Below are 114,923 nucleotides of genomic sequence, written 5' to 3' on the forward strand. Positions count from 1 at the left end.
GCGATAAATGTAGTTTTGGCTACTATAACAATCCTAAGCGATTCGTGAGAGAGAATATCCCCAATTTCTTAAATAAATCGGGGATAATGTGACTTTGAATTCTTCGCAATCAGATAGGATGGCTATAGCAAATATGAGAAAATATGATTATGTTTGTAGATTTTAGAAGTTGATTCTGCCCTCATTAAATAATTTATATCCGGCTGCTAATGCTGCAAAAGCAACAAATAAATTCCATAAGCTAGTTGATCGGAAAATTACTCCACCACTGAAAAAAACTAGTACTATGCCAATACCTAACAAAATCCACCCAAGCTGACTAGCTTCTCTGCGAAAAAACACTAATGTAAACACACCTGACATGATTGCTAATACGGAAACAGTAGCAGGTAATCTACTGGAAAAAGGTAGATAGTAACCGCTAACAAATATTATATTTTTACCAAAAAAGTATAAGCCTGTAAAAAGTAGGATTAAACCTATAAGTCTGATTAACAGTCTGCCCATAATATTTGTATATTTATAATGGCTGAAGCCAATTTTAATCCGATTATACTGAAGTTTCTAAAATACTACTAAATTTTACGTAAAAAAAATAATTAAATTTAAGTAAATATACTGCTGTTTAGCCTCCCCTAGTTGAAGATACCAATACAAGTAATGATGGTTACATGAAGTAGTCCTTGCCAGCGTTTAATCAAGGTGCTTTAATAGCGATCGCATTCCGCAAATAGAAAATATGTACAAGACGCGCAGCGACTCGACATCAGACATCGCTGCTAGTGTTCATAAAATTACAGACTCAAAACATTAAACTCAAAGATATGACAAGCTAGTAGCATATCTTTGATACTAAATTCGCCCAAAAGCTGAATAGGAGCATATATGGAGCCAATCATTGCTATAGTCTTAGCGCTTATAGGTTATGCCTTAGGTTCTGCAAAACTGATTAATCAAGGTAATGAAGCCCTAGTCGAACGCTTGGGGCGGTATCATCGGAAACTTAAGCCAGGGCTGAACTTTATTGTTCCCTTGGTAGATCAGATTGTGATGGAAGATACTACACGAGAGCAGTTTTTAGACATCAAACCTCAGAATGTGATTACCCAAGATAATATTTACGTGGAAGTGGATGCTATTGTGTACTGGCGTATTAGAGATATTGAGAAAAGCTTTTATGCTATTGAGGATCTGCAAGGCGCACTGACACAGGTAACCACAACCACTCTCCGGGAAGTCATTGCCCAGAACACCCTAGAGCAGACCAATGTCTCCAGATCAGAGATGGACTCAGCTATCCTAGACCAGTTAAATAATATAACAGCAGATTGGGGAGTTGATATTATCCGGTTAGACCTTCAGAGAATTACCCTACCTGAGAGTGTACGAAAGTCTAGGGAAGAGGAGCAAGCCGCTGTAATCAAAAAACGGGCACTGATTACCGAAGCAGAAGGGGAAAAGGAAGCCGCCATTAAAAAAGCAGAAGGAACTATGGCTTCAGTGCAAATCATTTCTCAAGCTCTCCGTTCCAATCCTGACAGTAGAGACATTCTGCGGTATCTTGTAGCTCAAGATTACGTAGATGCTAGCCAAAAACTTGGTGAGAGCAATAATGCCAAAATTGTCTTTGTAGACCCGGCTAACTCAAGTGAAATGTTTCAAGAGTTGATAGCTGAGTCAGTAAATCAAGAAGGTAACGGCAAAAAATCCGAAAACGGTAATACTTAAGAGTCATGCTGTGCATCTTGTCTCAGTAGCGCATCGGCTACTAGTGAAACATCGCGCATTTCTTGAACATCGTGAACTCGGAGGATATCAGCGCCATTAAGAATAGCAGCACAACAAGCTGCTGCCGTTCCCCAAACTCGTGCTTTGGGATCAGGTTGATTTAAAATCCGACCAATGAAGCTTTTACGAGATGCTCCTACCAAGATAGGACAGTTGAGTCTTGTTAGCGATCGCAGGCGGCGAAAAATTTCTAAATTTTGCTCATAGTTCTTAGCAAAGCCAATACCAGGATCAATAATAATTTTATCCAGGTCAATGCCCGCAGCAGTTGCTACCCCAATTTGCCTAGCCAAAAAACTATAAATTTCTCCGAGCAAATCTTGATAATCAGTCTGTTGTTGCATTGTCTGTGGTGTTCCCCGGATGTGCATTAAAATTATCGGTACACTTAACTCTGCCACTGTTGGCAACATTTCTGAGTCAAAAGTGCCACCAGAAATATCATTAATAATATCCGCTCCAGCTTCTACAGATGCCCTTGCTACAGCAGCACGGGTTGTATCTACAGAAATCGGGACTGAAATTTCTGGTCTTAGCACCTGTAACACCGATAACACCCGGTCAAGTTCCTCCTCCAGAGTTATTTGCTTTGCCCCTGGTCGAGTTGATTGACCGCCCACATCGATAATGTCAGCACCAGCAGCCACCAGTGCTTGCGCCTGCACTAAAGCAGCAGAGGTAGTGTTAAACTCACCCCCATCACTAAAGCTATCAGGTGTCACATTCAAAATGCCCATTAAATAAGTCCGCTGTCCCCACTCGAAACAGCGTCCTCGAATTATTAAGTTGCTTGGCATAAATCTACATTGCTATGTAAGGCATTAGCCTCACTGTGGGCATTCCCATGCAGGGCATGGGAACGAGAAGAAAGCACATCACACTGACTGAAAATTCACAATCCGAGCGAAACTCTCAGGTTCCAAACTTGCTCCTCCCACTAAAACACCATCAATTTCTGGTTGAGCCATGATCTCATCAATATTATTCGGCTTGACTGAGCCACCATATTGAATTGATACATTTGGATTACTCAACTGGCTACGAATTAAGCTAATTATCCGATTCGCCTCCGCTGCTTCACAGGTATCACCAGTCCCAATCGCCCAAATTGGTTCATAGGCAATCACCAAATTATCCTGATCAATATCTACCAACCCTTTGTCGAGTTGGAGAGAAATCACTGATTCAGTTTCTCCCGCATCACGTTGTTGTTTTGTTTCGCCAACACAGAGAATTGGGGTCAAACCAAACCTTTGAGCCGCTCGAAGGCGTAGATTAACGGTTGCGTCTGTTTCACAAAAGAATTGTCGTCGTTCGCTATGACCGACAATCACAAAGCGCACACCACTTTCTGTCAGCATTGGGCCAGAAATCTCACCCGTATAAGCTCCATATTCTTCCCAATGGATATTTTGTGCCCCTAGTTGGATAAGGCTACCGTGCAAAGTCTTGGACAAAACGCTTAAATCAGTGAAAGGAGGGCACAATATCACTTCTCGCCCTTGGGGCGTTTCCTCTAAGTGGGGCAGAAATCCTCGTAGAAACTCTTGGGTTTCTGCCTGGGTTTTGTACATTTTCCAGTTGCCGGCAATAACGATTTTCCGCACAGGTAATTTAGTCAAGATCCTAACGAGTTATTTAGATGCATTTTTCAGTTTATGACTTTTTGTTAGTCATTAGTCATTAGTCATTGGTCATTGGGTATAGGGTATGGGGTAAAAATTATTCTTCTCCTGCTACCTCTGTCTTATCTCGCCAAACCCTTGCTAAAAATAACTAGGATGGTAGAGGGGGTGTATCTAAAATCTAAAATCCAAAATCTCAAATTAATATGACTTCGACATTGCCTGTGCCTGAACCTCATCAAAGCGATTCCGCTAACACTGACCCAAATTCTCTGAGTTGGGAGGAAGAACTGGATAGTGCCATTTTCAGTTTTGAAGATATTCAGACGGAACTGAACTATAAACAAGCACAAACGGCGCTGCGAAACTTGGTGACCAATCTTGACCTCACCCCCCAAGAAAAAACCGGATTGGAGACAGAAATTGCGGATTTGGAAACCATGCTCGGGAAGTTAGACCGCATGGTGGTGCAGATTGCGGCTTTTGGGATGGTGGGACGTGGTAAGTCTTCTCTACTCAATTCTTTGGTTGGGCAAACAGTATTTGAAACTGGACCGCTACATGGTGTCACTCGTGCTGCACAAAGAGTTAATTGGAGTATTAGTGAGGAAGCGATTGGGGAAACTGAACGTGCTTTGCGAGTTACTCTGCCTGGTGTAGGTCAATCCCAGGTGGAATTAATTGACACGCCTGGGTTAGACGAAGTAGATGGTGCAACCCGTGCCGCATTAGCTGAACAGATTGCCAAACAAGCAGATTTGATTCTGTTTGTGATATCTGGCGACATGACAAAGCTAGAATATGCCGCTCTTTCTCAGTTGCGGGAAGCAGGTAAACCGATTATTTTGGTGTTTAACAAAGTAGATCAGTATCCAGAAGCAGACCGGATGGCAATTTATCACAAAATCCGGGATGAAAGGGTGCGAGAATTGCTCACGCCTCTAGAAATTGTCATGGCTGCGGCATCGCCATTGGTGAAGACGGCGATTCGTCGCCCTGATGGTACTAGGGGCATACAGTTGCGTACAGGTAATGCCCAAATCGAGGAACTGAAGCTGAAAATTTTGGAAATTCTGCATCGTGAGGGTAAAGCCTTGGTTGCTCTTAATACCATGCTTTATGCCGACGTTGTAAATGAGCAATTGGTTGAGCGAAAACTGATGATTCGGGAACAGAATGCCAATCAGTTGATTTGGAAAGCTGTGATGACCAAAGCATTAGCGATCGCACTTAATCCCGTAACTGTGGTAGATATTCTGAGTAGTGTGGTAATTGATATTGCTCTAATTTTGGGTTTATCTAAACTGTATGGCTTCTCTATGACTGAAGCCGGGGCTGTACAACTGCTACAAAAAATCGCCCTGAGTATGGGCGGAATTGGTGCTAGTGAATTGTTAGCAAATTTGGGCTTGAGTGGATTAAAAACTTTACTGGGTATCTCTGCAACAGCTACCGCAGGTGTTGCCCTTGGCCCTTATATATCCGTGGCAATCACCCAAGCGGGAGTCGCTGGCGTTTCTTCTTACGGTATTGGACAAGTTACCAAAGTTTATTTAGCCAATGGTGCAACTTGGGGGCCTGATGGGCCGAAAGCAGTGATTAATCGGATTTTGACAAACCTTGATGAGACTTCAATTCTCAACCGCATTAAAGATGAATTACTCTACAAGGTAAAACTCAGAAAGTGATACATACACGTGGAATAAAGAAGGTTCGGTGATACCGTTCCTAGAAGCTCCTTGCTTCTCCTGTTCAGAGACGCTGCGCGTAGCTTTAACTAATTCATAATTACGAATTACGTTAGCGTAGCGGTAGCGAGTCCGCGAGCGTCATTACGAATTACGAATTATCCGCAATAATTGATGAATAAAATCTTTCTCAAACTTTAATCCTGCTAAAATCTCCGTGTAAGCAGCAGTATTTTGTCTTGTCTCGATATCTGGAATATTTGAAAGACCATGTGTACGACGGGCTATTCTGTGTCGCAGCTTGATTTGGGCACATTTTTTATGGTGACGTGTATTTAAAACTCGGAAGTTCGATCTGTGAACTCGGAACTTCGATCTGTGAACTCGGAACTTCGACCTTTGAATTCGGAACTTCAACCTTTGAATTCGGAACTTCGACCTTTGAATTCGGAAGTTCGACCTTTGAACTCGGAACTTCGACCTTTGAACTCGGAACTTCGACCTTTGAACTCGGAACTTCGACCTTTGAACTCGGAACTTGAGCTTCTGAACTCGAAACTTCGACCTTTAAACTCGAAATGTCAAGTCCTACACTCAAACTCCGAGCTTCTAAACTCTAACTTTCAACTTTTTAGGTAAAATTGCCGAGAGATTTTCTCCACTACTGATGCTTTTGGCTGCATTTTCAGAGATTTATAGATGAAATTACGCTTTCATCAACTTTTAGTTTCTACCTTTGAAAGAGTCGAGCCATTCTTGAACTTGCTCTCGCGCAATATCGCGCCCTCCAAGACCAAAAGCTAGGGCGATCGCAACTGCGATCGCACCTAGTAAAAGTCCAAAGGCTAAATTGACAATATCACTAGCAACTCCTATCTGTTGCAGTGCCATTGCAGAGACTAAGGTAATAATTGCAATCCGCGCCACTTGTCCCAAAATCTGTGCTTGACGTTCACCAGAACTGGTAATGATGTTAAAAGCCAGATTTGCCAGGAATAATCCAATGGCAAAGATCACCAATCCCGCCAAAATCCGCCCGAATATGATCACAATACCCGACACCAATGCTGTCAGGGCTGGAATATTCAAGATATTCACCGCCGCCACCGTTGCAAATAGCATGATACCCACTAAGGCAACAATGCCTGCAATTTCCGATGGAGTACGGGCTGGAGTCGGTTCAACTGTTGGTTCTGTTGAAATTTCGATGCGTCTACTGGGTGTTGCCAGACCGAGGATGGTGAAAATGTTATTAAAGCCTAAGTTGGTAAGGATACTTGTAACCAGATCCGCGACAAAGCGCCCCACGAAATAGGCAACAATCCAAATTGCAACGGCTGTAAAGATGGCAGGTAGGGCGTTGAGAACCTGTTGCAGCATTGCGATCGCAGGCACTGATATGGCAGCAATTCCCAAGGCATTGAGGGCTGCGATCGCCACAGGAATCAAAATCAAAACATAGACAATTGTGCCGATAATGCTCGATAGAGGTTGCACCCCCGCAGTCGAAGATAATCCCAATCGACTACCTAAATGGTCGATACCAGTTGTCGCCAGCAAGTTTGTTACAATCCGCCGTACTACATTAGCGATGAACCAGCCAACTACAGCGATTAAGATCGCCGCTAAAATGTTCGGCAAAATTAGCAGAACTTCTGTAATGAGAGCTTGTACTGGTTGTAGAGCCTGCCTTAGTTCGAGAGTATCCAAAACTGGGGCAAGAAACAGTAAAAATATAAACCAATACAGAGCATTACCAATTGTCTCACTCAGAGACAACCGATTGAGGCTGGGTGCCCTATCTTCTGGTTCTGGATTCAAACGCTCATCCAGGTTAAATGCCTGTAATGAACGCACAGTGATCATCTTCACAATGGTCGCCAAAAACCAGGCGGTTACCAAAATGATTACTGCACCAACCAACTTTGGCAAAAAGCCAATAAGTTGATTAAGAAAATTATTCAGGGGTCGAGATGCTACCTCCAGATCCAATGTCTGTAAAACAGCTACCGCCGTCAACAAGAGAATGCTCCAAAACACTAAGCTAGAGATGAATTTCTCCACTTGAGGAACATCTTGACGACCCGTTATCCCTGCGGCAATGCGGTTATCTATGTTTGTGCGATTGAGGATTCCTCGCGTCACTGCTGCTGCGATCGCTGCAATTAGCCAACCTACTAACAAAATTGCTACTGCCCCCAGCAGACGGGGCGTAAACCGAACTATCTCTTGAACAATACCTTGTACATCAGCGATTCCTTGATTCACTGCTGGTTGCGTCGGTTGCAGGCTGGGCGATTGTGCCAAAAATTGCTGCACCCTCATGGGCAAACCAACTTCTATCACCTGGATTATTCCTTGCCAAGTTGTGTTCATGGTTTTGCGAAATTATGCTTAAGTATTCGCCGCAAACACTGAGTAAGTGTTTTGCCTATCAATTTACCAGTAAAAACATATATCTATGGCATTGATATCAAGAGTAATTTTTGACTTTGTTACTAATATTTGATTTAATTTACTGGCAGTGCTGAATTTTGCGTTACTCTAATTGCAGCAACAGCATCAAATATCTGGAATGTCCCAAGTTTTGGAACAATCGATTCAAATTAATGCTACAGCTACGGTAGTGGAGCGCTGTCTTAGCGATTTAGCTCTCATGCACCGCTGGCTGAATCCCGTCCTCCGTTGCGAACCAGTGGGCGAAGCTTGGAGCACCGATGTCGGCAGTGAAAGCCGTTTTATCATTCAAATTCCTCTACTGAAACCCACTTTGAATAGCGTAGTTGTGGAACGACAACCGGGTTTGGTAGTCTGGGAATTTCAGGGGTTTTTCCAAGGACGCGATCGCTGGGAATGTCAACCCACAGAAAAGGGAACGCTCTTACTCAACCGCTTTGAGTACGATATCCCTAACCCCTTGGTTAGTTGGGGTTTCAACACCTTTGCCGCATCTTGGACAAAAGCAGATATGCAAGCCCAGCTGCGCCGCCTCAAACGAGTCGCAGAAGAACAACATAATTCGTAATTCGTAATTGGGCATTGATTGGGCATTACTTATTTCTTCCCCTGCTTCTCCATCCCTCCTACCGATCTTTACCCAATTCGGTAAGTAGCCGCCGAATTACAGATGCGTCTTCGGCATCGGGAACTTTTGTTAAATAATTTTGTAAGTCGTTTACAGCTTGGGGGTAGTAACCGAGTTGATAATAGATCAGACCGCGATCGCGCAACTCTAAAGTTAAACCAGGAAACAGCAACAAAATTCGTTCAACTGCTGCCAGCGTTTTTTCTAACTCTTGCTGTTTGAGGTAAATAAATTTTAGATTTGTCAGCATTCGTGCCAAAAATTGCCGATTACTGACTACAGCTAAAAACTCTGGTTGTAGCGACACGGGTTGCTGATAAAGTTGAGACAGGCGTTCCTCGCAATCTTGGGCAAATATTATTTCGCCACCATTGAAAGCATCGACAAAAATCTCTATATCTGGAATATCTGGGCGGATTATGAAATGTCCTGGCATCCCTACACCCACCATCGGAAAATCAATCCGTCGGGCAACTTCTAGGTAAACCAGCGCTAAGGTAATGGGAATCCCCAGTCGGCGGTCAATTACATCATTGAAAAAGCTGTTGCGCGGGTCGTAATAGTCAATTTTATTACCAGAAAATTTTAAATCATCGTAGAGATACTGGTTAATACTTTGAACTATTCGTAAAGGATATCGTGAGTCAGGCAGTCGTTCTTGAAGCTCCCATGCCATTGTATCAAGGGCGTTGAGATATTCCTCTGGGTCTAAATTGGGATATTCTTCTTGTGCAATATACAAAGCTGCCTTTGCTAAGTCAATGTGCTCGTCAGACTGCTGAATCTCCTGGTAAAAATATTGTCGTGCTGACGAGAAATTCATAAGCTGTTGCTCGGTGGAAGTGTGAGGATGAAGCCGCAGCTACGCCTAATCCAGACATTGCAGCTTGGCTAAAAACAGTTTTTTGTACCTATCTTTATCTTATGGATATTCAGAAGTTTTGGAAATTTAGTTTGTACATAGCTTTACTATTCTATTGCCAACTAACTTGAATAAATGTTGTGTTGGTGATACGTACGACGGGCTGCGCCCACGCAAAGCACATAAAGTGGTATGAATATGTAATTTCCACAAATTAACACTATAAATTTATACAATTTTTATATAGTTATTAATTTAGTATTAGCCACGAAATCGCCTTAAAAGCTTTATATATTCTGATTTTGACAATTTTCCTATTTTAGGAAAATACAAATTAATATTGTAAACTTTTAGTGAACAACAGCAATAATACTTGTTTATTCAACTCTATTTATCAATAATGCTGGTAGTTATATAATCTATCTGATATCAAGTTAATAGTATGCCGATAGCCTAGTAATTAGTGCTTGTAGGTGCGATCGCAGTGAAAGGCTAAATCTTCACCTGCTATGGAAGATTTTTGTTTAATTTCGCTGGCAAATCTGATTTAGGCAATTTAATAGAGTAGCATCTTTCGCTACACCGCGTGATAGCTAGGGCGATCGCATCTGAAAAATGAGATTAGGGATAAAGGTCAGGATAAGGGCTACAACCACAGCCGCCAAACTCCTTTTTAAGGAATTACTAAGGGAGTTATGTCCCCGTCCGGTGCTAAAGTGAAAATTGACATTGCTTATTATTATGTCTTCTCCGACCGTATCTGAAAACTAGCTTCACTCATTAGGCGCAGCATGGTCACAACCGCAGAAAAAACAAACATTGGCTACATTACCCAAATCATTGGTCCAGTTGTAGACGTAAAATTTCCCGGCGGGAAATTGCCACAAATCTACAACGCTTTGAAAATCGTTGGCACCAACGAAGCTGGACAGGAAATCAACATCACCGTTGAAGTACAGCAACTGCTGGGCGACAACCAGGTGCGGACTGTTGCGATGAGTTCCACCGAAGGCTTAGTGCGCGGTTTTGAAGTGTCCGATACAGGCGCTCCCATCAACGTACCAGTTGGTAAAGCCACTTTGGGTCGCATTTTCAACGTCCTTGGCGAACCTGTGGACAACAGAGGCCCTGTAAATGCTGAGGCAAGTTTACCCATCCACCGCTCTGCTCCCAAATTCACCGACCTGGAAACCAAACCTTCGGTGTTTGAGACCGGGATTAAAGTTGTTGACCTTCTGACTCCCTATCGACGCGGCGGTAAGATTGGTCTATTCGGCGGTGCTGGTGTTGGTAAAACCGTGATCATGATGGAGTTGATCAACAACATTGCTACCCAACACGGTGGAGTATCCGTTTTTGCTGGCGTGGGTGAACGCACCCGTGAAGGCAATGACCTTTACAACGAAATGATTGAATCTGGGGTTATCAACAAAGACAACCTCAACGAATCAAAAATTGCTCTAGTTTACGGTCAAATGAACGAGCCACCCGGAGCGAGAATGCGGGTTGGTCTTTCGGGATTGACAGTAGCAGAGTACTTCCGGGATGTGAACAAGCAGGATGTGCTGCTGTTTATTGATAATATCTTCCGGTTTGTGCAAGCAGGTTCGGAAGTATCCGCGCTACTGGGTCGGATGCCCTCAGCGGTAGGATATCAGCCCACATTGGGAACCGACGTAGGTGAACTGCAAGAGCGGATTACCTCAACAACAGAGGGTTCCATTACCTCCATTCAGGCAGTGTACGTACCTGCGGATGACCTCACCGACCCCGCACCTGCTACTACCTTCGCCCACTTGGACGGTACCACAGTGCTATCTCGCGGTTTGGCAGCTAAGGGAATTTATCCCGCAGTTGACCCCCTTGGTTCGACTTCCACCATGCTACAACCAAATATTGTAGGTGACGAACACTACAATACTGCGCGGGCGGTGCAATCAACTCTGCAACGTTATAAAGAACTCCAAGACATTATCGCCATTCTCGGTCTAGATGAATTGTCTGAAGAAGACCGTCTAATCGTGGCGCGGGCGCGGAAAGTTGAGCGCTTCTTGTCCCAGCCGTTCTTTGTAGCAGAAGTATTTACCGGTTCCCCTGGTAAGTATGTGAAGTTGGAAGATACCATCAAAGGGTTCCAGAAGATTCTGTCTGGTGAGTTGGATGCTTTGCCAGAACAGGCTTTCTACTTGGTTGGCGATATCAACGAAGCGATCGCTAAAGCTGAAAAAATCAAAGGTTAGTCATTAGTCATTGGTCATTAGTCATTAGTTCAACTGCTAATGGCTAATGGCAAATTGCAAAAGACACAGGACAAAGGACAAAAGACAAATGACATTAACCGTTCGTGTAATTTCCCCAGATAAAACAGTATGGGATGCCCCAGCTGAAGAAGTAGTTTTGCCTAGTACCACTGGTCAACTAGGTATCCTAACTGGACACGCACCACTTTTGACCGCCCTAGATACTGGTGTAATGCGAGTCCGCGCCGCTAAAAATCAAAATTGGCAAGCGATCGCTCTTTTGGGTGGCTTTGCCGAAGTCGAAGAAAATGAAGTGACAATTCTGGTTAACGGCGCTGAACGTGGCGACAAAATTAACCTTGATGAAGCCCGTACTGCTTACAACCAAGCAGAAGCGCGTCTAAGTCAAGTGTCAGCGGACGATCGCCAAGCCCAAATTCAGGCAAACCAAGCCTTCAAACGGGCCCGCGCTCGGTTTCAAGCGGCTGGCGGTTTGGTCTAATTTAACTTTCTATTTCCACTTTGTAGGTTGGGCAATGTCCAACCTACAAAATATTTATTAATTTTTAAAAAATTACGCCAAATTTAAGAAATCAAGGCCAGCCTTGGTGAAGTGTTAACTTAACTAATTAGTTGCCCAAATGGGCACAAATTATGAAAAGCTTTTCATCTTTGCTTAGTACTCGTAAACAAAATAAGGTAGCTCGTTTTGCAGCATCTATCGTAGCAACGTTAGCGATCGCTGGTAGTGTTAACTCTGCCAATGCTACCTAGAACTAATGTTTAGGATAGGGATAAAACCCTAGAAGTAGCCTTGTGAATAAGTTTCATCACTTTGGCACTATCAAACTATACAAATGCTTGCTAAAGAAACTGAAGGCGGAAGGCTAAAGACTATTGTAGGCACAAATAAGATAACAGCAGATAAGCAAACGGTTAGACCTAAGAATTTCTGCATCTTAATAAGAAGCTATTTTTACTAGTATGTTTTAGCAATTTTTATACTTTATTGTAATTCAGTAAAAATGCTGCTATGACAGAACAATTCGCCTGTGGCAGATATCTGCATTAGAAGGTTCCCAGAGATAACTTCAAAACCGCCCATGCTATAGCTTGTTAGCTACCCTTTCGGGTAATGCATGGGCGGTTTTGACAGTCGCTTTTAGTCCCGATGGGAAAATTTTGGCGACGGGTAGTGATGATAACACTATTAAATTGTGGGAGGTAAACACTGGTCAGCTAATTTGCACACTTGTAGGCCATTCTTGGTCTGTGGTGGCTGTGGCTTTTACTGCCGATGGCGAAACGCTCCTAAGTGCAAGTTGCGACAAAACAGTTAAACTTTGGAGGGTAAGCACAGCAGAAGAGATTGTTACTCTCTCTGGTCATGTAGACTCAGTATCTGCTGTTGCTGTGAGCAAAGTTACACAATTAATTGCAAGCGGCAGCAGGGACAAGACTATCAAACTGTGGCAGCTTGTAGAACAGGACAATAGCTAATTTTGTAATATCAAGCGCTACCTGTGAAGGCAACTTCTGGAAATTTCAATTGAGCTTCTGCCATTGGACGGTTTCTGCCTTCCTCTTGCCAGTAGTTAATCACTTCTGTTGCTTTATTAAGCAACTCGACACGATCCACATCAGTAATCCAATGTTTGGACTCTAATTCCTTTTTTAACTCTTCCCAGGCATCATTTCTGGGCCAAAAAAAGTACTTAGTCAAGGGACTTGTGCCTTTGCCGACAATTTGATCGACTGCAAGAGCAACGTTTTCGTCTAACCACAGAATTTTCAAAATAAACTTGGTCAATCACACCTCCGGGAATTTCCGGGCATTACTGAACTAGGATAGCGATCGCTTATTTTAACGCAATACCCTATCATATGACCAAACTGTGATTGAGAATGGTCTACCATAAGGTTTAGTCAGCGCTAAATAAAGATGCTTATGACTGCTCAACTGCCCCAATCTCAAACAACATCTAGTTCAGATTTGTATGAGCAAGACTTTTACCTGTGGATTCAAACCACGGCAGAACTGCTCAAACAAGGTCGGCTCACAGAACTGGATTTAGAGAATTTGATTGATGAAATTGAAACGATGGGCAGGAGTGAAAAGAAAGCACTGAGAAGCAACTTAGAAGTGGTGCTAATGCATCTATTGAAGTATAAATATCAAGCCAAGAAGCGCTCTGGTAGTTGGCGAGCAACAATTCGGGAGCATCGCAAACGCCTCAGACAAGCTCTAGAAGAAAGTCCTAGCCTTAAACCCTATTTTGATGAGGTTTTTGGGCTATGTTATGACGATGCTAGACTCTTGGCTGCTGATGAAACTGAATTGCATTTGGCGACCTTCCCCGAACAATCTCCCTTCACCCCAGAGCAAGCCCTCAACCCCGATTTTTTACCTGAGCCATAATCACACCCTGATTTAGAAGATTTTACTGTTAATTTTGAATTTTGAATTCGGAGCGAAGCAACGTGACTGCCCAACTGCCCCAATCTCAAAAAACATCTGGTTCAGATTTATATGAGCAAGACTTTTACCTGTGGATTCAAACCACGGCAGAACTGCTCAAACAAGGTCGGCTCACAGAACTAGATTTAGAGAATTTAATTGAAGAAATTGAAACGATGGGCAGAAGTGAAAAGCGGGCATTGGAGAGCAATCTGGAAGTGTTGCTGATGCATCTGCTCAAATATCAAATTCAAACTGAAAGACGCTCAAAAAGTTGGCAGTACACAATTTTAGAACACCGTAGGCGAGTCCAAAAGGCACTCAAGGAAAGTCCGAGTTTGAAACCTTACTTTGATCAAGTTTTTGACGAAAGCTATCAAACCGCTAGACGACTGGCTGTCATTGAAACTGGATTAGACATCGCTATCTTCCCAGAAAAATCTCTCTTCACGCCAGAGCAAGCCCTTGACCCCGATTTTTTACCTGAGCCATGAGCGCATTATGATGATGTAAAACTCTTTTGCTTCCTATTCCATGACTCAACCAATTTCTGTAAAAGCGATCGTTGTTTTCGATATTGATGGCGTTGTACGCGATGTTAGCGGTTCCTATCGCCGGGCGATCGCAGATACCGTAGAATATTTTACTACCCAAGCATATCGTCCAACACCACTGGATATTGACCAACTGAAGTCTGAAGGCGTGTGGAACAACGATTGGGAAGCATCGCAGGAATTAATTTACCGCTACTTTGAAACCCAAGGACAGACGCGCGAACAACTGCAATTAGATTACAGTGCGATCGTTGCTTTTTTTCAATCGCGTTATCGAGGCCCTGACCCAAATAATTTTACGGGGTATATCTGTAATGAACCCTTATTATTACAACCTAGCTATTTAGAACAACTTACCCAAGCCGGGATTGCGTGGGGATTTTTTAGCGGTGCGACTCGTGCTTCCGCCAACTACGTGTTAGAAAAACGCCTGGGTTTGGCATCTCCAGTGTTGATTGCGATGGAAGATGCACCAGGGAAACCTGACCCTACGGGACTTTTCGCTACAGTTCGTGAGTTAGAAAATGGAATTGAGGAAAGATTAGCGATCGTGTATGTGGGAGATACGGTAGCAGATATGTATACCGTCGAGAAAGCACGGAGTCTAGATTCTGCTCACACTTGGATTGGTGTAGGAGTTTTACCCCCCCATGTGCAGGAAACAGCAGCGCGTAGTGATGCATACAGTGAGACACTAATAGCAGCAGGAGCAGCAGTAGTTTTGCATAATGTGCAGGAATTAAACCCTAGGCAGATTCAAGAATTGGTAAATTCGTTTGCTTGATCTGTAGTCTAAGATTAATCAAGCGAGGGGTGCATGAATGACTGGCTGATAACAATCTTGCTTTAATCATTGGGAGATTAATAAAAATGTCTGCACTTAAACTGCCTAATGGTCCTCAAACTCACCCTTGGGTACAGATGTATCAATGGCTGACTAATCCTTTAGAATACATCGAAGACTGTGCTAAACGTTATGGCGATATCTTCACCCTTCAGCTAGGAAAAAATATTGCTCCTCAAGTTTTCATTAGTAATCCCCAAGCGATTGGGCAGATTTTTACTACAGATCCAAAACAGTTAGACTCCGGTGAGTCAGCAGGGATTCAAGCGCCTTTATTAGGACGCCAATCACTACTGGCACTGGAAGGAAAGCCTCATCAGCGACAACGAAAGCTATTGACACCACCCTTACATGGGGAACGAATGCTAGCTTATGGTGAATTAATCTGCGACATCACTGAGCAAGTAACTAATCAGTGGCAGGTTGGAGAAACCTTTGCAGTTCTGTCATCAATGCAAGCAATTTCTTTCCAAGTAATTTTGAAAGCTGTATTTGGTCTAGAAGATGGGCCACGTTATGAGAAACTCCATGAATTCCTGATTAAAATCCTGAATCCCAAAATCCCTATTTTAAGAACAGTTCTGCTTCTTTTCCCAGCAATGCGACAGGATTTAGGAGCGTGGAGTCCCTGGGGGAAATACTTGCGTTTACGGCAGCAAATTGATCAACTTATCTACGCCGAAATTAGCGATCGCAAAGCACAACCCGATCCATCTCGAACTGATATTCTATCTTTGATGATGGCTGCTCGTGATGAGGCGGGAGAGCCAATGACAGATTTGGAATTACGTGATGAACTGATGACTCTATTAGTGGCAGGTCACGAAACTACTGCAACTTCCTTATCATGGGCGCTGTACTGGATTCATCATCAGCCGCAGGTGCGGGAAAAACTGCTGCAAGAACTAGATAAGTTAGGTGAACAACCAGATGCAAATGCCATTTTCCGATTGCCTTATTTGAATGCTGTCTGTTCTGAAACCCTACGCCTTTACCCAGTAGCGGTATCGGGACTAAATCGATTGGTCAAATCACCGCTACAAATTGGGGAATACAACTTTGAGCCTGGTACTTTGCTCATTCCCTCTATTTATTTGACCCATCATCGAGAAGATTTATATCCAGAGTCGAAGCAATTTAAGCCAGAGCGTTTTCTGGAACGGCAATTTTCTCCTTATGAGTATTTACCCTTTGGTGGCGGGAACCGTCGCTGTATTGGCATGGCATTTGCCTTGTTTGAGATGAAACTGGTGTTGGCAAAAGTGCTGTCTCACTGGGAGATGGAACTGGCTGATAGCAAACCAGTGCAGCCAGTACGTAAGGGTTTGCTATTTAGCCCAGCAGGTGGTGTGAAGATGGTGGTGAAGGGGAGACGCCAGCAAAATCAGGTAGTTCGAGAAACTAGTTTTGTTTAGAAAGTTTGAGAATGCGATCGCCAGGGAGGCATTTACCATGAAAGATGTTGCAAGTCTAGTAGATGAAATTATTACAGGAAAAGGTTATATCCTGATTCCTGAAGTGTTAAATCCAACACAGGCATTGGAAGCGCGATCGCTTGTTCTCCAACTAGCCGAGAAGGAGAAACTGCAAGGAAAAGTTTTGCTTGACGACCAAAGAGAACGAGTCTATGGCTTAGTCTACAAAGGCGAAATCTTCGAGTTGATGGTGCAGCATCCAACAGTGATTACAGTCATTGAAGCCATTTTGGGTAGTGATGTGACTCTTGGTGGTTTCTCGGCTCATATCCTCAACTCTGGTGCAACAAATATGGGGGTACACGTAGACTATCCTTATTGGACTATGAAGCCGCCATTTCCAGCTTATCCTGTAATGGAGATTCAAGTAATTTGGATGGTTGAAGATTTCACACAGGAGAATGGTGCCCCTGTTTTCGCTCCAGATAGTCAGAAGCTTTGCAGCCCACCTGACTTAGTGCAATTTTCAAAAACGGGTGAAAAGGTAACTGGCAAGGCTGGTTCTGTGGTGATTTCCCACGGTCTTTGTTGGCATGATACCTCTGTTAATTCTAGTGACCAACCAAGAGTGTCAATCCTTGGTAACTATGCTCCTAAGTATGTTCGTCCCCTTGAAAACCCGTTGCATGATATGCAGCAGGAAGTTTTAGATCGTGCCAGTCCAAAGCTTAAACAGCTACTTGGGTACGAATTTAAGTCAGCCCTTTATAAGGATGTCAAAAGAATCCGTGCCGGAAATTGGAACGACTAGTACCGCAAGGCGGAATTAAAAATTAAAAATTAAAAATTAAAAATGAATACAACGTAAGCGTTTCATTGATTTGGAATGGGTGGTTTATTTCCGCCGTGCTGTACTAGTCAAAAAAAATGCTGAAAATCTCTTAAAAGTTGTTTTAGACATTTCCTAAGAAACAACAGGCTTCCCTGTAGATACGGCCTGTTCCACAATATCAATGGCTCGACTCACGCCACCGTTTCGCTGAATCGCCTCTTGTAACCTAACTGCATTTTTTTTATAAGAATCTTCCGTCAACACCTTTTGTACAGCATTTCGCAATTTGGGAACAGTCAAGCGAGCCAGCGGCACCAATTCACCAGCACCAGCCCAAACTATACGTGCTGCTACGCCTGGCTGGTCATTAGCAATTGGTATTGCTACCATTGGTATCCCATTGTTTAGGGACTCTAAAGTAGTATTCATACCTGCGTGGGTAATGGTGAGAGCCGCTTTTTGCAGCAATTCCAATTGGGGTGCATAACTAACAACCAGCGGATTTCCCGGCAAACTTCCCAGAGACTCTGGAGTTGCAGAACCACCTAACGAAATCACTAGTTGGGCATCCAAATCATTACAAGCTTCGGCAATAGATTTAAAAATTCCCAATAGGCGATTTTGTAAAGTCCCCATTGAGGCGTAAATCAATGGTTGTCCGGTCAATTTTTCATAAGGAAAATCAGGAAGTTCGCGACCAGTTTGACTATGATAAGGGCCTGTGAAATGGAAGCACTGAGGCAAATTTTCCCTTGGGAATTCCAATTGTGCAGGCTGTTGACTAATCTGAGCTAGTTGAGAATAGCGATCATTAGAGGTAAGCTGTGGGGGTAATTTCCACTCTTGGCGATACTGATTGATCACCTCTGTAATGGGTTTTACGGTGCGACTCAGCAATGTATAGCCGGCTCGGTTACGTAATCGCGCCCACCAAGCTGGATTGTAGCCCCAGGTTTTAAAATAAGGAGGGACGCTCGGTTCTCGATTCAGTACCACAGCGCTGCAAACTGTAATAAAAGGAATACCTAGAAATTCTGCAACAGAACCTCCCTCTGGTGAAACTTGATCTACTAAAAGTGCTTCCACACCTGCTTGCTTCACTGCTGACGGTGCATCTCTGAGCATAACAGCCGCCTGATCTTTGAGGAAGTTGACGGTATATTGCAGTGCTGCGATTCCACTCAGTTTACCTAACTGAGTCATCGATTCAGCGATCGCTCCAGTGGGAAATTCAGATTCACCAACGGCTTGGAATTCTAACTCTGCCGCTAGTGTCTTGGATTTAGCATCAAGTATACCGAATAAGGTGACGCGATGACCCCGCTTTTGAAGTTCTTTACCCAAGGGGAGCATAGTGTTGAGATGACCAGTTGTTGCTGGACAGATCAGCCCAAAATGAGTCATAGCTACTGTTTCTGTATATTTACAATGATGTATACCAGAAAACAGTTACATAGGCAAAGAAAAGAAATTTTTGCTGAGTTACAAGTGCCTACTGGATTTTTAAGAACTTATCCAAAGCTATAACTAGACTGGGATTCTCATTATTGTGTTTAAGCCAAGACAGGCTTGCCAGTAGAAACAGCCTGCTCAATAATATCAGCCGCTCGACTTACCCCCCCAGCACGAAGAGTAGCTGCTTGCAATCTCAGGGCATTCTGTTTATAAGATTCTTCTGTCAACACGCGCTTAATAGCATTCTTCAATCTGGGAACATTCAGCTTTTTGAGAGTGACAAGCTCACCCACACCTGTCCAAGCGATCCGCGCTGCTACTCCTGGCTGGTCATTGGCAACTGGAATCGCCACCATTGGCACTCCTTTTTTTAAACATTCCATTGTTGTATTCATTCCCGCATGAGTAATCATGAGGGTGGCTTTTTCCAGCACTTCTAATTGAGGTGCATACTCAACTACTAAAGGATTTCCTGCCAAGTCTGGTAATGATTCTGGTTTAGCAGAACCTCCCAGAGAAATTACTAACTGAGCATCCAAATCTTCACAAGCTGAAGCAATAGTTTCAAAAACCCAAATCAGACGATTTTGCAATGTTCCCATCGAAGCGTAAATTAACGGTTTCCCGGTCAATTTTTCATAAGGGAAAGAAACAGGTGCTCGACTAGCTGAAGTATGGTAGCTTCCAGTGAAATGGAACCAAGGAGCTAATTCTTCCCTGGGAAATTCAAACTCAGCAGGTGCATTACTTATTTGAGCCAGTGGAGAGTCACTATCTTTAAGATTAGAGTACAGGGGTAATTTCCACTCTTGACGATATTCATTAATCAAATCTTCAAGTGGTTTGATGACGCTATTAACTAACGTGTAACCTATTTCGTTGCGTAAGCGGGCCCACGCAGCTGGGCTATACTTCCAAGTTGTGAAAAAAGGAGGAATGCTAGGTTCTCGATTCAGCACCACAGCGCTACACACAGTAATGAAAGGAATTTTTAGAAACTCGGCAATTGTTCCTCCCTCTGGTGAACTTTGGTTTACTAGCAAAGCTTCTACGCCTGCTGCTTTAATTGCTGCTGGAGCCTCTTCGAGTGTCACAGATGAAACAAGCTTCAGCAGGTCAATAGTGTATCGCAACGCAGCCAATCCCCGCAGTTGACCTAACTTGGTAAAGGATTCTGCTGTTGAGCCAGGGACAAAATCTTTTTCACCAATTGCTTGAAATTCTATTCCTGCTGCCAGTACCTTAGATTGAGTATCGAGTGAGCCAAAGAAGGTGACGCGATGCCCACGTCGTTGAAGTTCCTGTCCCAAGGGAAGCATAGTGTTAAGAGGGCCGGTTGCTGCACCAGGACAGATGATACCAAAATGAGTCATGAGCAATGCCTCTACTGGATTTTCAAGAACTTATCCAAAGCAGTAACTAGGCTGGGCGGCCAACGGCGGATATTTTTTACCCAGTCAATATCCTTGTAGCGGCTATCAAGTCCATAAGCTGCTACCCAGTTGCTTTCGGCTTCACCTTGTTCTCCATTTACCCAATATGCAGCTGTGAGGGCGGCACGCACATCAGCAAATTTGGAGTATTTACGGGCGATATTTCGCATTTCGCGGATTGCTTGCTCTTTTTGACCTGTTTCATAAAGAGCGAGAGCGTAATTGGCACGGGCGAAGGCAAAATTTGGCGCTATCTCATTTGATTTTTTGTAGTCTGCGATCGCATCTTCCCATTTTCCTAAACCTGTTTTGGCATTGCCCCGATTGTTATACGCCATCGCATCATTAGGATCGAGTTCTAAGACATGATTATAATCTGCGATCGCATTTTCCCATTTTCCCATCCCTTCCAACGCCGCCCCCCGATTCAAATATGGATCGGTGACATTCGGCGCTAATTCTATCGCTTTGTTATAATCTGCGATCGCCTCTTGCAATTTATTCTGACTCACCCGCGAATTTCCCCGGTTACTCCACGCCCCGGCATTTGTCGGAAATTGCTCAATAATCTTTGTCCAGTAAGTTTCAGCCGTAGCAAAATCACCTTGATTCGTCGCTGTAAACGCTTGATTTGCCCACTCATCGCCTTGTTTTAACTGTTCTTGAGTAATGGGCTGCTGAGATTCTGCCATGACTGGTGTACCCCAGCCAAATATAAGTAACAGACTGAGAAAAATACCAATCAACTTAATCATCTGGGTTTATCTGTGTTTTTATATGGTTTAGAATCCACAATTTATTATTGTAATAACTTATTTGTTATGCAAGAGATTAGTTTATAAGTCAAGAAATTAAAGTCTTGTCCCCATAGGATAGTGCAAAAAATAAGATTTTTTTATTGCTAGTTAATATCTTGATACAGAATTAAGTTTAGTAAAAATTGATACATATAAATGGTGTTCTTATCTCTTGTTGCCACTTTGAAGAGAAAAACGCTATGCCTACTCTAAACATCAGATAAAGTTATAAATTGTGCATAGACCTATATTGATTTTCGCAGATATTACCTTCTATTTTTGGCATTTTAAGTCTTCTTGTTGCTAAAACAATTAAAAGCAAAGAGTGAAACTTAACTTTTACAAAAATGTCTGAGAAGGAATCCGAAAATGGCTGACTTCAACTTGTAGACTAATCTATACCTCCAAAGGTGAGACTAACCCTAACAATATTCGTCATTATTATAAATGGCTAAAAGTTATGAGTAACGATTCAAATTACAATCGCCAAAATCAAGAAGCTAAAACCAATAAGGGGAATGTCCTTCAGGTCGGTAGAGACTATACTCAGACCACTAATACCAAAATTAGTGTGTGGATTTCAGTCATTTTTGTTGCCATATTAGCTATTGGTGCATCTGTTATGCTTCGTCTGAATGGAAAAGTACCAGGTTTCGGAATTGATATAACACCAGAGACTTCCACACCACAATCGCCTAAGTAGTTAATTGTAATCAAAACAATAAAACGCTCTTGTCTAGTTCCACTTTTATTTAAGAGGGGTTAACAATGACTTTAGATAAACCACCTTACGAACATAATGGTTCTCAAGTTGGAAGTGCTGGAAAGAACTTAATTCAAGTTGGGCGTGATTACGTCAGATACCTAAAGTTAAATATTGATTCTGGCAATATCAGCGTTGTAATTCTAAATGGAATTGTCATTGTTTTAGTTATATTAGGAACAATTAGTGCGGCTAAATCAGTTACAAATGTAGCCCAATCTTTTAGAAGTAAAGACAATAACCCAGTAAAATTACAACCAGACTTGTCTGGGATGTGTACACCAGAAATGGCTAGGCTAAACTTGCAAATTGCACGCCAAGTTGCTGATTTAAAAAATCAAGGTGTAATCACTTCTGAATTAATATCACAGTTGCCAAGTCTTGAGGAATTGAAAGGTGAACCAGGCCCCCAAGGTCTTAAAGGCGAAACAGGCCCCCAAGGTCTTAAAGGTGAAACAGGCCCCCAAGGTCTTAAAGGTGAAACAGGCCCCCAAGGTCTTAAAGGTGAAACAGGCCCCCAAGGTCTTAAAGGCGAAACAGGCCCTCAAGGTCTTAAAGGCGAAACAGGCCCCCAAGGTCTTAAAGGCGAAACAGGCCCCCAAGGTCTTAAAGGCGAAACAGGCCCCCAAGGTCTTAAAGGTGAAACGCAAGATTTAGCTAATGTGAGAGAGTTGTTAGGAAACTTGAGGGCGGAAGTATCAACCTTAAAGACACAAAACAATACACTTAAGAATCAATTAGCATCCTTAAGAAAAACCGCTTCCCCTAATCCCCCTAATCCTTCTCCCATACCGCAGTAATTCACTTGGTATCAAGTTTAATAGTTTCAAAGCAACGATAACTGTTCATTAGGCGGCGTAAACCCCAAATGTTTATATGCTGCCTTAGTCGCCATCCTTCCACGATGAGTCCGAGTTAAATACCCAATCTGCATGAGGTAAGGTTCGTACACCTCTTCAATTGTTTGGGTATCTTCACCCGTTGCTGCTGCCATTGTTTCCAAACCCACTGGTCCACCGTTAAATTGTTCAATTATTACACTCAGCATCTGGCGGTCTGTCCAATCTAAACCGCAAGGATCTACTTGGAATAGTTGCAATGCTTCAGATGCTATGCTTTCATTAATATCCCCAGATTCTTTAACTTCAGCATAATCACGTACTCGCTTAAGTAGCCTATTCGCAATCCGTGGCGTTCCGCGTGACCGACGGGCAATTTCTGTGGCACCAGCTTCTGTAACAGGGGTTTTGAGTAATTGAGCGGTTCGCAGTACAATTTTAGTCAGTTCATCAACTTCGTAAAATCGGAGTTTTTGAATTAAGCCGAAGCGATCGCGCAGTGGCGAAGTTAAAGCACCCACACGGGTTGTAGCTCCCACTAAGGTAAACTTTGACAGCGGTAAACTTCTAATCCGAGCGCTGGAACCCTTACCAATAGTAATATCTAAGCGATAATCTTCCATCGCCGGATAGAGAATTTCCTCCGTCATCCGCGAGAGGCGATGAATTTCATCCACAAATAAAATATCCCCAGGCTTAAGGTTCACCAATAGCCCAACAATATCTCGTGGACGTTCTAGGGCTGGCGCACTGGTAATTTTGTAATTTACCCCCATTTCCGATGCTAAAATCATTGCCATTGTGGTTTTGCCCAATCCCGGCGGCCCATAAAGCAGCAAATGATCCAGCACCTCACCACGAGACTTGGCTGCTTTGATGGCAATATCTAGCACATCCTTTAAATCTTTTTGCCCAATATAATCGGCAAATCGGTGCGGTCGAATTCCTTCTTCCTGCTGTTCTTGTTCATCAATAGCGGCTTCAGGCTTCAAAATATTTTCTGTGGATGGTGCTTTCGCGGACTCCCGACGCTGCTTTGGTTCTCCGTTGGGTTCTGGAGGCTGTTTTTTCGAGGAGATTATCGCCATAATTCAGCTATCTACTTTTAAGGGGACTAGGGACTGGCGGAGGCGGGGGGAGCAGAGGGAAAAAGAATTACCAATGCCCCATCTTGCAATACGTGCTTAAAACAAGGGGTGTAAAAATTTTCGTTTGGAAATACCCGCGCCAATTTAAAATTTAAATTCCGGTCAATTACCCAGAAGTACAAAAGTTATTATGTTATCTAAAAGAATCTTACCGTGCTTAGATGTGAAGGCGGGACGGGTTGTAAAAGGAGTTAACTTTGTAAATCTCCAAGATGCAGGCGATCCGGTAGAGCTAGCCAAGGTTTACAATGAAGCCGGTGCGGATGAGTTAGTATTTCTGGATATTACAGCTACTCATGAAGATCGAGCTACTATTTTAGATGTGGTCTACCGGACTGCTGAACAGGTGTTTATTCCATTGACTGTGGGTGGTGGCATTCAATCCTTAGAAAATGTTAAAGCTTTGTTACGAGCGGGCGCAGATAAGGTTAGTATTAATTCTGCGGCGGTGCGTGATCCAGACTTGATTAATAGAGCAAGCGATCGCTTTGGTAATCAGTGCATAGTTGTTGCAATTGATGCCAGACGCAGAAATAACCCGGAGAATCCAGGTTGGGATGTGTATGTGCGGGGTGGCAGGGAAAATACAGGCTTAGATGCTCTACTGTGGGCACAAGAAGTTGAAAAACGGGGGGCCGGTGAACTGCTAGTAACAAGTATGGATGCTGATGGAACCCAAGCCGGGTATGACATTGAGATCACACGGGCAATTGCCAATTCTGTAGAAATTCCAGTCATTGCTTCTGGTGGTGCAGGTAATTGTGAACATATTTACACAGCCCTAACTGAAGGCAAAGCTGAAGCAGCATTACTCGCATCATTGTTACATTACGGTCAATTAAGCGTAGCAGAAATCAAAAATTATTTGCGCGATCGCAACGTGCCAGTAAGAACATTCTCCTAATCTATTATTTACTGTTTAATGACATCTATCTATGGTTAGACACACTTCCCTGAAAGGGTGTTAATATTATTTTACAAGTATTAACAAATATTAAAAAATATGTTGCTTCCTATTTTACTCTTTGATGTTGCCCTGGTGGCGTGGTCGCTGCACTTAATGGAAAAAGCTTACGAGAGTAAAGAATTTTCTCTAATGTTGGCTGGTACATTGGTTGCTCTGGCTGCTGCTGCCATGTTAGTGGTTTACTTTTTGATGGGGCACTGTATGACCTATTTGTTGCAAGTGTCGTTGTGAGTGCCCAGTGGTTGAGGAGATATTAAAAATTTAGTTTCTACAAGAAGCTTGACAAAGTACCAATAATTAAGCCATTATGTATAATGGATTTTAAGGGGTTATAGCGCAGTTGGTAGCGCACCTCAATGGCATTGAGGGGGTCAGCGGTTCGAATCCGCTTAGCTCCATTCGTCAGACTTTAAACCTCTCCATTAATGGAGAGGTTTAGGATGATTTTTCAGAAGGTTTTTATTTACTGTCTACCTAGCCAGTCTCGCAAGTTGGAATGATAGAGACTGTAATGGGTTTCTGAGGCGATTCGTTTTTGCTGTAAGAACTCTAGCCAATTTTCTAGCACTTCTTCAACTTCATAATCATCAGTATCAATGATTTGTGCGATGCCTGCGGTGATCAGTGAGCTAAGTCTTACTCCTTCGAGAAGCAAGCTAGCAAGAGGGTCTCGTAGAGAAGTGCGGGCTGCGCCAACGCTTCCGCTGATATCGCTTGTTGCCGAACTGCGGCAATATTAACCTTGCAACCATATCAACAAGTAGAAACCTCATAGATGCTTGGACACTAAAGATAGCCATCTATGGTATAGAAATGTATAGAATCTTGTAAAGATATAAAATATAGTTCTTAAATGCACACATTTCTAGCTTCTTCCTCAATGCAGCTGTCTGTACCACCAAATCACTTTCAGCCAATGAAGATTGTCGCACTGGGGGACAGCTTAATTTATGGATTCGGTGATCCGGAAAAAGGAGGATGGATTGAGCAACTACGGCGATGGTGGATGTTGCCGGATAGTGCCGGTCATGTTCTTTATAATTTAGGGGTAAGAGGCGATCGCACGCAACAAGTAGCACAAAGGCTAGAAGTTGAGTTCCGCCACCGGGGTGAACTGCGAAATCGTGTCCCCGACTTGATTATTTTATCAGTAGGCGTGAATGACTCAGCGCGGTTGGCGCGTCCTGATGGCCGAAGTTACACAGATTTTACATTGTTTGAAAAGGAAATTGCTTCTCTGCTAGATTTAGCACAACAACTATGTCCTGTATTATTTGTGGGCATGGTGCCAGTGGATGAAGCCAAGATGCCATTTTTAGATTGTTTTTATTATAATCATGCCGATCAGTACCGCTACAAAGAAGCAACTCGAATTGCTTGTACCAAACGGCAGATTCCCTATTTAGATATTTTTGAGAAATGGATGGAACGCGGTGAAAATTGGCGGCTTAAACGTTTGAGTGAAGATGGTCTTCATCCTAATACACTAGGTTACCAAGCTTTGCTAGAAGATGTGATCAATTGGGATGCGATTGCAACTTACCATTCTAAATTTGATTACCACCTTAAACCATCGTAATCAGATAAATATGTTGATGCTTAGGGCTAACCTAATATTCTCATGTTTCCCATCCTTGCAAAAAGCACTACAATAGTGCTGAATTTTTAAATCCATCTTTTTCCTATTTTTTATTCAGCACTTTTATGACACCAACTTTATTAGGTCGTTGGCAAACTCGATTATTATTACTTGCAACGGTGGGCGTACTTGTGTCTTTGCCCTTTGTAATTGGTTTGATTGGTTCTAGTCCTAACTCGGTTTATTTTTGGATACTTGGTTATGTCGCCATCTTTGGCTTAGGTTGGGATGTGCTTTATAACTATCTCCAAAAATCGCGCTGGGATAGGGATTGGCCCGCAGCTTATCAACTCTTAGCTGGTATATGGGAGTTAGTGTTTGTGTTTTTTGGAATAAAACTGTTTGGCTTCTTAGCAATACCTTTACCTAAAGAAGAACTTTCGCCAGCAGCTTTCCTATTGCACTATAGCGTCGTGTGGCTAGCAGTTTTTATTAGTTCACAAAGCCTGATGCGAATTATCTTTCCCCGTTGGCGTTTCCGGGGTGGAGAGTGGTTGTAAAACCTCAAATTATCGAAATCTTCAATCTGTTTTCATTTAGTTAGTTACAGCCTTTTTGATCTATTTGAACCGTAATTACCTGGAGGGGTGCACAGATGTGCGCCCCTAATATATGGTTGAATTACCTGAAAATCGCTGTAATCAAAAATCAACAATTAAATCGCAAATTAAAAAAATCATATATGGCGGTTTTAGTTTGGATGCAATATGTTGTATTGACGTACAGCTATGTGTGTCGCTATGAACATTGGTTGGGAGTTGAATCCCGATCAAAATTGTCCTAGTAAAGAGTCCCTAATTCACAATCCCTATTTCAATGCAGAGACGCAAATTAAGGAAGTGCAATGTCAAATTTTGATCTGGTTATTCAGCTATTTCTGCAACTCACAGTTATTTTAGTCACTTGTCGCATCGTCACGATTTTAGGACGCCGCTATCTTGGTCAAACCGATGTTGTTTGCGAAATGATTGCAGGTGTAATGCTAGGCCCATCACTTTTAGGATTGATTGCACCGGATTTTCAGCAATGGCTGTTTCCTAAGCTTCCCATTATCACTGCTGTAGGACTGAAGATACCCAATCCATCAATGTCAATTTTATATGCTATTAGCCAGATTGGGTTGGCAATTTATATGTTTTTAATTGGTTTAGAGTTCAATACCAAACTCTTAAAACATCATATCAAAAGTGCAAGTTTGCTATCTGCTGCCGGGATTATCACTCCTTTTATTTTAGGAGCGATCGCATCTTTTTGGTTTTATCACAATGGCGATTTCTTTCAACCAAAAGTAACGTCTTGGTCAGCCGCTTTGTATCTAGGCGCTTCGATGACAATTACGGCTTTTCCGATGTTAGCTCGCATTCTTTACGAACGCGGTCTTGCACAAACCCGCTTCGGTACTTTGGCTTTAGGTGCAGCATCGGTAGATGATGCAGTTGCTTGGTGTTTGCTAGCGATCGTACTTGCTAGTGTGAAAAATTCTCTGAGCATCGCCATATTAGCAATTGGTGGTGGCATTTGCTACGTGCTATTTGCAATTTTTCTCGGTCAACCTCTACTGAGAGCGTTCACACGCATGACAAAACGCGATGCAGGCGTGAACAGACAAAGCCTGACTTTAATGTTGATAATTTTGATGTTTTGTGCATGGTTTACTGATGTCACAGGTATCTATGCAATATTCGGTGCTTTTGTGCTGGGAGCAGTAACTCCACGCGGAGAATTTGCCCAACAAATTCGCCAATATACTGAGTTTTTAACTACTTCTTTTTTGCTACCGATATTTTTTGTGTTCTCTGGACTCAACACTCAAATTGGATTAGTAAACACACCTACTTTGTGGGGAATTACGCTCTTAATTATTGCGATCGCAATTCTTGGCAAAGGTATTGCTTGTATGTTGGCTGCAAAATTAGCCGGGGAAAATTGGCGCGAATCTGCAACTATCGGTGCTCTGATGAATGCTCGTGGTTTGATGGAATTAATCATCCTCAATATTGGTCTGGAGCAAGGCATAATCACCCCAACTTTATTCACTATCATGGTTATTATGGCAGTCATCACTACCCTTATGGCATCACCACTGGTTAGCTTTTTGTTGCACGGTACAAGCTATGAGAAAACTTCCACTTAAGCAAATTTAAAGATAAAATTAATTACCTAAAAATTGGGGAAAATTATCTGCTTTGATTCAGGCTATAAACGCTAAATTGTTTGTATTGCCGTTTAAGCGCTATTAGAAACTGACTGCCTATCACCTAACTTTTTTGATATTGGTCATTGTGAACATATTCTAGATGTAGCTCCTAAAATCATCAAAATTCATGTTTCATTGCTGCAACTGCATCGTAACAGCAATTGACATGAGAAGAAAGTACAAATTACCCTTGAGCGTATCTAACAAATTTGACATTTTCCAGTCTTTTAAAGAATTATCTTAGACAAACCAGATAGTTAATTTTGAGGAAACCATGCACATAGTTATTCTCGTTCTGGTTGAGGTGCTGATTGTTATTGGACTTTCACGACTAGTAGGGTTAGCATTCCGTTCCATTAAGCAACCACTGGTAATTGGTGAGATTGTCGCCGGGATTATGCTTGGCCCATCTTTATTTGGTTTAGTTGCTCCCGATATAGCAGTTACCTTGTTTCCACCAGAAACTATTCCTTTTCTAAATGTTTTATCTCAGGTGGGACTAATATTTTTTATGTTTCTAATTGGGCTAGAACTAAATCCAAAATACCTCAATAGTCAGTTAGAAGTAGCTGTTTTAACTTCTCATGTCAGCATTTTGGTGCCGTTTTCTTTAGGAACATTGCTAGCGGTGATCCTTTATCCCCTAGTTTCCAATGCAAGTGTATCCTTCACCGCCTTCGCCTTGTTTTTGGGAGCAGCGATGTCGATTACTGCCTTTCCAGTGTTGGCGCGAATCATTACTGAAAACAATTTACAAGGAACGCGTTTAGGAACATTGGCGTTAACTTGTGCAGCAGTGGATGATGTCACCGCTTGGTGTCTATTAGCAGTAGCGATCGCAGTAGCTAGAACTGGTGACTTTGCTGGTGCGATACCCACAATTATTGCCAGCATATTTTACATCGGCTTGATGTTGACGGCCGGTCGTTGGTTCCTGCAACGCCTTGCCAAACACTACCTTCGTGCGGGACGACTCAGCCAATTGCTGCTAGCTGGAATTTATATGGCAGTAGTTGCGTCTGCACTAATTACCGAACTAATTGGTATTCACTTAATTTTTGGGGCATTTTTACTGGGAGCAGCCATGCCCAAAAATGAAGATTTAGTGCGGGAATTGGCAGTAAAAACCGAAGATTTTGTTTTGATATTCTTGCTACCAATATTTTTTGCCTACAGTGGTTTACGGACGCAGATTGGCTTGCTCAATCGTCCCGAATTGTGGCTTTTATGTGCGTTGGTTTTAGGAGTGGCGATCGCAGGCAAATATGTTGGTACTTATGTAGCGGCCCGTGTCAGTGGCATTAGTAAACGGGAAGCCTCGGCACTCGGTTGGTTAATGAATACTCGCGGCTTGACCGAACTGATAGTACTAAACATTGGTCTAGAGTTAGGGGTAATTTCCCCCTTAATATTTACCATGCTGGTAATTATGGCATTGGTAACTACATTCATGACCTCGCCACTGCTGGAATGGACATATCCGAAGAAGCTGATCAGGTTAGATGTCATCGAACCGGAATTGGAAGCAGAAACAGGTATAGACACCTCTGCTGAAAGTGAAGCTTACCCTCATCCTTACCGGATTTTGGTGCCAGTGGCTAATCCAAGTACCCAAAAAGGTTTAGTACAGTTGGCAGTAGCGTTGGCGCAGCCCGCCGTAGGTATCGCTCTTAATTACCGATATCCTGCCATTGTTAACCCTCTTAGCCTGATTGAATTTGAAGAAGACTATGCCTTTGAAAGTACCCCAGTTGAAGCAGACCGATTAATCGCCCAGCGCCGCCAGCAGCTAGAAGAATTAATTAATACTCTAGAACCGCCAGAAACTCGTTCTTATGTGCATCCTATCGTTCGGATATCCAGCAATGTTGCTCGCGAAACAGCACAGATTGCCACATTAGAACAAGCTGATTTAATTCTTGTGGGCTGGCATCGGCCAGCTTTTAGTAGTAATCGTTTAGGTGGACGAGTTGGACAAATGCTTACCACTGCACCAGTGGATGTAGCAGTGTTTGTAGATAAAGGCAAAGACCGATTAGAAAGTTTATTAGTACCTTATTCTGCAAATATCCATGATGATTTAGCACTAATACTAGCTCTGAGACTGCTAATCAATCGTGAAACTTGTATGTTGCAGATATTACAGATAGTAGCAAATCATGCCAACGAAGAATTGAGTTACGAACTCCACACGATGATGGAACAATTGCCCACCAGTGTACGCGATCGCATTGAAATCAAAATTATCGAAGCCCCAGAACCAATTCAAGCAGTAATTCAAGCCTCACAAGGTGTTGACCTAACTATTGCTGGCACCAGCCGCGCTTGGGGTATCGAGCGCCAAACCTTGGGAAGATATACAGATCAACTAGCTATCCAATGTCGTTCTTCCTTGCTGATTACTCGCCGCTACAGTCAAGTCACCGCTCACTTAGCCTCTATGCTTCCTGAGGTTAGTAGTCAAGAGCCAACATTGAGGAGTTGAGATTATGAATCATTTCAACTTCAAATCTTTAGCTTTTTACGGAGTAGCTATAAGTTCAGTGCTACTGTTGTTTAAAACTGTAACCGTCTACGGGGAAAACAATCTCAAGGCTCCTCCTCCAATTAACGGTCGGTATCGTCTAACCCTGGCAGAGAATTTGCCTAACTGTGAAAAATCGGATACTCTGACGTTAAACATTCAGCAGTCGGGTATTTACTTAAATGCCTCTGTATTACCGGCAAACGCTAACCCGAATACTGACGAAAAGCACTCTCTGGCAGGTATCTTCAGAAATCAACAATTAAATTTATCTGGGAAAGTTGGTAGATCAATCCTTTGTAATATTCCTCGCCCCCAAAATGATCCTCTAAACTCAGTCGCAATTCAAATGCAACTTGTGGATAAAGGTAATATGACAGGTCAATTAACCGTAAATGGCATTCCACAAACTCTGAAATTTACTGCTGTACCCCAAAAAGCTCAGGAAAAATCTCAGAAGTTAAACAGTCATTGAACTGGAGAGTGAGGACTGGAAACTAGGGGAGAGGGATTTAAAGCGCGAAGTAAACAGCAATGTGAGTGCATTGTATGGGTTTTATGGAGCAGATAAAAAGAATGAATCAGGGACTAAAGACTAGACAATTTTGCCAATGGGGTAAGCAGCTATTTAGCGTCAGTATATTAGGCTTTTATGCAGCGATCGCCCTCGAAACTTGCACTACTGCTGCTACACCAGTGGCAAAGCTAGATAATTGGCGTTTTTCCCCGAAGACACAGCAACTTGAAATCACCCTCTCAAGAGGCACAACCCCTCGTTATTTTTACTTAGCCCAACCCTCTCGTCTGGTTGTAGATTTACCGAATACTAAGTTGGGCAAAGTTACCACGCAACAAAATTATTCTGGAGCAATTAAAAGCATTCGCGTTTCTCAACTAAATGAGAACGACACACGCATTGTCCTAGATTTAGCGCCAGGGACTGTTTTTAATCCTAAACAGGTACAACTGCAACCCCTTTCCCGAAAAAACTCCACTCGCTGGGTATTACGTCCGGTTATTTCTGGTAAAACTACTGCCGTGAAACCAGGAAACTCCCCACCTTCACCCAAGAAACAACCTCAAACACTCCAAAAGCTTCCTACTAACGTACCCGTAACTACTACTAATCTACAAGCGCCCTTACTCACAGTTCCGCCTCCATCCAATGAACTGCCCTCAACAATTACTAATAACTCAGGACAGCCTTTTGTCACTGTTCCTCCCCTAACTCCCAATACACCTTCTCAAGAACCTGGTTTGATTCTTCCCCCTCCGTCTTTCCCAAATCAAACCGGCAACTTGAATAGCATTCCTCCTTTCGGTATGTCGGAATTTCCAGTTCCAACAATCCCAAATGTTCCAAATCCCCAGGTGATAGAGTTTGGTCAACCCCTACCTAAAAATAGATAGTGGAGAGTGGGGAGTAGGGAGTGGGAGGATGAGGGAGCAGGGAAAGCGGGGGAGGCAGGGGGAGATGAGGGGGACAAGGGGGACAAGGGAGAATTATTGAACAAATTTCTTCCTTGTCTCCCCCCTCTTCCTTGTCTTTTGCTAATGCCCCATTCCCAATTCTAAAATCTGTCAGTTTCCTGAGGAGTTCCAACTGCTCCAGGTTGAGCAGTAAAGAAGTTTTGAGCAGCTTCATTCTGATATATACACCTAATATCAGGTTGGCCACTGTCCAAGTTACCTGTGAATCCAAAGGTATTCAGGCGATTTTTGCAATCTCTTACCTGATCGGATGTCACCAACTTGCGGTTCTCTAAAAGCGCCCAGTTATTTTGTCGGATTACGCATCCAGGACGCATACTCGGCTGGGAAACATAAACATTAAAGGGGTTGAGAGTGACAAACAGTCTAGCGTCCATCACCATCGCGCTGGCTCCGTACTGCACGCAAATTTCAGGATTCGGTGCTTTGGTGTCAATGAATTCACGAGAAGCCACATTTGATGGAGCCAACGTGGTTGTAGAACTAAAAGCAATGCCAATCCCAATTCCCAAAATCAACACCCCTCCCATAATTGCGATGGTGAAGAGGTTAAACATTGGGGATTGGAAAATAGAGGGTTTAGAAGTAGTAGCCGATCTACCAGTAGGTTTACGTCTCATTTTTGCTTAATCACCTTCACGCCGATTTGGAAGGGAGTGGTCTAAAGTTATCTCCCTATTTCAGTATGCCTATTCTTGATTGTAATTGTCTGCAAGTTTTTGGGCAGTATTCTTCTTAAATGATAAAAATAAGAACTTATTTAGATATCTCGACAGAATTTCAACCTTGTCGGTTATTGTTTCCATCTTGAATAATTGGTGAGTATTTTTATTTATTTGCCGATTAAGGAATTGTTATTACTGTTGTGCTGATTCACATAAAAATTACAGAGTAACTGTCTTTAAACTTCTATATTTTATTAACCAATCATAGCATATTTTTGAGATCTCTCAGATAGTCTTGATTCAATTTGCACAAATGATGCAGTCAGAATCCTTGAATTATCTAGCTTTTTGTTTGTAAGTTTGCGGAAATTATGACCGGAGGAAACCTGTGATTATAAATTTCTTAACCAAATTTTTCGTATTCTTATTAGAAATTTTGGTTACCCCTAGTAATTGATATGTTAAACAATGTAACTTAAAATTTAAGAAAGTTTTAATAACTAATTAGAAGCAAGTGGGATCTCAAAGAGCGTTATTTTCAAGCAAGAAGTTTAAAACTTCGCAACTTAAACTTTTTCTAGCTGATAGTCTGACTATTTTTTGGGGAGATTGGTTAGATTTACGTGTCAGAATCGTGCAAGTTGCTGCATCAGGATTAATATCCCCACTGATATATATTTTAGCTTTTGGCTTGGGTTTAGGTAGTTCCATCAAACCTGGTTCGGGGATTAGTGGTAACTATAACAACTATTTAGAATTTATATTACCGGGGATGGTGGCGCTATCGTCGATGACGATTAGCTTTGGTGGAACGACATTTTCCATTTGTGGAGACAGACTATTTACCAAAACCTTCGAGGAATTGTTGTTAACTCCCATACATCCCTTAGCGTTGCATATCGGAAAAATGCTGGCGGGAGTAGTGCGGGGGTTGATGACATCTGGTTCCGTGATTTTGGTAGCGGTGCTGCTTACTGGAAACTGGAATTTTCTCAACCCACTATTTTTACTGTTGGTGGTGCTGAATTGTTCAGTATTTGCTGGGTTAGGGGTGATTGTGGGGTTGAGTGTGCGATCGCTCGAATCAGTTGGACTCTACAACAACTTTATAATTATCCCCATGTCTTTCTTAGGGGCAACCTTCTTTGACCCTGGGACATTACCACCAGCGCTCAAAGTCGTAGTTTACCTGTTACCACTAACCTACGCCAGCATCGGACTGCGTGCAGCAGCCCATTTACCCTTGTCTCAGTTTCCTTGGTACAGCATACCGATTTTGCTGGTGATAGCGATCGCTCTTTCTTTGTGGGGTGGTTATAAATTCGCTCACCAACAAGATTAAAGTCTTGATTACAACTTGTGCTTGAAATGCTGATTGAATTGAGTCATTAGTCATTTGCTCATGACTAATGACTAATTACAAAGGACTAACTAGCTAACAGAGTTTTTTCTAGAGAAGTCCAACGGAAGGCGCGATCGCCACCTCTCTCAATCACTACTCTCACTCGTGGTTCTAGCTGAGGCAAATTCGTTAAATACTCAAGTTCCTCATTGGAAAGAATATGCCCTTCAATAATCCACAAAACCAGCCCCTTTGACTTTGGTGGTAGCTGTTCTAGATGAGAATTGATAATTGGCGGCAAATAGTACACATGACCTACTGCGGCACCGCTACCAGTGCTTTTTTTACCAAGATGAGGAGGTCTGACTCCATGAATTCTTGTGAGATACGCAGCTACGTCGCCCAGTCCCCTGGCGGTAATGTGAAGGGTGGTATAACCAGCTGCCCGTAGTCGGCGCTGATATCGACCTTCATAACCTCCTTCCAGAGGTACATACACTCCAAGAGCGCCAAATTTTTCCAGATCGCGGATTAAACCGTTGCCAGTGGTAATTAGTGCCATAGATTTTCGTCTTATCCCACTTAGATATTTCTATTATTTACCCTGAACCGAGAGATTAAAAGCATTTTCTTTGGGCATTGAGCGTTGGGTATTGAGTATGCTTATTCTCCTTGTCCCCCTTGTCCCTCTCATCTCCCGTGCTTCTTCCCCACTCCCCAAAAATAACTCTATAAATTACTGGACAAACATAAATAAATAATTTATATTATTAGATTGTGACCAAACACGCAAATTAGGCTGCATTCTTACTGTCATTCTGAGGTAGTGTTAGCATCAAAAGCTGATAACTCAATCCAAATTGGATAATATAACTCAGATTGATCATAGACTGGTAAACTAAGAAAGCTTTCAGGTCAACATTGGAGCTTATGGACGAAGAATCAAAGCCAATCCAAAGCTCCAGGGTACACTTACTCCTGTGCCTCTGAAAAAGCAGGCAAAATCTTAAACAATAGTTTAAGGTGTTTAAGGAAGTAAAAACTGAGCAGCAATGTTGGTTTCATGGCATTACGTCAGTCTCAGTTAACGGATACTGAGCGGTAAAAACCGCTTAAGTCCAACTGCAACAGGGCAGTAGCCAATCTCCGGGAAGCCGCCTTATGGGCGTCTAAAAATCGGAAAAACCCGCCGACAGCGCTGCCTCCAGAAAGTGCCAGAGCAATTGCTTGGACGAAAGCATTGCTGCACACAGCTTAAAGCTGTAGCGCCTTGCATTGATTCCAGAAGTTACTCCTTCCCAATGGGAAGGGACTTGTGGCTGTTCTGGTGATCTAGTGAGTGAAGCTAAACAGATTCACCAAGCAGTACGGACACGGTTTGTTGTGTCCGAAAGCATTTGGAGCGGTTTATTTAAATCATTCCAAATTTCGCAGGCTAACCCAGCCTAAACTGATGCGTACAAAACGTGTCCTCTAGAGTTCAATTCCAAGGTCAGCAAGTAGAAAGGAGAACCAGTTACTGTGTCTGTAGGTATTCTCGGCACCAAGCTGGGCATGACCCAAATATTTGACGAAGCAGGAGTAGCTATTCCTGTGACTGTCATTCAAGCAGGGCCATGCACCGTTACACAAGTTAAAACGAAACAAACCGATGGTTACTTTGCCATTCAAGTTGGTTTTGGCGAAGTTAAACCAAAGGCACTGAACAGACCACTATTGGGTCATTTGGCTAAATCATCTGCTCCAGCATTACGTCACCTAAATGAATATCACACCGATAGTTCTGGTGATTATGCTTTAGGTCAACAGATTAAAGCAGATATTTTTAGTGCAGGTCAAATTGTCGATGTAGTCGGCACAAGCATCGGTCGCGGCTTCGCGGGTAACCAGAAGCGCAACAACTTTGGTCGTGGGCCCATGTCACACGGTTCCAAAAACCACAGAGCACCGGGTTCTATTGGTGCTGGTACAACACCAGGTCGTGTCTATCCAGGTAAGCGGATGGCAGGGCGTCTAGGTGGGAAACGTATCACAATCCGCAAACTGACCATAGTGCGAGTTGATGCAGAACGCAACTTATTGCTAATTAAGGGAGCTATTCCTGGTAAACCGGGTGCTCTAGTAAGTGTTGTGCCTGCAAAAGTAGTGGGATAGTCAAAAGTCATTAGTCAAACGTCATTAGTCATTAGTCATTGGCTAAGGACAAATGGCAAAAGACAAATGACAAATGACAAATGACAAAGGACAAATAACTAAAGATGGTTGAAAGCGTAGTTAAAAATTGGCAAGGAGAACAGGTCGGCGAGACGACCTTCGAGTTGCGCGTTGCCAAGGAAGAAACAGCGTCTCATATTGTGCACCGCGCCCTAGTACGGCAATTGACTAATGCTCGTCAAGGAAATGCCAGTACAAAAACTCGTTCAGAAGTCAGAGGCGGTGGCCGTAAACCTTGGAGACAAAAAGGTACTGGTCGCGCTCGTGCAGGGTCTATTCGTTCACCACTTTGGCGTGGTGGTGGTGTGATCTTTGGACCAAAGCCCAGAGACTTTAACCTGAAGTTGAACCGCAAAGAGCGACGTTTAGCACTGCGGACAGCATTTGTCAGCCGCATTGAAGACTTAATAGTAGTAGAAGAATTTAGCACCGAGCTATCTCGCCCTAAAACTAAAGAATTAGTGGCAGCACTTGCCCGTTGGGGAGTAGTACCAGAAAGCAAGTCACTGTTAATTTTGTCTGAAATTGCGGATACAGATAACATTTATTTGTCAGCCCGCAACATTGAAAATTTAAAACTAATTGCAGCCGACCAGCTAAATGTTTTTGATTTACTGCACGCTGACAAGATTGTAGTTACGGCATCAGCCCTAGAAAAAATTCAGGAGGTCTACAGTGCCTAGCTTTGACCCCCGTGACCTTGCCGACTTAGTACGTCGCCCAATCGTCACCGAGAAAGCGACCATCCTAATGGAACAAAATAAGTACACCTTTGAAGTAATTCCAAAGGCATCTAAGCCAGAAATAAAGGCTGCGATCGAAGACTTATTTCAGGTCAAGGTTGTAAAAGTCAACACCACCCTACCACCGCGTAAAAAGCGGCGCGTTGGTAAATTTATTGGTTATAAGCCCCAATATAAGCGAGCCATTGTTACCGTCGCACCTGGGGATGAAGACAAGATTAGACAAGTCCTATTCCCAGAAGTCTAAAAAAGTTGTGAGTTAGGAGTTATGAGTTACTGAACTCAAAACTCAAAACTCAGCACTCAGCACGGGCTAAACGCCCCGCTAACGCTATCAGCACTCAGCACTTAAAAATATGGGTACTCGTTCTTATCGCCCTTATACCCCCAGCACTCGCCAAGTTACAATTTCTGACTTTGCGGAAATTACAAAAACTGAGCCAGAAAAATCCTTAACGACCTCAAAGCATCGCGCCAAAGGTCGGAATAATACTGGACGGATTACTAGTCGTCGCCGGGGTGGCGGACACAAACAACTTTACCGGATCATTGATTTTAAAAGGGATAAACACAATATTCCTGCCAAAGTCGCAGCAATTGAATACGATCCTAACCGCAATGCCCGAATTGCCCTTTTGTATTACCAAGATGGCGAAAAGCGGTACATCCTCCATCCCAACGGGTTAAAAGTTGGAACAATAATTATTTCTGGGCCTGAAGCTCCCTTTGAAGATGGTAATGCTTTGCCTCTCTCGAAGATTCCCTTGGGTACTGGTGTTCACAACGTAGAACTGACCCCTGGTAAAGGTGGTCAAATCGTGCGTGCTGCTGGTGCTAGCGCTCAAGTTGTGGCAAAAGAAGGTAATTATGTCACTCTCAAGTTGCCTTCAGGAGAAGTCCGCTTGATTCGACGCGAGTGCTACGCCACCATTGGACAAGTAGGCAACACCGATGCCAGAAACCTGAGTGCAGGTAAAGCAGGACGAAATCGCTGGAAAGGTCGTCGTCCTAAAGTTAGAGGTAGCGTCATGAACCCAGTGGATCACCCACATGGTGGTGGTGAGGGTAGGGCACCTATCGGTAGATCAGGACCTGTTACACCTTGGGGTAAACCCACATTGGGCGCGAAGACACGCAATCGTAAGAAACTTAGCAGCAAATTGATTATCCGTCGTCGCCGTAAGTCTTCCAAACGCGGTCGCGGTGGTCGTGAGTCTTAGAGAGTTAGGAGTTAAGAGTTAAGAGTTATAAGTTGAGAGTAAAATCTAACTCCTAATTCCTCACTCCTCACTCCTCACTCATAATTCCTAAATCCTAAATCCAAAATTGAACTATGGGTCGTTCTCTAAAAAAAGGTCCTTTCGTTGCGGATCATCTCCTAAAGAAAATTGAAAAGCTCAACGACAATAACAGAAAAGAAGTTATTAAAACTTGGTCAAGAGCTTCGACAATTTTGCCTCTAATGGTAGGTCATACCATAGCTGTTCACAACGGACGCCAACACGTTCCAGTTTTTGTAAATGAACAAATGGTGGGACACAAGTTGGGTGAATTTGCCCCGACACGTACCTACAGGGGTCATGGAAAAAGCGATAAAAAAGCAGGTAGGTAGTCATTAGTTATTAGTCATTAGTCATTAGCTAAAGACAAGTGACAAATGACAAATGACAAATGACAAAATTGGAGAAAATTATGGCTACTAATACTACTGAAGTAAAAGCGATCGCTCGTTTTATCCGCATCTCGGCCTACAAGGTGCGTCGGGTACTCGATCAAATCCGGGGGCGATCATACCGAGAAGCGCTAATCATTCTGGAATTCATGCCCTATCGCGCCACTGAACCCATATTGAAGGTTCTTAGAAGCGCTGCTGCCAATGCTGAACACAACGCTGGGTTAGATCGGACTCAACTAGTGATTACTCAGGCATACGCCGATCAAGGGCCATCCCTGAAGCGGTTCCAACCAAGAGCGCAAGGTCGAGCTTACCAAATTCGCAAGCCGACGTGTCATATTACTGTGGCCGTTGCAGCCGCCCCAGAAAAATAAGCACACTTACACGAATAAATTGCGTAAAGTAAGAAATCTTAGAGGAAGCATTCGTGGGACAGAAGATTCATCCAGTTGGTTTTCGCCTGGGTATTACACATGAACATCAATCCCGTTGGTTTGCTGTTCCTGACCGCTATCCAGAACTTCTACAAGAAGATCACAAACTCCGTCAATACATAGAACAAAAGCTGGGTAGACTTGCTCAAAACAACGCCGGGATTTCTGAGGTACGGATTGAGCGCAAAGCCGACCAAATCGACTTAGAAGTACGCACAGCAAGACCAGGTGTAGTGGTAGGCCGTGGTGGACAAGGTATCGAATCCTTGCGTACCGGACTCCAAGGGTTGTTGGGTAGTAATCGCCAAATTCGCATTAACGTAGTTGAAGTCCAACGAGTTGATGCTGATGCCTACCTAATTGCCGAATACATTGCTCAACAATTGGAACGTCGGGTTTCCTTTCGGCGGGTAGTGCGGCAATCGATTCAACGTGCCCAACGCGCTGGTGTCCAAGGCATCAAAATCCAAGTTAGCGGTCGGCTCAACGGTGCAGAAATTGCCCGGACAGAGTGGACTCGTGAAGGTAGAGTACCTTTACATACCTTACGGGCTGATATTGACTACTCTTATTGCACAGCAAAAACTGTTTACGGCATTTTGGGTATCAAAGTATGGGTGTTTAAAGGAGAGATTATTCCTGGACAGGAAGAGACTCCACTACCACCTGCAACCCGTGATCCTCGTGATCGTGGCGATCGCGATCGTGAACCCCGTCGTCGTCAACAACAACGTCGTCGCCAGCAATTTGAAGACCGCTCCAATGAAGGATAAATCGTCATTAGTCATTAGTCATTAGTCATTAGGGAATGGCAGATGACAAATGACAAATGACAAATGACAAATGACAAGTGACAAACCATGTTAAGCCCTAGAAGAACTAAATTCCGCAAACAACAGCGCGGACGGATGGAGGGACTAGCCACCCGTGGTAGCACCCTCAACTTCGGTGATTTTGCACTCCAAGCGCAAGAACCAGCTTGGATTACCTCCCGGCAAATCGAGGCTTCTCGTCGCGCAATGACCCGTTATATTCGTCGGGGTGGACAAATCTGGATTCGGATTTTCCCTGATAAACCTGTAACCATGCGTCCTGCTGAAACCCGGATGGGTTCCGGTAAAGGTAATCCAGAGTTTTGGGTAGCTGTAGTCAAGCCAGGACGAATTCTGTTTGAAATCGGTGGGGTTTCTGAAGAAATCGCCCGTGAAGCTATGCGTTTGGCTTCATTTAAACTGCCTATAAAAACCAAGTTTATTGTGCGCTCTCAACCACAGGAGCAGGAGTAGCTTATGCCTCTTCCAAAGATTTCAGAAGCTAGAGAATTAAGTGACGAGAAGCTCTCTGATGAAATTGTCGCTATCAAAAGACAACTATTTCAGTTGCGCTTGCAAAAAGCTACAAGACAATTAGAAAAGCCCCACCAGTTCAGACAAACTCGACACCGCCTAGCCCAATTGCTGACGCTAGAGACAGAACGCAAACGGGCAGCAAGTCAATCGGCTAAAGAAGAAAAGTAGAAGATTATGGCAGTTAAAGAACGAGTTGGCTTGGTAGTGAGCGATAAAATGCAAAAAACTGTGGTAGTCGCCATAGAAAACCGCGCTCCTCACCCCAAGTACGGCAAGATTGTGGTTAACACCCAACGATATAAAGTTCACGACGAAGAAAATAAGTGTAAAGTAGGCGATCGCGTTCGCATTCAGGAAACTAGACCCCTGAGTAAAACCAAGCGCTGGAAAATCACAGAAGTCCTGAACGTCAAACCTACTTAAACCTCATCGTTGTTAGAAACTAACAACATTACAAGGGAGAATAATTGTGATTCAACCCCAAACTTACCTAAATGTCGCAGACAATAGCGGCGCCCGCAAACTAATGTGCATCCGCATCTTAGGCGGAGGCAACCGCCGTTATGGTTTTATCGGCGATAAAATTATCGCTGTTGTCAAAGATGCTACACCCAACATGGCTGTAAAAAAGTCTGATGTCGTGGAAGCAGTAATTGTCCGCACTCGTAAAGCTGTATCTCGTGACAGTGGCATGAGTATTCGCTTTGATGATAACGCTGCTGTGATTATCAACAAAGACGGTAACCCCAGAGGCACACGGGTTTTTGGCCCAGTTGCACGGGAACTGCGCGATAAAAACTTTACCAAAATCGTTTCTCTGGCTCCGGAGGTGCTTTAATGGCAACCAAACAGGGTACGCCCAAAGTATTCCACAAAATGCACGTCAAAACTGGCGACACCGTACAAGTGATTGCTGGCAAAGACAAAGGAAAAGTTGGTGAAATTATCCAGGCACTTCCCCAACTGAGTAAAGTTGTGGTCAAAGGTGTCAACATTAAAACCAAGCACGTCAAACCCCAGCAAGAAGGGGAGTCAGGGCGGATTCTCACCCAAGAATTCCCGATTCATAGCTCCAACGTGATGCTTTATTCCACCAAGCAAAATGTTGCCAGTCGTGTTTGTTATACCTTTACCTCAGAAGGCAAAAAAGTCAGAAAACTCAAGAAAACTGGTGAGATTCTGGATAAATAGTTAGAAGTTAGAAATTAAGAGTTAAGAATTTAACTCATGACTCATAACTCATAACTCGTAACTTTGTTCCCTGACCAAGCCCAGGGATATCAGGACAAAAAACTATGGCGACAACAAGACTCAAAAGCTTATATCAAGAGACAATCGTCCCCAAACTGATCAATCAGTTTCAATATACCAACGTTCATCAAGTACCGAAGTTGGTAAAGGTTACTATTAACCGGGGTTTGGGTGAAGCAGCTCAAAATGCGAAGTCGCTGGAAGCATCCATTAACGAAATTGCTTTAGTCACTGGTCAAAAACCAGTGGTAACGCGGGCGAAAAAGGCGATCGCTGGCTTTAAAATTCGTCAAGGAATGCCTGTGGGGATCATGGTTACCCTCAGAGCCGAACGGATGTATGCCTTTTTTGATCGGCTCGTTAGTCTATCACTACCCAGAATTCGAGATTTTCGTGGCGTTAGCCCTAAAAGCTTTGACGGACGGGGTAATTATACTCTGGGTGTGAGAGAACAGCTAATTTTTCCAGAAGTCGAATACGACAGCATCGATCAAGTGCGTGGGATGGATATTTCCATCATCACCACAGCAAAAAATGACGAAGAGGGACGCGCCTTACTTAAAGAATTAGGAATGCCCTTTCGCGATCAATAAGTTCATCTATAGAGGGAACGATGGCGGCTAACGACACAATTGCAGATATGCTGACGCGCATCCGCAATGCCAACCTGGCGCGGCATCAAACTACACAAGTGCCAGCTACAAAAATGACCCGGAGTATTGCCAAAGTACTACGGGAGGAAGGCTTTATTGCTGAAATCGAAGAAGCAGAAGAAGGGGTAAAGCACAATCTGGTGATTTCCCTGAAATATAAAGGGAAGAATCGTCAGCCTCTGATCACCGCCTTAAAGCGAGTGAGTAAGCCAGGCTTACGTGTTTACTCCAATAGAAAAGAATTACCAAGGGTACTAGGCGGCATTGGCATTGCCATTATTTCTACATCCAGTGGTATTATGACTGACCGCGAAGCGCGGCGTCAGAACTTGGGTGGTGAAGTGCTTTGTTACGTTTGGTAGTCATTGGTCATTAGTCATTTGTCATTTGTCATTAGTAAAAGACAAAGGACAAGAGGCAAAGGACAAATAACAAAGGACAAAAAGTCATGTCTCGTATTGGTAAACGTCCAATTACTATTCCCGCCAAAGTTCAAGTGGCGATCGATGGTACAAATATTGTGGTGAAAGGCCCGAAAGGAGAACTTTCTCGCACTCTAGCACCTAATGTCTCACTCTCTCAAGAGGGAGAAATATTGCAGGTAAATCGTCGAGATGAAACTCGTACTTCAAAGCAACTTCACGGCTTGAGCCGCACTTTAGTTGCCAACATGGTCGAGGGAGTTTCCCAAGGTTTTCAGCGCCGTTTAGAAATTCAAGGTGTTGGTTACCGGGCACAACTTCAAGGGCGTAACCTAGTTTTAAACATGGGTTACAGCCATCAGGTGCAAATTGAACCACCAGAAGGAATTCAGTTTGCTGTAGAAGGTACCACTAATGTCATTGTTAGCGGCTATGACAAAGAAATCGTAGGTAACACAGCCGCCAAAATTCGTGCCGTTCGTCCACCAGAACCTTATAAAGGTAAAGGCATTCGCTATGCCGGTGAAGTGGTCAGACGGAAGGCTGGTAAGACTGGTAAGGGTGGTAAGAAGTAGAAATGAAACTTACTCGTAGAGAATCAAAAAACCGTCGTCATCGACGCGTTCGTGGCAAAGTTATCGGCTCCCCAGAACGTCCGCGTTTAGCGGTATTTCGTTCTAATGAGCATATTTATGCCCAGTTAATTGATGATACTCAGCATCAAACCATCGTGTCTGCATCGACTGTAGAACCAGATTTGAAATCTAGTTTAGCGTCATGTGCAAACCGCGATGCATCGGCGCAAGTTGGTAAGTTGATCGCAGTGCGATCGCTAGAAAAAGGCATCACCAAAGTAGTCTTTGATCGCGGTGGTAACTTATATCATGGTCGTGTCAAAGCATTAGCTGATGCAGCACGCGAAGCTGGTTTAGATTTCTAAAGTCATTGGTCATTAGTCATTGGTCATTAGTCATTGGACAAATGACAAAAGACAAATGACAACTGACAAATGACAAAAGACAAATGACGTTCACCAGAGCACTAAATTATGGCAACAGAGCGTAAAAGTAGAACAAAGCGTGCCAAAAAAGAAGAAACCACTTGGCAAGAGCGGGTTATTCAAATCCGCCGCGTAAGTAAAGTGGTCAAAGGTGGTAAAAAACTCAGCTTCCGAGCGATCGTTGTTGTTGGTAACGAACGTGGTCAGGTTGGAGTTGGAGTAGGCAAAGCCTCAGATGTAATTGGCGCCGTTAAAAAAGGCGTAGCCGATGGCAAAAAACACCTCATTGATATCCCAATCACCAAATCCAACTCCATCCCCCATCCTATTGATGGTGTCGGTGGCGGTGCAAAAGTGATTATGCGTCCAGCCGCACCCGGTACTGGGGTAATTGCTGGTGGTGCTGTGAGAACTGTTTTGGAATTGGCAGGAGTTCGTAACGTTCTAGCCAAGCAACTTGGCTCCAACAATCCGCTCAATAATGCTAGAGCCGCAGTTAATGCCTTATCTACACTGCGTACCCTTGCTGAAGTCGCCGAAGATCGCGGTATTCCTATTCAAAATCTCTACATCTAATTTAGTCATTAGTCATTGGTCATGAGTCATTAGTGAATAACAAAGGACAAATGACAAATGACAAACGACGAATGACAAACGACAAATGAGAACTTGATAACTTATGAGACTCCATGATGTTAAGCCGCAAAAAGGCTCAAAGAAACGCAAGAAGCGTGTAGCTAGAGGTATTTCTGCCGGACAAGGCGCTAGTGCTGGTTTAGGTATGCGGGGTCAAAAATCCCGTTCTGGTAGTGGTACCAGACCAGGTTTTGAAGGTGGTCAACAGCCATTGTACCGCCGCTTACCTAAGCTGAAGGGCTTTCCGATTGTTAATCAGAAGATTTACACTACGATTAATGTAGAGAAGCTAGCCTCTCTTCCCGCGAATACGGAAGTAACTTTGACCTCATTAAAAGCCGCAGGTATCCTGACTGCTGTCAAGGGGCCATTGAAAGTTTTAGGTAACGGGGAATTGAGCATTCCGCTCAAGGTACAAGCGGCAGCTTTCACAGGTTCAGCTCGTAGCAAAATTGAGGCAGCTGGGGGGAGTTGTGAAGTCTTATGAGTGAGCCGGAACAGCGCACTTAAATGTAAGCCAACTCGCTGCCAGTGCTTGGTTCACTAAAAAGGTAGCACTCTATGATCAGTCGAGATAAAGCCCCAACGGCTCAAGAAACTTTTATGCAGATGGCACAAGCAGCCGGGCTGAGAGGTAGGCTGCTTGTCACCGTCGGTATTTTAATTTTGGTTCGCCTGGGTATTTTCTTACCCGTACCAGGGATTGATAGACCGAGATTTGCCGAAGCCATATCGGGGAGTAATTCCATATTCGGCTTATTGGATATATTTTCCGGGCGAGGACTTTCGACTTTGGGAGTCTTTGCTTTAGGGATTTTGCCCTTCATTAATGCGTCTATTATCATCCAATTGCTCACTGCTGCAATTCCATCTTTAGAAAATTTACAGAAAAATGAAGGCGAAGCAGGTCGACGAAAAATATCGCAAATTACCCGCTATGTAACTGTAGGTTGGGCAATTCTTCAAAGTGTAGCTTTCTCGTCATTATTCCTCCAGCAATTTGCCTTAAACCCAGGACCAATCTTCGTAGCTGAAACTGCGATCGCTCTGACTGCTGGTTCTATGTTTGTAATGTGGGCATCAGAACTGATTACAGAACGGGGCATTGGTAACGGTGCATCATTATTGATTTTTGTCAACATTGTTGCTTCATTACCAAAAGCTTTGGGTGATACCATCGAGTTGGTGCAAGTTGGCGGTCGGGAAACAGTAGGTCGCGTGATCGTGCTGATCTTAGTTTTCCTAGCGACAATTGTTGGTATTGTGATTGTGCAGGAAGGAATGCGCCGCATCCCAATTATTTCAGCTCGTCGCCAAGTAGGTAGGCGAGTTTTGGCAGAGCAGCGTAGCTATCTGCCCCTGCGGCTAAATCAAGGCGGCGTGATGCCAATTATTTTTGCTGCTGCCATTCTCAGCTTGCCACTGCTAATCGCCAATTTTACTAAAAATGCCGATTTGGCGAATATAGTTAACACTTATTTGAGTCCAAGCGGTTCTAGCTCCTGGGTCTATGCCTTGGTTTACATGGTTTCCATAGTTTTCTTCAGCTATTTCTATTCTTCGTTGATTCTCAACCCAGTAGACGTGGCGCAGAACTTGAAGAAAATGGGTTCTAGTATTCCTGGAATTCGTCCCGGCAAGGCAACTAGCGAGTATATCGAACGCGTTTCTAACCGACTCACTTTTTTGGGTGCAATATTTTTGGGCTTGGTTGCTATTATTCCTACCGCCGTGGAAAGCGCTTTGAATGTGAAAACTTTCCAGGGAATAGGTGCAACCTCTTTGTTAATTTTAGTTGGTGTGGCAATCGAGACAGCCAAACAAGTCCAAACATATGTCATCTCTCAGCGCTATGAAGGAATGGTGAAATAATAGTGACGCGATTAATCTTCTTGGGACCGCCTGGAGCTGGTAAAGGAACACAAGCTCAAACTTTGGCTGAACACTTGAATATTCCCCATATTTCTACTGGTGAAATATTAAGACAAGCCATGAAAGAGCAAACTCATCTGGGAATCAAGGCTCAAAGTTATGTTGATAGCGGCGAGTTAGTACCCGACCAGCTAGTACAGGACTTGGTACAGGAGCGCCTCAGTCAACCAGATGCCAAAAATGGTTGGATTCTTGATGGTTTTCCTCGCAAAGTAACCCAAGCAGCTTTTCTGGAGAAGTTACTGGAAGAAATACATCAGAGCGGCGAAAGGGTAGTCAATCTAGATGCACCAGATGAAATTGTAATCGCACGTTTGCTAGCTAGAGGACGAAAAGATGATACCGAAGAGGTAATTCGTCGTCGTTTAGAAGTGTACCGCGCTGAAACTGCACCTTTAATTGATTATTATGGCGATCGCAAAAAACTCCTAACAGTCAATGGCAATCAGTCCCAAGAAGATGTTACTGATGAACTACAAAAGGTAATCGCTTCCTGAAAAAGAAAGGGTGAGGGCATGAGGGAGACAAGGAAATATGGGAGGAGCTACAGTAATTCTTTTCCCAATGCCCCATGCCCCATGCCTTATACCCTATATCAAAAAAAAGATCAATTTTAGCTAAGATATATTAATAAACTGTTGATATATTTCTTAAAATGTGTTTTTTTTGCAGATGAAGCGCTGCAACTGAACACGAAATTGTTGAGTTGAGGAAAAAACAAATTGTCTAAGCAAGATTTGATTGAAATGGAAGGCACGGTTACAGAGTCCTTGCCCAATGCGATGTTTCGCGTTGACTTGGACAATGGCTTTAACGTGCTAGCACACATTTCCGGCAAGATTCGCCGAAATTATATCAAGATTTTGCCCGGCGATCGCGTCAAGGTAGAGTTAACTCCTTACGACTTGACCAAAGGCAGAATTACCTATCGACTACGAAAGAAGTAAGTATATGTAGAGAATTTTACCATAAAACCATTTTTAGGACTGTTTATTACTCAATTCACTGGTTTAATTTCCCTAGAAATGCTATAATTTAATATTTGGAGTCAAAAAATAAAAGGCATGAAAGTTAGAGCCTCAGTCAAGAAAATCTGTGAAAAGTGTAACGTGATCAAACGTCGTGGTCGCGTCATGGTGATCTGCGTAAACCCCAAACATAAGCAACGTCAAGGATAGCACTCTTACCAACAGAGTGAGTTGCAACACGCATATCATTAATTAAAACGAAAAAACGCGATTAATCACGTTTTTCTAACCAACAGCAATTGCGAAAACAATAGGGAGAGTTCATTGTGGCACGGATTGCCGGAGTAGACCTTCCACGCGATAAGCGCGTCGAGATTGGTCTAACTTACATTTACGGAATTGGGTTATCACGCGCTCAAGAAATTATAGCGGCTACTGGTGTGAACCCAGATACCCGCGTTAAGGACTTAAGTGATGCCGATGTGACAGCACTACGAGGCGAAATAGAAAGCAACTATCAAGTTGAAGGCGACTTGCGGCGCTTGGAGTCTTTGAACATCAAGCGCTTAGTTGACATTGGTACCTACAGAGGGCGTCGCCATCGTATGGGCTTACCAGTTAGAGGACAAAGAACTCGTACCAATGCCAGAACCCGTCGAGGCAGAAGGCAGACAGTGGCTGGGAAGAAGAAGGCTCCAGGGAAATAATTTTGCAACACTTGCTAATCAGAGCAAGTTTTACCTTAAATCAACTAAACAAGTATGGCGAGACAACCAACTAAAAAATCCGGGAGCAAGAAGCAGAAACGGAATGTACCCAGTGGAATGGCCTACATCCAGTCTACTTTCAACAATAGCATTGTCACCATTACCGATCAAAATGGAGATGTCATCTCCTGGGCTAGTGCTGGTTCTAGCGGTTTTAAGGGAGCAAAAAAGGGAACTCCCTTTGCAGCGCAAACCGCTGCTGAAAGTGCAGCCCGTAGAGCCATTGATCAAGGAATGCGCCAAATTGAGGTAATGGTAAGTGGACCAGGAGCAGGTAGAGAAACCGCTATCCGGGCACTTCAAGGAGCAGGACTGGAAATTACACTCATTCGGGATATTACCCCCATTCCTCACAATGGTTGCCGTCCACCCAAGCGCCGTCGAGTTTAAATACCAAGACTTGGGCATTGAGGGCGAGAAGTTACAACCAAAGTAAGTAAAATTACTTCCAATGACCGCTTGGGCGTCTAACGTGCAAATTGTCATTGGGTGAAAAGTTGGGCGACCAGAAGCATGTCAGATTTTCCCATAGGGAAAGATGTTAAGCTTCGGGCTACCCAAAATATTATTAGCGCCTGCAAGCTCAATAGGGGCATCAAACTATACCGTAATTTTATACTAGTAGTTTGATTAACCTAGACCTACAGGACATAAAGTCAATTCGGGAGGCAATTGATTTGTCTGCTAGCAGCACCTTAGAAAAAGGGAGGCTCATCCGTGGCGCAGTTTCAGATTGAATGTGTAGAGTCGAATACTGAAGAAAGTCGGAACCATTACAGTAAATTTGTTCTGGAACCTCTAGAACGCGGTCAAGGAACAACGGTTGGCAACGCACTGCGGCGGGTTTTACTGTCCAACCTAGAAGGTACAGCAGTTACAGCAGTGCGAATAGCAGGCGTTTCACACGAGTTTGCTACAGTTCCGGGCGTGCGGGAAGATGTGCTGGAAATCCTCATGAAAATGAAGGAAGTTATCCTAAAAAACTATTCCTCGCAGCCCCAAATTGGTAGATTACTCGTTAACGGCCCAGCAACTATCACTGCGGCGCATTTTGATTTACCCAGTGAAGTAGAAGTTATCGATCCGACCCAGTATGTAGCCACCATCGCTGAGGGTGGAAAGCTGGAAATGGAATTTCGGATCGAGAAAGGCAAAGGCTATCGCACTGTAGAGCGAGGACGTGAGGAAGCCACATCGTTGGACTTTCTGCAAATCGACTCAATATTTATGCCAGTGCGAAAAGTTAACTATAGTGTCGAAGAATCTCGTGGGGAAGGCTTGATTCCAAAAGACCGACTGCTGTTGGAAGTTTGGACAAATGGCAGTATTTCCCCCCAAGAAGCACTATCTTCAGCCGCTGGGATCTTGGTAGATTTATTCAACCCATTGAAAGACATCTCCCTAGAACCAACAGACACAGGTTCGGAGATTCCAGACGACCCAACTGCCCAGATACCCATCGAAGAGTTGCAACTTTCTGTGCGGGCATATAACTGTCTCAAACGGGCACAAGTTAACTCTGTGGCAGATTTGTTGGATTATACCCAAGAAGACCTCTTAGAAATTAAGAACTTTGGGCAGAAGTCAGCAGAAGAAGTCGTGGAAGCTTTGCAGCGACGCTTGGGCATCACTCTGCCAATGGAAAGAGGCTCTAAACACCCTTAAGAAAAACCTTCATAATTCATAGTGCATAATTATGCGTCACCGTTGTCGCGTCAAAAAACTCAGTAAACCAGCCGATCAACGCCGTGCTTTGTTGCGATCGCTCGCCACCGAGCTGATCCGTCATGGTAAGATCACCACCACTTTAATTAGAGCGAAAGTTCTGCGAAGTGAAGTGGAAAAAATGATTACCCTAGCCAAAAATGGCTCCTTGTCAGCACGTCGGGAAGCCCTTGGCTATATCTTCGACAAACAACTGGTTCACGCTCTATTTGAGCAAGCTCCAACTCGATACGGCGATCGCCAGGGCGGTTATACCCGCATCCTGCGTACCGTACCGCGTCGGGGTGATAATGCAAAAATGGCAATAATTGAATTGGTTTAAGTCATTAGTCATTGGTCATTAGTCATTAGTGAATGACAAAGGACAAATGACAAAGGACAAAATCTGTATGTTAGAAAGCCACCAGCCTACACAAACTCATCGAGTAGCCTTGGTAATCCAATACCTGGGCACTCATTTTCATGGCTGGCAACGGCAAAAAAAACAACGGTCTGTCCAAGAAGAGATAGAAATTGCGATCACTACTATTCTTGGGCATCATGTGACACTACACGGTGCTGGGCGAACCGATTCTGGAGTTCACGCTGCTGCTCAAGTAGCCCATTTTGAAGCAACAGGTTTAATTCCGCCTCACAAGTGGGCAACAATCCTCAACAGCTACCTGCCGCCAGATATATTAATCAGGGCTTCAGCTAGTGTAGATAACCGTTGGCACGCTCGCTTTAGTGCAGCTTATCGACGGTATCGTTACACAATATATACTGAAGATCGGCCTAACTTGTTTGTAAGACCCTTCAGTTGGCATTATTATTATGCACCCCTGGATGAATCTTTAATCCAAGCTGCCTTGAAACCTCTCTTGGGAAAGCATCACTTAGCTGCTTTTCACCGTGCAGGCTCAAAGCGATCACATTCCTGGGTAGAGGTGCAAGCAGCAGAGTGTCGTCGCAGTGGGCCATTTATCCATATTGAAATACAGGCAGATGGATTTTTGTATGGCATGGTACGGCTGTTGGTAGGGATGCTGGTACAAGTAGGTTCTGAACAACGGACACTTTCTAGCTTCACCGAACTCTGGAAAGAACAACGTCGAGAAGAAGTGAAACACGCCGCACCGCCCCAAGGCTTGTGCTTGTTGCGAGTCGGCTATCCAGATTTTCCTTTTCCAAAAGAGATTTGGTACGACACCTTGCCAAAGTTCGTCACTAGTCAAGAGTCATTAGTCATTGGTTCTTAGTAACAACTAATGACAACTGACAAATGACTAATGACAAATTAAAAATGACAAAGGACACATGACAAATGACAACGAGTAAAACATACCTTCCTTCTCAAGCATCCCTTGAGCGTGAGTGGTACATAGTAGATGCCACCGATAAACGCCTCGGTCGCCTCGCCAGCGAAATCGCTCAAGTATTGAGAGGCAAAAAGAAACCCGAATATACACCCCACCTAGATACAGGTGACTTCGTAATCGTCATTAATGCCGAGAAAGTCGCAGTCACTGGCAAAAAGCGCACTCAAAAGCTTTACCGCCGACATTCTGGTCGTCCCGGTGGGATGAAAACCGAAACTTTCGCTAAACTGCAAGGCCGCATACCAGAGCGGATTTTAGAACAAGCTGTTAAAGGTATGCTACCTAAAAATAGCCTGGGTAAGCAGTTGTTCACCAAGCTAAAAGTTTACGCTGGGCCTACGCATCCTCATGATGCTCAAAAACCTAAAGAACTAAAAGTTAGTACAATTCCTGGAGAAGAAAATTAATGGTAGTAGCAGATGCTAATAGCGGTCGCGCCGTATACTGGGGTACTGGCCGTCGTAAGAACGCAGTAGCACGGGTACGCTTGGTTCCAGGCACCGGTCAACTGATTGTGAACGGTAAAGATGGAACCTTGTATTTCCAATTCAACCCCAACTACCTGGGAGTGATTAAAGCACCCCTGGAAACTCTGGGATTAGAAAATGAATATGACATTTTGGTGAAAGCAGAAGGCGGTGGCTTGACCGGACAGGCTGATTCTGTTCGTTTGGGAGTTGCTCGTGCTTTGTGCCAACTAGACCCAGACAACCGCCCACCTTTGAAAACCGAAGGTTATTTGACTCGCGATCCCAGAGCAAAAGAGCGGAAGAAATATGGTTTACATAAAGCTCGGAAAGCGCCTCAGTACTCTAAGCGATAAGCGATTGAAGACTGGGTATTGGTTACTGGGTACTGGGTATTGGAGATTAGGTATTGAGAATTGAGTATTGTGAAAAGTCCATTGTTTATTTACATCTTTCCCAGTCCCTAGTCCCCAGTCCCTAATCCCTAGCTCTAATTGAAACCTGAAAGTTATAATTGATATAGATTCATCACACAAGGAACAATGGCTAAAGCTGATATTCACCCCAAGTGGTATCCAGATGCTAAAGTTTACTGCAACGGTCAAGTCGTTATGACCATTGGCTCTACCAAGCCAGAATTGCATGTAGATGTTTGGTCTGGAAATCATCCATTTTACACCGGTACTCAGAAGATTATTGATACTGAGGGTCGGGTAGAGCGCTTCCTCCGCAAGTACGGTATGAGCAGCACTCAAACATCTGGCGAAGATCAAAACAAAAAGTAGCGGGTTGGCTCTGCTGTTAACGACGGCCCTGCATCAGCTGGGTCGATTTTCATTTATATGCTCGAGCCAATTTGTTATTTTTTTAAGGAGCGATCGCACTCGTCATGGCTGAATCATACTTACTGGACAAACTAAAATCCGTTGAACAAACTTTTAATGAATTAACACGTCGTCTTGGCGACCCCGATACCGCTAGCAATCCTGATGAGTATCAAGAAATTGCTAAGTCTCGTTCTTCTTTGGAAGAGGTCGTTAATACTTATGAAATTTGGAAAACAGCCCAAGAAGACTTGACCGGAGCGCGTCAGGTTTACAAAGAATCTGCAAGTGACCCAGAGTTGCAAGAAATGGCATCACTGGAAGTAAAAGAACTTGAAGAAAAAATAGAACATTTAGAGTCTCGGTTGAAAGTCTTACTGCTACCACGCGACCCCAATGATGAAAAGAATATCATGTTGGAAATTCGCGCTGGTACTGGTGGCGATGAAGCAAGCATTTGGGCTGGCGATTTGATGCAGATGTACACCCGCTATGCCCAAACTCAAGGTTGGAAAGTTTCTCTAGTGAGCGAATCTCGCGGGGAAATGGGTGGCTGGAAAGAGGTCATTCTCGAAATTAAAGGTAATGATGTTTACAGCCAGCTAAAGTTTGAAGCTGGAGTGCATCGTGTGCAGCGCGTGCCGGCAACTGAATCTGGGGGACGGGTTCATACTTCCACAGCTACGGTGGCGATTATGCCAGAGGTGGATGATGTGGAAATTCACATTGACCCGAAAGATATTGAAATGACTACAGCTCGTTCTGGTGGTGCTGGTGGACAAAACGTCAACAAGGTGGAAACAGCCGTTGACTTGATGCACAAACCGACGGGAATACGCATTTTCTGTACAGAAGAACGCAGCCAGTTGCAAAACAAAGAACGGGCGATGCAAATTCTGCGGGCGAAGTTGTATGACATCAAGTTAAGCGAACAACAAGCAGCTGTTACTTCCATGCGGCGATCGCAGGTTGGTACTGGATCGCGATCGGAAAAAATTCGCACCTATAATTATAAAGATAACCGCGCTACCGATCATCGGTTAGGTCAGAATTATTCTCTTACCCCTGTTTTGGATGGTGATTTAGAGACGCTTATCCAATCTTGTATATCTCTAGACCAACAGGAACGTCTCGCGGAGTTAGCGACTTCTGCCGCTAACTAATTTCTGTTGTTAAATATTCTGTAAAACCACTTGTTGCACTGTTTTTTTTAACACAGACAGGTGGTTTTCTAATATCGTGTGGAGTATATCTTCTATTTCACTGGGATAATGGTAATAGGCAAACTCGTACTTCATAACGTAATTTAACTTTGCCCATTCCTTCAAGGTTTCACAGGTATAAATTAATTTTTCCACTTCTTCTTGCCAACGTGCAAAAATTCGGTAGCTAAAAAAGCTGCTGCATATATTGCCTTTAGCATCCCAGTAGGAAATACACACTTGATGTTTCAGAAGGTGAATTTTTTTGATTTGCTTAACATCGTAGCCTTTAACTTTTAAAGCTTCTTTGGTTTCTGTGTCAGAAATGTTCCACTGTTCTGGTTTAATTTTATTAGTGGCTATAAGATTTTTACCTTTGCGGCGATATTGGTTAATTTTGCGTGACTTGCGAAACATGATGCACCTTCGATATTATTTCTTCGCAGCAAAGTCTAGCTACTAGCACAACCGCCGTAGCAAACTAAGTTTTTTGGGTTGGTTAAAGATAGATGGGTTATTCTACTAGCTTGATGCCTGTAGTTGCCGATTTACAACCAGAGATATAGTTTAGTACTAAAACACAAGGCTGTCAATATAAAAGTAAACTTGTATTATTGAAAGTAAACTTGTAAATAAAGTTGGCTAGCTATATAAGCAGTGAAGATCGAAAGCAAACAAAAACTGATTGAAATCATTAAACTAGCTCGCGGTTCAATGAGTCAGCGAGCATTTGGTAAGCTTTTGGGGGTATCTGCTACTGCTGTTCAGATGTGGGAAAAAGGTGTGAAGGTTCCAGATACAGAAAATTTGGCTCGAATCGCATCGAAAGCAGGCTACACAATGGAAGAGTTAATTAGCTGCATTGATGGCAAGCCAATTCCAGAAACCTCAGATTTGAGTCTGATTCTTAGACAAATCCAGCACATGCCTTTGGCGCAAGTGGCTCAGATTGTGCAAGCTGCGGCAGATAGATTGGCGGCTGTGGCTGAAACATCTGGGGATGAAGCGAAGGCTAGTTGAATAAAATAATTCGTAATTCGTAATTCGTAATTCGTAATTCGTAATTAAATTTTTTAAGGGCGATTTAGCGCAAAATCGGATCAAACTAGCTTGTGGTTTCTTGCTGTCAAGATTCAACCCTATGGACAAACCTTTTTTGTACGATCAAGACTTCTATGGCTGGACACAGCAGCAGGCTAAAGCGTTAGAGCAGAGGCTAGTTATGGAACTAGACTGGCAACACCTGCAAGAGGAAATTCAAGCTTTGGGGAGACAGGAATATCTGGAACTCGTGAGTCGTCTGAGTGTATTACTCGGTCATCTCTTGAAGTGGGAGTTTCAACCCGAACAACGCTCTCGCAGTTGGTTTTTAACAATTCGAGAACAGCGTCGCGCCATCCATAGACATTTGCGACAGAACCCAAGCTTAAAGTCTCGAATAGAAGAAGCTTTGTTAGATGGCTTTGAAGCGGGAGTGGATTTGGCGCTACGAGAAACTAACTTACCATTACGAACTTTTCCAGAGCATTGCCCTTATTTATTTGATGATGCGATCGCAGACAATTTTCTGTGCGATACTCGTCAAGACTGGGAAGGATAATTAGTACCATTTTTCTTGATTAATTCATAACATAGGAATTGCCAAAAATACTTAAGGCAATCACCAATAGAAAATGGTAGCAGCGACACCTGAAAGTCTAGATAAATTTGTTAATTTTTGTAAGCAGCACATCAAGGGACAGGAAAAAAAGGAAGCGCAAACCTTTCTAGATAGATTCTTTCGGGCGTTTGGGCATGAGGGAGCGCTGGAAGCGGGAGCCAGTTACGAAGAGGCAATTAAAAAAGGCAGCAAAAAGGGTAAAACTGGTTTTGCTGATTTGGTGTGGAAACCCCGCGTGTTGATTGAGATGAAGAAGCGCGGGGAGGATTTGAGTAAGCATTATTCCCAAGCGTTTGATTATTGGACACGCTTAGTACCAGACCGTCCGCGTTATGTGTTGTTGTGCAATTTTGACGAATTTTGGATTTTTGACTTTGATATCCAATTGGATACACCAGTTGATGTAATACCTTTGGAGCAACTGCCAGAAAGGGCAGGAGCTTTTGCATTTATGGAGTTTGGCGACAAAACTCCTGTTTTCCGTAACAACCAGCTAGAGGTGACAGAACGTGCTGCGCGTCGTATGGGAGAGTTGCTGCTAGAACTGGAAAAACGCGGGATTGAGAAGTTGACAGCGCAGGGCTTCATCCTGCAATGTGTGCTGGCAATGTTTGCGGAGGATAGGCAACTTTTACCGCGTGATATGTTTGTTTCCTGTGTTCAGGATTGCATGAGTGGGGCAAGTTCCTATGATATTTTGGGTGGTTTATTTCGGGAAATGAATTTGCCAGGAATTACACCTGCGGGACGTTATAAAGATGTCGATTATTTCAACGGCGGGTTATTTTCGCAGATTCATGCGATTGAGTTGACAAAGGAAGAATTGAATTTTTTGGATGTATCAGCAAAAGAAAATTGGAGTAAGGTACGTCCAGCAATTTTTGGGAATTTGTTTGAAGGTACGGTGGATAAAAAAGAGCGTCATGCGCGGGGAATTCACTTTACTTCAGAAGCGGACATTATGAAAATTGTCCGTCCAACGATTAGCCGCTATTGGGAAGAAAGAATTGAAGCAGCAGGCACAATTGCTGAACTTTCTACATTGCAATTGGAACTGCAAAGTTATCGCGTACTTGATCCAGCTTGTGGTTCGGGTAATTTCCTGTATATGGCATATCAGGAAATTAAGCGGATTGAAATGTTGCTGTTAGATGCAATTAAACAGCGTCGGAAATCTGAAGATAAGCAAATTCAAATGGGTTTTGTCACACCACAACAATTTTATGGCATGGACACAAATCCTTTTGCAGTGGAATTAGCACGGGTGACGTTGATGATTGCGCGAAAGATTGCGATTGATAATTTAAAGTTGACTGAACCCGCTTTACCTTTAGATAGTTTAGATAACAATATTGTTTGTCAGGATGCACTATTTAGTGAATGGCAGAAAGCTGATGCAATTATTGGTAATCCACCATTTTTGGGTGGAAAGCATCTGAGAATAGCTTTAGGTGATGAATATATAGATAAAGTTTTTAAACGATTCCCCAATGTCAAAGATTCAATAGATTTCTGTGCTTATTGGTTTCGGTTAGCTCACGATCATCTTGATGAAACAGGTCGAGCGGGATTAGTTGCGACAAATTCAATTAGTCAAGGAAAAAGTAGAGTTGCTGCGTTAGATTATATTACTAAAAATGGTGGTCATATTCACGAGGCTGTTTCTACAGAACCTTGGCTAGGTGAAGCGAAAGTTCATGTCAGTATTGTTAATTGGAGTAAGGAAAATTCTCAAAAATACTATTTAGATAATCAAGTAGTTACAAGAATAAATTCTTCACTAAAATCAACAATTGATGTATCCCAGGCTGTGCGATTACAAGCAAATCTTAATAAATGCTTTCAAGGTGTAATTCCTCTGGGAAAAGGATTTATTATTACCGATCAACAGGTACAAGAGTGGATAAAAATAGATCCAAAAAATAAAAAAGTCCTCAAACTCTTCTCAATGGGTGCAAATCTGGCTAAAAACATCAATGCTATGCCTGCTCGTTGGCTTATTGATTTCAACGATATGAATATTGAAGAAGCCAGTAATTATCGCTTACCTTTTGAATACGTTAAAGCTACTGTTAAGCCAGAACGAGATACAAACCGTAGAGACGTTAGGAGAATTAATTGGTGGAAGTTTGGTGAAAATGCTCCCAAAATGAGAAATGCACTTTCTTCTTTAGCTTGCTACTTTGCTGTTCCAGAAGTATCAAAATGGGCAATTTTTATTCCTTGTCCTCATGAATGGCTTTCAGGTAATAAGACTAAGGCTGTTGCTTCTGATGATTTCTATATTTTTGGAATTCTGACATCTAAAATTCATCGTACCTGGATGCACGCTCAAAAATCTACCCTTAAAGCAGATATTGCTTACACTCATAACACTTGTTTTGAAACCTTTTCCTTTCCCCAAAATATAGATGCTCAATTAATTGAAAAAATTCGCTCAAAAGCTGTTGAACTCCATCAATACCGCACTAGACAAATGGACACCCAATGGTGCGGAATTACGACGCTATACAATAATTTTTTTGATGAGCCAACTAGCCAGCTTTATAAACTTCATGAACAGTTAGATAATTTAGTGATGCAAGCTTATGGTTTTAATTCTAGCGACGACATTTTAGAGAAACTTTTGGAATTGAATTTAGAGTTAGCTGAGAAAGAAAAACAGGGAGAATCTGTTATTGGCCCTTGGGCACCAGTCTGAAATATAAAGTAGCTCAATACTCTGCCAGTAGTTATAAACTCCTGGCGATAAACACTATTAACCATCAGACCAAATATAACCCCTGGCGGGTAATGAGTAAATGGTTTTAAAATGGTGCAATCTTAAAATATTTAGGGGTGCAGCTATGTCGCTACGCAATGAGCCTTTAGATTGGCAACTTGAAACGAATAATCCTTATATACCAGTTTATCATCAAGGGAATTTGGTGGGATTTTTTAAACCAGAATATGCCAGTGAAATTATTAAATCTTTAAATGAAGAAGAAGTTTTAAAGAAAGCGCTGAAAATGGCTTGTACTGATTTAATTAAAAAAATCGGTGGCGATACCAGAAAAGTCAATTATTTAATGGAAAAATATGTAAAAACTAGTGAGCGTCCGAAGCATGGAACTAGAGCGATCGCAGTTTTACTTAGAGACAGACAAAAAGAGCTTGATTTGAGTAACCAGGAGTTTGCTAAATTCTGCGATACCTTTAAATTATCTCCCACTGAACTGAATAATATTTATGCTGGAGAAGCATTTGATGATAGTTTGTTAGCGCCACTTTCACGTATATTAGGGATGGCAAAAGAGCAATTGCTGAAAGTGCGAGATGGTTCTGAAGAAACAAGTAACACATGAACAGCAAATCAAAATTTTCAAATGATATAAAATTGTGAAAACAGACATCATCTTTTATCGGCTGTTTCAAGAATTCCCTGATATCTTTTTTGAACTTATTGGTAATCCTCCAGAATCAGCTAGCCTTTATCAATTTTCATCAGTTGAAATCAAACAAACAGCCTTCAGAATCGATGGTGTGTTTCTGCCTACACAAGGAAGTGAAAACCAGATTTACTTTGTTGAAGTGCAATTTCAAGCAGATGGGGAAATTTATTCACGGCTAATTGCAGAAATATGTTTATACCTCCGTCAGAATCAACCATTAAATGACTGGGGTGCTGTGGTTTTATACCCAAACAGGAATGTAGATACAGGCGATATCAAACATTACCGTGAGTTTTTCACAAGTGGGCGCGTCAGGCGCATTTATTTGGATGAATTAGGTGAAGGTGCATCGCTTCCAATTGGCATTGCAACTGCTAAATTAGTAATTGCAAGCGACGATATAGCGATCGCACAAGCAAGGGAGTTGATAGACAGAACCAAATCAGAGATAAGCTCACCACCAAAACAGCAGCAATTATTACAATTTATCGAGACTATTTTGGTTTACAAATTTCCTGCAATGAGTAGGGAGGAGATCGAGCAAATGTTTAGCTTAAGCGAGTTAAAGCAAACCAGATTTTATCAGGAAGCCTTTCAGGAAGGTGTTGAAGAAGGTGAGATTAAAGGGAAACTCAAAGCAGTACCAGCAATGTTGGCAGCAGGGTTGACTATAGAACAAGTAGCAGAGGCGTTAGATTTGAGTGTCGAAGAAGTCAGACAATTAGCACAAAGTCAGCCTTAAGATAGATGTGGTAAATTTTATCCGTAGCTCAAGCCAAATTTGGTTTGCGCCTCCTCGACTTTCTCACGACGAATTTATAGTTAATTTTTGTTAATATTAGAGGCGGTGTTAGTACTTCGTCCTCAACCACCCACTCCCTACCTGAGAGAAACTTAATGCTGCGACTAGAACATATAAGTAAAATTTATCCCACAGGCGAAGTTCTCAAAGATATCAACTGGGAAGTTAAACCAGGCGATCGCATTGGCTTAGTCGGTGTCAACGGTGCTGGAAAATCTACCCAACTCAAAATCATCTCTGGGGAAATTGAACCCACCGCAGGCGAAATTATCCGTCCTAATAGCTTACACATAGCTTACCTCAACCAAGAGTTTGAAGTAGACCCTACCCGCACCGTTAGAGAAGAATTTTGGACTGTCTTCAAAGAAGCCAACGAAGTACAGTTATCTCTGGCGCACATCCCACAAGAGATGGAAACGGCTAACCCAGATGAACTGGATCGACTAATCGACAAGTTGGATCGCTTGCAGCGCAAATTTGAAGCCTTGGATGGTTACAACTTAGATGCACGCATCGGGAAAATTTTACCAGAAATGGGGTTTGGGCTAGAAGATGGCGATCGCCTCGTCAGTGCCTTCAGTGGTGGTTGGCAAATGCGGATGAGTTTAGGTAAAATCCTGCTGCAAAAACCTGACTTGTTGCTGCTGGATGAACCGACTAACCACCTAGATTTAGAAACCATTGAGTGGTTGGAAAATTATCTCAGAGGGCTGATTACGCCGATGGTAATAGTCTCTCATGACCGGGAGTTCCTTGACCGCCTCTGCACCCAAATTGTGGAAACAGAACGTGGCGTTTCCAGTACCTACCTTGGTAACTACTCGGCATATTTGGAACAAAAAGCCGAAAGTCAATCAGCACAACTGAGTGCTTACGAACGCCAACAGAAAGAATTAGAGAAACAGCAAACCTTTGTTGATAGATTTCGCGCCAGTGCTACCCGCAGTACCCAGGCAAAAAGCCGGGAAAAGCAACTCGACAAAATTGAGCGCATTGAAGCACCCATTGCTGGGGTAAGAACTCTACATTTCCGTTTTCCCCCTGCACCCCGCAGTGGACGCGAGGTAGTAGAAATTAAAGATTTAACTCATCTTTACGGTGATAAAATCTTGTTTTTGGAAGCAAATCTGCTAATTGAAAGAGGCGATCGCATTGCTTTTCTTGGCCCCAATGGTGCTGGAAAATCTACCCTTCTGCGCGTAATTATGGGGATGGAACCACCCACAGAAGGTAGCGTTCAATTAGGGGATCACAACGTTATTCCCGGTTACTTTGAGCAAAATCAAGCTGAAGCTTTGGACTTGAAGAAAACTGTCATGGAAACTATCCATGATGAAGTTCCCGACTGGGATAATCAAGAAGTCCGCACGCTTTTGGGACGCTTCTTATTTACAGGTGATACTGTATTTAAGGCAGTTGGGGCATTAAGTGGAGGAGAAAAAGCTCGTCTGGCGTTGGCAAAAATGCTCTTACGTCCCGCAAACTTACTAATTTTAGATGAGCCGACAAATCACCTAGATATTCCAGCGAAAGAAATGCTGGAAGAAGCGCTCAAAAATTATGACGGTACGGCAATTGTAGTTTCGCACGATCGCTACTTTATTTCTCAAGTAGCTAACAAAATCGTCGAAATTCGTGATGGTGAATTTCGGGTTTACTTAGGAGACTATCATTACTATCTCCAGAAAATTGCCGAAGAAAAAGAACAAGCAAAATTAGCTGCGATCGCTGCTGAAAAAGCTGCTAAAAAAGCTGCAAAATCTTCCAGTAAAAAGAAATAATAGATCGAATACAGACTTAGTAGTAGTGCTAAAATGCTACTACTAAGTAATCACTTGTTATTAGCGATCAGCAACACTACAGAAAAATTGCTAAAGTTTAAAAAATTATTCAAAAAATTGAAAGTCTTTCATAAAAGAAATTAATAAGCAAAAATTCACTTGCGGCGTGGTTTAGCAGTGGTATCATTCGGGTATTACAAAAAGTAAAGGGCAATTTTACTATGACCAAAGCACCTGTTGCTCCTGTGGTGCTAGTCATTTTAGACGGATGGGGCTACTGCGAGGAAAAGCGAGGAAACGCTATTGTTGCTGCTAAAACTCCCATTGTGGAAAGTTTATGGGCAGCTTACCCGCATACCCTCATTCGCACATCAGGAAAAGCCGTAGGGTTGCCAGAAGGTCAAATGGGCAACTCGGAAGTAGGTCATTTGAACATTGGTGCTGGGCGAGTTGTACCGCAAGAACTGGTACGCATCTCTGATGCGGTCGAAGACGGTTCTATTGCCTTAAACCCAGCACTCGTCAAAATTTGCCAGGAAGTTCGCTCTCGGAATAGCAAGCTGCATCTAGTCGGGCTTTGTTCTGAGGGAGGGGTACATTCGCATATTACCCATCTATTCGGACTACTTGACTTAGCTAAAGACCAGCGAATTCCAGAAGTTTTTATTCACGCCATCACCGATGGTCGTGACACCGCCCCAACTGACGGTGTAAGAGCAATCACACTGCTGCAAGATTATATAGACCGTACAGGCATTGGACGCATAGTCACCCTCAGCGGTCGCTACTACGCGATGGATCGCGATCACCGCTGGGATCGGGTCAAACGCGCCTATGATGTGATGATCCAAGATGGTACAGGTGATAATCGCACGGCTGTGGAAATCTTGCAAGAATCTTACGCCGAAGGGGTAAAAGATGAATTTATCAACCCCATCCGAATTGCACCCGGCGCAATAGAACCAGGGGATGGAGTGATATTTTTCAACTTCCGCCCCGATCGCTCCAGACAACTGACTCAAGCTTTGGTCAGTCCCACATTTAACGGTTTTGAAAGACAGCAAATTACACCACTGTCTTTTGTCACGTTTACACAGTATGATTCAGACTTACCCGTGGCTGTAGCCTTTGAGCCTCAGAATCTCAGTAACATTTTGGGAGAAGTGATTGCCAATCATGGACTGAATCAGTTCCGCACCGCTGAAACAGAAAAATACGCCCACGTCACCTATTTCTTTAATGGGGGACTGGAGGAACCTTTTGCTGGAGAAGATCGGGAACTGGTAAGCAGCCCGATGGTAGCAACTTACGATCACGCCCCAGCGATGTCAGCAGCAGCAGTTACAGATGTTGCGATCGCTGCGATTCAAAAGGGTATATATTCCCTAGTTGTGATTAACTATGCCAACCCAGACATGGTAGGGCATACGGGTCAAATAGACGCTACCATTACAGCAATTGAAACAGTAGATCGCTGTTTGGGTCGCTTGTTAGAAAGCGTTATCAAAGCTGGCGGCACAACAATTATTACTGCCGATCACGGCAACGCTGAGTATATGCTAGATGATGGGGGTAATCCCTGGACGGCTCATACCACTAATCCAGTCCCCTTCATCTTAGTGGAAGGAGAGAAAGTCAAAATCCCTGGATATGGTACAAATGTCGAACTGCGAAGCGATGGCAAGCTATCCGACATCGCCCCCACAATTCTAGAGATTTTACAGCTACCTCAGCCACCAGAAATGACCGGGCGATCGCTGCTGAAAACAGCAGATTATGAACTGCAACGCACTCGCACACCCGTGCAAGTAGGACTGTAAAAGAGTTAGGAGTTAATAATTAAGAGTTAAGAGTTAATAATGAAGAGTGATGAATTAAAACTTTTCTAACTCCTAACTCCCAACCCTGACTCCTGTTTTTTAAAACTTGTTATAAATGAGATTCAACCATGACAGTTACTAATATCGTGCAAGGCATTTGGGCGTTTTCCGCCACTGGTTTGATTATCTTGGTTTTACTGCATAGCCCCAAAGGTGATGGCATTGGAGCGATTGGCGGACAAGCCCAGCTATTTAGCAGCACCAAGAGTGCAGAAAACACCTTAAACCGAATTACTTGGGCATTGACAGTAATTTTTCTCGGTTTAACAGTAGTTTTAAGTGCTGGTTGGCTGCCTAAATAAGGATAGGTCAATGGGGAAAAAAACCCAACACCCGATACTTAACACCCTAATAAATTTAATTTCACGACGGTTAATTACAGCTCTTGCCTTGTTTATTGGCACAGGGCTGTTAATCTTTTTTATTAATATCCAGTCGAGTGATGGGTTTACAATAATACCAAAACATGCATATTCAGACTTAATAATCTCTCTCCCTCCATCATCTCCCCGAAAACCCCATCCCTTACCGCCCAAACTTGCAGAGTGGCAAGATAGCATTAACAGCGGTGACTATTTTTCCCAAGTCACAACAAGCCAAGTAGGTTATTTAGTTTGGTCGCAATTTCCCATTCGAGTTTACGTAGAACCACCACAAGCCCTTAGCGAAAAACAAGCTCAAGCATGGATTAACGCTGTCTTACAGGGTGTACAAGAATGGAGTACTTATTTGCCTTTGACAATAGTCGAACAGCCAAAAATTGCTGATATTACCATTGTGCGAAAAGCGCCACCTCTACAAATTTCCCCTAGTAGTAATATACCCCGTGCGCGATCAGCACAAACTACTTACGAGTTATACACCACCAACAAAGTTTTATCCCACCGCTTCACCATCTTGTTAAGTCCCAGTCAAACAGGTGAGTATCTGATTGCCGCTACCCGCCACGAATTCGGTCATGCACTGGGAATTTGGGGTCATAGTCCGCTACAAACTGATGCTTTATACTTTTCCCAAGTTCGTAACCCGTCGCCTATTTCTCCCAGAGATATAAATACTTTAAAGCGGGTTTATGAACAGCCAACCAGTTTAGGATGGTCTTTAGTGGAGAATTAAAAGATTAATTGATCAATATGATTACTTTTACTTAAAAATCCTACGTTCGCGTTTTGTAGAAACTAGCTACAAGTTATACACATGAATATGTTTAGCGTAAAGAATCAAAATTTAAGATTAAGGCAACCAATTTTTATCCAAAATTTGCTCTAAGGTATAAGGACATAATTCAGGTAAATTAGTTAGCTTTGTTTTAGTCTTAACATAATCTAAAGCATTGCTATAAATTACGCTGAAATTATCCTCTAAATGTTTGCGTAAATTGGCACTTAAATCTTCATTTACTTGATTACGAAAACTAATAATTTCCGCAGCCCAATGGTTAGCATTTCTTGGCTTTTCTAAATCCCAATATTGATAAAGTAATAAATGTCTAATAATTTGTTCCAATAAACTTTTTACTCGCCTTTTTTCATTCTTAGCCAAATCTTCCAATTCTTCTATTAAGTTTTCATAGTCAATGTCTGCTAATTGTCGATTTTTGAGACATTTAATAGTCTCCTCTAACCATTGCAGGTAATTGGATTCATATAATGTTTTTATGTCGAGGATTGTAGTCATTTGTTGATTACGTAGCTTTAATTTACTGTTATTTATTATTTAATATTAACTAATATATTAATTTTTGCCGAGAATGATTTACATTTTATGACTTTATGATGACACCTAGTCTAACAGGTGAGTATGTCCAAGCCACTGTCTGTCAGGAACTAGATCAAGAATTGGAAATATAGGATGATAATCAATTACAAACTGATGCTTTATATAGGATTTTTAAATAAATACACTTAGGGGAGCAAGTGCCTTGCGGAGTTTCCCAACGCTCGATAGCATTCGCACAGCGTCTCAGTAGAGAAGCGTTAGCGATTGTGCATAGTGTTTAACTCGCTATTGCTGCGCTATTCATTGTAACAACTGGCATCCCCTAGGCTCTGCGACTTAGTGGTAGAGGTCGCTGTGCTAAAACTTCTTTATAAAGTTCTTCGAGTAGAGTAATATTTTTACTTAGGGTATAGCGGTCTAATATACGCTGTCTGGCTTTTTGCCCTAGTAAGGTTGTTAACTCTGGATGGTCTTGCAAGACTGGCAAGAGGGTTCGTAATTGCGATCGCGCTGTTTTAGTACTAATAACTATACCTGCGCCCTTTTCCAATACTTCTCCATCTGCACCCACGTCTGTTGCTAAACAAGCTAGCCCACATGACATACCTTCTAACAAAGATAGGGACAAACCCTCTACCAATGAAGGCAAAATAAATACATCTGCACCCCGCAAAATTTCGATGCGTCGGTCTTCATCAGCTACAAATCCCAACCAGATAATGCCGTATTCTGAACCATAAAATGGCTCTAAGGAAGATTTCAAAGGGCCATCCCCAACAATTAGCAACTTACTACCAGACCCCATTGCCGACTGCTTCCAAGCCCGGAGGAGGGCTTCGACATTTTTCTCGGGCGCTATGCGACCTTGATAGACAAACAAGCGTTCGGCTTTAAATTCTGATTTGACTTGAGAAAATCCTGGAGAATACTTGGCAGTATCAACACCGTTGGGAATTACGGCAATATTTTCTTTCCTCACACCCATACCTGCCAATAATTCTCGCTGAATTTGGGAAAATACAATCACGCGATCGTAGTTAACTAAAAAAGGCGCGTAAAGCTGATAAGCCAAAAGTTGTGTTCCCGATATCAGCTTTGCCCCCTTGCCAGCAAACGGTGTGTGAAAAGTGGCAACTAGCGGCAACTTCAGTTCCTCACAGATTTCCGGTAGAAAAAAGTCTAGAGGAGATAGTGTCAAGGAAGCATGGACTATATCTGGCTTGATTTTCCGCAGTGAATCGGTTAAAACTTTGGTCGCTTTAAAAGTGGGAATTGTGTAAACCTGCGACTTGTAAATGAAAGGTAGGGAAACCTCTCGGAGATTTGGCCAGTTGTCAGGTTCAGATTCTTCTTGGGCAAAGTGAAGAAAGCTAACTTGATGTTCCTTGTCTAGTAAGGCATTTGTAATTTCTCTACTGTAGGTAACATTGCCACAAAAGGGTGATTTTTTTCCAATCCAGGCTATACGCATTCTTTATTTAGCTGTAAGAAAAGCGGGTTTGATCTATTACTTGTGTGTCCTTCGTGATTTTTATTTTATCTAGCTATACTTGCTGGTTTTTTAGTTATTACAAATTTCCAACAGAATTTAGTTTAAAAAGCCTATTTTAAGCTATTAAACCAGTTGATTTATGGCTTTATTTATTCTACTTATAAGTTGTTAGTTTCTCATGTTTAAACAACTTATTCTGACTAATGTCAGATTGATATCCCGCAAGTATGTGATAAATTTTCACTGACCACAGTTTACCATGAACAGAAAAGCTTTAAGTAAATATTAATTACTTAAAAGTAATGAATAATAGCTCGTGTTAGCTGATAACTACTTCTGTGAGTTATACCAAGTTAATATACCTCCTGAAAAGACGATCGCAGCTAATCCCAAAAAAACTGCCTGTAATCCTACAAAGGTTTCTGCTACACCTGCTAATGCCAAAGGTAAGGAGAGAGCAATATTAATTACATTGTTTTGTAAACCAAAGACTTTACCACGCATTTCTGGAGGTGTTTCTGTTTGGATGGCTGTTTGCATGGGAATACCCACTAGCGCCCCAAAGATACCTAATAGCGCCACCAGTAACAGAACTAGCCACAGTTGAGTTGTAAATATTGACAGACCAATCAGGGATGCTGCCATGCCCATACAACCACACAGACTTAGTTGGATATAGGAGAAGCGTTGACCAAATTGACCGAGAATTGTTGCTCCAGCAGCGATACCAACGCCGCCGGCTGCTAGTAAAAAGCCGAACTGAGAGGCTTTCATGTTAGGAATGATTTCCGCCATGCGAACGGCTAGAACAGTTAATGCTGCAAAGACAGAAAACAAGATAATCAGCTGAAGCAAAGCATTGCGGACGCGATGATTTGCTTTGAGGTAGGCAAAGCCATCCCGCAAGTCAGAGAATACGTGAGGGAATTCTGTATCGGGGTCGTGGTGTTTTTCGTTAGTTGCCAACAGGAACAAAATTAGTCCTGCGATCGCATAACTACCACCTACTAAAAATTCTTTGCCCAAACTACCACTACCACCAATTTGCAGCCAAAGTCCATCGGCGATCGCTAACAATGGTTCCCCAACAGCAAACCCAACAATCACCGATGCCATCATCGTTGTCGTATAAAGCGAATTTGCCGAGAGTAAATCCTGTTCTTCTACTATTAAGGGAATTGCCGCCTGTTCTGCCGGTGCAAAAAACTGCGTCAGCGTGGAAACTAAAAAAGTCACACCCAGGATAATCAAAAAACCCACTGGCAGGACTCCTATGGGTTTCCAGCCATGAGTCAACCACAGCAGGAAGGGAATTGACAAAACCAGGATGCCGCGCCACATATTTGTCGCCACCAGCACAGCCTTTTTCGACCAACGATCAACAAATACCCCAGCAACGGAACCAAATAATACGGCGGGAATCGTAAAAGCCATCATCAAAACTGACACCCAACCACTAATACTCTGATTACTAGCCTGAAACTGAGTATTAATCAAAGCAATCATCAGCACTAAATAAACTTTATCTGCTAGTTGGGAGAAAACTTGACCGCCCCAAAGAGCCAGGAAATTAGGGTTTTTTAATACAGGCAAAAATCCCTGTTGTTTGACATTTCCTGAACCAGTTTCTCCACCTGAACCAGATACATCTAATTTTTGTGGTTCTTTTTCTGGAATAGTCTTTACTGGCAAACTCTGTCCGTTGCTATCTCCTTGAGTAATGGTTAATTTGTCCTCAGATTGTGTTTCTGATTGACTTGGAACATCAGTTTTTGGGATCTGGGCTGTCCAACTTTGATCGTTTTTAGAAACATCTTTTGGGGACATTTCTTGGCCATTGATTTGACTAGGTGTACACTTGGAAACGGCGCTCAAGTGATTCCTGACTGTAGGTTCTGATACCCTATTCTGTTTTTTGGCGAGGCTTGGTGACAAAGGCAGGATTTTTTTATCCAAATCAGACGGTTGCATCATGGTTGGCAGCAAAATAAGAGTCGATCAAGGTAGCAGAGCGAATAGGGCGACCTAATTGATACTGAGCATACTGGCGCAAAATCTGCTCAACAGATAACCAGTGATGATCTCTAGCACCATCAATTTGCATTATCTCTGGTTGTGACAGATGTTGAAGCAAAGCCAGTTCCATAGCACCCGGACGACTAGAAATCACAGGTATTTCTTGCCGATGCACAACAACTGTTTGGGAGCCAGGTTTTGGCGGTGATGGAATAATGGGGCGATTAGGTGATGGAGAAAAAGATGAATTTCTTTGTATCCCCCTCTCTCTCTCTCCCTCTCTTCGTAAACGTTCCCAAGCTTCTAAGCAAACCGTTCCACCCGCAGGGATGCTAAATCCTACCTGCCAGTTGGGGTCTGTAAAGTCTGGCTTTAGCGAACGCCCAGATAGGCAGCAGATTTGCACTTGCGGCGTTACTCCTGCTAAGGCTAAAAGGTGAAACACCCCATGAGCCAGATGAGCCAAAACACCAGATGCATTAGCACTAGACAACGCCTCCAACCGATGGAGATGTTCATTGAACAACTCATAAAGTTCTTCTTGGGGTTGTTCGCTCAAACCTTGACACAGGACTATTTCTGCTAAATACTGGCTGGCAGCCAATTTTCCCAAATCTTTAGCTAAACCAGGATAAGTTTTTAACGTCTGTGCTTGAGTAATTTTATCAAGCGATCGCCCTTTCGCAATCAATAGTTCATTCACAACGAACATACCACTCCTGCCGCCCAGGCTGGAGTTGTGCTTGCGTGCCCCTGGAGCCACTGCTCGAATCAGACCAAATTCTGGTGTTAAAATCGTCACTATTTTATCCGATTCTCCCAGCACCTGAGTTTTAAGATTAATTCCCGTTGCTTTGTAGTTTCTACTCATTAGTCATTAGTCATTGGTCATTGGTCATTGGTCATTGGTCATTGGTCATTAGGTTAGGACAAAGGACAAATGACTTAGACGTGCCAGCAGTTTCCCGCGGGGTAGAACGAGAAACAAATGACTATTCATCCTTTCCCAGATTATCGCGCTGGCGGATCAAATCGATACCGCGAGATGTGCCTAATCTAGTAGCACCCGCTACGATTAAGTCTAGGGCTTGATTGATAGTGCGTATACCACCCGAAGCTTTAATTCCTACCCTTTCTTTTGCCAATTCCTGCAAAAGTCGTACATCTGCCACTGTTGCACCACCATTCCAACCTGTACTAGTTTTTAAGAATGCCGCTCCCGCCTCCATAGCTATTTCAGCAGCTATTTTTTTTTCCGCATCTGTCAACAGGTTGGTTTCTAAAATTACCTTGACAGTTTGCCCCGTCTCTTCACAAATTTCGGCAATTTCCCGGTGGGCTTCTTCAGTTTTTCCAGCTTTCAACCAGCCCAAGTTCATTACCACATCCAACTCAGTGGCCCCATTATCCGCCGCTTCTTGAGCCTCATACAGTTTCACTGCTGAAGTCGTTGCACCAGTAGGAAAGCCAATCACCGTACAGACTTTCGGGTTCTTGCCGTGTAGGAGTTCGACTGCTTGTTTGACATAGGCGGGGTGCAAGCAAACCGCCGCAAAATTGAATCTGTATGCTTCTTCACACCACTGCTCAACCTGCTCTGGAGTAGCCGTTGGCATTAAGAGGGAGTGATCGATAAATGGCGCAATATCAATATCGGGATAGTCTGCTGCCATCGTGTCTTCTGCCAGTGATTGATTATTAAACTTTATAAAAAATTAAAACATTTCTTATATATATATTAAACCATATTTATTACGAGTTTATTCTGAAAAGAAGCTGCTGACTTCTATCGGATGTCGGCTTTGTAGATATTGCGGAATTACTGTAAGTGTTTAAGTTGACATTAGGCAGTAGTAGGCTTAGAAATATCAACACCATTTGTGAAGTCAGTGCCTAAGAAGTTAATAATATTTTTAGCTAACGCCTTCGATGCCAAATATGGGACACCATTACCAATAGTTTTAAACATATTCGTGAGCGACATATTTTCTGGAAGTACAAAATTTGCAGGTAAAGATTGTATCGCTAAAGCTTCTGCCACAGATATTCGGCGGATTTTATAGGGATGCAAATGTACTTCATTATTTCCATAGCAAGCTGTTGGTGAATAACGCCATCTGTGAAGACGCTTAAAAGACTTTTTAGAATCATCTCCTTCATCAATAGCAGTAAATCTTGTAATGCCTGCCCTTGGTTGAAAACAGTGTTCAGCATTGGGATGCTTCAGAACATTATTTTTTCTAAACCAGTATTCTACGGTGAGTTCTTGAGGGATGCCATCAGGACAAGGCATAATGGAATTTTCTTCAAATGGTTCGCACTTACGCCAAGGATAAGCAAAAACATTTTTTCGAGGATATAAAATATGATTATCCCAAGGAAAATGTCTCTCAGTTATTGACTTTTCACTACCGAATTTTATTCCTATATCCTTGATAAAATTATTTCGGAAACCAATGAGAATAATTCTTTCTCTATCCTGGGGTACACCATATTCGATAGCATTAATTAACCGCTCTGTTAATATATAGCCTGATTCCAGTAATTGTTGCTTAAGCGATTCAAAAAATAAACGGTGCTTTGTCGTTCTCCACAACCCCTTAACGTTCTCAAATAAAAAGAAATCTGGAAGATTGCGGCAAATTAATTCAACGTAAGAAGCGGAAAGTTTGCCATTATCTCCTAAACATCCTCTATTTTTCCCGCCAATAGAAAAATCAGGACAGGGAGGCCCGCCAATGAAGCCGACAATATTACTAGATTTGCGGCAGTCTTGTACTAACTCCTGGAGATGTTGTATTTGTAAACCTTCGAGAAGTTGGGTTACGTCTCCTACTTCTCCGTCATAATACCCATATTCTGGCAACGGCAGATTGAGAACCTGCCGTGAGTAGCGGTATGCAGCCATGAATGAGGAAAAAATCTCATTTACATAAACAATGTTAAAACCGCTGCTTTCAAAACCTAAATCTAGGAATCCTGAACCAGCAAAAAAGGAGAAAATACAAGGGCGATCGCTCATTGAATGACTAGTTTTATAAAACAACCTTATTAATATCAGATGTTTAGTAAAATCGGTTGTGTCCTTCTTTTTAAGAACAATTCATACAAACTATCCCAATTTGGTCTCAGGGGCTGGTAAAACCTAATTTAGTTAGGGTTTATACTTACGTACCAATCAAGAATGAACAATTTGTATATTGCTTAAATAGTAAAAAAAATTCATCGTTGCTCTAAGTATTCAATATTAAAGTTTACTCAATCTTTAAGGAAATTCCCTGACATAAAAAGAGTCTGAAGCCACAATTAAATATAGGAGTTTCCAAGCTCTAAACGATGTTTAAGACAAAGTATTGTCATTAAATAAAAAACCGGGGTACTTCGGACTAACTTTTTATGCGGATTTTAATTTATTCCTACAACTACTATCCAGAGCCAATTGGTATTGCCCCACTGATGACTGAATTAGCAGAGGGACTAGTGAAGCGTGGGCATCAAGTGCGCGTAGTCACCGCTATGCCCAACTACCCTGAGCGTCAGATTTACCAAGAATATCGAGGGAAGTGGTATCTCAACGAATACAAAAATGGAGTTCAAATCCAACGCAGTTACGTTTGGATTCGTCCACAACCTAACCTATTAGATCGGGTGTTACTAGATGCTAGTTTTGTGGTCACTAGTTTTGTGCCCGCTCTCATCGGTTGGCGTCCAGATGTGATTCTCTCAACATCGCCATCTTTGCCAAGCTGTGTACCAGTTGCTCTTTTAGGATGGTTACGTGCTTGTCCTGTGATTTTAAATCTACAAGATATATTACCAGAAGCAGCCGTCCACGTCGGTCTACTGAAAAATAAATTGCTCATCCATTTGTTTAGATTATTGGAAAAATTTGCCTACCATACTGCCAGTAAAATTAGCGTTATCGCCGATGGGTTTGTGGACAATTTGCAATCTAAGGGCGTAGAAGCTGACAAAATTGTGCAAATTCCTAACTGGGTTGATGTAAATTTTATCCGCCCTTTGCCTAAAGAAAATAACCCTTTCCGCGCAGCACATAATTTGAATGGCAAATTTGTAGTACTTTATTCTGGCAACATTGCCTTAACCCAAGGCTTAGAAAGCGTCGTCAAAGCTGCTTCTGTGTTGCGCCATATCCCAGATATTATTTTTGTCATCGTTGGAGAGGCAAAAGGTTTAGAGCGATTGCAACAGGAATGTCTAGACTGCGGCGCAGATAATGTTTTGCTACTTCCGTTTCAACCCCGCAAATATTTGCCACAAATGTTAGCAGCCGCCGATGTTGGCTTGGTGGTGCAAAAGAAAAATGTTGTATCCTTCAATATGCCATCAAAAATCCAAGTGCTGCTTGCTAGTGGAGGGGCGTTAGTTGCCTCTGTCCCTGACAATGGGACAGCAGCAAGAGCTATCAGGCAAAGTGGCGGCGGAGTTATCGTTCCTCCAGAAGATCCCCAAGCTTTAGCAATGGCAATTTTAGATTTATACCAAAACCCCGAAAAAGTAAAAACTCTGGGTTATAAAAGTCGCCAATATGCCGTTGAACACTATGCTTTTGAGCAAGCTTTAAATCAATATGAGTCATTGTGTTACTCATTGACAGCAGATCGTGGAGTAATTCAGTCCACAAGAGTTACAAAACAAGAAGTTTAATCTACAGCAGTAGAGTTAGATTACATACCTTTACCTTAACCCTTCAGTACGACTATACTTAATAAAGTAGTAATTCTACCCTCAATTTTTAAAGCGTTAAATATTTGAGGGTAGTTAATTATACTTTAAATATTTAGTATATAGACCAATACCCTTGGGGCAACCTGACTCAAAAATCCCAGAGCATCACTTCATTCAATCTGTGGGAATAGCAATTTTTATCCATACTAAATGAGTGCTTTAGTATCTTGTCATACCAAATACTAGACTTGTACCAATCACACTTTTGGTAGACCAGGCATGAATCTGCTGTGTTGTATTGTAGTTTTTAGTAGCAGACAGCCAAAAGCATAGATGTGGACTTACCTGCAAATTATTAGTACGGCATGGCGGAAATAACTATCCAGCTGAAAAAGGTTAAAAACCTTAATTGACATATTTTGTTTCCTTCTGCCTCATGCCTCCTTGCACTAGCCAATTATCAAACTAGCCCCATAGACACCTGTTTTTTTGTTAGTATTCAAAAAAACCTATTGACACATTTTCAGATCAATTGTTTGTGATTTGTAAGTAAATGTAAACAATTGTTTCAAAAGAAAGAAAGCACCTGAGGTTTAATGACTGATTATTTCCAAGGAAATTTCCCATTACAATCTGTCCCACTGACGAAGAGTGTGGTAAAGAGCCACGCTCATACCGAAGAGGAGAGCGGAAAATTAGCTGCAACGATCGCAGAAGCTGGATCAGACCGCAAAGCAGGTGAGATTATATTGCTCAAAGTAGCAGAGGTATCTTACCTAGCTGATTACTTTGTGATGATGACTGGCTATTCTAAGGTACAAGTAAGAGCGATCGCTCAAGCAATTGAAGGAAAAGTCGAAACTGAGTTGCAACGGCGTCCCATAAGGACAGAAGGAAAAGTTGAGGGGAGTTGGGTACTACAAGACTACGGTGATGTGATCGTTCACATCATGATGCCCAAGGAACGGGAGTTTTATAATTTAGAAGCGTTCTGGATTCATGCAGAGCGTATTTCCCTTCCAGAATCTGATGAGGGTGAGGGTAAGCCAACATGATTAGGTCTTCGGTTTCTAATTGCCCAGTTCCTACAGACCAACAACCGCTTAATGAGTACGAAGAGTTAAAAACTTCCTGGCTGTTTCGTGATAGCACTTTAGATTGGCGCGAGTATATCACGAAAATTGTTTGGATTTGGGGTTTATCTTGGCTGGTAGCAGGGCCTGTAGCTGCGGCAAGTTTTCCCCCTCACAAGTATATTGCACATTTTATCCTCTGTGGTGCAGCAGCAGCGAGTGTTGGGGTAGTGCTGGCACTGGTAAGGTTGTACTTAGGCTGGTTCTACGTGTGCGATCGCCTTTGCAGCCCTACAGTCTTTTATGAAGAGTCTGGCTGGTATGACGGTCAAACTTGGACAAAGCCACAGGAAATCCTTAACCGCGATCGCTTGATTGTTTCATACGAAATTAAACCTATTTTGCGGCGGTTACAATTTACCTTTGCTGGCTTGGCGGGAATGTACGTTATTGGTACTATAGTTTGGCATTTGTTTTAAAAAGTCATTGGTCATTAGTCATTAGTCCTTAGATAATGACTAATGACCAATGACTAATTAATTAAAAAAGGTGATAAATATAAACCCATGACAATGGGAAAACGAACTCAAGCCACAGCACTGGAAGTCCGGTTGCTGCGGGAAGGTATTATTGAATCCAGGCATATAGTCCAAGCTGTTGTCTGCGATGAACGAGGACGGGTTCTAACCGTTGCCGGAAATTCTGAAACTGCTGCATTTATCCGTTCAGCGCTTAAACCATTTCAGGCACTCGCAGTCACCACCACAGGTACACTGGAACGCTATCAACTCAGCGATCGCGACTTAGCAATTATCACAAGTTCCCATAAAGGAAGAATAGATCAAGTCCGACAGGTATTTAACATCCTTTGGCGGGCCGATCTTGACCCGACTATACTTCAGTGTCCAATTCCTGAAGGTAAGCGGAGTCCTCTGGAATACAATTGCTCTGGCAAACATGCAGGAATGTTAGCTGTTTGTCAGCAACGCCATTGGCCTTTGAATAACTACTTGGATCGCAAGCACCCAATACAGCAATTGATTTTGGGCAAGGTAGCAGAGTTGCTGCGAATGCCTGCGGAAGAGTTTATCAGCGCTCATGATGACTGTGGCGCACCAACTTATCTGATGCAACTCGGTCATATGGCATCTTTGTATGCACTGTTAGCCTCTAGTACCAACTTGGATATGGAGCGCATTGTCCGTGCTATGACTCATCACCCCGCGATGGTAGCAGGAGATGGAGAATTTGATACGGAACTGATGCGCTTAACTCCAGGAGAACTAGTCAGCAAAGCTGGTGCCGAAGGAGTGCAGTGCATTGGTAGACTCGGTGAGGGCATGGGATTGGCAATCAAAGTCATGGATGGGGCAAAACGGGCAAAACATGCCGTTGCGATTCACTTACTCCAACAAATGGGTTGGATTAGTCCCAGCGCCGCAGAAAGCCTCTCAGAAAAGTTTGTGACCTTGGGAAAATACAAGCGTTTAGAAGTAATTGGAGAATTATCATTTTTGTAGTTGCCAAACTCTTGACTATAGGTTATGCTATAGAAGTCAAGAGCGACGCGGGATAGAGCAGCCTGGTAGCTCGTCGGGCTCATAACCCGAAGGTCAGTGGTTCAAATCCACTTCCCGCCACCAAATAAAAGATAAAATAAAAACCCTACAATCAGTGAAGATTGCAGGGTTTTTGTTTTATTTTGATCTATTCTGGAAGAAATAGCCATCTAAAAGGCGCGGATAATCATGGTTGTGAAGTTGCAGCGACCAATTTTAGTGGGAGGATTGGGACTGTCCTTTTCTCTGTGGATGTTACAAAGCTGGCACGATTCTATAGTGCAGGTGAGTGAGTTTGGTCTGTTGAGTGCCTTAGCTGTTGGTGGTGGTTTGTGGTTATTCCAAAAAAATCGCCCGAAAGACAGTTTAGAGCAGCTAGATGGTATGGTTGTGGATCGAGCGACTGTGGAAAGTGCGATCGCTAAAGCTGAAACTGTAATTAACCAACTGGCACAAGAAACAGAAAATCATCCGGCGTTACAGACACTTAGAGAAGAAGTTGCCCAATTATTGTTTGAAGTAGACAGGCAAAAAATTAAAGTTGCTGTAACTGGCGGGAAATCCGTGGGTAAAAGCACTTTAATTCAAGTGCTAAAGCAAAATGCAGAGACACAAAATTTTGTGTCTTTAGAAGAGACAGCACCTTTATTTAGAGAAGCGAGTGAAAATTCAGATGCAGCTATTTTGGCAGAAGTAGCAAAATCTGATTTTGTTCTGTTCCTGACAAACGGTGATTTGACAGACTCAGAATTTCAAACCTTACAGCAGCTAAAAGCAGCAAATCAGCCCACAATTCTGGTTTTCAACAAACAAGATCAGTATTTAGCCGATGAAAGCGCCAGCGTCTTGCTGTCATTGAAACAGCGGATGCAGGGAAATGTAGTTGCAACTGCGGCCTCTCCCATTCCGATCAAAGTCCGAAAGCATGAGGCTGATGGTTCTATACAAGAGTGGATGGAACAACCAGAAGCAGAGATCCAGCAGTTGACGCACCAGTTGGGTGAAGTTTTGGCACAGCAGGGACAACGGCTGGTTTGGGTAACTACCATGAGGAAAGCCGGGCTGTTGAAAGCTGAGGCGAAAAACTGGCTAAATGCAACCAGACGCGATCGCGCCACCCCTATTATTGAACAATATCAATGGATAGCTGCTGCTGCTGCCTTTGCTAACCCAGTCCCAGCCCTTGATATTCTGGCGACTGCCGCAATTAATGCTCAAATGGTAATGGATTTGGGTAATATCTATCAGCAGAAATTTTCCTTGGAACAGGCACAAACCGTAGCTGGAACAATGGGAAGTTTGATGCTGAAACTAGGTTTAGTTGAACTTTCTACCAAGGCGATTAGTACTGTTCTAAAAAGTAATGCCGTTACCTTTGTTGCTGGCGGCGTAGTGCAGGGAGTAAGTGCAGCTTATCTGACCAGGGTAGCAGGGTTAAGTCTAGTTGAGTATTTCCAACAGCAGGAAATAGCAATAGATTCTGGGACTGGTTTGAATTTAGAGAATTTGCGGCAAACATTGCAAAAAGTATTTCAGCAAAATCAGCAGATTGGTTTTTTGCAGGGATTTGTTAAGCAAGGTATGAAACGTTTATTGCCAAAGGTGCAGCAGGTTGAATTAGTAAGTACCCAAAAGGCTGTCGGATAATGCTATAAAAACCTAAAATTTACCCAAGCCTATTTTAGGCTTGGGTGTATCTAACAATTATTGTGATTGGGAATTAGCAAAAAATTGTGAATAAGGGTAGTTAGCTAAACAGCACCACTGTTTCTATTAAACAGAATAGCTATAGTTTTGAAAATTAGCTTTAAATCGTACACCAAACTCCAATTTTTTTGATACTGCAAATCCAGACGAATTACATCTTCAAAACTACGGACTGTAGAACGCCCGTTTACTTGCCATTCGCCAGTCATACCGGGTTTAACATCTAAACGTTGCCACTCCGGTACTTCGTAGCGTTCCACTTCATCGGGTGTAGGTGGTCGAGTGCCTACTAAACTCATCTCTCCTTTGAGGACATTCCAAAATTGCGGCAGTTCATCAAGACTAGTTCGCCGTAAAAAGCGCCCTACTTTGGTAATTCTGGGGTCATTATCATTCTTGAAAAAAGCGCCTTGTACTTGGTTTTTGACTTCGGATTTCTTCGCTTCCGCATCCACACACATGGAGCGGAATTTCCAAATCTCAAAATGCTTACCCATCCAACCACAGCGGGTTTGACTAAATAAAATAGGCCCAGGATCATTAATTTGAATAGCGATCGCAATAGGAAAAAATAAAACTCCTGTAATTAATAAACCGACCACTGATCCTATAATGTCTAATAGCCGTTTCATCCAAGATGCCACAGAAGGGTGAGTAGTAGGTAACTGCTCTACTTTACGGGAAGTTGTCTTCCGGCTATCTACCAAGTCTTCTTGTTTTATTAGCGACCCATCCTCCACAAGCTCTAAGGGAAAAACCTCATCTAATCCCGTGAGTTTTAGGACTGCCATTACTTGAGGTGTTACATTCCGCAGTGTTAATGTAATCCCTTTGGACTGAGCGTATTTAAAATTACTTACCAGGGCACCTAAACCACTACTATCCATAAAAGTAGTTTGGTGAAAGTCAATGATGATTTGCTTAGGATGTGAATTGGGTTGGATTAAGCTTTGGCAGGTTTGCTTAAAGCTTAAAGCCTCCAGCACGCTCAACCGCGTAGGCACCTGCACTATAGCCGTGTCGTTTAGGGAATTAACTGGAAAATCGACCTCTGTCGGTTGGCTAGTCATGAAGCTCTGCACTTTCGTTGCCATGTATAATGTAATCTGCCAAACATTATTTTGTCCTACAAAATTACTTAACCCAATATCGGAATCAGTAGTAATAAGGACTAATTGCTATTTACCGGGGCTGAAATTGGAGATCGCTAGCGACGATTCACAATAGAACAAGAAGCCAAAAAACATCCTTGCTGTTGTGCCGACGCAGCGCGATCGCGTTGCTCTGATCAAATGATTGCTAAAAATACGGTTACACCTACCGCACGCCTGATTGAGGTCTTTTCTGCCATTCAAGGGGAAGGACTGAATGTAGGGACACGTCAGATTTTTATTCGTTTTGCTCTGTGTGATTTACGCTGTAATTTTTGTGACAGCGCCCACACTTGGAATGCACCTGCTACTTGTCGGATAGAGCGATCGCCTGGATTGCGCGACTTTGAAATCCACTCTAACCCTGTTTCTCTACCCATACTACTCGAATGGGTGAAACAGCAAAATCTACCTTGTCTACACGATAGCATTAGCTTAACTGGGGGCGAACCACTTCTTCATGCCCCATTCTTAACGCAGTTTCTACCCCAAGTGCGAGCCATAACTGGTCTACCTATATACTTAGAAACTGGCGGACATCGCCCAGAACAATTGGCGATGATTCTCCCTTATTTAGACTCTGTGGGTATGGATTTCAAATTGCCCAGTGTCAGCGGCGAAAGTCATTGGCAAGAACATGCTAAATTTCTCCAATTATGTCATGACTCATATTTAAATGTTTTTGTCAAGATAATTGTGTCTCAAAACACAGATCCAGCCGAGTTGGAACGTTCAGCTTTGCTCGTGGCAGAGGTTAGTCCAGATATCTCAGTATTTTTACAACCTGTTACGCCTTTGCCAGTATCTGAACAATTCTCCCCAATACCTATGCTTGCGCCTTCAAGCGATGAAGTTTTGACGTGGCAAGCTTTGATGAAGGGGTTTGTCAAGCACGTGCGTGTGATCCCTCAGACGCATAAAATGCTGAACCAACTCTAAAAATTTCTGTAAAATTTGAGTTTGATAAAGATGTAGTCAAGAAAAAAGTAAGATTTTATGAAATTGTCATTGGGCTGCTGCCGCTAGGTAGGGAGGCAGTAGCCCTCTGAGTACGCATTCCCAGTTGGAGGCAGAGTGAGGAGTGAGGAACGAGGAGTTTGAAGTTTCGATTTGACTCATAACTCCTAACTCCTAACTAATTACAAACCGCCCTCATCTTGAGTTTTAGATTTAGCTTTTGCCTTATTGGCACTGCGTTTGAGGGCAGAGAGTCTTGCTTCATATCTCGACCGTTGGCGCTTACTAGGAGTATTGTCAATCAGGGTTTTCAAGGCGCTACCTAGACTCTTGTAGGCATTGGGGAGGGTATAACCAAAACGAGTTGCTAAAGCGATCGCTTTCTCATCAGCATTGAGCAATTCTCTTAGTTGCTTTTCCCCATTATTCTTTTGGTACAGTCGCCAGCCTGACACACCACATAGCGACAAAGCTAACACCAGAAGCAATCCATCTTGTACCCACAATTCGCCTACAGCACCACCTAAACCAATGGCTAGTGCTGCCATTTCCCAACCATCTTTAGGAATTGTGTCATTTTGAACGCGAGCAACTTCATGCCAGAACAGCAGATTGCGCTGATCCATTGCGAGGGCATCCCATTTCACCAAGTCAATTTGAATTTCTACCTGGTCTTTACCAATTTCTTCGCAACGAACCAGGGGTGGATTGACCTCAGTTGTGCCTTCAACCGTGACCCAGCTCTGTAATTCTGGCGGTAGTAAGCCTTTCAACCGCCGGAGTTCACTCATTTCCGCTTTGGCAGAGGAGGTTGCATAGGATGTCATAATATCCAGCCCCAGAAAATTTCAGTATATAGTGAGGGTATCACTTTGGAGTATAGCGATTTAAGTGATGATCCGTCTCACTCGCTGGGAAAACTTCCTCGCTTTTTTCGCGCTTCCATTGCCTTTTCCAGCAAATCTAACAATCCTGGGGCTTCTTCTTGGATACTGAGTAACAGTCTTTCCCCAAGTTCTATATTTCCCGGATCAAAACCTGTTGCCATCACTTCTTTCAGCCGAGGTATCGCTATGCCATCCACAATCTGAATTAACCCACTTAGACAACGGTGAAATTGTCTTTCTGTGAGAATCGAGTCTTCTAGAGGAAACTCAATAATGGCACGGATTTCGCCATCGGATGGGTCATACTCCCATTGCAACATTTTGGTTTCCCAAGAAATGGCAAGCATTGTTTGTAGGATAGCTCCCTTGTGAGGATGGTCTTGGATTCCTGCCAAAACTTGAGGGGCAAATACTCGGAAAAATTTTCCCTCTTCATCCAACTGGACAACTATTAGGAAATCTTCTAGATTATCAGCCTCCACTCCTGTTATAATTCTGTCTTCTTCATCATCAAAACGGTAGTCCCAACCAAGGTTGTCTAAATAGTTGGCAATCTGTTTGAGGTTAGCTCCCATAAAAGCCTCATAAGGAACGTGGAGCAGCTGTTACCAGACCTAGTTTAACCTGCTAGGGGTAGTTGTTTAGGTTTGTATGGCTACTTCTGCTCACATAGAAGTATGCAATTAGGGCATGGGGCATTGGGGATTGGGTATTGAAGATAGGAAAAATAGATGAGCATTCTGCGCTGTGAATGATATTTTCTGAAAGACTCTTGCTCATTTTTAAAGAAGCGATAATCACTTTTTTCACAATCCTAGGTAGTGAAGGATATAACACTAACTCACTTAAGTTTTAATATTATCTTCTAGGTTTAATAAATGCATTGCTAAACCAAAAAGGGTGGCAGGATTTTAAATAAAACTCGAAAGCTAAAGCCTAATTGAGATAATCCCTGCAAGTATTTGAAGCTTTTGACAAGATAAGTAAAAACTTCAACTACCACTTTTAAAAGCTAAACAATATAGCACAGAGACTGGTAAAGTTTTATATTACAAGCGATAAGTTGTTTTCACTGAAAGATTGTAGTGAGCAATACATTTTTTCTGGTCTATTAATTATGAAATTTATGCGTAAATCAGCTTTAATTCTAGCGATCGCACCCCTAGTATTTGCGATCGCTGCTTGTGGTGGAGATTCAAGTCAAACAGCCAGTACACCCGGTACTCCAGGTAGTAATCCAGCAGCACCAGCAACTCGAAATCGTTGGGATAGCATTAAAAGCCGTGGTCAGTTAACTTGCGGTGTCAGCGGTGAAGTGCCAGGGTTTAGCTTTGTGGGAACTGATGGTAAATACAGCGGCATCGATGTAGATATTTGTCGTGCGATCGCGGCGGCTTTGTTTGACAATCCAGATGCAGTAGAATTCCGCAATCTCAATTCTAAAGAGCGGTTTACAGCCTTGCAAACTGGCGAAGTAGACGTTCTCAGCCGTAACACGACTTGGACACTTAGCCGCGATACCTCTGTAGGTCTAGAATTTGCACCTGTGGTCTTTTACGACGGACAAGCCATAATGGTACGCAAAAATAGCAACATTAAGTCCTTGGCAGACCTGAAGGATAAAGCAATCTGCGTTCAAACTGGAACTACTACCGAACAGAACTTAGCAGACCAAATGCGAAAAAGGGGCATCACTTACAAACCTGTGGTCTTTGAAGATGTTAACGTTACTTTTGCTACCTATGCCGAAGGTCGTTGCGATGGCATTACCGCTGACCGTTCAGCATTAGTATCTCGAGGCGCAATTCTACCCAAACCAGAAGATAACATGATTCTTGAAGAAGTAATTTCTTCAGAACCCCTTGCACCAGCAGTTGCCAAAGGGGATGCTAAGTTTGGTGATGTTGTGAAATGGGTGGTTTATTCCCTAGTCAAAGCCGAAGAGTTGGGCATTACTTCCCAGAATGTGGGTCAGTTTGCTGCTAGTAATGACCCGGATATTAAACGCTTTTTAGGAACCGAAGGCAACCTTGGTGAAGGACTCGGCTTAACAAACGACTTTGCAGCCAGAATAATTAAGCACGTTGGTAATTACGCCGAAATTTACGATCGCAACCTCGGTCCCAAGACAAAACTCAATCTAGCTCGCGGCCAAAATCAACTCTGGAGCAAAGGCGGACTACTTTATTCTCCGCCATTTCGGTAGAAGATGGCAGGGGCATGGGAAGTAGAGAGGAAATTTATATTGACTAATGACTAATGACTAATGACTAATTCAAAACCGCTTATATGGCGTGATGTCCGCTTTTGGCGTATTGCCTTGCAATTTCTTGCCGTATTTGTAGCAGTATTAGTGGTAATAATACTCTGGGGGAATCTCAACCGCAATTTACAACAGTTGGGTATTCAGTTTGGATTTGATTTCCTCAAGCAACAAGCATCTTTTGATATTGGCGAAACGCTGATTACTTACAAACCCACTGACAGCTATAGTCATGCCTTGTGGGTGGGGTTAATTAACTCCTTGCGGGTGGCGGTTGCAGGAATTTTGCTTACAACAATTGTAGGGATAGGTGCTGGGATTGCCCGACTTTCTGACAACTGGCTAGTGCGGAATATCACGATGATTTACGTGGAGGTTTTCCGCAATACGCCCTTACTGCTGCAATTACTGTTTTGGTACTTTGCTGTTTTTCTGACTTTTCCCAAAACAGAAAATAAGATATCCCTTTGGGGTTTTATTGGTGTTAGCCAAAATGGCTTAGAACTACCTTGGTTTACCTTATCACCAGAGTTTTCAGCTTTGCTGTTGGGATTAACTTTTTACACAGGTGCGTTTATCGCTGAGATTGTCAGAGGTGGGATTCAATCAGTAGCTAGGGGACAATGGGAAGCAGCGCGATCGCTAGGATTAAAACCAGGGTTAACAATGCGGCTGGTGATTTTTCCCCAAGCTTTGCGGGTAATCATTCCACCGTTAACGAGTCAATATCTTAATTTGACGAAAAATACGAGTTTAGCGATCGCCATCGGCTACCCCGATATTTATTTTGTCGCATCTACTACCTTCAACCAAACTGGGAAAGCCGTAGAAGTGATTTTACTAATTATGCTCACCTATCTCACCCTGAGTTTGACCATCTCTATAGTTATGAATTGGTTCAATCGTAGCGTGCAAATTAAAGAGAGATGAGGAAGCAGTAAACTTTGAAGATTGAGCTTTTGAGCTTGAACTTTAAGCCATGCCCAATAACCAATAACCAATGACCAATGACAAATCCTCAATTAACTTGGCTGCGTAAAAATTTGTTTAATAATTGGTACAACAGCTTGTTAACTGTTGTCTGTTTGGTATTGCTGTTTTGGGTAGTGCGAGGAATTCTAACTTGGGCAACCACTCAAGCACAATGGGCGGTAATTCAGGTTAATTTACGTTTATTTTTAGTTGGTAGATTTCCTCAAACGCTATATTGGCGAACTTGGATTGTACTGGCGATCGCTTCGACTTTAGGCGCTATAACAGGGGGTGTATTTTTTGGTAAACAACAGTTAACAAAGCGTGGAATTTCTTTGTTTGCTTTTATCATTGGCGTTTTGTTAGTTATTTTACCACTAGACTTTACATCCCGCCTTTGGTTATTGTTAATTGCATTTTTAATATTTGTAGGTTTTTGGCTCGGAGGAAAGTTTACTAAGGTATTAACTCCTTGGCTTTCCCTATTATGGTTATTGTCTTTCCCGATAATTTTATGGCTAATTGGCGGTGGGTTTGGATTGCAGCCTGTATCTACAAATTTGTGGAACGGTTTGCTACTTACCCTACTAATGGCAGCAGTCAGTATTGTGCTTTCCTTTCCGATTGGAGTTTTACTTGCTTTAGGGCGCACAAGCAATTTGCCTGTAGTACGTTGGTTTTCTATACTGTACATTGAAATTATTAGAGGATTACCACTGATTGGAATTTTGTTCCTAGCTCAGGTAATGCTTCCCTTGTTTCTATCAGCAGATTTGCGTCTAGATCGGGTATTACGAGCAATTGCTGGACTAGTACTATTTAGTGCCGCGTACATGGCAGAAAACGTGCGCGGTGGACTTCAATCAATTCCTCGCGGACAAATTGAAGCTGCGAAAGTACTAGGATTAAATACACCCTTGGTAGTGATATTAATTGTCCTACCTCAAGCATTACGTAACGTTATTCCTGCGATCGTTGGTCAGTTTATCGGCTTATTTAAAGACACTTCCCTCTTATCTTTGGTCGGATTAGTGGAACTCACAGGTATTGCACGTTCCATATTGGCACAACCACAATTTATCGGTCGCTATGCAGAAGTTTATCTGTTTATTGGATTTATTTACTGGGTATTTTGTTACTCCATGTCGTTGGCTTCTCGGCGGTTAGAGAGACAGTTGAGTAATTAGTTAGGAGTTATGAGTTAGAAGTTGGGATTTAAATATTATGTCCGAAATAAAACAAATAATTGTTGCTGAAGATGTTCACAAGTGGTATGGAAAGTTCCACGTTCTTCAGGGTGTGAGCTTGACAGTCAATCGTGGAGAAGTAGTAGTGTTGATGGGGCCATCTGGTTCAGGAAAATCTACCTTTATCCGCACATTTAACGCTTTAGAAGAATACCAAAAGGGAAGAATTGAAATCGATGGCATTACTCTCAGCCATGATTTAAAAAATATTGAGACGATTCGCCGGGAAGTGGGAATGGTATTTCAGCAATTTAATTTATTTCCTCATCTCACAGTGCTGCAAAATATTACTTTGGCACCAATTTGGGTACGGCGATCGCCAAAGGCAAAAGCCGAAGAATTGGCGATGCAACTACTAGAAAGAGTGGGAATTTTAGAACAGGCGCAAAAATATCCAGGACAGTTATCTGGTGGACAACAGCAACGAGTAGCGATCGCTCGTGCTTTAGCCATGCAACCCAAAATTATGCTGTTTGACGAACCTACCTCAGCTTTAGATCCAGAAATGGTAAGGGAGGTTTTAGATGTAATGCGAGGTCTAGCCCGTGATGGGATGACAATGGTAGTTGTAACCCACGAAGTTGGATTTGCTCGTGAAGTCGCCGACCGAGTTATTTTAATGGATAGCGGTTTACTCGTCGAGTCAGCCACCCCAGAAATATTTTTTAGTAATCCTAAAGAAGAAAGAACACGCAAGTTTTTATCGCAAATTCTCTAAAAAATCTTTGAGATTCATCTAAATTTTGTATCCTATAACTTCACACCAAGCTGAAGCAAAAAATCCATCTGAGTGCTGGCTCCATTCTCGCAAAGCATGGCTCATTGCTGTAAGGGTAGACGTAGCCCGCCGCAGGCATCGCTCATCAGTCCAACCTTTGTCTACAGCTCCATCCACCTTTGCAGAAGACTCAATTTGCAAAGCCAAATATTCTGTAGCTTCACTCAGCGGCTCATAACATTGATAAGAGTATACTTCTCTGGCATAGCTCTGACTCCCCACGATATCTATATGAGTATCATAGGTAGGTAATATTGAGATGTCCAATATATATTTATAGAGAATTGAAACTTATAAGATATCAAAAAAATGGAACTGCGACATCTGCGCTACTTTATCGCTGTCGCTGAGGAACTGCACTTCAGTAGAGCCGCCGAGCGATTGCACATTGCTCAACCGCCCTTAAGCCAGCAAATTCAGCAACTAGAGGCGCAATTGGGAGTAGAACTATTTCATCGCAAAACCAAGCGACAGGTACAGCTAACAGAAGCTGGACAAGTATTTTTGCAAGAAGCTTATCAACTTTTGGCTCAACTCCAAAAAGCAATTGAGCTAACTCAAAAAACGGGAAGAGGTGAAAAGGGACAACTACGAATCGGGTTTACCAGTTTGGTAACTTACGATTTGCTTCCTGTGATTTTGCGACGGTTTCGAGAACAGTTTCCAGAAGTAGAGTTGATATTGCAGGAATTAACCACAACTCAGCAGGAACAAGCGCTACAAGAACGCCGCATCCATGTAGGTTTTGCCCATCCACCGTTAGAAGACAACACACTCAATCAAGAGTGCATTCAGCAAGAAGCTTTAATTGTGGCTATGTTGCAAACTCATACCTTAGCTGAACAAGAAAAGATTTCAGTGCGATCGCTAGTAAACGAAAACTTTATCATGTTCCCTCGCCATTTGGGCCCCGGACTTTACGACCAAATCGTAAGCCTTTGTCAGCAAGGAAATTTCAGCCCGAAAGTGACTCAAGAAGCGATTCAGATGCAGACAATTATCGGGTTGGTTTCAGCGGGAATGGGGATTGCGATCGCACCGTCTTCATTGCAAAATCTTCACAGGTCTGGTGTGGTGTATCGCGTTTTAGAAGAAAAAACACCATTAGTAGAAACGGCTGTAGTGTGGCGACAAGAGGAAATGACACCTGTACTAAAGGAATTTCTGCAAATTATCAGGACTATCTGTTGAGATATTGAAAAGGAGGCAATAGATCGGCAAAGCTAGACCGAATATCGACAATTCTCTTCTATGCGTAAATATACAGATTTTGCTGTTAGTTGATTGAATTTATTAACAAGAGCGATCGCTCTCTGATTTTGCTTTATATTGTTTGGTTAAAAAAGAGCGATCGCCTGAACTAAAACAATATGCCAACCTCAATAATCTTTATTGTTAATGATGATATTGACAAATTAAAATAATCTATCTTCTTCAATTTTATAACTTTGCGATTCAAAGACAAATTGTTCATATTCATCTAAATTAACAAAAATTAAGTTCCCTTTTTCTACATTCTCTAAAGCTTTGAGTAAATGTTTTTTGTTAGTTTCTGATTTCAGAAGATAGGTAGTTTCGTCTTCTTCAGATGGTGGTTCAACTAGCATAATGACTTGTACGCAAGTTTTCGCATCTTTCCCACCCTATTGTAACTGTATCTGAGTAAGATGAATTTGAGTGATCGCTTTTCTTTGTTGACGTGGATGGTTCGTCAAAAAGAGCGATCGTTATTAGAGACGATAGAACTCAAATTGGGAATACTGAGTAAAGTGTAAATATTTTAGTAATTAAGAAAAGATTATGACTATACCATTGACAGTAACCTTTACACTTGCTAGTTGGATTGTCAAAGGACTGCAAGATGGGACTTTAGTAAGGGTTGGGGGTGTAATTATAGAACCAGTGAGTAAACATATTGTTACCTGGTTGAAGGAAGCCAATAATTCTCCACTTCCAGCACCAAGTTCTTCCCCAAACAATTTACTCAACCTTGTTTTCTCCGGTGCAAATCTCGTTGCTTCTGGGGTAAATGCTGCTGCTACAAGACAAGAATTAGCTGATGTCAGTGGACGCTTGGGTGGAGTTGAACAAACAAGTTTAGGCAACATAGCTGTTTCAGGGGTAAATCTGATTGGAACAGTCGCTAATGCGGCCATTTCTGGGAAAGGCTTTGCCGATGTAAATGGACGTTTCGATGGAATTGAAAATCAGTTAGGGGAAATTGGGCAGAATCTGCAATTAACTCAAGGTTTTTTGCAAGTAACTACTGCTGCTAGCGTACTTAATCTAGGTGTTTCAGTAATGGGATTTGCTGTAATAGCACAGCGTCTCAATGAGCTAGAAAAACGCCTAAAACAAGCGGAAGAACTATTGAACAAAGTCAACCGCAAAATCGACCTTAGCTTCTATGCTAATTTTCGTGCTGCAATTGATTTGGCAGTTAATGCCTTCACGATGACTAAACCTGAAAATCGTAGAAGCAGCGCTTTGCAAGCTATAAATCGTTTTCTAGAAGCAGAGCATATTTATACTGAATATACAGATATCGAAATTGAGCAAAAAAGCCAAATTGCTGATGAGTATTTGCTAACTTTATCTTTAGCTTACCTAGCTGAAGCACGTTGTTATTTAGAATTAGAGGAACATGATACAGCACTTCGTCGGTTCCAAGAAGGGGCTAGAGTTATCCGTTCTCGTATTCAAAAATATGTTGATCTTTTGCTAACTTCTAACCCAGCAGCATATTTACAACCTCAGTTCAAAGGTCAGATTGATTTGCGGAGACTAACACAAATTTATCAATGGATTGATCCAACTTTAGATGAAAATTCTGTGTTCGATCTGCAACGAGAGAATTTGTTTAAAATGGCGCAAGACCCTAACAAGTGGTTAGATTCGCTGCCAGCAGCAATTTTAACTCGCGTTGAGGTTCAAGCAGGTTGGTTCGGGCCGAGTCAGGATAATTTGAAGCAAGAAGCTTACAAACGTCTTCCCCAAGTATTTGAATTAATGGAATCTATGATTGAAACCAATCTTCGTTTTGAATCTTACCAAACAGAATTGCAAGCAATGTCTCAATTAGGAATAAGCTTTCATGACTGGCTTAAATTAAGTCCGTCTACAGAAATTAAACCAGAAGGCGCAGAATTAATGTATATAATTCCATCTAAACCTTTAGAGTTATAGCCCTCCATCTGAACTAATTACAGGATTAAAGATGAATTAATCAAGGTCAATAAAGTCTCTGGGAGTAATAATCTGGTTTTGATATTCGGCTAGAGTCTTGAGTGATAAAAGGTCTTGATATCCTATGATTAAAAATTCTGCATTGGCATCTTTAGCAAGTTCTAAAAATTTGTTGTTATCTGGATTTCTACAGGTGTTTATTTGAGATTTTATTTCTATAAATTGACTGTACTTTTTAACTATGTCCAAAAAATCTTGTCGGTCTTCATCTGAGATATATTTATCGAACTTAGGTTTATAAATTCGTGTGTTTAATTCTTGATAAGTTTCATCGATTTGAGAAATTTTGAATTCTTTATAGACTTTATCTAGGGCTTTACAGGCTGTTCCATTAGGACTTAGAGCAGCATTAAGTAAAACATTTGTGTCAATGACAATTAGTTTATGATTCATCGGCGAGTAATTCTTCTAGAGTTTCTTCGGTTAATCCTTTGGCTTGAGCATTTCTGCCGATTCTGTCAAAAACACTAAGTAAATCTTCATCTTTATTATTTGAAGAGGTTTTCTTTATTTCTTGAATAAGTTGTTCTTGTTCTTGTGCGGGAAGTTGTAGGACAAGATTAAGAATTTGCTCGAAGGTTAGAAGGAGTTGATAGGTTTTTTGAGTCATGGTGAGTTCTGGAGTTAGGGAATAGAAACTTGTTAGCTTTTTTAATCAGGTTTGAGCCAGCGTCTACGTAAAAAAAAGGACGAACCCAAAAGTTCGCCCTCAACATAGTATTATGCTGTTGCTCAATCACAATCCAAATCTAAATCTTCGCTTCTTCTCTCACCAACTTATCCCAACCCAAATCTTTCAAATTATTATTCCGACGTAGCGGACGAGTCACCAACTCTAACATGTCACGCGCATTCGTAAAGCCGTGAATTTGAGCAAAAGTGAACTCCACCGACCACTTAGTATTAATACCCCGTGCTTCCAATGGATTAGCATGAGCCATACCAGTAATTACCAAGTCTGGTTTCAACTCATAAATCCGCTGAAGTTGATTGTAATTATCCGGCTTCTCTACAATCCTTGGCAGGGGTGAATTCATTTCCTGGCAAGTTTTCTCCAACAATGCCAACTCAGCAGCTTGATAGCGCTTATCCATGTAGGGAATGCCGATTTCGTGAACTGTCATCCCACAACGGATTAAGAATCTGGCTTGGGAAACTTCCAGCAAGTTATCACCCATGAAGAATACAGATTTACCGCGAATCAGTTTCACGTAATCTTCCAAGCCTGCCCAAATTTGTGCTTCCCGTTCATCCAAACCCTTGGGAGTAATACCGAACACCGAGCAGATTTTCTCAATCCAAGCGCGGGTACCATCGGGGCCAATGGGGAAGGGTGCGCCAATGAGTTTACACTTACGGCGGCGCATTAAGGTGGTAGCTGTGCGGCTGAGGAAGGGGTTGACACCAGCGACATAATACCCTTCTTCTAGTACTGGCAGTTCTGTGAAGCGCTTCGCGGGTAGCCAGCCGGAAACTTTGATGCCTTGTTTCTTCAGTTCCAAGGTTAACTGAGTAACTACGGGGTCGGGAAGGGAACCAAAAAGAACCAGCGGTGGATGATCTACATACTCAGATTCATCTTGGGCGACATCTTCTTTCTTTTTACCGAAGTTGAGCAATTTAGCGATCGCATTACGTTCACTTTTCTCTGTTTCCGCCACCGGAGATTTATCAGGACAACGGTTAGCCATTGCTGCTAATACGGTGTCTTCTCCTTGGGTGAAGGCGTAATCTAGACCATTTGCCCGCGCTACAACGATGGGAATCCCAATTTCAGATTCTAGCTTTGGTGCTAAACCTTCCAAATCTGTTTTGATAATTTCCGTGGTGCAAGTGCCAATCCAGACAATTACACTAGGATTGCGATCGCGTTTAATCTGCAAGCACAACCGCTTTAACTCTTCATAATCATTGAGTTGTGCTGAAATATCGCCCTCTTCCAACTCTGCCATTGCATAGCGGGGTTCAGCAAAAATCATCACCCCCATCGCGTTTTGCAGGAAGTAGCCACAAGTTTTTGTCCCAATCACCAAAAAGAAGCTATCTTCAATTTTTTGGTATAACCACGCCACGCAGCTAATTGGGCAAAAGGTATGGTAATTTCCAGTTTCACATTCAAAGCTTAAAGCTTCTGGTTGTTGAGCGACAGTCATTTTGGTTTTTTCTCCCCTTGATATTTAATGGCAGGTCAACCAATTTCAGATTTTAGATTGACGATTTTGGATTGGTGACTGGGACAACAAAAATATCCTATGCCTGACGACAATTTCCCTATATTCCTAATCCAAAACCCCAAATCTAAAACTTAAAATTGTGAGGAACGGCAATAATTAAGCGTTGGGGAAGAGACGGGCAATTTCTGATTCATCAAAAACGCCTGCTGGCAGTTCTTCCCCCAAAAAATCGTTACTTTCTTCAGCCTTTTGCAAAGCTGTTTCATCACCCCAGACATCTGATAACACGTCTTTAAACGCATTCTCATCTAGTACACTATCTTCAAGCTCCTCGTCTTCATCCAGCTTTACTTCCATTGCAGCTGTTGAATCGAAGGCAATTTCCCCAAACTCATCTGCTTCTAAACTAGAGATTTGGAGAGATTCATCTTTTGAGTTGTGTCCGTTGGATAAGGAAATATCTCCAAAGCCATTTTCGGTTTCCTCCAACTCGCTGATCCCCAGGCTTTCATCATCAGAATCCACCATTGTGAACTCTTGAGCTACCGCCACTGCCGCAAAGCCATTTGTATGAGAATGTGTCAATGTTTCATCTTCAGGCTTTTCGTCAATAACAGCTGCTGCTTCTTCTACGTATCTCTCTACATCTGGGTTGGTGACGAAGCGATTACCGAGAGCTAAATCTGGGTCAAAATGCAAATCCAGCACCTCAATCAGGGTATCGGCATCAGGATTAAGTTTGGCAAAGGGCAACATTAACTGCGCTAGCTTTGGTTCTAGGGCGTTAAGAACTCCCAGGATGAGGTAAGAAGGTGGTCGCTTCCCGCCATCAGGGGTGTACACTGATTCCACTTGCATGTGCAGGGTAATCCAGTCCCGATTGTTCTGGAAAAATTGCAACCACTTTTGCTTTATTGAATCTGTAAAGCTATGAAAGAATGCCATGTTATTGTCCCCCATCCTGAGAACTTGGTGATTTATACAATCATCAAGTCTAGTTCCTCTTCTGAATTAGGAACCTGGGGTTTACCCGGATTTAGATAAAAATCGGATAACAAAGAGAACAACTCCCGATCTGGTGTGTCATTCGGTACAACACCTTCAGGACGCGCTAGAATTTGGTCGGCGATGTTGAGATAGTAGTCGCAAACGTAGTCTAGGGAAGGATCTTGCTCTGCCATCTCAAACAAAGTTTTCCCTTTCACACGGGAAACACGGATATCTTCAATTAAAGGTAAAACTTCCAAAACTGGCATTGGCACAGCTTCTATATATTTTTCAATCAAGTCGCGCTTGGAAGTGCGGTTGCCAATTAACCCAGCTAAACGCAGTGGGTGAGTTCGGGCTTTTTCGCGGACTGAAGCAGCAATCCGATTAGCCGCAAACAACGCATCAAAGCCGTTGTCTGTAACAATCAGGCAGTAATCTGCATAGTTGAGTGGTGCTGCAAAACCACCGCAAACTACGTCACCCAGAACGTCAAAAAGAATTACATCGTACTCATCAAAGGCGTTGAGTTCTTTAAGTAATTTTACGGTTTCGCCCACTACGTAACCGCCACATCCAGCACCCGCAGGTGGACCACCAGCTTCTACGCAATCAACACCGCCGTAGCCTTTATAAATCACATCCTCCGGCCAGACATCTTCGTAGTGATAATCCTTCTCTTGGAGGGTGTCGATAATTGTCGGAATCAAAAACCCAGTCAGGGTAAAGGTACTGTCATGTTTGGGGTCGCAACCAATTTGCAGCACTTTTTTGCCACGTTTAGCTAGGGCGACTGATATGTTACAGCTAGTTGTGGATTTACCGATACCACCTTTTCCGTAGACTGCTAGTTTCACTTTTATTTGCCTCTTATAGCTACTTGTCAAACTTGTGGCTCAAACATTTGCCTTCACCTTTCCTGAGATGGCGATGCGTGAGGTCTGTGAATTTCATTATTGGGCAAATTACATAGAAAAGAAAGTGGCTCTTAATTTGTAAAACTGTCTTATCCGATGAATTAAATCTCAATTATATCTATTTGGGTTTTTATGAACCTTAAAGACCTTAATAGCTCTAAAAATAGCCAATAAAAAGTTTTTATCACTTATTTTTATAAAAAGAGTTACAAAATACAAAAATCTGAAATCTGCTTTTCTTAATGCTTTTCATAGAATTAGCTGATATTCGGACAACGTGTTTTCAAGGCATTGGGGCGCAGGGTTAAGGGTAAAGAGAGTTATACGCAGCCTTATGCTGGAAATACTAATGGAATTTGCGTTAGCGTAGCTCACCGAACGTATCGCAGATAAGTTGCCAGTTTTTAGTTGATAGCTAAGACCGTTTAATTGCTGCTTGAGAGTAAGTTAGTCTGATTTTGTAAAAAAATATTAAATTACCAGATATTGTCTAATATGATTAAAATCTTTCGGCTGCCGCCTCCTTCACTGGCGGCAGCCCACTAAGAACCAGGCAAATCAGGACACCTCAGTTTCAATTTCCTGGATTTCCTGTAATGTTTGCCAGCCAGCTTGCCACTGGGAGCTATCTTGTAATAATTTGGCATTTATCCAAAAACGGACTTTAGGATCACAAGCAGAAACCATTTCGGCGTAAACCCACTTAGCCTGATTTTTCCGGTTAACAACTTGAAAGTGCCGCCAGCCATCAACTTTTCGCTGTGCTGTCCACTTAGAACCAACTAGGTAAGGAAATTTTTGTTTTTTAGCCATTTGTTATTAGTCATTTGTTATTTGTCATTGGGAAAACACTTTCTTTATCCCCAGTCCCAATCCCCAATCCCCAATCCCCAACTAAGATGTAACCAAATCGCCGTTACGGGTAAACTTTTGGCAATGCAACTCATTATCTTGCTGGACACATAGCGAAAACCATCTGATATGGCTCCAGCAGGTGTTGATGTTGTTGGTAATTTTGCGCTTTTTTTTGGAAAGGCGTTGTCTTACGACTTCATTAGGGCAAAGAATTTCTAACGTGCCCGTACCATCTTCATAATTGACGATACGAAATAGACAGTCTTGCAACATAGCACGGCTGCTGCTGTCGAAGAACCGCTTAAAGCGCTGTAGTTTTTCCCCTTCAGTCATTTGGCTGATGGGTTTTATTTTAAAAAAATCTTCATCCTCAAAGTCAAAGTTATCATCTTCAAAGTCGTAGGGGTCAATCATTTTCAGCATCCACTAGGCGACCTGGGATCATGGTAACTCTGTGTGGGGGCAGGAAGATCAGAGGATGCGTGGATAGAAAGATGCGGACTAGGGGAAAATACCACTTTCACAAGATGTGAACACCGATCTAGGCGATCGCTCCTCTCTTCATACAATATCTATATCTATTGAAAGCAGAAATTTTCTTTATGGTGTTCTGGTGGTAGCCTGCCACAAGCCCTCCGGGTGACGCTCCTACGTCGCTAACGCTTCGCTAACAGCAGTCGCTCATGGGGGAAACCCCCATCGCCCTTGGCGTCTCCCTTTGGGAGAAGACCGCGCTGCTTCACCACTGCGCCTCTACGTTCCTGAAAAAGCCTATGCAACCTACTAATCCTAACCAATTTACAGAAAAAGCCTGGGAAGCGATCGCCCATACCCCAGATATTGTTAAACAATATCAACAACAGCAAATTGAAAGCGAACACCTGATGAAAGCGCTGCTAGAACAAGATGGTCTAGCAACTGGGATTCTCACCAAGGCGGGTGTTAACCTCCAAAAACTGCGCGATCGCACCGAACAATTTTTTCAACGTCAGCCGAAAGTATCTGGTACTAGCAGTTCTGTCTATTTAGGACGCAGCTTGGATACACTTCTAGATCGGGCAGACGGATATCGTAAAGAGTTTCAAGACGAATATATTTCAATTGAACACTTATTGCTGGCTTACGCTAAAGATGACCGCTTTGGCAAAGCTTTATTCCAAGAATTCGGTTTAAACGAAGGCAAGCTAAAAGATATTATTAAACAAGTTCGGGGGAGCCAAAAAGTGACCGATCAAAATCCAGAAGGCAAATACGAAGCACTGGAAAAATACGGGCGTGACCTTACAGAAGCCGCACGTAAAGGTCAACTCGATCCAGTGATTGGGCGAGATGATGAGATTCGTCGCACTGTGCAAATTCTCTCTCGCCGCACCAAGAATAACCCTGTGCTAATTGGTGAACCGGGTGTTGGTAAAACTGCGATCGCTGAAGGACTAGCACAGCGCATTATCGCAGGTGACGTACCCCAATCCCTCAAAGACCGCAAGTTAATCTCTTTAGATATGGGTGCTTTGATTGCAGGGGCTAAATTTCGGGGTGAATTTGAAGAACGCCTGAAAGCAGTATTAAAAGAAGTTACTGAATCTGGCGGCAATATTGTTTTATTTATTGATGAAATTCACACCGTTGTCGGCGCTGGTGCAACTCAAGGCGCAATGGATGCTGGTAACTTATTAAAACCAATGTTGGCGCGGGGCGAATTACGCTGTATTGGGGCGACAACTTTGGATGAATACCGCAAACATATCGAAAAAGATGCTGCACTAGAAAGACGCTTCCAGCAAGTTTATGTCGATCAGCCCAGTGTAGAAGATAGTATTTCGATTTTGCGCGGGTTGAGAGAACGTTATGAAAACCACCACGGGGTGAAGATTTCTGATAGTGCTTTAGTTGCAGCAGCAGTATTGTCGAGTCGTTATATTAGCGATCGCTTCCTCCCTGATAAAGCCATTGACTTGGTAGATGAAGCCGCCGCGAGATTAAAAATGGAGATAACCTCCAAACCTGAAGAACTCGACGAAATTGATCGCAAAATTCTGCAATTGGAAATGGAGAAGCTATCGCTGCAAAAAGAAAGCGATGCAGCTTCTCGTGAACGCCTAGAAAGATTGGAAAAAGAAATTGCCGATTTCAAAGAAGAACAAAGAACCCTGAATACTCAATGGCAGTCTGAAAAAGATATCATTGACAAAATTCAGTCTGTTAAAAAAGAGATTGAACGGGTCAACTTAGAGATTCAGCAAGCAGAACGCGATTACGACCTGAACCGGGCTGCGGAGTTGAAATACGGCAATTTAACCAGTCTGCATCGTCAATTGGAAGCAGTAGAAGCTGAATTGGCAAGCGCCCAAAGAAGTGGAAAATCACTATTACGGGAAGAAGTCACAGAAGCTGATATTGCCGAAATTATTTCTAAATGGACAGGGATTCCGATCAGCAAGCTGGTGGAATCAGAGAAAGAGAAACTACTGCATTTAGAAGATGAACTACACCACCGTGTGATTGGACAAGAAGAAGCAGTCACAGCTGTAGCGGATGCAATTCAGCGATCGCGGGCTGGATTGGCTGATCCTAATCGTCCCATCGCTAGCTTTATTTTCCTTGGGCCTACAGGTGTGGGAAAAACCGAGTTGGCGAAAGCGTTGGCGGCGTATATGTTCGATAGCGAAGATGCGCTAGTGCGAATCGATATGTCAGAATACATGGAGAAACACGCCGTCTCCCGCTTAATCGGTGCGCCTCCAGGATATGTGGGTTACGAAGAAGGCGGACAACTTACAGAAGCGATTCGTCGCCGTCCTTACTCAGTAATTCTCTTCGACGAAATTGAGAAAGCACACCCTGATGTCTTCAATATCTTTTTGCAAATTCTTGATGATGGTCGCGTCACTGATGCCCAAGGTCATAAAGTGGACTTCAAGAACGCTATTATCATCATGACCAGCAACATCGGTTCGCAGTACATTCTTGATGTCGCCGGAGATAACGCCCACTACGACGAAATGCGCCGTCGGGTAATGGAAGCGATGCGAAATAGTTTCCGTCCAGAATTCCTGAACCGGATTGACGAAATTATCATCTTCCACGGTTTAGATAAGAAGGAATTGCGGCAAATTGTGCTATTGCAAGTGGAAAGATTACGCCAAAGACTTAGCGATCGCAAAATATCCCTCAAGCTCTCGGATGCTGCACTTGACTTTTTAGCAGAAGTAGGGTATGACCCAGTATATGGGGCACGTCCACTGAAGCGGGCGATTCAGAGAGAATTAGAAACTCAAATTGCCAAAGCCATCTTGCGCGGTGAATTCACCGATGGCAACACCATCTTTGTAGATGTGCAAAATGAGCGTCTTTCTTTTAGTCGCTTACCTGCTGAGGTATTTACCAGCTAATTGAAAAAGAGGCAGGGGACAAGGGGACAAGAGGTGAGAACTTGAAACAAGTCTTTCCCCTTGTCCCCAATTCTCCTTTTCCCCAAGTCCTCTTGCCTATGCCCCGTTTCCCGTTGCCTCTTCCTTGAAGATCATCTCACGCCAAAACGCCAAGTCAAGCAAGAGCGTCTTGGCGTTTTTTTGTGAAACATTCGTAGGGTAATAATTACGAATTACGAATTACGTAGCTTGCTTCTCGCCCTTGGCGAGTATTACGAATTATTTTGTCCCTTACAAAGTACTTGTCGCATTTTACGCATATTTGCAGGTAACTCTAAGTTCATTGCTTGTTGAATGAAAATTGATGGAATTGGAATCAGAGGTGTAGCTTGCACAGTATAAGCAAGCATTGTGCCGTTACCGCAATCTTTTAGTTCTAAATTAGCGTTAAAATCCTCAAAAGTCCCTTTTTCCATGCGAAATTGGATTTGTTGCCCCAGCACTTCTACAACGCTGAGGTAAATTTCAACTTGAGCCGTGAAAAAGAAAAAGGCTTTTTGGGCTGCTTGATACAGGCGTTTGACTTCACCTTTGTGTGATATTTCGCTTTTAGTGATATCTGGAAAATACTGTACCCAGCGGGGATAGTCAGTTAATTGCTGCCAAACTTGCGATCGCACCATCGGCAAATACATCCACGCTGTCACAGCGCCACCCCAGGTTTTGTGCGATCGCGTTTCTACCAAAATTTCACCCTGCACCAGCAATCTTTGCTTGTCTTGACTCCAAGCCATATCTGAACCTGCAATAATTGAGTCTGAGATATGAGACGCAGACATAATGATTTTAGTTACTCCTCAACTCATCCACCTAAATAGAGTTGAAACTACAAGCCATAAAACTTGATTTAGATCCAACCCACTAAATTTTAGTTCCAGTGTAATGCCTCTCTTTTCCGGAAACAGTGATTTTTTGGTAATTATTTTAGTCACTTTACTGGAAAAACCGTATTTACGATCACAATTAATACTTAAGTAGGCTTGATAGTAGCGGTATTTATAGATGAAAAACTTAGTTATTAACAGCTAGAATGGCACAAACACGATTTTATCTCAAGTTGCGATCGCTCCTAAAAGCTAATAAAGTAGCTTGTCTGGACTAGATTTTGTGGCTACACAAAGGTAGACATAACGAGGCTTTCCAAAGTTTAGTGTCCGCCTTAATGGACTTTCGCTAGCTAGGATATCCCAATTTTTACGTATTATTTCTGTTGAAACTGCAACTTCATCGTAAATTCATATTTTATTGTCAATATCATAGTGTAATGTCTGTTGAGTTGAGAGGAAAAGTAGGTGAGTCAATCTTCTTTAAATCGTAGATTAATCCAGATTTTTGGTATCCTTCTCGGCGTTAGTGTCGCCGTCTGGGTACTGAGAGGCTTTGGTATTCTCACTTTTATTCCAGGTGGAATTATTTGGCTACTGCTACTAGGGGCGATCGCGATCGGGATTATCAGTTATGCCCAAAGGACTTGGTGGCGTTTGTAATCTGATTTATGAAGTCGTCATTGGTCATTAGTCTTTGATAAATATATTAGGAAAAAGAACATGGCAAAGTATATATGTACCGTTTGCGGTTATGAATATGACCCAGAATTAGGCGATCCAGATAGCGATATAGCGCCGGGAACAGCCTTTGAAGATATACCAGATGATTGGGCATGTCCGGTTTGCGGTGCCACAAAAGATCAATTTGAACTAGTTGAATAGTGAAGATAACGGCTAGCCTAGTAAAGTACGTGCTATTGAGAAATTTTAGAACTTGCTACCGTTACGAATTGTAGTTATTGGGGGTGGGGCAGCAGGATTTTTTGGCGCGATCGCTTGTGCTAAAGCCAATCCTGATGCCGAAGTTACTTTACTCGAAGCCAGTCGCCAACCCCTAGCAAAAGTGCTAATTTCTGGTGGCGGACGCTGCAACGTTACCCACGCTTGCTTTGACCCGGAGGAGTTAGTGCAAAATTACCCCAGAGGCGCAAAAGCTTTGCGGGGTGCTTTGACTAGGTTTGGGCCTCAAGATACAGTAAGCTGGTTTGCTGCTGGTGGAGTCTATCTAAAAACGGAAGCCGATGGTCGCATGTTTCCTGTCACCAATACTTCAGAAACCATTGTGGAATGTCTGATTAAAGCGGTGGCGACATCTGGAGTAAAACTCCGTATCGGTACACATGTAACTTCCGTCAGAACCGCAGCAGATGGGGGTTTTGATATTCTTCTGAAGTCGGGAGATCCGATTAAATGCGATCGCCTACTTCTTGCGACCGGCAGCAGCCCTGTAGGTTATAAAATTGCCCGAGATTTAGGTCATAAAATTGAACCGCCAGTACCCTCGTTATTTACCTTCAACATTGTCGATCAAAAGCTGAGGGATTTAGCTGGAGTTAGCGTTAACCCTGCCCAATTGCGGTTATCTGGGGGCGGAAAATCTCAATTACAACAAACTGGGCCATTACTAATTACTCACTGGGGTTTAAGTGGCCCGGCTGTTTTGAAGCTTTCAGCTTGGGGTGCGAGAGTTCTGCATGAAAGCCGCTATCAAGCCACATTATTGATTAATTGGTTGCCCCAGTTGCCACAAGAACAAGTGCGACAACAGATTTTAGCAGTTAAGGATGAATGGGGAAAGAAAGCGATCGCATTGCATCGTGGTATTGATCTACCCCATCGTCTCTGGCAATATATCATTGCCCGTGCAGGCATCACCACAGAAGATCGTTGGGCAGAAATATCGAGTAAAACGTTAAATCAACTAGTCCAAGAACTTACTCAGGGACAATACTTAATCAATGGTAAAGGAGCCTTTAAAGAAGAATTTGTTACCTGTGGCGGTGTCAACCTCAAAGAAGTTAACTTCAAGACGATGGAAAGTAGGTTAGTTCCTGGTCTTTATTTTGCCGGAGAAATCTTAGATATTGATGGTGTCACCGGTGGGTTTAACTTTCAAAGTGCTTGGACAACTGGGTATTTAGCAGGCGTAGCAATGGGAAGTAATTCGTAATTCGTAATTCGTAATTCGTAATGAGTCCGCAAGTGTTATTACGAATTACTTTGACCTTCTATAAAATTACTGTAGTCGAGCATAAAGCAATACGGTTTAGTTAAGGAGAATCGTAGGTTGGGTTTCGTTCTTCAACCCAAATATGGTTTTTGACGCTAACTGAACCTTAATGGAGCATAAAGAGGGAAAATTGTCTTGCCATTGTAGATCAATTTTGAACCCACCCAACAATGAAATTCAGCGAAATCGTCCGCCAATTTGGTGATGCGGTCACCAATCATAGCCTGACTAGTAATCCAGAACATGACCCAGAAATTACAGGTGTAGCAGCCATTGATGAAGCTACCATCGGGACTCTCAGCTACGTAGAAGGGCCAAAATTTGGGTCTTTTGTTGGTCAGACCAATGCTAGTGCTTTAATTTTGCCCCAAGATGAAAAATTACAGGTGGTTGCACAAGAGAGAGGTATTGTCTGGATAGCAACCTCAGATCCGCGACTGTTGTTTGCCAAAGCGATCGCACTATTTTACCAACCATATCGCCCCGTCCCAGAAATTCATCCCACCGCTGTGATTCACTCTACGGCAAAAGTTGGTAATGATGTTTACATTGGCCCCCATGCTGTGATTCAGCAAGGGGTGGAAATTGGCGATGGCGCAATTATTCATCCCAATGTGGTGATTTATCCAGATGCCAAAATAGGCGATCGCACCACCTTACACGCCAACTGTACCATTCACGAACGCACCCACATCGGTGCAGATTGCGTCATTCACAGTGGTGCTGTCATCGGTTCAGAAGGCTTTGGCTATGTTCCTACCCGTACTGGTTGGTTAAAAATGGAACAATCTGGCTATACCGTCTTAGAAGATGGTGTGGAAGTTGGCTGTAACACTGCTATTGACCGCCCATCTGTCGGAGAAACACGGGTCGGTCGTAATACAGTAATTGATAACTTAGTGCAAATAGGTCATGGTAGCCAAATCGGTTCTGGCTGTGCGATCGCAGGTCAGGCTGGCATGGCGGGAGGCGTGAAACTGGGGAATCGCGTTATTTTAGCTGGACAAACAGGAATAGCCAATCAAGTAAAGATCGGAGATGGGGCGATCGCATCTGCTCAAACTGGAATTCACAGCGATGTTGCACCAGGAGAAATTGTCTCAGGAACTCCAGCAATTCCTTACAAGCTATATCTCAAGGTATGTGCTGTTTATAGTCGCCTGCCAGATATGTATCAATCGCTAAAACAATTGCAACGTAAATCCAAAAATAGCAATGATTAAACTAAAAGAGGACTTACGCAAAAACTCTCTAAAACTCTTATTTATCTTTGTGGAGCGGGTATATTGCCCGTTTCATTCTGCATACTTGTGAGCAGGAAAATCAGCGATCGCAACATTGTTAGGACTTACGCACTGTACAAATGTATCGTGATGTGAATTATCTAAAATAGGTTGTTTCAGGCTTTTCTTAATTATCCTGCGATCGTAAATAGACCATGCTGTAGGGGCACAGCAATGCTGTGCCCTTACGAAAGATATGGTTTTTAACCTTATCTCATATTTGGTATTTCTTGTCAATGCGTAAGTCCTAATTGTGTGCGATCGCTGATGATTGAAATTGAAAGTGTTAGATAGTGAATATGATACCAGGAGTGAGCGCACTCAAACTGACATCCTCAGCCACAGCAATAACATCACCGAAAGCAGGTGCTCCGAAGAAGATTACCGTATCTAAGATCGATGAGGAATTCGTAAAAGTACCAGTACTAAAATTTTGCTGTACGAATGTGTAATCGCTAGCGGAACCGCGAAGATTGAGCTTGTCCCCATCTGTTAGAGAGAAATCTGTGATAATGGCATGACCAGCTTGCCTATAAGAGCTATTTAGGCTGAACGTATCAATAGATTGAACCCCTTGAAATAGAACTCCTCCTGTTAAAACATCGATCTCTCCGGTATTAAAGCCACCACTACCAACGAGGGTATCATTACCCGCGCCTCCGACAAGAGTATCATTGCCAAGATCACCATTTAGGCGATCGTTACCTGCGTTTCCCTCAAGGCGATCATTGCCAAGTCCACCCGATAGTACATCGTTACCGCTTCCACCTAGCACAATATCGTTGCCACCGCGACCATCAAGAAATACGTTTACGTTTTGGTTCGCACGACTGGCATCTATGCGATTCAAGCCATCTCCTCCTTGGATTGTGACGTTTTCAATCCCTTGGAGGCTATCAGTGCCTGTGGCTGAATCATCGAGATTGGCAAAGGGGCCAAACTTGCCACCTTTGAGTTGGCTTTTGTTTGGGTCATTGACAAATGAGAACAGCTCAAAGTTATTGTCCCCCTGTATGAATAGGGAGTCTTCACCTCCTCCCCCGATGTATTGGTCATCGCCTGCTCCATCAGAGGCACTATCGGAAAAACTATCTCTCCCGGTTCCACCTTGGAGGAAGTCAGATCCTTCTCCACCATTAAAATTATTGTTGTCATTGCCACCGATAAGGGTGTCATTGCCATTATTGCCACGGAGGAAGTTAAACCCTGCTCCTCCTACTATGCTGTCATTACCATCACCACCGTTAATCTGGTCAAGACCACTGCTACCGATGATGGTGTCATTGCCTGCACCGCCAAAGAGATCGGTTCGATCTGATAACAAAGCTTGAGACGCATTAATCGTGTCATTACCCGCAGTACCAGTGAGCTTAACACGCTCAACCTCAGAAAACTGGTGAACTAAACTACCGACAAACAGCCGATCATTAGTCAAGAAATAATTTGAGGCTCCTTCAACGCGCAGCTCGTCATTATCTGCACCGCCAATCAGGGTATCGCCAACATCACCTAGACCAGGAGAGTTGCCGTTTTGAGCGATGAGAATATCTTTACCCGCACCGCCATTAACGCGATTGTTTCCAGTCCCGCCAGAAAGGGTATCATTGTCATCACCGCCATTGAGAGTGTCGTTACCCGCGCCACCATCAAGGGTATCTCTGTTGAATCCACCATCGAGGGAGTCGTTACCAAGTCCCCCAAATAGAGAATCATTGCCAAAGTTGCCTATTAGAGTATCATTGCCTGCGCCACCATTAACCGTATCGTTACCCGCCAGAGCATCGATTTTATCGTTGTCCCCATTAGCTATAATTTTGTCATCAGCAGAGGTTATGCTTCCACTAATAATCGCCATAATTTTGAGTCTCCTTTGATTTACTTGTGAGTTTGTGTATTATTTACCTGATTTTGTCTTGGGACTAATTTCTCAACAAAGTTAGGTTTGTCCGAAGCCAAATAACTGCGGTTGCTGTTATTACTAGGTTCTCTTTTGAACGTGAAAACGTAAATATGGATAATTTAAGGAGTTTGATTTCCAGAAATTAAACGACAAAAGAGATCAACTTAAGGTTAAGTAAGTAAATTTAAACAGAGTAATGTTTGCTGAAGTAGGTAAGGTAAGAATTTCAGCCATTTGAATATAGTTTGGTGAAAAATCTGGAAAGTCGATAATTCGGACTGTAGCTAAATAGATAAAAGTTGTGATTCATCCCTGAGCAATGGAATTTGAAACAGCATTCAAAATCTTAGATGCAGCAGTTCTTGCCCAGACACAAAGACATCTGAAAGATATTGAAGTAACAATACTTCGTAACTCTTGGCAAGGGAAGAAGTATGGCGAAATTGCCCAAATTCATGGCTATACTACCGAATATCTACAGCATGATGTTGGCCCGAAGCTCTGGCAGATGCTATCAGCAGCATTCGGCGAAAAGGTTAGTAAAAAGAATTTTCAGGCAGCACTAGAGCGACAGCGGCTTTCTGGCGGTGCTGCTTCACCAAAGCAGTTAGAGGCTATTTTGCAGCCCCAAAACCTGATGTCATCTGATTCACAAGTAAAAAGGGATTCTAAAAGAAATGGAGAAGTATTAATAACCAACGAACAACCCCAACTGAACGCAGAAGTAGAATTTCCGGTAGGTCAAGTCCCTCTTGTTTCTAGCTTTTATGTTGAACGTCCTCTAATTGAAGATCGCTGTTTTCAAGAGATTTTACAGCCAGGTGCCTTAATTCGCATCAAAGCATCTAAACAGATGGGTAAAACCTCGCTAATGGCTAGGACTCTTGATGAAGCGAGAAAGCATGGCTGTCAAACCGTAGCTTTAAGCTTTCATTTAGCAGATAAAGCAGTTTTCACCAGCTTGGATACATTTTTACGCTGGTTTTGTGAAAGTATTGGCAGAAAACTGAAGCAGCTTCATCAGTTAGATGATTATTGGAGCATTTATGGCAGTAAGGATAAAACCACCGCTTACTTTGAAGAGTGTTTGTTAGAAGAAATCGACAGTCCATTAGTAATTAGTTTGGATGGTGTCGATCGCATTTTTCCACATCGTGATATTGCTGAAGACTTTTTTAACCTGTTGCGAGCTTGGTATGAGTATGCAAAGTATGGCGATCGCAGTAGCGAAGTATGGAAAAAACTCCGACTAGTTTTGGTACACTCTAAAGAAGTTTATATTCCCCTCAACATCAATCAATCTCCCTTTAACGTAGGGTTGAGCGTTGAATTACAAGAGTTTAATCAAGAACAAGTCAAAATTTTGGTTGAGCGTCATCAGGGGCTAAATTGGACTGATGCTCAGGTCAAAAAACTAATGGACATGGTAGGAGGACATCCCTATTTAATCCGGCTAGCTCTTTATCATATTCAACATCAGTACATCACCCTTGAGCAGTTGTTGCAAACAGCCCCAACTGAAGCTGCAATTTATAAAGATCATCTTCGAGGACATTTATGTAATCTCGAACATCATTCAAATTTAATTTCAGCTTTTAATCAAGTTGTCAAGAGTTCAGTACCGATAGAATTAGACTCGGAGTCAGCGTTTAAATTACACAGTATGGGTCTAGTCGTATATTGTAACGACAATAAGGTGATGCCACGCTGCGATTTGTACCGCCAATATTTTCAAAATCGCCTCAGTTTGTTATAGATTTTAACGATATCGCTATTCATCCCCACCCTAAACTGTTATCAGGGTGGAGATGAATACGAAGAAGGGAGTTCAGATAATACCTTGCTGATAGCTGGAAGTTAGGATGCATCCGACGAGCAAACCAGAAAACTCGTTTTACAAATATCAAGTTGGAGGGAGTCTAAAACTTGATGCTCCATGCTATGTGCAACGGCAAGCCGACAAAGATTTTTATGATGCACTCAAGGCTGGAGAATTTTGTTATGTCTTCAACTCGCGGCAGATGGGCAAATCCAGTTTGCGAGTGCAAACAATGCGTAAACTGCAAGCAGAGGGTATTGCTTGTGGCGTTATTGATATTACGGCGATTGGTAGCCAAGGCATCACTCCATCTGAGTGGTATTTGGGTGTGCTACGTCGGTTAGTACGGAGTTTCATTCCTAAATTCAAATTACTGAATTGGTGGAGCGATCGCTCTGGATTATCACCAGTGCAGCGCTTAAGTGAGTTTATTGAGTCAGTGCTGCTGGTAGAAGTCTCTCAAAACATAGTGATTTTTGTAGACGAAATCGATAGCATTCTCAAATTAAACTTCAAGGATGATTTTTTAGCTTTAATTCGGGCTTGCTATAACAAACGAGCCGACAATCCAGCTTACCAGCGGCTTACCTTTGCCCTGCTAGGGGTGACTACTCCCTACGATTTGATTCAAGACAAACACCGGACACCTTTCAATATTGGTCGCGCAATTGAACTAAACGGCTTCCAATGGCATGAAGCTCAACCATTAGCTGAGGGATTAGTGGGTATCGTGAATCCTCAGATAGTGTTGCAAGAAATATTAGCTTGGAGTGGTGGTCAACCTTTTCTTACCCAGAAGCTTTGCCAGTTAGCGATCGCATCTTCTCCCCCCATTCCCCCAGATGGTGAAGCAGAGTATGTTGAGAAACTGGTACGTTCTCAAATTATAGACAACTGGGAATCCCAAGATGAACCGGAGCATCTGAGAACAATTCGCGATCGCATTTTTTATCGGCGTACTCAGCAATTGCTGGAGCTTTATCAGCAAATTTTGCGAACAGGCCAAATCACGGCAAATAGCAGTCCTGAACAAATGGAATTGCGGCTATCAGGATTGGTAGTTAAGCAACAGGGTTTCTTAAAAGTTTATAACCGAATTTATGCTGCTGTTTTTAATCAAAATTGGGTGGATAAAGCCTTATCAAGCTTACAATCTCCAGAGAGATCGCAGCAAACATTGTCCAGTAAGCGCCCTCTTCAAACTGTGCTTATTTTGGCTGTGGTTGTAACCGCTTTGGTAATGGGGGTGCGGCATCTTGGATTACTACAAGCTGTGGAGCTAAAAGCTTTTGACCAACTGTTGCGACTGCGCCCCAGCGAACAACCAGATCGTCGCCTTTTGGTAGTTGCGATCGCTGAAGATGATTTTAAGCTTCCAGAACAGCAGCAGAGAAAAGGATCGCTATCGGATCGAGCACTGGCTCTACTTGTGCAAAAACTCGGAAAGTTCAAACCACGAGCCATAGGCTTAGATATTTATCGTGATTTCCCTGTAGAAACCAAGGAGGCATCTTTAGCCAATTGGATGCGGCGTAGCGATCGCTTTATTGCTATTTGCAAAGTCAGCGAATCTCAAGTTAATGAACCAGGCGTTTCACCGCCTCCAGAAATTCCTACAGAACGTCAAGGTTTTAGCGATTTCGTCAAAGACAGAGATGGTATTCTCCGCCGTCATCTGATCGCTATGCAACCAAGCGACTCCTCCCCTTGTACTACGCCCTACGCCTTCAGCGCTCAATTGGCATTTCGTTACTTAGAGGCAGAGGATATTTCTGTCAAGTACACCAAAAAAAAAGAGTTGCAGATTGGCAAAGTTGTATTTAAGCGATTGCGTTTGCACATGGGTAGCTATCAACAACTGGATGACTGGGGCTATCAAATATTGCTAAATTACCGTTCCTCTAATCCCTTAAAGGCTTTCGAGCAAATCACGCTCAAAGATGTACTCAGGGGTGCGATCGATCCCAATATCGTGAAAAATCGGATCGTCCTTATTGGCATCACTAACCAAAGCGCCGGTGATTATTTTTCCACTCCTTACACTACCAATCAAAAGCAGGAAATACCAGGAGTTATTGTTCATGCTCAAATGGTGAGTCAAATTCTCAGTGCAGTTTTAGATGGGCGAACCTTATTGTGGGTTTGGCCTGTCTGGGGTGATGCTTTGTGGGCCTTTCACTGGTCTATTTTTGGAGGGATATTGGCATGGCGCATTCGTTATTCCTGGCTTTTAGGACTAGTGGGAGTTGCTGTAATTGGGTTTATATCCGCCATTAGCTTTGTTATCCTCCTAAAAGGCATTTGGGTAGCGCTAATTCCTGCTGCGATCGCTCTGGTCGTTACAGGCTGTATTGTACGTCTCTCAAGGCAGTAACAGCAATAAATCTATCTAGCTAGGAAAGGTAAGAACGAGCATAATTTCCGAAAATAGCTTTCATCTTTTTGAAGATATAAATAGCCCTCATCAGTCTGCTTATTAGGCTGATAGCGATTTTTAGTTGAGTAGACTGTCTTTTTCCTTCAACGAGAGAGGTCTACGCGTCATCTATTCATCTAAAATTGACCAGTTGCTAATGGAAGGATGAAAAACTTTGAGTTACTAATGAACTTAGATATTCGACAGCTTAAACTTGCCTTCGCACTCAGTTTGGTATCGCTATGCTTCACGCCAGTACAAGCACAGCCTGTCAAATTTGAAGTTCTCCCATCTTTGATTTTTAACGCACCTCCTCCCCCAGATGACATTAATGCACCCGGTAATCGCGTCGGAGGAGGAAAGCGCGGCGGTTGTGAGAATATAAACAAGCAGTTTGCTAAATCAAAAGAAAAGCTACTGACAGCGTTAGTTCCGGTTTATCCGTTTTCAAATGCAGAATTAGTCTTGGGATTAACAACTAGCTCTCATCCAACTTTCTGGTTTTACGTTCCTGATGTAACCGCAGTTTCCACAGAGTTTGTACTACAGAATGAAGCGGGGCAGACTTTATATCACAGGACTGTTTCACTCTCTGGGACACCAGGAGTTATTAGCCTCTCTCTACCATCAACAGCTTCCTCATTAGAAATTGGCAAGCGTTATCATTGGTACTTCAATATTTACTGCAATCTGCAACAACCACCTATTTTTGTTAATGGTTGGATAAAAAGGGTCGAACCCAACGCCGGATTAAAAAATCAGTTAGAGAAAGCAACACCAAAGCAGCGCGTTGCTCTTTATGCCACTAATGGTATTTGGTACGAGTCCCTAACTGCTTCAGCCGAACTTCGCAGTATAGACCCAAAAGGTACTGCTTGGGCTACCATGTTGCAAGCTGTTGGTCTGAATGACATTGTTTCAGAACCGATAGTAGCCTGCTGCCAATAGCTGCCCAGTAGCAGCCCAAAATATTGGATGTTGGTAGTTAGGGTTTTTTAATAAAGCTAGTTGGGCTTCAGTAATTCCAGCTGTTGCTATGACAAAGGCTTTGGGCTGTAAGTGTTGTGCCCCTACCTTGTACTCCACAAACTAAAAGCCTAATTTCTCCAACACTGGCTTGGTAGAAACAACGTGGCGTTCTAAACCCAGTTCTTTTGGACTAACCCCAAGTGCCAAAGCAATCAACTGGGGTAAATGCAACACTGGTAAACCTAGCTTCTGTTCAATAACCTTTTCTACCTCTGGCTGACGCGAATCTAAATTTAAGTGGCACAAAGGGCAAGGTGTAACTATACAGTCAGCACCAGATGTTAAGGCATCCTGAATATGCATCCCCGCCATTTTGAAAGATTGGGTAGTGGCATAACTAGCAAGGGGCCAACCACAACATTGCGTCCGGCCTCGGTAATAAATTGGTGTTGCACCCACCGCCCGAAACATATTTTCCATCGCTTCCGGTTGGAAGGGGTCATCATAGGGCATATATTTTTGGGCACGGAGAAGATAACAGCCATAAAAAGCCGCGCATTTTAATCCAGTTAACTTCCGGGTGACACGTTTGGTAATTTCCTCTAAACCGTAATCTGTTACCAAGGCGTAGAGAAGATGTTTAACGTCGGTACTGCCGCGATAAGGCGAACAGCCATCTTTATGGAGCAAGCCATTAACCTGTTCAATGTAAGCAGGGTCAGTTGTTTGGCATTCTTTCAGGTGTTCATTGACATGACCGATAACACCTTGACAAGTGCTGCAATGGGTAAGCAAGGGCAGATTCAATTCTTCTGCTAGGGCAATATTTCTGGCGTTGACTGTATCTTCCAGCAGTTGAGAATCTTCTTTAAATGTGCCAGAACCGCAGCAAGCAGCTTTTTTAAGTTCAACCAGTTCAATGCCCAGTGCTTGAGTAAGCGCTTGAGTTGACTGGTAAAGTTCCCGACAGGCCCCTTGGGCAACACAACCAGGGAAGTAAGCGTATTTAAGTGTCTGAGATAGCATAGAGGTATGTTTGGGTTAGAGCGATCGCTCTAAACAATAACTGTTTTATCATTCCTTGTTAGCACCAAAGTTCTGATGTTTGACGTTCAGCGACCCTTTAACCGTCTAGGTTCAAAGCCGCAGCATCTACATATTCTTATTGCTAGCAAGGCTTTAAATACTGATCGAGACATTGTAAAAAAATTTAGCAATAATTAGACAACCGAAGCATTTACACGGTATCGACGATGGCGTAGCCCGCTCTCCTACCCAATTCTAAGAAGATTTACTCCATTCTTTTGAGGAACGGGAGGGGTTTTCTAACAGAAAACCCCTTGGTAGTATACGGGTGATCGCGCTTGACGATAAGATGTATATGCTCAAAACAATGTCTCCCATAAAGAGCAGAACCTAGCAACTGGTTAAGGACTTTTATTATTTATGAGCCAAACGGAACTTTTTGATAAGGTCAAGAAAATCGTCACCGAACAACTGAGCGTTGAAGACGATACCAAAATCACTCCACAATCCAAATTTATGGAAGATTTAGGAGCAGATTCCTTGGATACCGTTGAACTGGTGATGGCTTTGGAAGAAGAATTTGATATCGAAATTCCCGACGAAGCTGCCGAGCAGATTGTATCGGTTCAAGACGCAGTAGATTACATCAATAACAAAGTTACCGCATCAGCTTAAAAAAAGTTTTGAGTCACCAAAGTTTAGATGGCAATGCCATGCCCCCTTTGGGCATCTACGGCAAAAACCGCTGCTTTGACTTTTCACTGAGTGCTGAACAGTTAAAAGTTTAGGAGTTAGAGTTTTAGGAGGCAAAAGTTCGGAGTTTTCTCGATCTTTGGGTGCTTCCAAAACTCAGAACTCAGGACTCGAAACTCAGCAATATTTAATGCCTGCTGCTTTTTCGCCACCTTTAACTGAATCATGACAGATCATACACGTAAACGCGTTGTTGTAACTGGTGTTGGCGCGATTACACCTATAGGTAACACAGCAACAGAATATTGGGATGGATTATTGAGTGGACGTAATGGCATTGACTACATCACATTTTTTGATGCGTCTCGCCATGATTGCCGCATTGCTGGTGAAGTAAAAAACTTCGATCCACACGATTACTTGGAGCGCAAAGAGGCCAAGCGCATGGATCGATTTGCCCAATTTGGGGTTGCGGCAGCAAAACAGGCTATATCTAACGCGGAATTAGTTATTAATGACCTGAATGCAGAACAGGTAGGTGTCATGATCGGTTCTGGCGTTGGCGGCATTAAGGTATTAGAAGACCAGCAAACTATCTACCTCAACCGTGGACCCGATCGCTGTAGTCCATTCATGATACCGATGATGATTGCCAATATGGCAGCAGGATTAACGGCAATTCACACGGGTGCTAAAGGGCCAAATTCCTGCCCTGTAACTGCTTGCGCCGCTGGCTCCAACGCTGTAGGCGATGCTTTTCGCTTAATTCAAGGGGGATATGCCCAGGCGATGATTTGCGGCGGAACAGAGGCAGCTGTGACACCATTATCGATGGCTGGGTTTGCCGCCTGCAAAGCCCTCTCTTTTCGCAATGACGACCCAGCTCATGCTTGCCGTCCCTTTGACCGCGATCGCGATGGCTTTGTCTTGGGTGAAGGTTCAGGAATTTTAATTCTCGAAGAACTCCAACACGCCCTCAGTCGCGGTGCTCACATTTATGCCGAAATGATCGGCTATGGTATGACCTGTGACGCTTACCATATCACTTCCCCTGTCCCTGGTGGATTCGGAGCCGCTAGAGCGATAGAACTAGCCCTCAAAGATGCCGGCATAACTCCCGAACAGATTAGCTATATTAATGCCCACGGCACTAGTACCCCAGCTAATGATTCAACTGAAACTTCAGCAATCAAAAAAGCCTTGGGAGAACATGCCTATAAGGTGGCAATTAGCTCCACCAAATCGATGACAGGTCATTTATTGGGCGGTTCTGGAGGTATTGAAGCAGTCGCAACAGTACTGGCGATCGCTAATGACCAAATTCCACCAACAATTAATCTGGAAAATCCCGATCAAGAGTGTGACTTAGATTACGTGCCTAACTTTAGCCGCGCTCAAAAAGTCGAGGTGGCAATATCCAATTCTTTTGGGTTTGGCGGTCACAATGTCACACTGGCCTTTAAGAAATACGTCTAAAAATTTCCCATTTTATTGCTGGTCGGCTCTCCTGAGATGACTGTGCTAAAAGTATCAGAAATATCATTCCGATATAAAGTAAGCGTTCAGCATGACCCAATTATCAGCTTGATTTATCACCAGAAACTCAGGAGATCCCGCTTGTCCATCGACAAGCGGGAATGGGATGATGAGGATACTGTGGGGGAATCTAAAATAACCCCAGCAAAAGAAGCTACGAAGAGTGCTAACCCGTCGTTAAAAACAAGAGATTATGGCTGTTGCAACCCAATCCCTCGAAGAACTTTGTATTAACTCGATCCGCTTCTTGGCTGTTGATGCCGTAGAAAAGGCAAAATCGGGACACCCAGGATTGCCAATGGGCGCGGCTCCGATGGCTTTTGTCCTCTGGGATCGCTTTATGAAGTTTAATCCCAAGAATCCCAAATGGTTTAACCGCGATCGCTTTGTCTTGTCTGCCGGTCATGGCTCGATGTTGCAGTACGCCCTACTCTACCTAGCAGGCTACGATAGCGTCACCATCGAAGATATCAAGCAATTCCGTCAATGGGAATCCAAAACCCCTGGACACCCCGAAAACTTCATGACCCCAGGCGTGGAAGTCACAACTGGTCCCTTGGGTCAAGGAATTGCCAATGGAGTCGGTTTGGCGATCGCCGAAGCGCACCTTGCCGCAAAATATAACAAACCCGATACCAAGATTGTTGACCATTACACCTACGTAATTTTAGGTGACGGTTGCAACATGGAAGGGATTTCCGGTGAAGCTTGTTCTTTTGCAGGACACTTGGGATTAGGCAAACTCATCGCTCTGTACGACGACAACCACATCTCCATCGACGGTTCCACAGATGTGGCATTCACCGAAGATGTTTCCAAGCGCTTTGAAGCTTACGGTTGGCACGTTTTGCACGTTGAGAACGGGAATACCGATTTAGAAGCGATCGCCAAAGCAATTGAAGAAGCTAAATCTGTCACCGATAAACCATCGATGATTAAGGTGACAACAACCATCGGTTACGGTTCTCCCAATAAGCAAAACACTGCTGGTGTTCACGGCGCGGCTCTGGGTGCAGACGAAATTGCCTTGACTCGTAAACAATTGGGTTGGGAACACGAGCCTTTTGTAGTCCCACAAGACGCTCTCAACCATGCACGCAAAGCAGTGGAACGCGGTGCAGGCTACGAAGGCGACTGGAACAAAACATTTGCCGACTACAAAGCTAAGTATCCCCAAGAAGCGGCTGAATTTGAACGCTACATTAGCGGCAAACTACCTGAAGGTTGGGATAAGGTACTACCCACCTACACCCCAGAAGACAAAGGATTGCCCACTCGCAAACACTCAGAAACCTGCCTCAACAAACTAGCGGCAGTTTTACCTGAATTGATTGGTGGTTCGGCTGATTTAACCCACTCCAACTTGACTGAAATCAAGGGCAAGGGCGACTTTCAAAAAGGGCACTACGAAAACCCCAACATCCACTTTGGTGTGCGGGAACATGCTATGGGCGCAATCTGTAATGGTATAGCGCTGCACACTTCGGGATTAATTCCCTACGGTGCTACCTTCTTGATCTTCACAGACTATATGCGTGCTGCCATCCGCTTATCTGCGCTTTCCCAAGCTGGCGTGATTTGGGTGATGACTCACGACTCCATTGGACAAGGTGAAGATGGCCCGACACACCAACCCATTGAAACTCTCGCTTCCTTGCGAGCCATTCCTAATTTAACGGTGTTCCGTCCCGCAGACGGTAACGAAACCTCTGGCGCTTATAAAGTAGCGATTGAAAAAGCGAAGCAAAACGCTCCGTCTTTGTTGGCGTTCACTCGTCAAAACGTCCCCAACTTGGCAGGTACATCAATTGAGGGCGTAGCGAAAGGTGGATACACCGTTGTGGATAGCCAAGGTACACCTGAAATTATCTTGATTGCTACTGGTTCAGAATTGAGCCTCGCTGTCACCGCAGCCGAAAAACTCACGGCTGAAGGCAAGAAAGTCCGTGTTGTCTCGCTACCTTCATGGGAACTTTTTGAAGCACAGGATGCAGCTTATAAAGAGTCCGTTCTACCAAAAGCTGTTACCAAGCGTTTATCTGTAGAAGCTGGTAGCAGTTTCGGTTGGCACAAATATGTGGGTACTGAAGGCGATTGCGTTAGTATCGATCGCTTTGGTGCTTCGGCTCCAGGCAATATTTGTCTAGAGAAGTTTGGCTTTAGTGTTGATAATGTGTTAGCTAAGGCTAAACAATTGTTGGGTTAATAGCAACAGAATATTCTCAAAATTGTGTGAGGTGGGCTGAAAAGCCCGCCTTTTTTTTACACAGAGGGGCGCT

General features: G+C 43.0%; 121 protein-coding genes, 2 tRNA genes and 1 pseudogene. 87 read left to right on the forward strand and 37 right to left on the reverse strand.

Annotation, left to right across the window (positions count from 1 at the left end):
* Positions 1-162: 162 nt before the first annotated feature.
* Positions 163-507: a hypothetical protein gene (locus tag H6G92_RS04455; protein ID WP_190891161.1), complete on the reverse strand. Its 345-nt coding sequence runs from the start codon at positions 505-507 to the stop codon at positions 163-165.
* A 378-nt stretch (positions 508-885) separates the two neighbouring features.
* Here H6G92_RS04455 and H6G92_RS04460 point away from each other — a divergent pair, with 378 nt between their 5' ends.
* The gene (locus H6G92_RS04460; RefSeq protein WP_190891163.1) at positions 886-1,728 is read left to right on the forward strand and encodes an SPFH domain-containing protein; all 843 of its coding nucleotides are present in this window, start codon (positions 886-888) and stop codon (positions 1,726-1,728) included.
* On the opposite strand, the gene folP is transcribed toward H6G92_RS04460, so the two are convergent.
* Together folP and tpiA are read right to left on the reverse strand one after the other, a co-directional pair.
* Positions 1,725-2,585 carry a dihydropteroate synthase gene (folP, locus tag H6G92_RS04465; protein WP_190891165.1) on the reverse strand — a complete coding sequence of 287 codons (861 nt, stop codon included), beginning with the start codon at positions 2,583-2,585 and terminating at the stop codon, positions 1,725-1,727. The genes H6G92_RS04460 and folP overlap by 4 nt on opposite strands.
* Before the next feature lie 78 nt (positions 2,586-2,663).
* Positions 2,664-3,395 (reverse strand): triose-phosphate isomerase, encoded by a 732-nt coding sequence (gene tpiA / locus H6G92_RS04470; RefSeq protein WP_190891167.1) that lies wholly within the window; start codon positions 3,393-3,395, stop codon positions 2,664-2,666.
* A 224-nt stretch (positions 3,396-3,619) separates the two neighbouring features.
* On the opposite strand from tpiA, the gene H6G92_RS04475 reads away from it, so the two are divergent.
* A complete protein-coding gene (locus H6G92_RS04475; RefSeq protein WP_190891169.1) occupies positions 3,620-5,101 on the forward strand; it encodes a GTP-binding protein in 1,482 nt (493 codons plus the stop codon).
* Positions 5,102-5,824: 723 nt separating this feature from the next.
* On the opposite strand, the gene H6G92_RS04480 is transcribed toward H6G92_RS04475, so the two are convergent.
* Entirely contained in the window at positions 5,825-7,477 is a 1,653-nt protein-coding gene (locus H6G92_RS04480) for a mechanosensitive ion channel (RefSeq protein ID WP_190891171.1), read from the reverse strand.
* A gap of 199 nt (positions 7,478-7,676) precedes the next feature.
* On the opposite strand from H6G92_RS04480, the gene H6G92_RS04485 reads away from it, so the two are divergent.
* On the forward strand, positions 7,677-8,126 hold the full coding sequence (locus tag H6G92_RS04485; RefSeq protein WP_190891173.1) for an SRPBCC family protein: 450 nt from the start codon (positions 7,677-7,679) through the stop codon (positions 8,124-8,126).
* A 58-nt stretch (positions 8,127-8,184) separates the two neighbouring features.
* Here H6G92_RS04485 and H6G92_RS04490 read toward each other — a convergent pair whose 3' ends face one another.
* The gene (locus H6G92_RS04490; protein ID WP_190891175.1) at positions 8,185-9,009 is read right to left on the reverse strand and encodes a SirB1 family protein; all 825 of its coding nucleotides are present in this window, start codon (positions 9,007-9,009) and stop codon (positions 8,185-8,187) included.
* Positions 9,010-9,839: 830 nt separating this feature from the next.
* Here H6G92_RS04490 and atpD point away from each other — a divergent pair.
* From atpD to H6G92_RS04505, 3 genes and pseudogenes are all read left to right on the forward strand, one after another.
* Positions 9,840-11,288 carry a F0F1 ATP synthase subunit beta gene (gene atpD, locus H6G92_RS04495; RefSeq protein ID WP_190891177.1) on the forward strand — a complete coding sequence of 483 codons (1,449 nt, stop codon included), beginning with the start codon at positions 9,840-9,842 and terminating at the stop codon, positions 11,286-11,288.
* 88 nt (positions 11,289-11,376) lie between these two features.
* The gene (gene atpC, locus H6G92_RS04500; RefSeq protein WP_190891180.1) at positions 11,377-11,790 is read left to right on the forward strand and encodes an ATP synthase F1 subunit epsilon; all 414 of its coding nucleotides are present in this window, start codon (positions 11,377-11,379) and stop codon (positions 11,788-11,790) included.
* Between the two features lie 530 nt (positions 11,791-12,320).
* Positions 12,321-12,788: pseudogene (locus H6G92_RS04505) on the forward strand (WD40 repeat domain-containing protein); the annotation flags it as partial.
* Between the two features lie 10 nt (positions 12,789-12,798).
* Here the strand turns inward: H6G92_RS04505 and H6G92_RS04510 are convergent.
* Complete coding sequence (locus H6G92_RS04510) at positions 12,799-13,098, reverse strand: 30S ribosomal protein PSRP-3 (protein ID WP_069071048.1); 300 nt, start codon at positions 13,096-13,098, stop codon at positions 12,799-12,801.
* A 138-nt stretch (positions 13,099-13,236) separates the two neighbouring features.
* Between H6G92_RS04510 and H6G92_RS04515 the strand changes: the two genes are divergently transcribed.
* The 5 genes from H6G92_RS04515 to H6G92_RS04535 all read left to right on the forward strand — a co-directional run bounded on the left by H6G92_RS04515 (position 13,237) and on the right by H6G92_RS04535 (position 17,370).
* Positions 13,237-13,707, forward strand: a complete 471-nt coding sequence (locus H6G92_RS04515; RefSeq protein ID WP_190891182.1) for a DUF29 domain-containing protein — start codon at positions 13,237-13,239, stop codon at positions 13,705-13,707.
* A gap of 62 nt (positions 13,708-13,769) precedes the next feature.
* Positions 13,770-14,240 (forward strand): DUF29 domain-containing protein, encoded by a 471-nt coding sequence (locus H6G92_RS04520; RefSeq protein WP_190891184.1) that lies wholly within the window; start codon positions 13,770-13,772, stop codon positions 14,238-14,240.
* 40 nt (positions 14,241-14,280) lie between these two features.
* Positions 14,281-15,084 (forward strand): TIGR01548 family HAD-type hydrolase, encoded by an 804-nt coding sequence (locus H6G92_RS04525; protein ID WP_190891186.1) that lies wholly within the window; start codon positions 14,281-14,283, stop codon positions 15,082-15,084.
* 86 nt (positions 15,085-15,170) lie between these two features.
* Complete coding sequence (locus H6G92_RS04530; RefSeq protein WP_190891188.1) at positions 15,171-16,559, forward strand: cytochrome P450; 1,389 nt, start codon at positions 15,171-15,173, stop codon at positions 16,557-16,559.
* Between the two features lie 37 nt (positions 16,560-16,596).
* On the forward strand, positions 16,597-17,370 hold the full coding sequence (locus tag H6G92_RS04535; protein WP_190891191.1) for a phytanoyl-CoA dioxygenase family protein: 774 nt from the start codon (positions 16,597-16,599) through the stop codon (positions 17,368-17,370).
* Positions 17,371-17,523: 153 nt separating this feature from the next.
* On the opposite strand, the gene H6G92_RS04540 is transcribed toward H6G92_RS04535, so the two are convergent.
* The 3 genes from H6G92_RS04540 to H6G92_RS04550 form a co-directional block, all read right to left on the reverse strand.
* The gene (locus tag H6G92_RS04540; protein ID WP_190891193.1) at positions 17,524-18,795 is read right to left on the reverse strand and encodes a glycosyltransferase; all 1,272 of its coding nucleotides are present in this window, start codon (positions 18,793-18,795) and stop codon (positions 17,524-17,526) included.
* 149 nt (positions 18,796-18,944) lie between these two features.
* Positions 18,945-20,219, reverse strand: a complete 1,275-nt coding sequence (locus H6G92_RS04545; RefSeq protein WP_190891195.1) for a glycosyltransferase — start codon at positions 20,217-20,219, stop codon at positions 18,945-18,947.
* Positions 20,220-20,230: 11 nt separating this feature from the next.
* On the reverse strand, positions 20,231-21,034 hold the full coding sequence (locus tag H6G92_RS04550; RefSeq protein WP_190891198.1) for a tetratricopeptide repeat protein: 804 nt from the start codon (positions 21,032-21,034) through the stop codon (positions 20,231-20,233).
* 502 nt (positions 21,035-21,536) lie between these two features.
* Here H6G92_RS04550 and H6G92_RS04555 point away from each other — a divergent pair.
* Entirely contained in the window at positions 21,537-21,779 is a 243-nt protein-coding gene (locus H6G92_RS04555) for a hypothetical protein (RefSeq protein ID WP_190891200.1), read from the forward strand.
* Positions 21,780-21,844: 65 nt separating this feature from the next.
* The gene (locus tag H6G92_RS04560; protein WP_190891203.1) at positions 21,845-22,639 is read left to right on the forward strand and encodes a collagen-like protein; all 795 of its coding nucleotides are present in this window, start codon (positions 21,845-21,847) and stop codon (positions 22,637-22,639) included.
* A gap of 26 nt (positions 22,640-22,665) precedes the next feature.
* Here the strand turns inward: H6G92_RS04560 and ruvB are convergent, their stop codons facing one another.
* On the reverse strand, positions 22,666-23,766 hold the full coding sequence (gene ruvB, locus H6G92_RS04565) for a Holliday junction branch migration DNA helicase RuvB (RefSeq protein ID WP_190891206.1): 1,101 nt from the start codon (positions 23,764-23,766) through the stop codon (positions 22,666-22,668).
* 190 nt (positions 23,767-23,956) lie between these two features.
* Here ruvB and hisF point away from each other — a divergent pair, with 190 nt between their 5' ends.
* The 3 genes from hisF (at position 23,957) to H6G92_RS04580 (ending at position 25,191) form a co-directional block, all read left to right on the forward strand.
* Entirely contained in the window at positions 23,957-24,730 is a 774-nt protein-coding gene (gene hisF / locus H6G92_RS04570; protein WP_190891209.1) for an imidazole glycerol phosphate synthase subunit HisF, read from the forward strand.
* Positions 24,731-24,829: 99 nt separating this feature from the next.
* Complete coding sequence (locus H6G92_RS04575; protein ID WP_012410736.1) at positions 24,830-25,024, forward strand: hypothetical protein; 195 nt, start codon at positions 24,830-24,832, stop codon at positions 25,022-25,024.
* A gap of 94 nt (positions 25,025-25,118) precedes the next feature.
* Positions 25,119-25,191, forward strand: a tRNA-Ala gene (locus tag H6G92_RS04580).
* A gap of 65 nt (positions 25,192-25,256) precedes the next feature.
* On the opposite strand, the gene H6G92_RS04585 is transcribed toward H6G92_RS04580, so the two are convergent.
* Entirely contained in the window at positions 25,257-25,448 is a 192-nt protein-coding gene (locus H6G92_RS04585; RefSeq protein WP_190891211.1) for a hypothetical protein, read from the reverse strand.
* 198 nt (positions 25,449-25,646) lie between these two features.
* On the opposite strand from H6G92_RS04585, the gene H6G92_RS04590 reads away from it, so the two are divergent.
* The 6 genes from H6G92_RS04590 (at position 25,647) to H6G92_RS04615 (ending at position 32,563) form a co-directional block, all read left to right on the forward strand.
* Positions 25,647-26,372, forward strand: a complete 726-nt coding sequence (locus tag H6G92_RS04590) for a GDSL-type esterase/lipase family protein (protein WP_190891213.1) — start codon at positions 25,647-25,649, stop codon at positions 26,370-26,372.
* Positions 26,373-26,497: 125 nt separating this feature from the next.
* Complete coding sequence (locus H6G92_RS04595) at positions 26,498-26,932, forward strand: hypothetical protein (protein WP_190891215.1); 435 nt, start codon at positions 26,498-26,500, stop codon at positions 26,930-26,932.
* 344 nt (positions 26,933-27,276) lie between these two features.
* The gene (locus H6G92_RS04600) at positions 27,277-28,566 is read left to right on the forward strand and encodes a cation:proton antiporter (RefSeq protein WP_190891217.1); all 1,290 of its coding nucleotides are present in this window, start codon (positions 27,277-27,279) and stop codon (positions 28,564-28,566) included.
* 337 nt (positions 28,567-28,903) lie between these two features.
* The gene (locus H6G92_RS04605; protein ID WP_190891219.1) at positions 28,904-31,114 is read left to right on the forward strand and encodes a cation:proton antiporter; all 2,211 of its coding nucleotides are present in this window, start codon (positions 28,904-28,906) and stop codon (positions 31,112-31,114) included.
* 4 nt (positions 31,115-31,118) lie between these two features.
* Positions 31,119-31,628, forward strand: coding sequence for a hypothetical protein (locus H6G92_RS04610; RefSeq protein ID WP_190891221.1), 510 nt, complete (start codon positions 31,119-31,121; stop codon positions 31,626-31,628).
* Between the two features lie 101 nt (positions 31,629-31,729).
* Positions 31,730-32,563 (forward strand): AMIN domain-containing protein, encoded by an 834-nt coding sequence (locus tag H6G92_RS04615; protein WP_190891223.1) that lies wholly within the window; start codon positions 31,730-31,732, stop codon positions 32,561-32,563.
* A gap of 161 nt (positions 32,564-32,724) precedes the next feature.
* Here H6G92_RS04615 and H6G92_RS04620 read toward each other — a convergent pair whose 3' ends face one another.
* Entirely contained in the window at positions 32,725-33,264 is a 540-nt protein-coding gene (locus H6G92_RS04620; protein ID WP_190891225.1) for a DUF3172 domain-containing protein, read from the reverse strand.
* A gap of 559 nt (positions 33,265-33,823) precedes the next feature.
* Here H6G92_RS04620 and H6G92_RS04625 point away from each other — a divergent pair.
* Positions 33,824-34,651, forward strand: a complete 828-nt coding sequence (locus H6G92_RS04625; protein ID WP_190891228.1) for an ABC transporter permease — start codon at positions 33,824-33,826, stop codon at positions 34,649-34,651.
* 85 nt (positions 34,652-34,736) lie between these two features.
* Here the strand turns inward: H6G92_RS04625 and ndhN are convergent, their stop codons facing one another.
* Positions 34,737-35,213: an NAD(P)H-quinone oxidoreductase subunit N gene (gene ndhN, locus H6G92_RS04630; RefSeq protein WP_190891230.1), complete on the reverse strand. Its 477-nt coding sequence runs from the start codon at positions 35,211-35,213 to the stop codon at positions 34,737-34,739.
* A gap of 959 nt (positions 35,214-36,172) precedes the next feature.
* Between ndhN and rplC the strand changes: the two genes are divergently transcribed.
* From rplC to prfA, 31 genes are all read left to right on the forward strand, one after another.
* Complete coding sequence (gene rplC / locus H6G92_RS04635; RefSeq protein ID WP_190891232.1) at positions 36,173-36,805, forward strand: 50S ribosomal protein L3; 633 nt, start codon at positions 36,173-36,175, stop codon at positions 36,803-36,805.
* A 104-nt stretch (positions 36,806-36,909) separates the two neighbouring features.
* A complete protein-coding gene (gene rplD, locus H6G92_RS04640) occupies positions 36,910-37,548 on the forward strand; it encodes a 50S ribosomal protein L4 (RefSeq protein WP_190891234.1) in 639 nt (212 codons plus the stop codon).
* Positions 37,541-37,855, forward strand: a complete 315-nt coding sequence (locus tag H6G92_RS04645; RefSeq protein WP_069070779.1) for a 50S ribosomal protein L23 — start codon at positions 37,541-37,543, stop codon at positions 37,853-37,855. The genes rplD and H6G92_RS04645 overlap by 8 nt, the downstream gene beginning before the upstream one ends.
* A 109-nt stretch (positions 37,856-37,964) precedes the next feature.
* Positions 37,965-38,828 (forward strand): 50S ribosomal protein L2, encoded by an 864-nt coding sequence (gene rplB / locus H6G92_RS04650; RefSeq protein ID WP_190891236.1) that lies wholly within the window; start codon positions 37,965-37,967, stop codon positions 38,826-38,828.
* A gap of 113 nt (positions 38,829-38,941) precedes the next feature.
* Positions 38,942-39,220, forward strand: coding sequence for a 30S ribosomal protein S19 (gene rpsS / locus H6G92_RS04655; RefSeq protein WP_012410721.1), 279 nt, complete (start codon positions 38,942-38,944; stop codon positions 39,218-39,220).
* Positions 39,221-39,300: 80 nt separating this feature from the next.
* Positions 39,301-39,657 (forward strand): 50S ribosomal protein L22, encoded by a 357-nt coding sequence (gene rplV / locus H6G92_RS04660; protein ID WP_190727944.1) that lies wholly within the window; start codon positions 39,301-39,303, stop codon positions 39,655-39,657.
* A 53-nt stretch (positions 39,658-39,710) separates the two neighbouring features.
* Complete coding sequence (gene rpsC, locus H6G92_RS04665; protein WP_190891238.1) at positions 39,711-40,490, forward strand: 30S ribosomal protein S3; 780 nt, start codon at positions 39,711-39,713, stop codon at positions 40,488-40,490.
* An 87-nt stretch (positions 40,491-40,577) separates the two neighbouring features.
* Positions 40,578-41,003 carry a 50S ribosomal protein L16 gene (rplP, locus tag H6G92_RS04670; protein ID WP_012410718.1) on the forward strand — a complete coding sequence of 142 codons (426 nt, stop codon included), beginning with the start codon at positions 40,578-40,580 and terminating at the stop codon, positions 41,001-41,003.
* Positions 41,004-41,006: 3 nt separating this feature from the next.
* Entirely contained in the window at positions 41,007-41,234 is a 228-nt protein-coding gene (gene rpmC, locus H6G92_RS04675) for a 50S ribosomal protein L29 (RefSeq protein WP_190891241.1), read from the forward strand.
* A 6-nt stretch (positions 41,235-41,240) separates the two neighbouring features.
* On the forward strand, positions 41,241-41,489 hold the full coding sequence (gene rpsQ / locus H6G92_RS04680) for a 30S ribosomal protein S17 (protein WP_100901244.1): 249 nt from the start codon (positions 41,241-41,243) through the stop codon (positions 41,487-41,489).
* Between the two features lie 46 nt (positions 41,490-41,535).
* Positions 41,536-41,904: a 50S ribosomal protein L14 gene (rplN, locus tag H6G92_RS04685; protein ID WP_069070772.1), complete on the forward strand. Its 369-nt coding sequence runs from the start codon at positions 41,536-41,538 to the stop codon at positions 41,902-41,904.
* Positions 41,904-42,257 carry a 50S ribosomal protein L24 gene (gene rplX / locus H6G92_RS04690; protein WP_190891243.1) on the forward strand — a complete coding sequence of 118 codons (354 nt, stop codon included), beginning with the start codon at positions 41,904-41,906 and terminating at the stop codon, positions 42,255-42,257. Before rplN ends, rplX begins: the two co-directional genes overlap by 1 nt.
* Before the next feature lie 104 nt (positions 42,258-42,361).
* Positions 42,362-42,910 (forward strand): 50S ribosomal protein L5, encoded by a 549-nt coding sequence (gene rplE / locus H6G92_RS04695; protein WP_118167585.1) that lies wholly within the window; start codon positions 42,362-42,364, stop codon positions 42,908-42,910.
* A gap of 20 nt (positions 42,911-42,930) precedes the next feature.
* On the forward strand, positions 42,931-43,332 hold the full coding sequence (gene rpsH / locus H6G92_RS04700) for a 30S ribosomal protein S8 (protein WP_012410712.1): 402 nt from the start codon (positions 42,931-42,933) through the stop codon (positions 43,330-43,332).
* Between the two features lie 86 nt (positions 43,333-43,418).
* Positions 43,419-43,967, forward strand: a complete 549-nt coding sequence (gene rplF, locus H6G92_RS04705; RefSeq protein ID WP_190891246.1) for a 50S ribosomal protein L6 — start codon at positions 43,419-43,421, stop codon at positions 43,965-43,967.
* A 2-nt stretch (positions 43,968-43,969) separates the two neighbouring features.
* Positions 43,970-44,332 (forward strand): 50S ribosomal protein L18, encoded by a 363-nt coding sequence (gene rplR, locus H6G92_RS04710; protein WP_069070767.1) that lies wholly within the window; start codon positions 43,970-43,972, stop codon positions 44,330-44,332.
* A gap of 108 nt (positions 44,333-44,440) precedes the next feature.
* A complete protein-coding gene (gene rpsE, locus H6G92_RS04715) occupies positions 44,441-44,968 on the forward strand; it encodes a 30S ribosomal protein S5 (protein ID WP_190891248.1) in 528 nt (175 codons plus the stop codon).
* Positions 44,969-45,071: 103 nt separating this feature from the next.
* Positions 45,072-45,515, forward strand: coding sequence for a 50S ribosomal protein L15 (gene rplO, locus H6G92_RS04720; RefSeq protein ID WP_190891251.1), 444 nt, complete (start codon positions 45,072-45,074; stop codon positions 45,513-45,515).
* Between the two features lie 74 nt (positions 45,516-45,589).
* Complete coding sequence (gene secY / locus H6G92_RS04725; protein WP_190891254.1) at positions 45,590-46,900, forward strand: preprotein translocase subunit SecY; 1,311 nt, start codon at positions 45,590-45,592, stop codon at positions 46,898-46,900.
* A 2-nt stretch (positions 46,901-46,902) separates the two neighbouring features.
* Positions 46,903-47,457, forward strand: coding sequence for an adenylate kinase (locus tag H6G92_RS04730; protein ID WP_190891256.1), 555 nt, complete (start codon positions 46,903-46,905; stop codon positions 47,455-47,457).
* A gap of 225 nt (positions 47,458-47,682) precedes the next feature.
* A complete protein-coding gene (gene infA, locus H6G92_RS04735; RefSeq protein ID WP_006276978.1) occupies positions 47,683-47,907 on the forward strand; it encodes a translation initiation factor IF-1 in 225 nt (74 codons plus the stop codon).
* A gap of 117 nt (positions 47,908-48,024) precedes the next feature.
* Positions 48,025-48,138, forward strand: a complete 114-nt coding sequence (gene rpmJ / locus H6G92_RS04740; RefSeq protein WP_015129703.1) for a 50S ribosomal protein L36 — start codon at positions 48,025-48,027, stop codon at positions 48,136-48,138.
* Positions 48,139-48,254: 116 nt separating this feature from the next.
* Positions 48,255-48,635 (forward strand): 30S ribosomal protein S13, encoded by a 381-nt coding sequence (gene rpsM / locus H6G92_RS04745; RefSeq protein WP_012410704.1) that lies wholly within the window; start codon positions 48,255-48,257, stop codon positions 48,633-48,635.
* Positions 48,636-48,689: 54 nt separating this feature from the next.
* Positions 48,690-49,085, forward strand: coding sequence for a 30S ribosomal protein S11 (gene rpsK / locus H6G92_RS04750; protein WP_012410703.1), 396 nt, complete (start codon positions 48,690-48,692; stop codon positions 49,083-49,085).
* Positions 49,086-49,412: 327 nt separating this feature from the next.
* Positions 49,413-50,360 (forward strand): DNA-directed RNA polymerase subunit alpha, encoded by a 948-nt coding sequence (locus H6G92_RS04755; RefSeq protein ID WP_190891259.1) that lies wholly within the window; start codon positions 49,413-49,415, stop codon positions 50,358-50,360.
* 31 nt (positions 50,361-50,391) lie between these two features.
* Entirely contained in the window at positions 50,392-50,742 is a 351-nt protein-coding gene (rplQ, locus tag H6G92_RS04760; protein ID WP_094349105.1) for a 50S ribosomal protein L17, read from the forward strand.
* Between the two features lie 67 nt (positions 50,743-50,809).
* Positions 50,810-51,658, forward strand: coding sequence for a tRNA pseudouridine(38-40) synthase TruA (gene truA, locus H6G92_RS04765; RefSeq protein ID WP_190891472.1), 849 nt, complete (start codon positions 50,810-50,812; stop codon positions 51,656-51,658).
* A gap of 65 nt (positions 51,659-51,723) precedes the next feature.
* Positions 51,724-52,185: a 50S ribosomal protein L13 gene (gene rplM / locus H6G92_RS04770; RefSeq protein WP_190891261.1), complete on the forward strand. Its 462-nt coding sequence runs from the start codon at positions 51,724-51,726 to the stop codon at positions 52,183-52,185.
* Positions 52,185-52,601: a 30S ribosomal protein S9 gene (gene rpsI / locus H6G92_RS04775; protein ID WP_104906415.1), complete on the forward strand. Its 417-nt coding sequence runs from the start codon at positions 52,185-52,187 to the stop codon at positions 52,599-52,601. Before rplM ends, rpsI begins: the two co-directional genes overlap by 1 nt.
* A 186-nt stretch (positions 52,602-52,787) precedes the next feature.
* Positions 52,788-53,030: a 50S ribosomal protein L31 gene (gene rpmE / locus H6G92_RS04780; protein WP_190891264.1), complete on the forward strand. Its 243-nt coding sequence runs from the start codon at positions 52,788-52,790 to the stop codon at positions 53,028-53,030.
* 104 nt (positions 53,031-53,134) lie between these two features.
* Positions 53,135-54,232, forward strand: coding sequence for a peptide chain release factor 1 (gene prfA / locus H6G92_RS04785; protein WP_190891266.1), 1,098 nt, complete (start codon positions 53,135-53,137; stop codon positions 54,230-54,232).
* Positions 54,233-54,241: 9 nt separating this feature from the next.
* On the opposite strand, the gene H6G92_RS04790 is transcribed toward prfA, so the two are convergent.
* Positions 54,242-54,688 (reverse strand): hypothetical protein, encoded by a 447-nt coding sequence (locus H6G92_RS04790; RefSeq protein WP_190891268.1) that lies wholly within the window; start codon positions 54,686-54,688, stop codon positions 54,242-54,244.
* Positions 54,689-54,928: 240 nt separating this feature from the next.
* On the opposite strand from H6G92_RS04790, the gene H6G92_RS04795 reads away from it, so the two are divergent.
* From H6G92_RS04795 to H6G92_RS04835, 9 genes are all read left to right on the forward strand, one after another.
* Positions 54,929-55,291, forward strand: a complete 363-nt coding sequence (locus H6G92_RS04795) for a helix-turn-helix domain-containing protein (RefSeq protein WP_190891271.1) — start codon at positions 54,929-54,931, stop codon at positions 55,289-55,291.
* A gap of 121 nt (positions 55,292-55,412) precedes the next feature.
* Positions 55,413-55,871, forward strand: a complete 459-nt coding sequence (locus H6G92_RS04800) for a DUF29 domain-containing protein (RefSeq protein WP_190891274.1) — start codon at positions 55,413-55,415, stop codon at positions 55,869-55,871.
* A 73-nt stretch (positions 55,872-55,944) separates the two neighbouring features.
* Positions 55,945-58,632: a DNA methyltransferase gene (locus H6G92_RS04805; protein ID WP_190891276.1), complete on the forward strand. Its 2,688-nt coding sequence runs from the start codon at positions 55,945-55,947 to the stop codon at positions 58,630-58,632.
* Between the two features lie 145 nt (positions 58,633-58,777).
* Positions 58,778-59,275 carry a hypothetical protein gene (locus tag H6G92_RS04810; protein ID WP_190891278.1) on the forward strand — a complete coding sequence of 166 codons (498 nt, stop codon included), beginning with the start codon at positions 58,778-58,780 and terminating at the stop codon, positions 59,273-59,275.
* Between the two features lie 34 nt (positions 59,276-59,309).
* Entirely contained in the window at positions 59,310-60,104 is a 795-nt protein-coding gene (locus H6G92_RS04815) for an Rpn family recombination-promoting nuclease/putative transposase (protein WP_190891280.1), read from the forward strand.
* Between the two features lie 155 nt (positions 60,105-60,259).
* Positions 60,260-61,945, forward strand: coding sequence for an ABC-F family ATP-binding cassette domain-containing protein (locus tag H6G92_RS04820; RefSeq protein ID WP_190891283.1), 1,686 nt, complete (start codon positions 60,260-60,262; stop codon positions 61,943-61,945).
* Between the two features lie 221 nt (positions 61,946-62,166).
* Positions 62,167-63,765, forward strand: a complete 1,599-nt coding sequence (gpmI, locus tag H6G92_RS04825) for a 2,3-bisphosphoglycerate-independent phosphoglycerate mutase (RefSeq protein ID WP_190891285.1) — start codon at positions 62,167-62,169, stop codon at positions 63,763-63,765.
* A gap of 128 nt (positions 63,766-63,893) precedes the next feature.
* On the forward strand, positions 63,894-64,127 hold the full coding sequence (gene secG, locus H6G92_RS04830) for a preprotein translocase subunit SecG (RefSeq protein WP_094328436.1): 234 nt from the start codon (positions 63,894-63,896) through the stop codon (positions 64,125-64,127).
* A 10-nt stretch (positions 64,128-64,137) separates the two neighbouring features.
* The gene (locus H6G92_RS04835) at positions 64,138-64,941 is read left to right on the forward strand and encodes a peptidase (protein WP_190891287.1); all 804 of its coding nucleotides are present in this window, start codon (positions 64,138-64,140) and stop codon (positions 64,939-64,941) included.
* A gap of 117 nt (positions 64,942-65,058) precedes the next feature.
* On the opposite strand, the gene H6G92_RS04840 is transcribed toward H6G92_RS04835, so the two are convergent.
* The 6 genes from H6G92_RS04840 to H6G92_RS04865 form a co-directional block, all read right to left on the reverse strand.
* The gene (locus tag H6G92_RS04840; RefSeq protein ID WP_190891289.1) at positions 65,059-65,502 is read right to left on the reverse strand and encodes a DUF29 domain-containing protein; all 444 of its coding nucleotides are present in this window, start codon (positions 65,500-65,502) and stop codon (positions 65,059-65,061) included.
* A gap of 364 nt (positions 65,503-65,866) precedes the next feature.
* The gene (locus tag H6G92_RS04845) at positions 65,867-67,015 is read right to left on the reverse strand and encodes a glycosyltransferase family 4 protein (protein ID WP_190891292.1); all 1,149 of its coding nucleotides are present in this window, start codon (positions 67,013-67,015) and stop codon (positions 65,867-65,869) included.
* Positions 67,016-67,366: 351 nt separating this feature from the next.
* Entirely contained in the window at positions 67,367-69,007 is a 1,641-nt protein-coding gene (locus tag H6G92_RS04850) for an MFS transporter (RefSeq protein WP_190891473.1), read from the reverse strand.
* Positions 68,994-69,923: a DNA repair protein RecO gene (recO, locus tag H6G92_RS04855; protein ID WP_190891294.1), complete on the reverse strand. Its 930-nt coding sequence runs from the start codon at positions 69,921-69,923 to the stop codon at positions 68,994-68,996. Before recO ends, H6G92_RS04850 begins: the two co-directional genes overlap by 14 nt.
* 121 nt (positions 69,924-70,044) lie before the next feature.
* Entirely contained in the window at positions 70,045-70,725 is a 681-nt protein-coding gene (gene deoC, locus H6G92_RS04860) for a deoxyribose-phosphate aldolase (RefSeq protein WP_190891297.1), read from the reverse strand.
* Between the two features lie 170 nt (positions 70,726-70,895).
* Positions 70,896-72,074 carry a DNA cytosine methyltransferase gene (locus H6G92_RS04865; protein WP_190891299.1) on the reverse strand — a complete coding sequence of 393 codons (1,179 nt, stop codon included), beginning with the start codon at positions 72,072-72,074 and terminating at the stop codon, positions 70,896-70,898.
* A 374-nt stretch (positions 72,075-72,448) separates the two neighbouring features.
* Between H6G92_RS04865 and H6G92_RS04870 the strand changes: the two genes are divergently transcribed.
* The 6 genes from H6G92_RS04870 to H6G92_RS04895 all read left to right on the forward strand — a co-directional run bounded on the left by H6G92_RS04870 (position 72,449) and on the right by H6G92_RS04895 (position 78,020).
* Positions 72,449-73,720 (forward strand): glycosyltransferase family 4 protein, encoded by a 1,272-nt coding sequence (locus tag H6G92_RS04870; RefSeq protein ID WP_190891302.1) that lies wholly within the window; start codon positions 72,449-72,451, stop codon positions 73,718-73,720.
* Positions 73,721-74,337: 617 nt separating this feature from the next.
* Positions 74,338-74,796: a ribosome silencing factor gene (gene rsfS / locus H6G92_RS04875; protein ID WP_190891304.1), complete on the forward strand. Its 459-nt coding sequence runs from the start codon at positions 74,338-74,340 to the stop codon at positions 74,794-74,796.
* The gene (locus tag H6G92_RS04880; RefSeq protein WP_190891306.1) at positions 74,793-75,293 is read left to right on the forward strand and encodes a CGLD27 family protein; all 501 of its coding nucleotides are present in this window, start codon (positions 74,793-74,795) and stop codon (positions 75,291-75,293) included. Before rsfS ends, H6G92_RS04880 begins: the two co-directional genes overlap by 4 nt.
* Before the next feature lie 87 nt (positions 75,294-75,380).
* Entirely contained in the window at positions 75,381-76,334 is a 954-nt protein-coding gene (locus tag H6G92_RS04885; RefSeq protein ID WP_190891308.1) for an asparaginase, read from the forward strand.
* Between the two features lie 46 nt (positions 76,335-76,380).
* Positions 76,381-76,457 (forward strand) — tRNA-Met (locus H6G92_RS04890).
* Positions 76,458-76,562: 105 nt separating this feature from the next.
* Positions 76,563-78,020: a YcjF family protein gene (locus H6G92_RS04895; RefSeq protein ID WP_190891310.1), complete on the forward strand. Its 1,458-nt coding sequence runs from the start codon at positions 76,563-76,565 to the stop codon at positions 78,018-78,020.
* A gap of 104 nt (positions 78,021-78,124) precedes the next feature.
* On the opposite strand, the gene H6G92_RS04900 is transcribed toward H6G92_RS04895, so the two are convergent.
* The gene (locus H6G92_RS04900) at positions 78,125-79,174 is read right to left on the reverse strand and encodes an anti-sigma factor antagonist (protein WP_190891313.1); all 1,050 of its coding nucleotides are present in this window, start codon (positions 79,172-79,174) and stop codon (positions 78,125-78,127) included.
* A 198-nt stretch (positions 79,175-79,372) separates the two neighbouring features.
* On the opposite strand from H6G92_RS04900, the gene H6G92_RS04905 reads away from it, so the two are divergent.
* Positions 79,373-80,170 (forward strand): 7-carboxy-7-deazaguanine synthase QueE, encoded by a 798-nt coding sequence (locus tag H6G92_RS04905; RefSeq protein WP_190891315.1) that lies wholly within the window; start codon positions 79,373-79,375, stop codon positions 80,168-80,170.
* 200 nt (positions 80,171-80,370) lie between these two features.
* Here H6G92_RS04905 and H6G92_RS04910 read toward each other — a convergent pair whose 3' ends face one another.
* Positions 80,371-81,015 carry a DUF3318 domain-containing protein gene (locus H6G92_RS04910; RefSeq protein ID WP_190891318.1) on the reverse strand — a complete coding sequence of 215 codons (645 nt, stop codon included), beginning with the start codon at positions 81,013-81,015 and terminating at the stop codon, positions 80,371-80,373.
* A 77-nt stretch (positions 81,016-81,092) separates the two neighbouring features.
* The gene (locus H6G92_RS04915; RefSeq protein WP_190891320.1) at positions 81,093-81,650 is read right to left on the reverse strand and encodes a hypothetical protein; all 558 of its coding nucleotides are present in this window, start codon (positions 81,648-81,650) and stop codon (positions 81,093-81,095) included.
* A 551-nt stretch (positions 81,651-82,201) separates the two neighbouring features.
* Between H6G92_RS04915 and H6G92_RS04920 the strand changes: the two genes are divergently transcribed.
* The 4 genes from H6G92_RS04920 (at position 82,202) to H6G92_RS04935 (ending at position 86,275) form a co-directional block, all read left to right on the forward strand.
* Positions 82,202-83,281 (forward strand): amino acid ABC transporter substrate-binding protein, encoded by a 1,080-nt coding sequence (locus H6G92_RS04920; protein WP_190891474.1) that lies wholly within the window; start codon positions 82,202-82,204, stop codon positions 83,279-83,281.
* Positions 83,282-83,341: 60 nt separating this feature from the next.
* Positions 83,342-84,268, forward strand: coding sequence for an amino acid ABC transporter permease (locus H6G92_RS04925; RefSeq protein WP_190891323.1), 927 nt, complete (start codon positions 83,342-83,344; stop codon positions 84,266-84,268).
* A gap of 77 nt (positions 84,269-84,345) precedes the next feature.
* On the forward strand, positions 84,346-85,497 hold the full coding sequence (locus tag H6G92_RS04930; RefSeq protein WP_190891325.1) for an amino acid ABC transporter permease: 1,152 nt from the start codon (positions 84,346-84,348) through the stop codon (positions 85,495-85,497).
* Positions 85,498-85,534: 37 nt separating this feature from the next.
* Positions 85,535-86,275, forward strand: a complete 741-nt coding sequence (locus tag H6G92_RS04935) for an amino acid ABC transporter ATP-binding protein (RefSeq protein WP_190891328.1) — start codon at positions 85,535-85,537, stop codon at positions 86,273-86,275.
* 18 nt (positions 86,276-86,293) lie between these two features.
* Here H6G92_RS04935 and H6G92_RS04940 read toward each other — a convergent pair whose 3' ends face one another.
* Positions 86,294-86,602 (reverse strand): hypothetical protein, encoded by a 309-nt coding sequence (locus H6G92_RS04940; RefSeq protein ID WP_190891330.1) that lies wholly within the window; start codon positions 86,600-86,602, stop codon positions 86,294-86,296.
* A 42-nt stretch (positions 86,603-86,644) separates the two neighbouring features.
* Here H6G92_RS04940 and H6G92_RS04945 point away from each other — a divergent pair, with 42 nt between their 5' ends.
* Positions 86,645-87,526: a LysR family transcriptional regulator gene (locus H6G92_RS04945; protein WP_190891333.1), complete on the forward strand. Its 882-nt coding sequence runs from the start codon at positions 86,645-86,647 to the stop codon at positions 87,524-87,526.
* A gap of 224 nt (positions 87,527-87,750) precedes the next feature.
* Here the strand turns inward: H6G92_RS04945 and H6G92_RS04950 are convergent, their stop codons facing one another.
* Positions 87,751-87,942 (reverse strand): hypothetical protein, encoded by a 192-nt coding sequence (locus H6G92_RS04950; RefSeq protein WP_242059045.1) that lies wholly within the window; start codon positions 87,940-87,942, stop codon positions 87,751-87,753.
* A gap of 193 nt (positions 87,943-88,135) precedes the next feature.
* Here H6G92_RS04950 and H6G92_RS04955 point away from each other — a divergent pair, with 193 nt between their 5' ends.
* Positions 88,136-89,521 carry a hypothetical protein gene (locus tag H6G92_RS04955; protein WP_190891335.1) on the forward strand — a complete coding sequence of 462 codons (1,386 nt, stop codon included), beginning with the start codon at positions 88,136-88,138 and terminating at the stop codon, positions 89,519-89,521.
* Between the two features lie 36 nt (positions 89,522-89,557).
* Here the strand turns inward: H6G92_RS04955 and H6G92_RS04960 are convergent, their stop codons facing one another.
* The 7 genes from H6G92_RS04960 to H6G92_RS04990 form a co-directional block, all read right to left on the reverse strand.
* Complete coding sequence (locus tag H6G92_RS04960) at positions 89,558-89,974, reverse strand: putative toxin-antitoxin system toxin component, PIN family (RefSeq protein WP_190891337.1); 417 nt, start codon at positions 89,972-89,974, stop codon at positions 89,558-89,560.
* Positions 89,964-90,191 (reverse strand): hypothetical protein, encoded by a 228-nt coding sequence (locus H6G92_RS04965; protein WP_190891340.1) that lies wholly within the window; start codon positions 90,189-90,191, stop codon positions 89,964-89,966. Before H6G92_RS04965 ends, H6G92_RS04960 begins: the two co-directional genes overlap by 11 nt.
* Before the next feature lie 139 nt (positions 90,192-90,330).
* The gene (locus tag H6G92_RS04970) at positions 90,331-91,734 is read right to left on the reverse strand and encodes a ferredoxin:protochlorophyllide reductase (ATP-dependent) subunit N (RefSeq protein WP_190891342.1); all 1,404 of its coding nucleotides are present in this window, start codon (positions 91,732-91,734) and stop codon (positions 90,331-90,333) included.
* 177 nt (positions 91,735-91,911) lie between these two features.
* Entirely contained in the window at positions 91,912-92,700 is a 789-nt protein-coding gene (locus H6G92_RS04975) for a DUF5331 domain-containing protein (RefSeq protein WP_190891345.1), read from the reverse strand.
* A gap of 32 nt (positions 92,701-92,732) precedes the next feature.
* Positions 92,733-93,599, reverse strand: coding sequence for a ferredoxin:protochlorophyllide reductase (ATP-dependent) iron-sulfur ATP-binding protein (bchL, locus tag H6G92_RS04980; RefSeq protein ID WP_012410753.1), 867 nt, complete (start codon positions 93,597-93,599; stop codon positions 92,733-92,735).
* A 618-nt stretch (positions 93,600-94,217) separates the two neighbouring features.
* Entirely contained in the window at positions 94,218-94,472 is a 255-nt protein-coding gene (locus H6G92_RS04985) for a TIGR02450 family Trp-rich protein (protein WP_190891347.1), read from the reverse strand.
* 81 nt (positions 94,473-94,553) lie between these two features.
* Positions 94,554-94,937, reverse strand: coding sequence for a hypothetical protein (locus H6G92_RS04990; RefSeq protein WP_230966030.1), 384 nt, complete (start codon positions 94,935-94,937; stop codon positions 94,554-94,556).
* A gap of 350 nt (positions 94,938-95,287) precedes the next feature.
* Here H6G92_RS04990 and clpB point away from each other — a divergent pair, with 350 nt between their 5' ends.
* Positions 95,288-97,906: an ATP-dependent chaperone ClpB gene (clpB, locus tag H6G92_RS04995; RefSeq protein ID WP_190891351.1), complete on the forward strand. Its 2,619-nt coding sequence runs from the start codon at positions 95,288-95,290 to the stop codon at positions 97,904-97,906.
* Between the two features lie 251 nt (positions 97,907-98,157).
* Here the strand turns inward: clpB and H6G92_RS05000 are convergent, their stop codons facing one another.
* On the reverse strand, positions 98,158-98,724 hold the full coding sequence (locus H6G92_RS05000) for an SRPBCC family protein (RefSeq protein ID WP_190891354.1): 567 nt from the start codon (positions 98,722-98,724) through the stop codon (positions 98,158-98,160).
* Positions 98,725-99,237: 513 nt separating this feature from the next.
* Between H6G92_RS05000 and H6G92_RS05005 the strand changes: the two genes are divergently transcribed.
* The 4 genes from H6G92_RS05005 (at position 99,238) to lpxD (ending at position 102,225) form a co-directional block, all read left to right on the forward strand.
* A complete protein-coding gene (locus H6G92_RS05005; protein WP_190891356.1) occupies positions 99,238-99,432 on the forward strand; it encodes a hypothetical protein in 195 nt (64 codons plus the stop codon).
* A 60-nt stretch (positions 99,433-99,492) separates the two neighbouring features.
* Positions 99,493-99,654 carry a rubredoxin gene (gene rd / locus H6G92_RS05010; RefSeq protein WP_190891358.1) on the forward strand — a complete coding sequence of 54 codons (162 nt, stop codon included), beginning with the start codon at positions 99,493-99,495 and terminating at the stop codon, positions 99,652-99,654.
* A gap of 52 nt (positions 99,655-99,706) precedes the next feature.
* Entirely contained in the window at positions 99,707-100,942 is a 1,236-nt protein-coding gene (locus H6G92_RS05015; protein ID WP_190891361.1) for a BaiN/RdsA family NAD(P)/FAD-dependent oxidoreductase, read from the forward strand.
* Positions 100,943-101,172: 230 nt separating this feature from the next.
* Positions 101,173-102,225 (forward strand): UDP-3-O-(3-hydroxymyristoyl)glucosamine N-acyltransferase, encoded by a 1,053-nt coding sequence (gene lpxD / locus H6G92_RS05020; RefSeq protein ID WP_190891363.1) that lies wholly within the window; start codon positions 101,173-101,175, stop codon positions 102,223-102,225.
* A 72-nt stretch (positions 102,226-102,297) separates the two neighbouring features.
* Here lpxD and H6G92_RS05025 read toward each other — a convergent pair whose 3' ends face one another.
* Entirely contained in the window at positions 102,298-102,522 is a 225-nt protein-coding gene (locus H6G92_RS05025) for a hypothetical protein (protein WP_190891366.1), read from the reverse strand.
* A gap of 49 nt (positions 102,523-102,571) precedes the next feature.
* A complete protein-coding gene (locus H6G92_RS40180; RefSeq protein ID WP_190891368.1) occupies positions 102,572-104,140 on the reverse strand; it encodes a calcium-binding protein in 1,569 nt (522 codons plus the stop codon).
* A 364-nt stretch (positions 104,141-104,504) separates the two neighbouring features.
* On the opposite strand from H6G92_RS40180, the gene H6G92_RS05035 reads away from it, so the two are divergent.
* The 3 genes from H6G92_RS05035 to H6G92_RS05045 all read left to right on the forward strand — a co-directional run bounded on the left by H6G92_RS05035 (position 104,505) and on the right by H6G92_RS05045 (position 109,368).
* Complete coding sequence (locus tag H6G92_RS05035) at positions 104,505-105,941, forward strand: AAA-like domain-containing protein (RefSeq protein WP_190891370.1); 1,437 nt, start codon at positions 104,505-104,507, stop codon at positions 105,939-105,941.
* Between the two features lie 106 nt (positions 105,942-106,047).
* Positions 106,048-108,378 (forward strand): CHASE2 domain-containing protein, encoded by a 2,331-nt coding sequence (locus H6G92_RS05040; protein WP_190891372.1) that lies wholly within the window; start codon positions 106,048-106,050, stop codon positions 108,376-108,378.
* A 228-nt stretch (positions 108,379-108,606) separates the two neighbouring features.
* A complete protein-coding gene (locus H6G92_RS05045; protein ID WP_190891375.1) occupies positions 108,607-109,368 on the forward strand; it encodes a DUF928 domain-containing protein in 762 nt (253 codons plus the stop codon).
* On the opposite strand, the gene H6G92_RS39065 is transcribed toward H6G92_RS05045, so the two are convergent.
* Both H6G92_RS39065 and H6G92_RS05050 read right to left on the reverse strand, forming a co-directional pair.
* On the reverse strand, positions 109,339-109,506 hold the full coding sequence (locus H6G92_RS39065; protein ID WP_190971395.1) for a hypothetical protein: 168 nt from the start codon (positions 109,504-109,506) through the stop codon (positions 109,339-109,341). The two genes, H6G92_RS05045 and H6G92_RS39065, sit on opposite strands and share 30 nt — an antisense overlap.
* 3 nt (positions 109,507-109,509) lie before the next feature.
* Positions 109,510-110,415, reverse strand: coding sequence for a CoB--CoM heterodisulfide reductase iron-sulfur subunit B family protein (locus tag H6G92_RS05050; protein WP_190891377.1), 906 nt, complete (start codon positions 110,413-110,415; stop codon positions 109,510-109,512).
* Between the two features lie 420 nt (positions 110,416-110,835).
* On the opposite strand from H6G92_RS05050, the gene acpP reads away from it, so the two are divergent.
* From acpP to tkt, 3 genes are all read left to right on the forward strand, one after another.
* Entirely contained in the window at positions 110,836-111,090 is a 255-nt protein-coding gene (gene acpP, locus H6G92_RS05055; RefSeq protein WP_190891379.1) for an acyl carrier protein, read from the forward strand.
* Between the two features lie 243 nt (positions 111,091-111,333).
* Positions 111,334-112,584, forward strand: a complete 1,251-nt coding sequence (gene fabF, locus H6G92_RS05060) for a beta-ketoacyl-ACP synthase II (protein ID WP_190891381.1) — start codon at positions 111,334-111,336, stop codon at positions 112,582-112,584.
* Positions 112,585-112,837: 253 nt separating this feature from the next.
* A complete protein-coding gene (tkt, locus tag H6G92_RS05065) occupies positions 112,838-114,850 on the forward strand; it encodes a transketolase (RefSeq protein WP_190891383.1) in 2,013 nt (670 codons plus the stop codon).
* Positions 114,851-114,923: the final 73 nt, after the last annotated feature.

This window comes from Nostoc foliaceum FACHB-393 (assembly GCF_014698505.1).
GTDB classification, from domain to species: Bacteria; Cyanobacteriota; Cyanobacteriia; order Cyanobacteriales; family Nostocaceae; genus Nostoc; species Nostoc foliaceum_A.

Bases quoted from the DNA above. Each gene is read 5' to 3' on its own strand.
- H6G92_RS04485 (WP_190891173.1), top strand. From the start codon at position 7,677: ATGTCCCAAGTTTTGGAACAATCGATTCAAATTAATGCTACAGCTACG.
- H6G92_RS04935 (WP_190891328.1), top strand. From the start codon at position 85,535: ATGTCCGAAATAAAACAAATAATTGTTGCTGAAGATGTTCACAAGTGG.
- H6G92_RS04975 (WP_190891345.1), bottom strand. From the start codon at position 92,700: ATGGCATTCTTTCATAGCTTTACAGATTCAATAAAGCAAAAGTGGTTG.
- H6G92_RS04985 (WP_190891347.1), bottom strand. From the start codon at position 94,472: ATGGCTAAAAAACAAAAATTTCCTTACCTAGTTGGTTCTAAGTGGACA.
- H6G92_RS04925 (WP_190891323.1), top strand. From the start codon at position 83,342: ATGACTAATTCAAAACCGCTTATATGGCGTGATGTCCGCTTTTGGCGT.
- rplP (WP_012410718.1), top strand. From the start codon at position 40,578: ATGTTAAGCCCTAGAAGAACTAAATTCCGCAAACAACAGCGCGGACGG.
- H6G92_RS40180 (WP_190891368.1), bottom strand. From the start codon at position 104,140: ATGGCGATTATTAGTGGAAGCATAACCTCTGCTGATGACAAAATTATA.
- rplM (WP_190891261.1), top strand. From the start codon at position 51,724: ATGACAACGAGTAAAACATACCTTCCTTCTCAAGCATCCCTTGAGCGT.
- H6G92_RS04545 (WP_190891195.1), bottom strand. From the start codon at position 20,219: ATGACTCATTTTGGTATCATCTGTCCTGGTGCAGCAACCGGCCCTCTT.
- H6G92_RS04960 (WP_190891337.1), bottom strand. From the start codon at position 89,974: ATGAATCATAAACTAATTGTCATTGACACAAATGTTTTACTTAATGCT.
- H6G92_RS04870 (WP_190891302.1), top strand. From the start codon at position 72,449: ATGCGGATTTTAATTTATTCCTACAACTACTATCCAGAGCCAATTGGT.
- truA (WP_190891472.1), top strand. From the start codon at position 50,810: ATGTTAGAAAGCCACCAGCCTACACAAACTCATCGAGTAGCCTTGGTA.
- folP (WP_190891165.1), bottom strand. From the start codon at position 2,585: ATGCCAAGCAACTTAATAATTCGAGGACGCTGTTTCGAGTGGGGACAG.
- gpmI (WP_190891285.1), top strand. From the start codon at position 62,167: ATGACCAAAGCACCTGTTGCTCCTGTGGTGCTAGTCATTTTAGACGGA.
- ndhN (WP_190891230.1), bottom strand. From the start codon at position 35,213: ATGGCACTAATTACCACTGGCAACGGTTTAATCCGCGATCTGGAAAAA.
- rpsI (WP_104906415.1), top strand. From the start codon at position 52,185: ATGGTAGTAGCAGATGCTAATAGCGGTCGCGCCGTATACTGGGGTACT.
- H6G92_RS04835 (WP_190891287.1), top strand. From the start codon at position 64,138: ATGGGGAAAAAAACCCAACACCCGATACTTAACACCCTAATAAATTTA.
- rplB (WP_190891236.1), top strand. From the start codon at position 37,965: ATGGGTACTCGTTCTTATCGCCCTTATACCCCCAGCACTCGCCAAGTT.
- rpmE (WP_190891264.1), top strand. From the start codon at position 52,788: ATGGCTAAAGCTGATATTCACCCCAAGTGGTATCCAGATGCTAAAGTT.
- H6G92_RS04600 (WP_190891217.1), top strand. From the start codon at position 27,277: ATGTCAAATTTTGATCTGGTTATTCAGCTATTTCTGCAACTCACAGTT.
- H6G92_RS04615 (WP_190891223.1), top strand. From the start codon at position 31,730: ATGAATCAGGGACTAAAGACTAGACAATTTTGCCAATGGGGTAAGCAG.
- fabF (WP_190891381.1), top strand. From the start codon at position 111,334: ATGACAGATCATACACGTAAACGCGTTGTTGTAACTGGTGTTGGCGCG.
- H6G92_RS04850 (WP_190891473.1), bottom strand. From the start codon at position 69,007: ATGCAACCGTCTGATTTGGATAAAAAAATCCTGCCTTTGTCACCAAGC.
- H6G92_RS04530 (WP_190891188.1), top strand. From the start codon at position 15,171: ATGTCTGCACTTAAACTGCCTAATGGTCCTCAAACTCACCCTTGGGTA.
- H6G92_RS04455 (WP_190891161.1), bottom strand. From the start codon at position 507: ATGGGCAGACTGTTAATCAGACTTATAGGTTTAATCCTACTTTTTACA.
- H6G92_RS04900 (WP_190891313.1), bottom strand. From the start codon at position 79,174: ATGGCAACGAAAGTGCAGAGCTTCATGACTAGCCAACCGACAGAGGTC.
- H6G92_RS04905 (WP_190891315.1), top strand. From the start codon at position 79,373: ATGATTGCTAAAAATACGGTTACACCTACCGCACGCCTGATTGAGGTC.
- H6G92_RS04865 (WP_190891299.1), bottom strand. From the start codon at position 72,074: ATGAGCGATCGCCCTTGTATTTTCTCCTTTTTTGCTGGTTCAGGATTC.
- H6G92_RS04540 (WP_190891193.1), bottom strand. From the start codon at position 18,795: ATGACTCATTTTGGGCTGATCTGTCCAGCAACAACTGGTCATCTCAAC.
- rpmC (WP_190891241.1), top strand. From the start codon at position 41,007: ATGCCTCTTCCAAAGATTTCAGAAGCTAGAGAATTAAGTGACGAGAAG.
- H6G92_RS04560 (WP_190891203.1), top strand. From the start codon at position 21,845: ATGACTTTAGATAAACCACCTTACGAACATAATGGTTCTCAAGTTGGA.
- H6G92_RS04595 (WP_190891215.1), top strand. From the start codon at position 26,498: ATGACACCAACTTTATTAGGTCGTTGGCAAACTCGATTATTATTACTT.
- H6G92_RS04525 (WP_190891186.1), top strand. From the start codon at position 14,281: ATGACTCAACCAATTTCTGTAAAAGCGATCGTTGTTTTCGATATTGAT.
- H6G92_RS04920 (WP_190891474.1), top strand. From the start codon at position 82,202: ATGCGTAAATCAGCTTTAATTCTAGCGATCGCACCCCTAGTATTTGCG.
- rpmJ (WP_015129703.1), top strand. From the start codon at position 48,025: ATGAAAGTTAGAGCCTCAGTCAAGAAAATCTGTGAAAAGTGTAACGTG.
- H6G92_RS04820 (WP_190891283.1), top strand. From the start codon at position 60,260: ATGCTGCGACTAGAACATATAAGTAAAATTTATCCCACAGGCGAAGTT.
- atpC (WP_190891180.1), top strand. From the start codon at position 11,377: ATGACATTAACCGTTCGTGTAATTTCCCCAGATAAAACAGTATGGGAT.
- H6G92_RS04550 (WP_190891198.1), bottom strand. From the start codon at position 21,034: ATGATTAAGTTGATTGGTATTTTTCTCAGTCTGTTACTTATATTTGGC.
- rpsK (WP_012410703.1), top strand. From the start codon at position 48,690: ATGGCGAGACAACCAACTAAAAAATCCGGGAGCAAGAAGCAGAAACGG.
- H6G92_RS05035 (WP_190891370.1), top strand. From the start codon at position 104,505: ATGGAATTTGAAACAGCATTCAAAATCTTAGATGCAGCAGTTCTTGCC.
- rplQ (WP_094349105.1), top strand. From the start codon at position 50,392: ATGCGTCACCGTTGTCGCGTCAAAAAACTCAGTAAACCAGCCGATCAA.
- rpsE (WP_190891248.1), top strand. From the start codon at position 44,441: ATGGCAACAGAGCGTAAAAGTAGAACAAAGCGTGCCAAAAAAGAAGAA.
- rplE (WP_118167585.1), top strand. From the start codon at position 42,362: ATGGCGACAACAAGACTCAAAAGCTTATATCAAGAGACAATCGTCCCC.
- H6G92_RS04575 (WP_012410736.1), top strand. From the start codon at position 24,830: ATGTTGCTTCCTATTTTACTCTTTGATGTTGCCCTGGTGGCGTGGTCG.
- H6G92_RS04885 (WP_190891308.1), top strand. From the start codon at position 75,381: ATGACAATGGGAAAACGAACTCAAGCCACAGCACTGGAAGTCCGGTTG.
- H6G92_RS05050 (WP_190891377.1), bottom strand. From the start codon at position 110,415: ATGCTATCTCAGACACTTAAATACGCTTACTTCCCTGGTTGTGTTGCC.
- rplO (WP_190891251.1), top strand. From the start codon at position 45,072: ATGAGACTCCATGATGTTAAGCCGCAAAAAGGCTCAAAGAAACGCAAG.
- H6G92_RS05000 (WP_190891354.1), bottom strand. From the start codon at position 98,724: ATGTCTGCGTCTCATATCTCAGACTCAATTATTGCAGGTTCAGATATG.
- deoC (WP_190891297.1), bottom strand. From the start codon at position 70,725: ATGGCAGCAGACTATCCCGATATTGATATTGCGCCATTTATCGATCAC.
- rpsH (WP_012410712.1), top strand. From the start codon at position 42,931: ATGGCGGCTAACGACACAATTGCAGATATGCTGACGCGCATCCGCAAT.
- H6G92_RS05040 (WP_190891372.1), top strand. From the start codon at position 106,048: ATGCATCCGACGAGCAAACCAGAAAACTCGTTTTACAAATATCAAGTT.
- H6G92_RS04945 (WP_190891333.1), top strand. From the start codon at position 86,645: ATGGAACTGCGACATCTGCGCTACTTTATCGCTGTCGCTGAGGAACTG.
- H6G92_RS04790 (WP_190891268.1), bottom strand. From the start codon at position 54,688: ATGTTTCGCAAGTCACGCAAAATTAACCAATATCGCCGCAAAGGTAAA.
- rpsQ (WP_100901244.1), top strand. From the start codon at position 41,241: ATGGCAGTTAAAGAACGAGTTGGCTTGGTAGTGAGCGATAAAATGCAA.
- rplV (WP_190727944.1), top strand. From the start codon at position 39,301: ATGGCTACTAATACTACTGAAGTAAAAGCGATCGCTCGTTTTATCCGC.
- rd (WP_190891358.1), top strand. From the start codon at position 99,493: ATGGCAAAGTATATATGTACCGTTTGCGGTTATGAATATGACCCAGAA.
- secG (WP_094328436.1), top strand. From the start codon at position 63,894: ATGACAGTTACTAATATCGTGCAAGGCATTTGGGCGTTTTCCGCCACT.
- H6G92_RS04930 (WP_190891325.1), top strand. From the start codon at position 84,346: ATGACAAATCCTCAATTAACTTGGCTGCGTAAAAATTTGTTTAATAAT.
- H6G92_RS04805 (WP_190891276.1), top strand. From the start codon at position 55,945: ATGGTAGCAGCGACACCTGAAAGTCTAGATAAATTTGTTAATTTTTGT.
- H6G92_RS04840 (WP_190891289.1), bottom strand. From the start codon at position 65,502: ATGACTACAATCCTCGACATAAAAACATTATATGAATCCAATTACCTG.
- H6G92_RS04990 (WP_230966030.1), bottom strand. From the start codon at position 94,937: ATGCTGAAAATGATTGACCCCTACGACTTTGAAGATGATAACTTTGAC.
- rplX (WP_190891243.1), top strand. From the start codon at position 41,904: ATGGCAACCAAACAGGGTACGCCCAAAGTATTCCACAAAATGCACGTC.
- H6G92_RS05045 (WP_190891375.1), top strand. From the start codon at position 108,607: ATGAACTTAGATATTCGACAGCTTAAACTTGCCTTCGCACTCAGTTTG.
- H6G92_RS04490 (WP_190891175.1), bottom strand. From the start codon at position 9,009: ATGAATTTCTCGTCAGCACGACAATATTTTTACCAGGAGATTCAGCAG.
- H6G92_RS04810 (WP_190891278.1), top strand. From the start codon at position 58,778: ATGTCGCTACGCAATGAGCCTTTAGATTGGCAACTTGAAACGAATAAT.
- rplD (WP_190891234.1), top strand. From the start codon at position 36,910: ATGGTTGAAAGCGTAGTTAAAAATTGGCAAGGAGAACAGGTCGGCGAG.
- recO (WP_190891294.1), bottom strand. From the start codon at position 69,923: ATGAGTAGAAACTACAAAGCAACGGGAATTAATCTTAAAACTCAGGTG.
- H6G92_RS04845 (WP_190891292.1), bottom strand. From the start codon at position 67,015: ATGCGTATAGCCTGGATTGGAAAAAAATCACCCTTTTGTGGCAATGTT.
- H6G92_RS04950 (WP_242059045.1), bottom strand. From the start codon at position 87,942: ATGCTAGTTGAACCACCATCTGAAGAAGACGAAACTACCTATCTTCTG.
- H6G92_RS04460 (WP_190891163.1), top strand. From the start codon at position 886: ATGGAGCCAATCATTGCTATAGTCTTAGCGCTTATAGGTTATGCCTTA.
- rplF (WP_190891246.1), top strand. From the start codon at position 43,419: ATGTCTCGTATTGGTAAACGTCCAATTACTATTCCCGCCAAAGTTCAA.
- H6G92_RS04955 (WP_190891335.1), top strand. From the start codon at position 88,136: ATGACTATACCATTGACAGTAACCTTTACACTTGCTAGTTGGATTGTC.
- acpP (WP_190891379.1), top strand. From the start codon at position 110,836: ATGAGCCAAACGGAACTTTTTGATAAGGTCAAGAAAATCGTCACCGAA.
- prfA (WP_190891266.1), top strand. From the start codon at position 53,135: ATGGCTGAATCATACTTACTGGACAAACTAAAATCCGTTGAACAAACT.
- H6G92_RS04605 (WP_190891219.1), top strand. From the start codon at position 28,904: ATGCACATAGTTATTCTCGTTCTGGTTGAGGTGCTGATTGTTATTGGA.
- H6G92_RS04895 (WP_190891310.1), top strand. From the start codon at position 76,563: ATGGTTGTGAAGTTGCAGCGACCAATTTTAGTGGGAGGATTGGGACTG.
- lpxD (WP_190891363.1), top strand. From the start codon at position 101,173: ATGAAATTCAGCGAAATCGTCCGCCAATTTGGTGATGCGGTCACCAAT.
- ruvB (WP_190891206.1), bottom strand. From the start codon at position 23,766: ATGGCGATAATCTCCTCGAAAAAACAGCCTCCAGAACCCAACGGAGAA.
- rsfS (WP_190891304.1), top strand. From the start codon at position 74,338: ATGACTGATTATTTCCAAGGAAATTTCCCATTACAATCTGTCCCACTG.
- H6G92_RS04910 (WP_190891318.1), bottom strand. From the start codon at position 81,015: ATGACATCCTATGCAACCTCCTCTGCCAAAGCGGAAATGAGTGAACTC.
- H6G92_RS04515 (WP_190891182.1), top strand. From the start codon at position 13,237: ATGACTGCTCAACTGCCCCAATCTCAAACAACATCTAGTTCAGATTTG.
- H6G92_RS04535 (WP_190891191.1), top strand. From the start codon at position 16,597: ATGAAAGATGTTGCAAGTCTAGTAGATGAAATTATTACAGGAAAAGGT.
- H6G92_RS04880 (WP_190891306.1), top strand. From the start codon at position 74,793: ATGATTAGGTCTTCGGTTTCTAATTGCCCAGTTCCTACAGACCAACAA.
- H6G92_RS04480 (WP_190891171.1), bottom strand. From the start codon at position 7,477: ATGAACACAACTTGGCAAGGAATAATCCAGGTGATAGAAGTTGGTTTG.
- tkt (WP_190891383.1), top strand. From the start codon at position 112,838: ATGGCTGTTGCAACCCAATCCCTCGAAGAACTTTGTATTAACTCGATC.
- secY (WP_190891254.1), top strand. From the start codon at position 45,590: ATGATCAGTCGAGATAAAGCCCCAACGGCTCAAGAAACTTTTATGCAG.
- hisF (WP_190891209.1), top strand. From the start codon at position 23,957: ATGTTATCTAAAAGAATCTTACCGTGCTTAGATGTGAAGGCGGGACGG.
- H6G92_RS04620 (WP_190891225.1), bottom strand. From the start codon at position 33,264: ATGAGACGTAAACCTACTGGTAGATCGGCTACTACTTCTAAACCCTCT.
- H6G92_RS04915 (WP_190891320.1), bottom strand. From the start codon at position 81,650: ATGGGAGCTAACCTCAAACAGATTGCCAACTATTTAGACAACCTTGGT.
- atpD (WP_190891177.1), top strand. From the start codon at position 9,840: ATGGTCACAACCGCAGAAAAAACAAACATTGGCTACATTACCCAAATC.
- H6G92_RS04965 (WP_190891340.1), bottom strand. From the start codon at position 90,191: ATGACTCAAAAAACCTATCAACTCCTTCTAACCTTCGAGCAAATTCTT.
- H6G92_RS04475 (WP_190891169.1), top strand. From the start codon at position 3,620: ATGACTTCGACATTGCCTGTGCCTGAACCTCATCAAAGCGATTCCGCT.
- H6G92_RS04800 (WP_190891274.1), top strand. From the start codon at position 55,413: ATGGACAAACCTTTTTTGTACGATCAAGACTTCTATGGCTGGACACAG.
- rplR (WP_069070767.1), top strand. From the start codon at position 43,970: ATGAAACTTACTCGTAGAGAATCAAAAAACCGTCGTCATCGACGCGTT.
- rpsS (WP_012410721.1), top strand. From the start codon at position 38,942: ATGGGTCGTTCTCTAAAAAAAGGTCCTTTCGTTGCGGATCATCTCCTA.
- H6G92_RS04590 (WP_190891213.1), top strand. From the start codon at position 25,647: ATGCACACATTTCTAGCTTCTTCCTCAATGCAGCTGTCTGTACCACCA.
- H6G92_RS04610 (WP_190891221.1), top strand. From the start codon at position 31,119: ATGAATCATTTCAACTTCAAATCTTTAGCTTTTTACGGAGTAGCTATA.
- H6G92_RS04555 (WP_190891200.1), top strand. From the start codon at position 21,537: ATGAGTAACGATTCAAATTACAATCGCCAAAATCAAGAAGCTAAAACC.
- H6G92_RS04970 (WP_190891342.1), bottom strand. From the start codon at position 91,734: ATGACTGTCGCTCAACAACCAGAAGCTTTAAGCTTTGAATGTGAAACT.
- clpB (WP_190891351.1), top strand. From the start codon at position 95,288: ATGCAACCTACTAATCCTAACCAATTTACAGAAAAAGCCTGGGAAGCG.